The organism is Nocardia sp. PE-7 (assembly GCF_030486425.1).
Lineage (GTDB): Bacteria > Actinomycetota > Actinomycetes > Mycobacteriales > Mycobacteriaceae > Nocardia > Nocardia salmonicida_A.
This window is the reverse complement of the sequence record NZ_CP129614.1, coordinates 1,376,724-1,492,066: the sequence shown is the minus strand read 5'-3', so window position 1 is coordinate 1,492,066 and position 115,343 is coordinate 1,376,724. Positions and strand designations below refer to the sequence as shown.

The window sequence follows — 115,343 nt, the reverse complement described above, 5'->3', positions numbered from 1 at the left end:
TCGATCAGGTCGCCGATGAGGATCTTCGTCGTGGTCAGCGGCAGGCACAGGTGGGCGGAGACCTCCGCGACCGACAGCGCGGTGCGACACAACTCGACGATCGCGTCGTATTCGGGCGCGAGCAAGCGTGAGCGCACGCCCGAGCGCGCGTCGACGAGCAGGGTGGTGAGCTCGAGGTCGAGGCGCTGCGCCTTCGCGCGCCCGCCGGTGACGGCGTAGAGGCGAACCAGCGGGCTCGCCTCGTCCTCGTACCAGTGTTCGCGCTCGTCGCTCATGGTCTCGGCGAGACGGCGGGGAACTGACCCGAGATCGCCGACTCGGGATCGCTCGCTTCGGCCAGCGCCGTCGGGATCAGCACCACCACTCGCACGCCGCCGTACACCGATTCCGACATCCGCACCGAGATGCCGTGCCTGCCCGCGAGCGTGGCGACGACGAACAAGCCCAGCCGCGAAGTTCCGGCCAGCGTGCCGACACTGAAGGCGGGCGGATCGGCCAGCATCGCGTTGCGTTGCGCCAGATCGGCTTCCGGCATGCCGAGACCCTGATCGACGATCTCCACCGCGACACCGCGACCGACCACGATCCCCGACACCGAGACTTTGGTCTCGGGTGGGGAGAAGGCCGTCGCGTTGTCCATCAGCTCGGCGAGCAGATGGATCACGTCGGCGACGGCATGCGCGGAGATCCGCACCTGCGGCATCTGCTTGGCCGCGATCCTGGTGTAGTCCAGGCTTTCCGCGATCGCGCCGCGCACCAGATCGATCAGCGGGACCGGGTTGCGCCACCGACGACCCGGCTGTTCACCGCCGAGGATGATGAGGTTCTCGGCGTTGCGCCGGGCACGGGTGGCGAGATGATCGAGCTGGAACAGCAGATCGAGCTGATCGGCGTTGTTCTCGTCGCGCTCGGCACGGTCGAGCAGGGAGAGCTGGCGGTGCACCACCACCTGGCTGCGGTGGGCGATATCGAGGAAGACCGTGCTGATTCCCGCCTTGGTCTGCGCCTCGGCGACAGCGGCCGACATCGCGGCGACGTGGGCGCGGTTGAACGCCGCGGCGACCTGGCCGAGTTCATCGGTGCCGAAGTCCAGCCGCGAGCCCTCGGCCGAGGTGTCGACAGTCTCACCGGCTTCGACCTTGCGCATCACCTCGGGCAGCCGCTCATCGGCGAGCTCGAGGGTGTCGTGGCGCAGGCGGTGCATCCGTTCGATGAATCGATTCGCCATCAACAACGCGACGAGGAAGGCTGCGACCGCGGCCAACGCGATCAGCGCACCGCCGAGCAGCGCCGTGTCGGAGTCGCGTTCACCCTGCTGCCTGGCGATCACGTGGGCGTCCCCGCTCTGGTCTTCCCACAGTTTCTGCAGAGCCAGTCCGACGAACTTCGACGCGTCCTGCCATTGCGCCAGACTGATGGGAAGTTCCGTCTCCGGGTCCTTCGCGGACACCGGTCCACGAAGGAGCAGCGCGTCCTGCATCGCGATTACCTGCTGCCACTGCGGACTCGCGGTGATCTCCGACAGTTGCGCCAGTCGGCGGCCTTTCAGCACCGAGGCGGAATAGGCGGCCTCACCACGGAATTCGCCGACCCGACGGCCGAAATCGACCACCTCGGCACTGCTCATCGTCCCCGTGGTCAACGCGACAGAACCGAGAGTGTCGGCCTGCGACAGCGCCTCGGCCGCCCGCAGCTGGTCGACGGCGTAGCCCAGTTCGATGCCGACCTTCGCCTCCGGGGCGACCCGGGCGGCCAGCATCGAGGCGGCGATGATCGTACTGATCACCCCGGTGTACAACGCGAACACTTCCTCGGCCGGAATCCGCAGGGCTTCCACGCCGTTGCGCACCACCGGCACCATGGCGAAGAGTTTGTTGTAGCCCTCGATATCCTCGCGGGAACCGTCAGGGTTCAGCGCGCGAGCGGCGTCGCCTTTGGCGATCACCGCGGCGAGCGCCTCATCGGAGCGTTGTTTGGCGGTGACCAACGCGGGAGCCGACGACATGTCACCGGCCAGCCGCAACAGCGAGAGTCTGCGTTCTTCCTGGAATGCCGACACCATGAGGATCGCGGGGGCGGTGGTACTGCTCGCCAATTCGGCCCATTCGGTGGAATCCCTGGCCGAATTCACCAGATAGACGGCGCCGCCACCACCGACCACCAACAGCATCACGCTGGAGATGAGCACCATCGACAGCAATCGGATACGCACACTGACCCGGCCACGAACTCCGGTACGTCTGATATTCAAATCTGAAATCTTTCCACTCCCGGAAGGCCCCCGGCGCGCCGCTACGAGCTGGTGCCGTTGGTGGGCCACCGCCACGCGTGTCTCGCCGTGAGACTAACCGACTACCCGACCGTGCGCGTGATCTAGCCGGATGTCGAAACATACGATGTATCAGGCAAACCTGTAGCTTTCGACACAATTCCCCTCCACTCATTGGAGAAGCACATCCGTCCCGCCACGTCGCTAGTGCGCCGCCGCCGCACGGACGCGGTGGCTCGACAGGTGGCTCAACACCGCCTGATTCGCCTCCCAACCGTCAGGAAATTTCACCGGGACCCCGAGATGAACCGGGTCGGCGGAGGGGTGGGCGTCGAGGAGTTCAGGGATTCCCGCGCGGCCGACGAGGATGCAGGCGTGGCGGTGCCGGGAGGCCAGCACGCAGAGCCTGCCCGCCTCCAGATGGAAGGCGCTGGCGTCACGCCGGCCCGAGAGTGGGTGCAGCACAAGGGTGACGTCGTATTCACGACCCTGGAGGCGGTTGGCCGTATCGACGGTGACGGGTTCGGCGCAGGTGCCACGCAAGGCAGTGCGGATGGCATCGGCCTGGTCGCGGTGCGCGGTGCCGATCGCGACCCGTTCGGTGGTCACGGGGTGACTGCCGGATTCGGAGTGGGCGTTCGCGCCGCGTTCGATCAACCGGGCCGCGATCGCGGCGATCGCGGCCACGGCTTCACGGTCGGTGCGCAGGGTGTGCCGGGCGGGCAATTCGTACCAGCCCCAGCCCGATTCGGCCGCCTCCTCCAGCACCGCGTCGATCGGGCCGCCCATGCCGCGGGTCGTGAAATCCATGCGCCGGTCGCCGAATCCGGTGCCCGACTGGAATTCGGTGAAGGGGTAGAACGCCTTCGACACCACCGGCGCCGCGGTAGCGGGCAGTCGCCATGACACCGGCAGCCGGTGGGTGGGGATGTTGTCGTTGTTGGCCAGCATCACGCTCACGGCGCTCATCGTCGGATCCCAGGTGAGCCCCGCCCAGCGTGCGGTCTCGACGGTCGCGAACGGATCGAGCTGTCCCGGGTCGCCCACGAACAGCCCGCGATCGAAGCGATTCGCGATGCGCAACAGCATGTCCGAGCGCATCTGGTACGCCTCGTCGATGATCGCGTGCGACCAGCTGCCCTCGGTGATGGTGGCCCACTTGGCCGCGGTGCCGATGACGATGGTGCGGTCCTCGAGATCGCCCGGCTGCTTGGCGACCCGGACATTGCCGTGCCGGTCGACCCGGTCGCTCACCACGTAGGCGGCGCTGGAGAGCCGTCCGATCCGCAGCGCGGGGTCGGCGACGGCCAAGCGGTCGATGAGGTCGTCGACCTGTTCGTTGGTCTGGGCGACGATCATCCGCTGATCGCCGTCCTCGGCGAGCTGGCGGGCCGCGCGCACCACCAGCGTGGATTTGCCCGCTCCCGGCGGGGAGTCGACCACGATCGCGCGATGGCTCTCGTCGCGCAGATCGGTGAGAATTCCCGCGACGGCCTCGTCCGGCGTGGTCACTGGATTTCCTCCCCTTCATCGTCGGTGGGCGGCGTCCATTCCGGTGGCGGACCACCGTGGGTCCACGGAGTCTCCTCGCGCGCGGGCAGATTCAGCATCCCGTTGAACGGCGTGGGTTTGAAGCGAGCGAAACCGAGGTCCTCGCCCTCCTCCGGCACGCTTCCCGGTTCGGCGACAAGTTTGCGCCCCATCCCACCGGACAGTTCGAGAACCATGCTGTCACCGTCGATGTCGACAACCAGCCCGGTCTGCTTCGGCCGTTCGACGCACGTCAGTTCCTCGCCGACCACCGCGATGAACGGATCGGTGGTGCGAATATGAATGTGCGGGCGCAGTTTCGGACGCGACCCCGAACGGTCGAGACGATCCGGTTCACTGTGCACGACGGTGCCGCGGAAAGCCGCGCCGCTCACCCGATGTTCGAGCATGCGCAACGGATCGTCGAAGGCACACTGGGCCTGCAGCGCTTCCGAGGCCCGTTCACGCTCCAGCAGCCTGCGCACCGCGGGAACGGCGGAATCGCGGCGGGCCTGCGGAACACCCTCCTCGATATCGGCGGCGAAGCGGGAGAACGCACCGCGATCATCGGTCCACCGATTCTCGACGCTGGCGCCTTCCGGCAGTGCGCTCAGCAGCTCGATCGAGCGCCACATCAGCCGCCAGGTGGGTTCGAGCTGTCCGCGCAGGGAACGCTCGAGCCGTTCGGCCGCGACAGCTCTGGCCGACTCGTCGAGTGCGGCGTTGTAGGCGGCGATCAACGGTGCGAGTTCTTCGTTGTCGAATCCGGGATCGGTGGCCGGGCCCGCGGGCGGCGACAGCAGCGGATCTTCCGCCAGGGCAGCGGCTTCCGCACCACTGAGCCCCGCAGGCGGATCGATCCACCCGAGCAGCGCCGCGAGATTGCCGTCTTCGAGAGTGGACTGGCCCGACGCCCAGTGCGACGACAGCGCCGCCGTCATCGCGGGCAACACCGCCGAACCGGGATGTTCGGCCCGATCACCGAACCAGGTGAGCCACCGCCCGAGCAGCGGAATCGACGCGGGCACCGGATTGTCCCCGTCGACCCGGTGAAACCGCACCGACCGTCCCAGCAGCTTCAGAAAATTCACGCCGCCGGGGTTGGGCGTCCACATCTGCGGTGCGTCCAGACACCGGGTGTAGGTCTCGCCCGCCTTGCTGGTGAGTTCCTCGGTCTCGACGAGAAAGGTCGACAGATAGGGCAGCACCACATCGGCCAACTGCTCGATGAACCGCAATCGCAGCACCCGGTCGCGGGGCTGCGGCACCGTCAACACGTTCTGGTCCCCCGGCGAGGTGCCGATCATGATCGCCACCGGCGCCGCCGCCTCCCCCGCCAGCCGCAACGGCACCGCGACCAGTGGTCGCTCGGCGAGATGGATGTGGCGCACCGCCGCGGTCGCCTGCGCGCGGCCCGCCCGCACGGCCTCGGCCTTGGCCAGGGCCGCCAGCACGCTCATCCGGCGATCTCCCACCGCAACCGATGCGCGGTCCGCAGCATGGCGGTGATGTCGGCGTGCTCGGGGCCGGGTTCCAGCGTGCCGTCGGCCAGGCCGAGAACGGTGTGGATGTTGTCGATGCCACCGACCACATCGCACACCCCACGACCGAGCGCGTCCACCGAACCGCAGGTGCGCGCCTCGTCGCGGCAGGCGAACGCGAGCTCACAACTCGACATGCACTCGGGCGCGTAGCGAGCCGGAATGGCGGCGATCGTCTTCTCGAGGTTCTCCCCCGGCGCGAACGTGGCCTCCGGCGGCAACAGGTCGAGCAGATCGGGAATCGCGGTGAGCCTGGTCAATTGACGCGAGACCACCGCGAGCTGCTTACGCAGATCGACGAGTTCGGCGGTAGGACGATTCGAGAAGTCTTTCGCGCACACCAGAATCACATTGTGCGACACGATCTCCGGCGACTCGCCGATCTCGGCCATCAACTCGCGCAGGGCGATCACATACACCGCGGACTGACGCGCGGCCGCCGCCACCTGTGCCGGATCGGCCTGCCCGTCGATCACGGGGAAGGCCTTGACCTCCACCACATGGAACTTGCCGTCCAACTGCACGGCCACAACATCGGGTTCGAGATAGGCGGTGGCGCCCGCGATATCGAGCCGCAGCATGGGGTGATCGAACAGGGTGCCGTCACCCGTCGCGATCGTGCTCTTCAACAATTGCCTCGTGCGTTGATAGCGCACCGCGTTGCCGGTGTTCTCCCCCACCGAATTCAGGTCGTGGTAGGCGACTTCGGGAATCGTGAAACCCAGTTTGTCGCGCAACAACGCGAGCAGTTCCGCGCAACCGTTCGCCTTGACCATCGCCTCGAAAGCATTACCGCGCGTGATGGCGAACTGGGACTGACCGAATTGTGGTGGGAATCCCAGCGATTGGGCGATCACGGTCTTGTCCACCGCGGCCGCGTCGAGCAGGGCGCGGCGGGCACATCCGGGGTTGGCCGTCAGCGCGGCGATGGTGCGGGCATTGTGCCTGGTCGCGGGGGCTTCACCGCGCAACTGGTCCAACTGTGCTGCGAGAGTGTTCATTCCACCTCGATTCGTCGCCGATCGGCTACGCCGAGCCGAACACCGAATAGTTGTGCGGCCGGATCCGCCAGCTGATCCGCCGCCCGTCGCGCGGCCGCGGACCGTTGCCGTGCGTCCTCGTCCTCGTGCACCGCGAGCTCACGCCGTGCGGCCTCGATCACCTTCGCCGGGTCGAGCGAATCCGGGGCACTGGAGATGCCAGGAATCGATACGGCGAGCCGCCACAGTACGCGCAATCCCGACGTTTCCCCCGCAGGCTGCGCCGAAAGGTGTTCCGCCAAGCGGATAGCCGACACCAGCAGCCCCACCCGTGGACTCAACGGACCGACCATCCGCCGTTCCAGCGGCCACGAACTCACCGCCATCAACCCACGGGCGGGGGCGAGCAGATCGGTGGTGAGCGCCGCGCACAGGTAGTACGGGCGCGCGTACGGCGCCGACCGGAAGGAACGTTCCTCGTCGCGCCGCAGACTGGTCAGCCGGGCGGGCAGCAGCTCGCCGGAAAAGAACGCGTCATGGGTAGCGAGCACCAATTTCGGCGAGGACGGCACCGACAGCAAGGTCAACGCGCGATGCACGTGTTCCCGCACCGGCACCCCCGGCGCCTCCGACGGCTCGTCCGGAATCGACCCGAGAACCGCGGCGTCCCACGCCGATTCGGCCCGGCGCAATTCCGCGCGCAATTGCCGAGCCCCGGCCCGATCCCCACCGGCAGCGGCCCGCCGCACCTCGGCCCGCAAACCGGAGATGCGCACCTCCAGCTCTTCGGCCGAGTCCGTCACGAGTCGGAGCGTATCCACAGCTACCAGTATTGTCCAGTAAATCCCAGTATTTCTGTGACGGCCGGACAAACGCACCGCACACCCGCGCACCCGGACTCGTGATGCGAGCACCGATAGCGACCGAATAACCTGGGGCAATGACCGCAGTCGCAGATCGTTCACTCGGACCAGAATTGGCGCGCACCGAAACCATCGCCCCCGACACCGACGTGCTGGTGATCGGGTTGACGTCGTCGGAGAACGGCCCCGCCATCGTCCCCGCCGACCTGTTCGGCGACGTACTCACCGCCGAGGTCCGCGCGGAACTGCTCGACGCACTCGGCGCGGTCGGCGCCAAGGGCAAGCCGGAGGAACTCACCCGGGTGCCCGCGCCGTCCGCCCTGGCCGACGTCACCAGTGTGCTCGCCGTGGGACTCGGCGCGGCCGACAAGGTCGACGCCGAACAGGTGCGCCGTAGCGCCGGCGTGGCCGGGCGCGCGCTCAGTGGCACCGAACTCGTCGCCACCACCCTGTCCGGTGTCGATCTCGGCGCCGCGGCCGAAGGTTTCTACCTCGGCGCCTACACCTTCTCCACCTTCAAATCCAAGAGCGCGCCCAAGCCGGACGAGCGGCCGGTGGTCCGCGTCGAGTTGCTGGTTCCCGAACCGGAATTCGGCACTCTCGAGCTGCTGCGCGCCCAGCTGGTCGCCGAGGCCATCGCCACCGCGCGCGATTTCGTGAACACCCCGCCGAGCGCGCTGTACCCCGCCGAGTTCGCCGACCGGGCCCGGGTACTCGCCGAAGCGGCGGGCCTCGAGGTCGAGGTGCTCGACGAGAACGCCCTCGCCGCAGCCGGTTACGGCGGGATCATCGGCGTCGGCCAGGGTTCCTCGCGGCCGCCGCGGCTGGTGCGCATCACCTACGCGGGCGGCCCGAAGAAGGTCGCGCTCGTCGGCAAGGGCATCACCTTCGACACCGGCGGCATCTCGATCAAGCCCGCCGCCAACATGGAGAACATGACCTCCGACATGGCGGGCGCCGCGGCCGTCGTCGCGACCGTGCTGCTGGCCGGGCGCCTCGGCCTGCCGGTCACCGTCACCGCGACCGTCCCGATGGCCGAGAACATGCCGTCGGCTACCGCGCAGCGCCCCGGCGATGTGCTCACCCAGTACGGCGGCACCACCGTCGAGGTCATCAACACCGACGCCGAAGGCCGTCTCATCCTGGCCGACGCCATCGTGCGCGCGGTCGAGGACGAGCCCGACTACCTGATCGACGTCGCCACCCTCACCGGCGCGCAGATGGTCGCGCTCGGCACCCGCACTCCCGGCGTGATGGGCACCGACGAATTCCGCGACCGCGTCGCCGCGATCTCGCGTTCGGTCGGCGAGAACGGCTGGGCCATGCCCCTTCCGGCCGAGCTGCGCGCCGACCTCAACTCCAAGGTCGCCGATCTGGCCAATGTCGCGCCGCACCGCTGGGGCGGCATGCTCTCGGCCGCGCTGTTCCTCAAGGACTTCGTGCCCGAGGGCGTGCAGTGGGCCCACCTCGACGTCGCGGGTCCGGCCTACAACACCGGCGGCCCGTTCGGCTACATCGGCAAGGGCGGCACCGGTGTCCCGGTGCGCACGCTCATCACCGTGATCGAGGAGATCGGCGCGGAGTAGTCACTCCTCCAGCTCGGCTTCGCGAGCCCGCCGCTCCTCGATGCGGCGGCGGGCATCGAAGTCGCGCATGCGCTGCGGATAGCCGGTGCGGTTGACGTCGTAGACCGGAATCTTCAACGCACCGGCCAACCGGCGCGCGCCCTTTTCGCCGACGATGCGGCGGGTCCATTCACCATCCGCGGCCACCAACACTGCTGTGACATCGGTCACAGTGGTTTTCGGTTCGACGAAGGCTTCGACGCCCCGCCGCGTGCGCGCCCAGTCCGCCAGGGCGCTCACCTCCGACGCGCGCTCGCGAGCGCCTGACCTGCTCGCACCGCGCCCACCACGGAAACGATCCAGCAAACCCATCCCGCTCGACCTCCTACATTCCGGCGGAATTCTGCTCACCGCCGTACATTCCATGGTGCCAGCTTCGCCCGGATCGCCGCCCTGCGCTACACCCGCGACGGACGAGTGCAAGGATGGTTGCCGGAACAAGAACCAACGTTTCCCGGGTGCTCCGCCGAGACCGGCGGGGTGGACGAAAGCCGCGACCCGCGACGGATGTCCGCCGGGTACACACTCAGAGGAGTCAGAGGACATGGCCTTCTCCGTCCAGATGCCAGCCCTTGGTGAGAGCGTCACCGAGGGCACGGTGACCAGGTGGCTGAAGCAGGAAGGAGACACGGTCGAGGTCGACGAACCGCTGCTCGAAGTCTCCACCGACAAGGTCGACACCGAGATCCCTTCGCCGACCGCGGGCGTGCTCTCCAAGATCGTCGCCCAGGAAGACGACATCGTCGAGGTCGGCGGTGAACTCGGCGTGATCAGCGATGCCGGCGAAACCCCCGCCACCGCTCCTGCGCCCGCTTCCGCGCCCGCCGCCCCCGAGCCGGCCCCCGAACCCGAGCCCGAGCCCGCCGCGCAGGCCCCCGCCGCCGAGGCTCCGGCCCCGGCTGCCGCGCCTGCCGCGTCCGCCGGATCCGGAACGCCGGTGAAGATGCCCGAACTGGGCGAGTCGGTCACCGAGGGCACCGTTACCCGCTGGCTCAAGGCCGTGGGCGACACCGTCGCCGTCGACGAACCGCTGCTCGAGGTGTCCACCGACAAGGTCGACACCGAGATCCCTTCGCCGGTCGCGGGCACGCTGCTCGAGATCACGGCGCAGGAGGACGACGTCGTCGATGTGGGCGGTCAGTTGGGTGTGATCGGTAGCGGCCAGCCCGCGGCCGCCGCTCCTGCACCCGAGCCCACTCCCGCTCCCGAGCCCGAACCGGCTCCCGAGCCCGAACCGGCACCGGCTCCCGAGCCTGCCGCCGCGGCGCCCGCGCCGAAGCCGGCTCCGGCTCCGGCTCCCAAGCCCGCTCCGGCTGCCAAGCCCGCGTCCGCTCCTGCCCCGGCTTCGGCCAACGGCAGCACCCCGTACGTGACCCCGCTGGTCCGCAAGCTGGCCGACGAGAACAACGTCGACCTGTCGAGCATCACCGGTTCCGGTGTCGGCGGCCGCATCCGCAAGCAGGATGTGCTCGCCGCCGCCGAGGCCAAGAAGGCGCCCGCCGAGGCACCGGCTCCGGCCGCACCCGCGCCTGCGCCTGCGGCCAAGCAGTCCGCCGCCCCGAAGCTGGCCGCCCTCGTCGGCACCACGCAGAAGGCGAGCCGGATCCGTCAGATCACCGCGACCAAGACGCTCGAATCGCTGCAGACCACCGCGCAGCTGACCCAGGTCCACGAGGCCGACGTCACCAAGATCGCGCATCTGCGTCAGCTCGCGAAGGCGTCGTTCAAGGCACGGGAGGGCGTGAACCTGACGTACCTGCCGTTCTTCGCGAAGGCCGTCGTCGAGGCGCTCGGTGTGCACCCGAACGTGAACGCGTCCTACAACCAGGACACCAAGGAGATCACCTACCACGCGTCGGTGCATCTGGGGATCGCGGTCGACACCGAACAGGGTCTGCTCTCGCCGGTCATCCACAACGCCAGTGACCTGTCGCTGGCCGGTCTGGCCCGCGCGATCGCCGACATCGCCAACCGCGCGCGCACCGGTGGGCTCAAGCCCGACGAGTTGTCGGGTGGCACCTTCACCATCACCAATATCGGTAGTGAGGGCGCGCTCTTCGACACCCCGATCCTGCTGCCGCCGCAGGCGGGCATGCTCGGCACCGGCGCGATCGTGAAGCGCCCGGTGGTGGTGACCGACGAGGCCGGTGGCGAGTCCATCGGCGTGCGCTCGATGGTGTACCTGCCGCTCACCTACGATCACCGTCTCATCGACGGTGCCGACGCGGGCCGGTTCGTCTCCACCATCAAGCACCGCTTGGAAGACTCAGCGTTCGAGGCCGATCTCGGCCTGTAGCCGAGGAATTCGATGAAGGTGGTCATCGCCGGTTCCTCCGGCCTGATCGGGACGGCGCTCGTCGCGGCACTACGCCGCGACGGGCACCAGGTCTCCCGTTTGGTGCGCCGCACTGCGGCCGCACCGGACGAATACACGTGGGATCCCGCGCGCGCCCAGCTCGACGAGCGGGCGTTGCGCGGGGCCGACGCGGTCGTGAACCTGTGCGGCGTCGGCATCGGTGATCGCCGCTGGAACGGCACGTACAAGCAGTTACTCCGTGACAGCCGCATCACCCCCACCGACGTGCTGGCCACCGCGGTCGCCGCCGCCGGCGTGCCGACGCTGATCAACGCCAGCGGCGCGCACTACTACGGCGGCGAGACCGGTGACGCCGTCGTCGACGAGACCTCACCCGCCGGAACAGATTTCCTGGCCCTGCTGTGCCGGGACTGGGAAGCCGCCACCGAACCGGCAGCCGAAGCGGGTGTGCGCACCGTGCTGATCCGCAGCGCCGTGGTGCTCGCCCGCAACGGCGGCCTGCTCAGCAAGCTGCAACCGCTGTACTTCGTCGGCCTGGGCGGACGACTCGGCAGCGGCCGCCAGTACTTCCCGTGGATCTCCCTCGACGACGAGGTCGGCGCCATCGTCTTCGCGCTCACCCACCCCGAGATCTCCGGCCCCATCAACGCCACGGGCCCCGCCCCCGTCACCAACGCCGAGTTCAATCGGGCCCTCGGCCGCGCGCTGCACCGGCCGACCCCGTTCATCGTCCCCGGTTTCGCCGTGCAAGCCCTGGTCGGCGAGCTGGCCGACTCGATCCTGCACGGCCCACGCGCCATCCCCGCGGTGCTGGAGGAGGCCGGGTACACCTACCAGCACCCGACCCTCGGCGCCGCCCTGTCCGCCGCCGTCGGCAGACAGTGAGCCCATCATGCTGATCCGCGACGCCGACAAGGCCGACCTCCCCGCCGTGCTGGCCATCCACAACACCAACATCGCCGAGTCGACCGCGATCTGGGACACCGACGAAGTCGACCTCGACGACCGCCTCGCCTGGTTCGCCACCCGCACCGCCGCCGCCATGCCGATCCTCGTCGCCGAGATCGACGGCGAGGTCGCCGGCTACGCCTCCTACGGCCAGTGGCGCCCCAAATCCGGCTACCGCTTCACCGTCGAGAACTCCGTCTACGTGGACAACCACTTCCAGCGCCGCGGCGTAGCCACCACCCTGCTCACCGAATTGATCGCGCGCGCAACAGATTCCGGCCGCGTCCACGCCATGATCGCCGCCATCGAGTCCGGCAACAGCGCGTCGATCGTCCTGCACGAACGCTTCGGCTTCCACACTGTCGGTGAGCTCCCCGAGGTAGGCCACAAATTCGGCCGCTGGATGGACCTGACCCTGATGCAGCGAAACTTCCCCGTCGAACCATGAACCAGCTCGGTCGCTCGACCATCGCGAGTGCGCGCGACCGGCAGCCCCGAACAAGTGCTCCACGCGGCCCGTCGGCCCTGAGTGGCCGGGCTGACCGACCGGCACCCCGGGGCGTAACGTCAAAGCTGTGAACGACACGCGCCCCACCGCGTCCGCTCGATTCGATTCGACCCCGGTCGTGGTCGAGGATCTCGGACTCATCGACTATCACGCCGCCTGGGAGCTGCAACGGCAGACCGCCGATCAGCGCGCAGCGGGCGAAGGCGCCGACCGGCTGTTCGTGCTCGAGCACCCGTCGGTCTACACCGCGGGTCGCCGCACCGAGGCCGAGGATCTGCCGATCGACGGCAGCCCGGTGGTGCAGGTAGACCGCGGCGGCAAGATCACCTGGCACGGTCCCGGCCAGCTGGTCGGCTACCCGATCATCCGCCTCGCCGAGCCAGTCGATGTCGTCCACTACGTCCGGCGCCTGGAAGAGGCCCTGATCCGGGTCGTGTCCGGGTTCGGCATCACGTGCGGCCGGATCGAAGGCCGCTCCGGTGTGTGGCTGCCCGCCACCGAACTGCTCGCCGAGCGCAAGATCGCCGCGATCGGGGTGCGCGTGCAGCGCGGCGTCGCCCTGCACGGCATCTCCCTGAACTGCAATTCCGCCCTCGACGGCTTCCAGGCGATAGTGCCCTGCGGCATCAAGGACGCCGGCGTCACCACCCTGACCCGCGAACTCGGCCGCGAAGTCACCGTCGCCGAACTCAAGCCTCTCGTCGCCGCCGCGATTGTTGCCGCGCTCGACGGCGAAATTCCCGTCTCGCCGCATGACATTGATCGCACCACCACACCGGCGAACGCGCAGGCCCCGAGCGTAGAGTCGGTGCGGTGAGTTCCGTAGACGCCTCTGCCCCCGCCGGACGCAAGCTGCTGCGCATCGAAGCGCGCAACGCGGAGACCCCGATCGAGCGCAAACCCAAGTGGATTCGCACCCGCGCCACCATGGGCCCCGAATACACCGAGCTCAAGAGCCTGGTGAAGTCCGAGGGCCTGCACACGGTCTGCGAAGAAGCGGGCTGCCCCAACATCTTCGAATGCTGGGAAGACCGCGAGGCCACCTTCCTCATCGGCGGTGAGCAGTGCACCCGCCGCTGCGATTTCTGCCAGATCGACACCGGCAAGCCCGCCGCCCTCGACCGCGACGAGCCCCGCCGCGTCGCCGAGAGCGTCCAGTCGATGGGGCTGCGCTACTCCACCATCACCGGCGTCGCCCGCGACGACCTCGACGACGGCGGCGCCTGGCTCTACGCCGAAACCGTGCGCGCCATCAAGGCGAGCAACCCCGCCACCGGCGTCGAACTGCTCATCCCCGACTTCAACGCCGACCCGGCCCAGCTCGCCGAGGTCTTCTCCTCGCGCCCCGAGGTCCTCGCGCACAACCTGGAAACGGTGCCGCGCATCTTCAAGCGCATCCGCCCCGCCTTCCGCTACGAGCGCTCCCTCGCCGTGCTCACCGCCGCCCGCGAGGCGGGCCTGGTCACCAAGTCCAACCTCATCCTCGGCATGGGCGAAACTCCCGACGAGGTCACCGAGGCGATGCGCGACCTCCACGAAGCGGGCTGCGACATCCTCACCATCACCCAGTACCTGCGCCCCAGCCCGCGCCACCACCCGGTCGACCGCTGGGTGAAGCCGGAGGAATTCGTCGAGCATTCCCGCGTCGCCGAGGAACTCGGCTTCGCCGGCGTCATGGCAGGCCCCCTGGTCCGCTCCTCCTACCGAGCAGGCCGCCTCTACGCCCAAGCGATGACCCACCACGGCCGCGAGATCCCCGAAGCCATGGCCCACCTCGCCAAGGAAGGCACCGCCTCCCAGGAAGCCAGCTCGGTCCTGGCCCGCTTCGGCAGCTGACTTAGACTAAGGGTCCCCTCACCCCCTCGGAAGGACCCATGTCGAAGTTCGAGAACGTCTCCGTCAATAAGAAGGCCAACGTCTACTTCGACGGCAAGTGCGTCAGCTACAGCCTCGAGTTGCCCGATGGCACCTCGGTGTCGGTCGGCGTGATCCAGCCGTCGTCGCTCACCTTCGGCACCAACGCTCCGGAGATCATGGAGGTGGTCGCCGGTGAGGCCAACGTGACGTTGGCCGGTACGACCGAGGCCGTCACCTACCGTGCGGGCGAGTCGTTCAAGGTCCCCGGCGACAGCTCGTTCGACATCGAGGTCGTCGACACCCTGCACTACGTCTGCTACTACGGCTGACGAACCGGAGCCGGGGCGACCCTGTCGGTCGCCCCGGATCGCCGGAGCTACTTCACAAGGAACTCGTCCTTGTACAGCCGGTTGGGCCGCGGGGCCGTGGCCTCGCTCAATTCCACCTGAAAGTCGCTCTCGCGCTTGGTCCTCGGTCGGTAACTGCCACCGAAGGTGACCATCACCGACCCGCCGACACCGGTCGTGCCGCGAGCCGACGTCGTTTCCCGGCCGGCGTTGAACACCGTCGCCACATCGCGCCCGTCGTTGCCGACAGCGATCTTGCCGTCATGGAAGAACTGCACGAACGTCCCGTTGTCCGCGCCGACGGTGGCAGCCACCGTGTGACCTTTCTCCGGGTCGAGCTCGAACTCCGCATCGCACTGCTGACGCCGATCCACGGGACCGGGCTCACCGAGTGTGCGCCCGATACCGAGCAGCACAGTCTCGCCGAGGGCATTGTGCCGCTCGCGACCTTCTTCGGTCCACAGGTGGGTGGTCGACCAAACCTTCACGCGCCCGTCATCGAAAAGCGACACCCGGTCGTCGGTGCCGTTGCTGATCAGATATTTCGCACTGTTGGGGGCCATACTCCCCATCTTCCTCGCTTTCGCGCGCCGAGATCACCCGTTCGGTTGAGTCGATCGCCCAAAACGCACTACATGCCAGGTCAGAAGCTTTTGTGCGGTACACCGACGGTAAGACCACCGTCCACCACGAACTCCGCGCCGGTCGAATACGAGGACTCGTCGGACGCCAGATACGCCACCAGCGCCGACACCTCATCCGGCTCGGCCGCCCGCGCGAGCGGAATCTGCAGGAAATCCGCGGGAATTCCCTCGGTCATCGGCGTGGAAATCAGTCCCGGATGCACCGAATTCACCCGAATCCCCTGCGGCGCGAGCTCGAGTGCCGCCGACTTGGTGAGCCCACGCACCGCGAATTTCGTCGCCGTGTATCCGTGCAGACCCGGACTACCCCGCATCCCCTCCACCGAGGAGATGTTCACAATCGACCCGCCACCAGCAGCTTTCATCGCCGGAACGGCCGCCTGCATCCCGAGAAAAGTCCCGGTCAGATTGATATCGATAATCCGCTGCCACTCGTCCAACGCGAAGTCCACCAACAGATTCCCATTGACGATCCCCGCGTTGTTCACCAGCACATGCAGCCCGCCGAACTCCTCGACCGCCGCCGCCACAGCCCCCGCCCACTGCTCCGGCTCACGAACATCGAGATGCCGGTACACCACCGCGTCCCCGAGTTCCTTTGCCACCGTGGCGCCTTCGTCATCGAGAACGTCCCCGATCACCACCGACGCCCCCTCGGCGACAAACCGCCGAGCATGCGCCGCCCCCATCCCCCGAGCCCCACCACTGATCACCGCGACCTTGCCGGCCAACCGTCCCATGTCCGCACACTCCTTCGTAGATTCGAACCCCTCACACCGTATGAGGATGGTCCGCACGAATGGGCGGTATTGCTAGAACACGTTCTAATTCAGCCAGTTGGACGGCGATGCGCTCACAGGAGCGCCGATCAAGCCGACCGCGAGCCGAGATCAGCAGGCGATGTTGGCCGCGCCCGACGACTTGAAGGAAATGTGCACGTGGTCATAGTGGTTCTGCGTCGGGCTGCCGCGATCCTCCATGTAGGACCAGCCGTTACCGTCGTTGTAGCGCTGCTGCCAGATCACATAGGTGACACCGAAGCGCGCCTTGTTGGCCAGGACGAAATCGGCGATCGTATTACCCAACGCGGCGTTCGATGTCATGACGTCGAGCGCCTGCCCCGCGCCGTGGTCACCGTCGTAGCGACCGTGCGCACCACCGATATCGGCGACCCCGAACATCTTCTGCAGCAGATTGCCGACCTGCGCCACATGCGGCAGCGTCCCGTTGAACTCCGTCCCGCACAGGACCTTGACCTTGAGCGCCGACAAGGCGGCCAGCTCGTCATCAGCCCTGACAATCGGCCCGGGTTGCGGTGCATCGTGCATCGGCGCGGCGGCGATCGGGTCGGCCTCGATGGCCGAAGTCGACAGCGGTTCGACCGAAGCCACTGCCTCGACCTCCCCCGCGCCCGGCCGCATCACCATCATCAACATGCCGGGAATGGTTGCCGCGAGACTGCATACGGCCAGCGGCATGCGGCTCTTGGGAGCCGACGGTTTGCGATGCGAAGCAGTCACGATGTAGATCACCAGTCATTGTCGAGAACAGGTCACTGTAAGATTACGAAACGGTCGCGGAAATGTCACGTCCAGACGCACACTACACAGTCGGACCAGCATCTATCACCCGACGCGATCCCGCAATCCTTTCGCCGCGTGTCGTTATCAAGACGGCCTGTCGCGCCGCCTGACGCTTCAGCTGTCGCCTACATCACTGGTTCGATCCGTCGACATAACAAAGTTCCGTCGACTCGCTCGAACCCATCGGCCATCGCCGCGCTATCCGAGCAGCTTGTACGCAGTCGGGGTCGAGCTGCCGACGCGCCCTAACAGCTTGTTCACCGCGCAGGCGGCCAGTGCGGTCGGACCACATTCGCCTAACCTCAGGCGGCCGAATTCCCCACCGCTGACGAGCGCCCCACCAATGTCGGTGCCCCTTGCTACTTTTCGTGCATTCGATCTCCACGAGCTCAGCGAGGACGCATGACCGCCGAAACCACCTATCTCGAACTGTCCGACGACGCGGGCTCCTCGCACAAGTTCTACGAGGTAGTCGTCACCGGAACGAACGTCAATATCCGCTACGGCCGCATCGGCGAGCAGGGTCAGTCCAAAGCCAGCTCCTTCGCCACCGAGGACAAGGCGAAGTCGGCCGCGCAGAAGAAGATCGGCGAAAAGGTGCGCAAGGGCTACGCCCCCGCCGTCATGGGCGCGCGCGAACGCCGCACCGTCACCCGCCGCAGCATCACCAGCCAGCGCTCCACCGCCAAGTCGGCCCCCGTCCTGTGGCGTTTCGACTCCGGCGCCGCCGCCTTCGGCATCTTCGTCGACGAGCAGCGCTGCTGGGTCGGCAACGAGGACGGCGAGGTCTTCACCCTCTCCCCCGCCGGCGTCGTCACCAACAGCTACCGACTGCCCGACGCCGTCAAATGCATCGTCGCCGACGACTTCTGGATCTACGCGGGCTGCGACGACGGCCGCGTCTACGACCTGTCCGGCAAGGTCCCCCGCGCCGCCTACGACGTCTCCGCCGACGACGTCTACTGGCTCGACATCCACGACGGCATCCTCGCCGCCTCCGACTCCGCGGGCGGCCTGACCGTCATCGACCACGAAGAGGAATCCCTCTGGTCCGCGCGCAGCAAGGGCAACTCCGGCTGGATGGTCCGCGTCGACCCCACCGGCGTCTACCACGGCCACAGCGCCGGCGTCACCAAGTACCACCTGGAAACCGGTCGCTCCCAGTGGAATTCGTCCACCCGCGGCGCGGTCCTGTTCGGCTGGCAGGAATCCGACACCGTCTACGCGGGCACCTCCCACAACCAGGTCGAGGAAATCACCAAGCAGGGCAGCGCCACCCGCACCTACCAGTGCGACGCCGCCGTCTTCTCCTGCGCCGCCTCCCCCGACGGCCGCTACGTCTTCGCCGGCGACTCCCACTCCTCGGTCTACTGCTTCGACGCCACCGGCACCCGCCTGTGGAAACTCGCCACCGGCTGCGGCTCCGCCTACTCCATGCAGTACCACGACGAAAAGCTCTACCTGGTCACCACCTCCGGCGCCCTGGCCTGCCTCGACGTCAGCGAATCCGCCATCCGCGACGCCGACCAAGGCGTCCTCCCCACCACCCGCTCGGTGAAGGCCCCCGAATTCTCCGCCGTAGCCCCCAGCACCACCCTCGAACTCACCACCGACGTCGGCACCGGCGTCATCGTCGAATGCCTCCAACACGGCGACTCCCTCCGCGTCCACGTCATCTCCCCCGGCTACGACCCCGCCTGGAACGTCCAATTCCCCCGCGACATCCGCCACGCCGGCGCCCGCTACGTCGTCGACGCCGTCTCCGAATCCGCCCGAGGCGGCTTCTACCGAGTCCGCGGCGACATCCGCCGGTTGGGCTGAGTGCCCGGTGACATCCCCACCGCGGCCCAACCCCGCCGCCATGCCGAGACACCGCCCGTCACCCATCAACAAGCCGGCGACGATGGCCTGGACTCCGATCACAGAATCGGAATACATCCACGAACGCCGCGGACTCGCCGCCATCCTCGAACGCTTACCGTCCGCGAGTCCGTGGCGTGCCTGGTCCAACTTCGAGTTCCCGGCAACCGGCGCGAAGCCTTTCGAGATCGATCTGTTGCTGACCACCCCGAGCGGCCTGCACATGATCGAGCTGAAAGCCTGGTCCGGCTCGGTCGACGTCGAGACCGACCATTGGATTCAGACCGCGGCGAACGGTCGGCGAATAGACCACGGAAATGTGCTGGAGCTGGCGTATTTCAAGATCATGCTGCTGATGAAGCAACTGCAGCGTGCAGGTGAGGCCGCGATCGTGCGAACCGGAGTCTGTTTCACCGACAGCCGTGTCCACCTGAACCTGCCCGCGCTGAACCGCCGCTACGTCCACACCGTCGGTGAATTGGTAAACCGCCTGTCCCGACCGACACACGACGTCCGCCACCGCATGCCACCGGATCGCGTCGCGCGAATCGAGGAGGCGCTCGCGACATTCGCACTCCCCCACCCACCGCGCGACTGACAGGATGACTCGTCCGGCGACTCGAAGTTCGCCGGACGTTTCGCCGCCAAACCGCACCTGCGGCGGGTCCACCCGGCAGTTCAACCCAGGTCGTGGTCGATCCATTTCAGTTGATGCCGCAAGCCACCTCGCCGATGCCTCAGAGTTCGCCCACATCCGGGTTCAACGCCGCAAGACTGACAAAGATCGGCACCCCTGGATCCGCCGCGACTCCCCGCCCGCGCAGAAACGCATCGAGCATGCCCCACACCAATTCGCGCACCCTGCTGACGAATTCACCGGTATCCGGCTCCGCGTCACTCGGCCACAGATCGGTGAGAACGATCATCACCGGCACCACGTAACGGCACTATCGTTGCCCGTACCGGCAGTACGAACTACCGGACATCACATCGAAGGAGACGGTCCGTGTCGGACGCCCTACGCCAACTCACCGCAACACTCGGCGCCCCACCACCACCCGACTTCGCCACCCTCACCCTCGACGAGCTGGCACTCCTCGACAACTACGTCCGAGCCGCCCTCGACCACCGCAAGTCCGCCCTCGACGACGCCCTCGACTCCGGCATGCGCCTCATCCCCCGCCTGGCCCGCCCCGCCGTGAAGAAGGTGCTCGGACTGTGACCGCGACCCACCACACCACCGTCGAACTAGCCAAACTGGCCCGCGTCCTCGACCGCGACCCCGCCGAACTGGCCTTCCTCGCCACCCTCCCACCCACGGCCCTCCGCGAATTCCGCGACCAGATCACCGATCTCACCGCCCGCCGCGAAGCCCGCCGCATGCAACGAGTAGGCGCCGCCGCCAAACTGGTCCCCGCCCCCATCGCCGCCAAGATCACCGAAGCCGCCTTCGGCCCCGTTCTCGCCGCCGCGCTCGCCGGCTCCGTCGACCCAGCCCGCGCCGTAGCCATCGCCAGCGCCCTCTCCCCCAGTTTCCTAGCCGACGGCACCCTCACCCTCGACCCCCGCCGAGCAGTCGAACTGATCGCCCGAGTCCCCGGCCCGATGGCAGCAGCCGTCGCAAGCGAATTGATCAGCCGCGGCGACTATCTGACAATGGGCAACCTCGCAGGCTCGGTCCCCGACTCGGTCCTGCGCGCAGCCCTCCCCCACGCCTCCGACCTCGACATCCTCCAGGTCGGCTACTACCTCGAGGAAACCTCAGCCGCCGACCGCCTCCTCACCATCGTCACCGACCGCGTCCCCGGTGTCATCCGCGCAACCCACGACGCGGACGAATGGCCCAAAGCAATCACCTTGCTAGCCCTCCTCGGCCCGACCGAACGCTCCAAACTCGCCAACGTCGTAGCCGCCCAGGACGACGAAGTCATCGACGGCCTACTCGCCGCAGTAGAAGACGTAGACGCCTGGGACACCCTCCTCCCCGTAGCAGCAGGCATGTCCCCACAACCCCTACAACGCCTGGCCCAACGCCCAGCCATGCAAAACCCCACCCTCCTCACCAAAATCGCCGACCTAGCCCTAACCCAAAACCTCTGGCTCTCCCTACTCCCCCTAGCCACCCACCTCTCCCCCACCCAACTCCACACCGTCGCCGCCCGAGTAGCCACCGAACCCGACGACTCCCTCACCACCCTCATAGAGCAAGCCCACGCCGAAAGTCATTGGCCCACCCTCCTGCCAGTAGCCCTCGCCCTCTCTGCCCCGGACCGCAAACGCCTGGCTTCCCTCCCGGTAATGCACCGCCCCGCCTACCTCACCGCCGCCATCGAAGCCACCGCCACCCACAACCTCTGGCCCGAAGCCCTCCCCCTCCTCAACGACCTCCCCACCACCACGCACGACACCCTCGCCACCGCCATAAACACCCTCACCGACAACAGTTTCCGAGAAGCGCTCGAAGCTGCCCCCACCGCCGACTGCACCACAACCCTGATACAAATCGCCCTCCGCCAGGACGTCTCATCCCGACTCCGCTCCCTGACTCTCCTCAACGAATCCGACAACCTGGAACTCTTCGTCGCCACCGTCACGACGCAGGACCCGGCGATCTGGCAATCGATCTCCGAAGCCCGCGAGGAAATCCCCCAACCCCTCCGCACACTCCTCGCCAACCAAGCAACCCAGTGCGGCCGAACCGAACTCGGCATCGACCTGACCGCCGGCTGAGCCGCCGCCAACTACCCTCTGCCTATGCACGCCATCGGCAGCCGTCGGCGAAGCCAACCCGCCCCACCTCACGCAGTCTTCGCCGCCCTCACCAACCCCGATCGCGACCCCACCCGACCCTGGCTCATCTTGCTGACAGACGAACAACGGCCCGAGGTCCTCGAAAGCACCTACCCCAACCGCGTCATCTGGACAACTCTGTGGCCCAAACACCCTACCGCCCAACTACATCTCGACCTCCCATCCGACAACCACGGCGGCACTCACCTCCGCTGGACCCTCTACGTCACCTCCCCAGACCTCGACACCTCAACAGTCGGCCACCTCCGCCACCGCATCAACACCCTGATCAACGCAAACCTCCGACGCTCATTCGGCCAATGATCCGAACATGTCGGCGGCCCCTGTCACACTCCCCATATGACGGTCTACGGACGCAATGCCTACCCTGATGTCTTGGCGGACAAGCACTCCCGCATCCGCGCACCCCACGTGCGACCACTGAACGACCTAGCCGACAAGATCGCCGACGCCGAGGGAATCCCGCACGGCCACGTGCCGTACGTCGACCCCGATCTAGGTGGAATCAAGGCACGAGCACTCGTCCTGCTCGATAATCCGTCCACTAAGGCCGAGGCCGCGCGCAACGGAGGTTCCGGCCTGATCAGCCCCGACAACAACGACGCGACGGCAAGAAACTGCCGCGAGGCCTACGCCGCCCACGGCATCGACTGGCACTCAGTCGTCAACTGGAACGTCTGCCCATTCCCCACCGGCCGCGAAAACGGAGCGTCCCTGGCCTCCGAACGCGACCGAGGCACCCGATGGACCCGCGAATTCATCGCCCAGTGCCCCGACCTGGAAATCGTGCTGTGCCTGGGCAGAGCAGCCGAAGACGGCTGGCGCCGCGCCGCCATCCACCGCCCGGACCTGTACGTATTCCCGGAAGGCGTGCCGCACTGTTCCCAGCGAGGCCTGGCCCCGAAAGCTGCCCGACACCGCTTCGATGTAGCGATCGGCCAACTGGCCGCAATGTTGCGCCGCTAACCGCCGAGATCAAGGACCGCGCGGGTATCCCAACGGTAGGTGTGGTCTTCTCGTCTTAGGACGACCAATTCGACTTGGTTCACCCGCGCGTTCACGCGCTCGGCCCCGCGCAGCTCTGCGACAGCGTCGAAAACCTCAACTGCAGTACGGTCAATGTTGTTGTAGGCGATACCCAGATGCGGCCGGAATCGTGCAACACGCGAAGCGCTCGCGACGCTCCGTAACGCTTCCCCGGTACAGGTCGACAGCAGCTGATGCAGATCGAGGAGCGGGTCCCACGGTGCGACGGAGAATCTGATCGCACTACGTGAGCCGCTCAGCGGCCCTACCGTTAGATCGAACGGCTTCACATCCGAAAGATATTCACGCGCAACGGAGATCAGTCCATCAATCTGCCCCTCGGCAACATCGTCCGTGGAGCCGATCCCCATCATGGTGATGTGCAGGGCATCCAGTGGAACTGGATCGAACCCGCCGATCGCCAGGGCCTGCTGGCATTCGGCAGCGAATTCGATCAGACCGGCGTCATCGAAAGTCAGGTACCAGTAGTAGCCCGTGCGCCCCGGTGCCCACTGTTTCACAGTCCAGTGATCACGTAGGACGTCGATTTCGGAGAAGGCGCTCCAGTCGTTTCGCGCGATGGCTTCCGATCCGATGTCGAGTCCGGCAGCAGTCGAGGGAACGGGCCGTTCGATGTCATGACCGGCTGCTCAACCTTTCCCCGTTGACGTGCGTGTAAACGAGTTTACGGATCACCGGCCGGACGCAGCACCGAGGTGCTGAACGCCCGACCAGGTGATCAAATTCGTTGCGGTGCTGCCATTCCCAACTGACCCAAACCCCGGTCCAACGTACGGGCAGCCATGACGTGACCGCCGCGGCGAGGGCCATGAGTCATGTGCGGTCTCAACGCGCCGTCGCCACTCGTCGCATAGTGGTCGGCATATCCATGGCCGCGCGAACGAGTTCGCTAGAGCGCGTTCCAGCGCCAAGGTCGGTCAATTTCGCCCCGCAAGCAAGCAAGACGATGGCACACCTCATCCTCTGCGCCCTCGCTGGCTTCTGACCTCGACAGCGCGAAGACGGTCCAGCGGAGTTCCTGCATGTCGGCAAGCAGACGAAATACCGAATCCGTGGTGACGTCAGCGCCATAGGTGTCGACGAATGCTAGGTAGTCGGCCTCCGATAGACGATCGAAATCGGTGTGGTCAGCTGCAATCTGAATGAGATCCCACCCCGGTCGGCCCAGTGAGACGCGGTCCAGATCAACAAGTATCGGCCTGCCTCCATCCGGAACGACGAGGTTGCCCTGCCACGCGTCGCCGTGAATGACAGTTTTCCGAGCAGGAGGCTCGAGCTGGGAATACTGTTTGCACAGCCCGTCGTGGTGGTCGAGAAGCCAAGCACGGTCCTCAGCGGCGAGGTGGCCTGTCGACGTGATTGCTTGGCGAAGACCGGCGAATGGTTCGTGCTCCGGGAGCACAAACGTTGTCGGCGGCGCGAGGGCGTGAAGTTGGCGAAGCGTGATCGCGAGTTCGGTAGTTGTCGCCGCGCGGTGGTCCGGAATCCGCTGCCACCAGGTGATCGGACGATCATCTACCACGGCTAAGGGATTAGCGACGTCGGCAACGTAAACCGTTGGTATCCCAGAAGCATTGAGCCACTGTGAGATTCGCAGTTCTCGTTCGGCCGCATCAGCTGTTCCGGTCTTGCCGACCCGTCCGATGATGTCGCCCACGCGATAAATCGTGTTGGACCCCGCCCGGACAAGTTCCGCACGGGTCGGATCGATGCCGCTGATAGCCGCCGCTTTTTCGAGAATGGACAGCGAGCTCGCCTCGTTAGGCTCGGGGCTGCTCATGAAGCTGACTCGCGCGGTGTCGCTGTGACGATGAGGGCGCGTAGCTCACCGACCTCGGTGATGCGGCGGTGTGTGCTCGCGACCGCTGCCAGCCCACGAAGCTCGGTCGCGATACGTGCCGATTTCAATGCGCGACTACGAACCACTGCTTCGATTCCGATCGCGGCCGCGTCGCGGGGGTCTCCGACCTTCATCGTCAACGCTGCTAACCGAATCTGTGAGAACGTTCGCGATCGGGGATATTCGGAGCCTTGCATGTCGATGGCGTAGCGCAGCCGAGGTGCGGCGACGTCGATCGAGTTGAGTGCCTCGGCGGCCAAAGCGAGCGCCTTTCCGGTACTTCCAAGGTGTTCGGCTGTGTCGTAAAAACACATCCACGGCGGGTCAGTGGCTGGTGCGCGGGCCTCGAATAACTCATCTGCGCGGGCGACCTCCGCAACGACCTCATGGGTACGTCCCGAAGCGGCCAGATACTGCGCGCGCATGGCATTCAGCATCGCACGCACGGTGAAGGCCAGGCGGTCCGACCGGACCTGGGCGAGTTCGATAAGGGAGAGAGCGCTGTCCGGATCCCCGACGAACGCCGATCGCCGCGCCATATCGGCGAGAGCACTAGCGCGAAGATCCCACGATCCCGCGGAGTCCGCGCACCACAGCGCGAATTGGAAGTATCGGTCGGCATCTATGAACTCACCAGCGTCAAAAGCGGTGTACCCCACGACACTGCTGAGATTGCCGACCGCCTCGAACAACGAGCGGCGCCGACTGGCGCTGACCGAACTATGCACCATCGGTGCGAACCTCATCAGCGCTTGGTTTGCGGCCACGATCGCCGAGGAGCCTCCACCGTGTAGGTTTTCGGTCGATGCGGCAGTCTGTGTCGCCGCGCGGACAGCGTCGATCTCGGCATTGCCTACCCGGCCGGATCGCGGTCCGGAGAAATCGGATCCTGGTAGGAAACCGATTGCCCCGGTCGACGGGCCGAACGGACTGAACAGATTCACCGCGAGAGCGCGGTCCGGTCGCTCCTCGGCGGGTTGGCGCCGGCGAGACCGAACAAAGCCGAGTTCCGAATCTGACGCCCCGAGAACATGGTTCATGGCGCGGCGATAGTCAGCACTCGGCCACCGCACAACTCCGCGTTCGTACCTGGCGATCGCGTGCGCGTCGAGATCTCGTCGTACGCCAGTCGTTCGCCACACGTGTTCGTTGATCGCGTCGGCGAGTTCAGCGCGGCTCATCGTCGTATTCGGGACGACCCGCGACGGCGTCCCTTCTCGACGTTGCTGTAGCTGGATGTTAGGTGACACGCCACCTCCGTACGACTACGGGACGTGCCCGAGTGTAGTCGGCTGCCCCGTCGTGAGTGGCGGTCCTTTTTGCCCTATAACTTGCCCTCTTCCTTCAGCTTTCAGCGGCGGATGCTTGGACGTGCACTACCCCGAACACCGGGGTTTCACGCAAACGCTCGCGACAACGACTGCTACGACATGCGACGTCGCCGCTGTACCTACCAGGGGGAATGATGAGCACGGCGAACCTAACCGATGTCGAGCGACAAGTGCTCGACGCCCCTGAACCCGGTGGCCTGATCACTCCCGACATCCGCGCCCTTCAAAGCCGGCCAGAAGGTGCAGGAGCGGCGCGCCACCACGTCTCGGCGGCTGAGGAAGTCTCCGTCGGTGAATCGGCGCGGGCAGTAGCCCGCCCGGCGCCCGGCACGCCCGGCCGACCCGGAGATAGTCGATATGTGGCGCTGCTCGGTGCCTTGTCCGGCCTCGAAAACGAAGGTTTGGCCTGTTCTGTGCCACTGCCCCCGGCAGAACTGAACCAGCGCGCCAGCGATTGTGTCCGACCCAGACCAACAGCCCTGGCCGAGGGCGACCTCACGCCGTCGCGCGCCGACCTCGTCAAGGCGTTCGATGCGATGAAACAAGCCGGTTGGTTGCGATGACCCAGACCAACCCCACCGCGGCCTTTGCCGAGACACCCCGGACACGATGCGAGTTCTACCGGGGCATGTGCTCGCTACCGACCGTCGTCGACCCGGCAACGGGGCGAATCACGATGCGGGCCGGGTTCGTCGGGGCGGTGATGATGCCGATCGATTTGGCCCAGCAGGTCAAAACCAACCTCGACGTGCGCGGTATCGCGCCTTTGTCGATCATCGGGCACCCGCGCGCCAACATGTGGACCTTCCTAGCAAGGGCCGATATCCAGCCGATCGGCGACCCCGACGAGGTGGCGCGATTGTGGAAGGCGCGGGTGGTGGTAATCCGCGATGGCGATATCGCCTTGCCGTCCCCGGTACCTGACCCGCTGATGATCCGCACGTGGGTGTCTCCGGCTATCAGTGCGTTCCGCCCGTCGGGGGCCGTGGTGATCGAATGCGCGTTATCGATCTTGAGGCAGACTCGACGATGAAAACCGGCAGCCACTCACCATGCCCCGACGAACCCGACATTCGCATTTTTCTGTCGAATTAGCCGGTGTGCGAATGCATTTTGCGGCGTGCTTGACCGCTGCACTGGTGTTCGTCTGCGATGTGGCCACCAGCCGCCCCGGCACGGTCACCGTCTACCCCGGTCACTGCGCCGGAATGCGCCGCCTTCCCAACGAGCGGCTGTTCCTACAGCCCTGACCAAGGCACCGCGTGCCTTTCGACAACCCCCTGACCTTGGCACGGCCCAGTGAGACCACACGAATTCTCGCTCGGCCTTCCCTACGGATTCAGCACCCCGCTGCCTGAAACCCGTGCGCGTACGCCGCCATCAGCAACTCGCCCTCTGAATAGCAGCAACTAGATATCTCGTAATGACTTGCAGTACAACACTTTTCGCTGGCGCAGCTCCATATAACGAAGCCGCGTCCAGCATCTCAACCGCTCGCGCCGCGGCAGACACCGCGATCCGGCACATGACAACGGAGGACTCGATGACCATCCACCAACTGGTCGTTATCGGCTACGACGAGATCGTTCGCAACAAGTACATGCCCGTCATCCGGGACGCGATCGCTGAGGGTCACCTCGATTCCTGGTCGCTGATAGACCTCGAATCCGAGCGAGAGGTCGTCGAAGCGCGGCTTGTCGGTGCGGACCCGCAGCCGCGCACGAAGTTCTTCGTCCAGTCCGATCGAGGTGACCCGGCCCTGGCTCTGGAAACAGCCCAGACAGCGCTGCGTTTCCTGCGGCTGCCTGGCCTGCCGATGCTGGCCTATATCGCCACCGAGGTTGGCTCGCACGAGCAATATCTGCGCCGGTGCGTGGCCGAAGGAATCAACTCGCTGGTAGAGAAACCGGTTCTGGCTCCGATGATCGACGGAGCGTTCGAACCCGCACTGATCTCTACCACCATGGCCGAGCTGATCGCCGACGCCTCAGGAAGGACGGCGCGGCACTCGGTGATGACCTTGAGCCGCTACCACAGCATCTACAACGATCGACTCATCCAGCCGCTGCGCGATCGGATGCTCGCGTGGAAGGCGCCACTGACCTCATTCCATCTGCGGGCCGCAGGCGGAGTCTGGAATCTGTCACATGAATTCGTGACCCGTGACGACCACCCTTACCGTCATGGGTACGGAATGTTGATGCACGGCAGCTACCACTACGTCGACCTCGCGGTCCAGGTGCTCGCGCTAAACAAGCTGCTGTTCCGGGGCCGGCCGCTGCGATTGCAAGTGTGCTCCTTCGGCGCTTTTCCTGCGGACCAAGACCAGCGAGTGTCGGCCCGGGCAACGAAGATGCTCGGCGGACACTCGAAATGCGCTGCGCTGGCACGTGAACCGCGCCGGTACGGCGAAACCGACATCACCTCCACGTTCCGGCTGATCGACGCCGAAAGCGATACCACGATCACCCTGGGCACTCTGTCTTTCGAGCAGACGACACCGTCGATTCGGAGCTGGCGGGCATTTCCGGACGGGGTGTACAACAAGAACGGCCGGACCAGCAGCGTCGACCTGGAAGCGCAACTGTCGACGCTGTATTCGGTTCACGTCCACTGCTACGACGTCCCTCGCGGGCCCGATGCCGACAAGATAGGCGCGGTCGCGGAGATCCTCACCCGCGCCAATGCCTCGTTGCTCACCGACGATGAGTACGTCTCGCGTGAGACTTTCGACGGCCTCTTCCACAGCGATAGCAACCGCGCCCTGATGCAGAACTGGTTGCGCGGCAGCGAAACCCGTAGCCGACTGCAGGACCACTACCTGCCGATGCGAGTCACCGAAGCTCTCGCCCTATCGCTGCGCATCCCCGGCCAAATCGTGGAAGTCGACGGATTCTAGGAGCCCACGCATGTACCTAGCACGTTCTCAAAAAGACGTCACCGCCTTCTATCTCGCGGCCCTGGCCGGTGAAGCGCCGACCGCGGAGCGGCTGTCGGCACCGGTTTCCGACAGGTTCGCCGAATTCCTGAACGCTGTCGACGTCCAGGCTCCTCGAACCGCCCTCGACCTCGGATACGGCAAAGGCACCTACACCGTTGCCTTGGCCCGAGCCGGCTTCGAAGTCGTGGCCGTCGACCAGGTCCCGGCTCAGATCCTGCGTTCACGACTAGCGGGGCTCGCGGACTCTGCCGACCGGATCGAGGTGGTTCAACGAAGAATCGAAAACTTCTCCGTCGAAAGGCAATTCGGCGTGGTCGTCGCCAAAGATGTCCTGCACTACCTGCGCCAGGATCAAGTCCGCGAGACCCTGACCCGCTGCATCCAGCGTGCCCCGATCGGCACAGGACATTTCCTCGAGGTGTTCACCGACATCATCCGCACCGACCGGCAAGGACGTCGAGTGTTGATCGAGGACGAAGCCGCCTACACCGCTGACACCTTTCGCACCACGATCGAACGCCTCTATACCGGATGGGAGTGCCACATGAGCTTGACCCGACACCGCGAGCGCAATACCGACTCGCCGCACAACTACTTCGAAGCCAACAGGATCACTGTCCACGCGCACCGCAACACCGACCACGATCCCCGCCGATGAGAAAAGACTTGCTCGGCCTCACGGTAATCGTGCCTTGCTATAACAGCGGGCAGTTCGTTCTGGAGTCGGTCGACTCTGTTGTGCGACAACCGATGTCAAATCCGCTTGAGATCATCGTGGTCGATGATGGCAGCGACGACCCCGAAACGCTGACAAGCATCGACGCTTGCCTCGAGTTCCCCGATGTCCGCGTCGTGCGGCAAGGCGCTAACGGTGGCGCCCAAGCCGCCCGCAACGTCGGCCTCGGCATTGCCCGCTACCCCTACGTCCTGCCACTGGACTCCGACGACCGGCTGTCCACCGATCCAGCCCTCCTCGTAAACGGCAGCTACCCCGAACAAGCGGTCCAGCTCCTGGCTTCCTCACCGCACCTGGCGTTCATCCACACCTACTCGCAGATGTTCGGCGCTTTCAACGGGCTAACGATCTCGGCCTATCCCTGCCGCGAAGAGCTGCTGGTCCGCAAACACCACGCACCGATGTCGATCGTCTACCGCCGCGCCGATGCCCTCGCCGCGGGCGGATATGACCGGGAAGTCCGCAAATGGCAGGACTGGGCGTTCGCGATCAGCCTCCTCGCCGCCCGCCACCGGCGCGGCGAAACGAACGAGATCAGCTGCATACCGCGCCCGTTCCACGGGTACCGCGTCCATAGCCGTTTCGCCCGTCTGTCCGCCGCCCAGGTCGATGAACTGAAATCAGTGCGCCTCGTGGTCGAGAAGAACCTCGACTACTTCCATGCGGTCCTCGGCGAGGATCGCCCTGCCACCGAAGTAGCGGCATTCGTCTGCGCGAGCAAACCCGACCGGCTAACCGACCTGCTGCACATGGCCGCTGCCGACCTCGACCAAGCGCTGACGCTGGTTCGAGAGCGCAAAGCCACCCTCGGCAGTCCTGTCGACGTTCTGGGTATCCCATGACCGACACGAACGCGACCCCACCTCCCACCGGCAGCGGAGAGACCGCCGATGGGCAGGCAATATGCTGGGCGACTGTGACCGATACCCACCGCCCCGACAGCGCCGACCCCACAACCCTGCCGACGACTTTCGTACCGGTAGAACTAGAGGGTGAGCTGTACGTACGGTGGGTAGCCAACGGCTACTTCAAAGCCGACGAGACCAGCGACAAACCCGCCTACACCGTCGTCATCCCGCCCCCTAACGTCACTGGCCGCCTGCACATGGGCCATGCCTACGAGCACACCCAGATCGACGCGATCACCCGCCGCAAACGCATGCAAGGCTTCGAGACCCTGTGGCAACCCGGTATGGACCACGCCGGCATCGCCACACAGAACGTGGTCGAACGCGAACTCGCCAAAGAGGGCCTCTCCCGCCACGATCTCGGCCGCGAAGCGTTCGAGCAGCGTGTCTGGCAGTGGAAAGCCGAGTCCGGTGGTGCCATCTCCGATCAGATGCGTCGCCTCGGCGACGGCGTCGACTGGGACCGCGAGCGGTTCACCATGGATGAGGGGCTCTCGCGCGCTGTCCAGACGATCTTCAAACGCCTCTACGACGACGGCCTCATCTACCGGGCCGAACGCATCATCAACTGGTGCCCGCGCTGCGCGACCGCGATCTCCGATATCGAGGTCGATCACAAGGACCTCGACGGCGAGCTGGTCTCGATCCGCTATGGCGAGGGCGATGACCAGATCCTTGTCGCGACCACCCGGGCCGAAACGATGCTCGGTGATACCGCCGTGGCCGTTCACCCCGACGACCCCCGATACAGCCACCTCGTCGGCCGCGAGATCGAGCTGCCGCTGACCGGTCGCCGTATCCCCGTGGTCGCCGACGAGCACGTCGATCCTGAATTCGGTTCCGGCGCGGTGAAAGTCACTCCCGCTCACGACCCCAACGACTTCGAGATCGGCCAACGCCACAGTTTGCCCTCGCTCACGGTGATGGACGACCACGCGATCATCACCGCCCCTGGCCCGTTCCAAGGGCTCGATCGTCTCGAAGCTCGCAGCGCCGTCGTCGCCGCGTTGCGCGCAGACGGACGCATCGTCGCGGAGAAGCGGCCCTACATCCATGCTGTCGGGCACTGCTCGCGCTGCGGCACCGTCATCGAGCCGCGCCTGTCGATGCAGTGGTGGGTCAAGGTCGCACCACTGGCCCAGGCGGCCGGTGACGCCGTCCGCGACGGCCGCGTCGCCATCCACCCGCCCGAGTTAGCTGGCCGCTACTTCGACTGGGTCGACAACCTACGCGACTGGAACATCTCCCGCCAGCTGTGGTGGGGACACCGGATCCCCATCTGGTACAGCCCCACCGGCGAAACCCGGTGCGTCGGCGCTGACGAGACCGCCCCAGATGGTTGGACACAGGATCCCGACGTCCTCGACACCTGGTTCTCCTCGGCACTATGGCCGTTCTCGACCATGGGCTGGCCCGACCAGACCGACGCCCTGGCGAAGTTCTACCCGAACAGCGCGCTGTTCACCGGGTATGACCTGCTCTTCTTTTGGATCGCCCGGATGATGATGTTCGGTCTCTACGCCACCGGGCAGTCACCGTTCACTGAGATCGCCCTGCACGGCATGGTCCGCGACAAGCACGGCAAGAAGATGTCCAAGTCGTTCGGCAATGTGGTCGATCCGATCGAGTGGATGGACTCCTACGGCACCGACGCACTCCGCTTCGCCCTCGCACGCGCCGCCAACCCCGGCACCGACGCACCAATCGCCGAAGAATCGGTCGCGGGCAGCCGCAACTTCACCACAAAGCTCTGGAATGCGAGCCGATTCGCCCTCCTCAACGGCGCTACCACCACCGGGCCGCTGCCTGCGGCCGAGGATCTCTCGGTCACCGACCGCTGGATTCTCTCGCGCCTGAGTGCCGTGATCGCCGAAGCCGACGGCTACTACGAGGACTACCAATTCGCGAAACTGTCCGAGTGCCTGTACCACTTCGCCTGGGACGAAACCTTCGACTGGTATCTCGAACTGTCCAAAGCCGTATTCGCGCAGGGCGGTCCAGCCTCAGATGCATCGCGTCGGGTCCTCGGGCACGTGCTCGATACCTTGCTGCGGCTGCTGCATCCGCTCGTGCCGTTCGTCACCGAGAAGTTGTGGACCACCCTCACCGGCGGGGAATCGGTCGTCATCGCGACTTGGCCGCAAGATTCCGGCTTCCGCGACCCGGCGGCCGAGGCCACGGTCGCCCAGGTGCAGCACCTCGTCACCGAAGTTCGACGGTTCCGCTCGGAACAGGGTGTACGAACCAGCCAGCGCGTCCCCGCCGAACTCGAGCTCACCGATGCCCTGGCTGGTCGCGAGGCGGCCATCCGGCAGCTACTTCGCCTCGATCCCCCCACTGACGCCTTTCACTCGACCGCGACGCTGCCGATCGGCGAATCACGCGTCAGCCTGGACTTGTCGCAGGCGATCGACGTCGATGCCGAGAAGCGTCGCCTCGAAAAGGACCTCGCTGGCGCGCTCAAGGAAATCGAGGCTGCCGCAAAGAAGCTGAGCAACGACAGCTTCCTCTCCAAAGCTCCCGACGATATCGTCGCTGGTATCCGCACCCGTCATCAGAACGCCGAGCTGGATGCTGACCGAATTCGCGAGCAGCTCGCGATGTTGCTCGGATAACCCTTCGACCGCGAGGCCCCTGGCACTCCCTGGCCGCACTCTCGTTACAGCACTCGGGACAGCGGGCCTCGCGGCATCCCAATCGGACATGGTCTACTCGGGACCAACTTTTGTTCGGATGCCTTCACTGGAAGTCTTGCGAAGCCGATAATGAGTCTTGAAACGCGGAGCCTCCCCACCCGAGCCTCCGAAGACGTTTCCCACGCCGACACGATTGGAAGCAATGATTGGTCGGCGTATTCAAGGCTGACCCGCGTAGAGGATCACTCACGGCCCGGGTAGCGGACACCCGTTACAGCTCGTCGCCTCGACCACCGAACCCGGACTTGCGGAAGATCGCGCCTACATCCTGTCCGGTCAGTCGGCCTGTACGACGGCGAACTCGAGCAGAAGTGCGGTCTCGACGAGTTCACGGGGACGACGCGGACCACGTTCAGCTTGCCGTGAGATCTTCGTACGCCTCGGCGGCTGGGTGCTGCCATGGTAAGCACGGGTACTGCGCTATCTGCCATTCGATGTGTTTCATGGCGGCCGTGATCAATTCGGTCGGTTCGTGGGCGACTTCGCCGTACGTGCGGCTGCGCCCGTCGTGAACGGTATCCCACTTGGATTTGCCGCTTTTACGGGTCGTCGCCCCTTGTTCGTGACTGCCGAACCCTGTGAGCTTGCTGTTCCACACCGGCTGATAACCGACCCGCAGACCGTTCTCACCCAAGTCCGCGTGCACGTCCGGCATGAGCAAGGCGCGGAATCGGAACTCCTTGATCGGTAGACCGCCCTCGATGATCGACTTTCGATGCGAGCGGAGCCGCGAGGAGACAGGACGGGCCGCGCCGACGGTCTTTCCGGTCGCGCTGTTGCTCGACCGCGCCTGTCCCGCGTACACGGGGATCTGGAACTTCGAGAGGGGGCGATACAAGTCGATGCTTTCGCCTCGGTAGTACAGCGCGTAGAGGCCGGAGCCGTCGAAGCGCGGGATCTCGTCCTCCATCGAGACCAACGGTTGCCGCTCGAGCATCTCGCAGATCGTGTTGGCGAGCCGGGTCGTCGACAGTGGGTCGAACGACTCGGGCGAGTACTTCGCGTCCACGTTCACCTGCTCGCCCGGGTATCGACATCACGTGGTGGGGACGAGACGAGCATCGGGTGCTTCACTCGTCGATATCCGACGTGTCCACGGCGGCGTCCTCGGGAAGGGACTCCGGTGTCACGTCGATGACTTCTCCCGCTCGGTAGTAGCGCCACGCGCTCCTGTACTCCTCGGTTTCCTTGTACATGATCACGTACCCCATCAGGGCTGTGATCTGCCAGCCCTCCGGCAGGGCGGCGGCCACGAGGCGGAATGCCTCGTTCGCGGTGAGATCCGCGCGGGCGACGTCGAGGATGCCCCCACTCAACTGGGATGGGAGCTTCTCGTAGCGGAAAACGAAGGGCAGTCCGGACTTCAACGCTCCGAGGAACGTTCCGACCGTCGTCGCGCCCGCTTTGAGACCAGGGACGGGCACGTCAAGGTTGATCGGGAACTCGACGTCGAAGTGCTTCTCCTTCAGGACCGTCCTGTCCCGCTGCCGTCCCGGATCCTTATTGCCGAAGCCGTTGTTGTTCCAGGGAACGCCGCCCTTGCCCTTGTAGTGGCTGATCAGCAGCTGTTCCGGCGCCAGGGCGGAGAAATCCTCGGCGACGTACAGACACGAGAAGGTGACCCTGGTGAGAGGAATGTCGCGGCGGCCGGCGATCTTGCGCAGGTGCTGACTCAACCGGTCACGGAGCGACCTGTCGGCCTTACCGACGTAGACGAACTCGCCGTCGAGATATAGCTGATAGACACCGGGGCGCTCGTCGACACCCTCGGTCAGGTTCGCCTCGGTCAGCGGGATGGCGACCAGCATCGCGAGCGCTGCGGCGAGCTGATCCCCCAGCGCCTTGGTGATGCTAAGCCGGAAGTCGCTGTGATGAGTTCCCCCACCGATCGGCAACATGTGCTGACTCATCTCGGTTGCCCTTCGATCACGATCACGAGAGAACTCTATGGACTCGACTTCTGTCAATCGGACTCACCACGTCCGGAACCGTTCCTGTCAGCCCCCCGCGGTATGGTTCGCCCATGGATGACCAGCCGGGAAACGTGACCAGGACACGGACCAGCGTCGAGTTGTTCGCCGGTGGTGGCGGACTCGCGATGGCCGTTCATCAGGCAGGCTTCCGGCCCTTGCTGTTCAATGAGTTCAACAAGCGCGCCTGCCAAACCCTGGTCGCCAGCGCTCGCAAGACCCTGGGCACCGACGGCTTGGTCGAGATCGAGGATGTTCGACCGAAGCCACCGGCAGTAGGGCAACCCGCGCCTCTCTACCCGGCCGACGTCCAGGACCTTGATCTCAGCGCTTTCCGGGGGGAGGTTGACGTCCTCGCCGGTGGGCCGCCCTGCCAACCGTTCAGCGCCGGTGGTGTCGCCAAGGGCGACGAGGACAAGCGCAACATGTTCCCGGCGATGTTCGAGGCGATACGCCAGGTACGCCCGAAGGCTGTCATCTGCGAGAACGTCCGTGGTCTCCTCCGGCCCTCGTTCGCGGACTACTTCCAGTACATCGTCAACGAGCTCCGGCTCCCCCACCAGCAGCGCGTTGACTCGACGCGTTGGCAGGACCACGACGCCCAGCTGCGGCGGATCCTCGCCACCCTCCCTGACAACGACATTGACGCCGAGCACTACAAGGTCGTCGTGGTTCCCGTCAACGCCGCCGACTACGGAGTCCCGCAGATACGCAACCGCGTCGTCATCGTCGCGTTCCGGGCGGACCTCGGCGTCGATGTCGAGGCGTTCGAGAAGCTCGTCAAGACACCCCGATACTCCGAGGCGGCGCTGTTCCGCTCGATCAGGAACGGCGACTACTGGCGACGGCACCCCGACGTTCCGGCGCATGTGCGGGCCCGAGTCGAGGAACGCATACCTCGGGTCGTGAAAGAGGACGACTGCCTCCCCTGGCGTACGTTGCGCGACGCCATCGCCGGATGCGGCACCGACGCCACGCTGCCGAAGCTGCCTGCGGTCGACCTGAAGCGACTCGACGAGAAGTTCGACTTCGGCGACAAGATCGGCGTCCAGCATCACATCGGATGGCCTGGCGCGCGAATCTACAAGGGCCACACCCCGAACGAGCTCGACCGCCCCGCGAAGACGGTCAAGGCCGGAGTCCACGGCGTGCCCGGTGGCGAATCGGTCATGCTCCTCGATGAACGCGACCGCGACCCTGAATCCCCCGACGGCTGGACCTACCGACACCGCTACATGACCGTGCGTGAGACCGCCCGCGTGATGACCTTCCCCGACGAATGGCTCGGCTCCGGACCTCGTGGTGAGCAGATGCGGCAGCTCGGCAACGCCGTCCCGGTCGTGCTCGGTCAGTTCTTCGCCTCGGCTGTCGCCGACGCCCTTACCGCCGCCGAGGCGACAGAGGCCGACGCCAGCGACACGCTCGTCGCGACCCACTGAAACGATGCGTGAGCGGACTGACGAACACGGCTGGAACCAGCACCTACCGTCAGCGCGGGCGTACAAACGGCGCCAGGGGGCGGTGGCCCCGGCGATCGAGCAGGACCGTGCCGCGGGCGGCCGTCACCGTCGAAGCGTCGATCTCGGCGACGGGCGCGTGGCGCGAGCGTCGGTCTCGCTCCGGGTCTTTCGACGTACTCGCCGGATCCGCGCGTATCTGCGGTGGTCGTGTGATGGCAAGTCCGTGGAACGCTACATCTGCGAGGTCACTCGCGACTCCCGCAAAGAGAATTTGGCGCAGGCGTGGCGAGAAGCTCACGCCCAGCGGCTAGCTGGTGACGAACCGCTACCTTCCGAATCGAGCGCGTCATCTCCCGCCGTGCGCGCGGTGATGCGCGCGAACCGCAGACGCGACACTGGACCGGAAATGGCGCTGCGGAAGGAACTCTATCGCCGAGGTCTTCGCTATCGGGTTGATGTCAGACCGCTAGCGGGACTTCGCCGTACAGCTGACATCGTCTTCGCCACCGATCGCGTAGCCATCTTCGTCGACGGCTGCTTCTGGCATGGTTGTCCATCACATCATCGCCCAGCGGTCAAGAACTCGGACTTCTGGCGCCGAAAGATCGACGCCAATCGGGACCGGGACAGGGATACGTCTGCCAAGCTTCACGAAGCCGGTTGGACGGTGATTCGCGTGTGGGAGCACGATCGTCCGGACTCGGCAGCTGAACGGATCCAGGCTGCGGTTCGCAGGCATCGACGGTCATCTCACCGGTAGCCGAGCGGGGAGCCGGTCGTCAGTTTCGCGGCCCGGCGATCGGCGTTCGATTCTGTCAGACCACGGCGTACTGCAGCCATCCCCCTGCTGCGGTTCGACCGGCGATCAATGTGCCGCGCAAGGTCATTCAGACTAGCCTTGGGTCTTCACCGTGTCGCGTGTGCGCGCCGGATCCCCGCACGGCTGGTTACCGGCGCGCGCTAACCTATGGCGGCAAGCCATGCCAGGGCATGCAGAAGGGGAGACCTGTGACAGAGCAGTTCGTCAACATCGAGCCGCACCCACGGATTCTGACCGTCCTAGGGGACATCGAGTTCAGCCCGTTGCAATGCCTGTCAGAACTCGTCGACAACGCGTTCGACGACTTCCTGTCGAATCCGCCCGAGGATAACGAGCGACCAACCGTCAACATCAATCTCCCCGGCAAAGATGGTAATCACCGTACTGCCGAGGTATGGGTCACTGACAACGGCCGAGGCATGGACCTGAGCACCCTCACCAACGCCGTGCGAGCGGGCTGGTCAGGCAACGCCCGTTACGGCGCGCTGGGTCTCTATGGGATGGGCTTCAACATCGCAACGGCTCGCCTCGGCCGTCTCACGACCATCCGGACGACGCGGGCAGGCGATCCCTCTTGGACTGTGCTGGACCTGGACCTGGATGCCTTGGTCAGGGGCGGCAGCTATGACGTGCCGACCCGTCAAGAGCCCAAAGCGTCGCCCGATGAGCACGGCACGCAGATCATAATCAAGAATCTGAAGACCGACCAGTGGCAAGATCTGGTACGACGCGCCGATAAGCTGCGAGAGCAGTTGGGCGACGTCTATTCCTACCTGCTCCGCGAGCGTGGATTCCTGATCACGGTGAACGGCAGGAAGACCCAGCCGAGACTGCCATGTGTCTGGGGGTCCAACCGCGAGGTAACCCGTAGGGGCGTCACCATTCCCGCCGTTATCCCGATCGACGAGCACCTGCTCCCTGCTATGGCCTGCTTCAACTGCGGATGGTGGAGTCCGCGCGGAGTAGACAAATGTGACGACTGCGAAAGCACGAAGATTCAGGAACGTCAACGGCGGATCTGGGGCTGGATCGGTATTCAGCGGTATCACCACGCGAACGACTACGGCCTCGACTTTCTGCGTAATGGCCGGAAGATTCTCACCCGAGACAAGAAGCTCTTCTTCTGGGAGGACCCTGATGGCATTGAAGGTCCCGATCTCGAATACCCCATCGATAGCATTCGTGGCAGCAAAGGCCGAATCGTTGGGGAGATTCATTGCGACCACGTCCCGGTGTATTACACCAAGACACGCTTCATAGAGGAAAGCCCCGAGTGGATCAAACTGGTACGTGTGGTACGTGGCACAGTTCCGCTCAAAGAGCGGAAGGCAATGCAGCTCTACAACCGGACAAATAACAGCTACCTCGGTCGGCTGTACACCGGATTCCGGCGGGACGACCCCGGCCTGAACTACCTGGTCCCAGGTGCCGACGGAAAAGCTCTTTTCGACAAGGCTATCGAGTGGGCGGACAGATTCCGCAAGGGCGACCCCGACTACCAAACCGACGACACTTGGTACGACTCCGCATACCGCCACGACCATCCAGTTACAGTCGATCCCCCGGCCGCCGGTGCCGACCCGTTCGAGACTATGGGGCTCAGTCATGACCCAGCTGCTACAACCCCCGCTAGTACTTCGCCCAATCCAGCCCCCACGACCGACGACAACCGCTCCCAGACACTCGACGAGCGTTTGGAGAGCTACCGGGCAGCTGGAGAGCAAGTGGTGGACATGTCTGGCGAATACGAGGTCAAGGGGCACGGCTCGGTTTCGTTGACAATATGGGCGGTGAAGGGCGTCGCTCTCGCCGACCAGAAGGAAACACCAGTACCAGCGTTCGCGCATCTTCGCAAAGCACCCCACGTCGAAGTCTTCGTCGACATCACACATTCCCTGTTCACCGAGTACGGCGTTGATTTCCGCGACATGGCGATGGTGGAATTGGCCGAATGGATCCGAGTCGCGCGAGCGGCGGAATCCAAAACCCTATCGACCGTCCTCGCTGATCTGAAGAGCCGAGCCACCGACCAGAAGGTAACAGCGCAAGCATTGACTGCACGCGCCAGCCGTCTGCTCGACCGCGTCAAGGACGCGATGCAGCGGGAAATCAAGGGTGGGGCGCCGACCAGCTATTGGGACATGCTTCAGGAATCCGAGAAGGTTCGAGCCCAACAGCGTTTCGTCGTCGAGGGCGGTAATGGCGGCTGGGAGTCTTCGATCGAGTCCGGGGATTTCGTCACGTTCTTGCCGCCCAGTGCGGTGGTCCGACTACTGGAGCTGCGCGCCGAGGCGTTTCTCGATGGAAAAGTGTTCCATCGACCCTACTCCAACCTGTCCGACCTAGAGTCGCGCGCCCTGGTACTTACGCGCCTGACCGGCCTGGTCAGCGACCTCGCAGTGATGGCTGAGCACCAGCCGAAACTCGATATCGACGAATTGGCGCGCATCCGACTCAGTTGTCTGTTGGTCGAACGCGATATCGCCGACAGCGAATGAGGCCCCCGATATGTCTGACGGATTCCTCGTAGCCAGTTTTCTGCGTGAATTGGGTCCCAATCAGTTCCCTCGCCAGATCGAGAGATTGTTGTGGCACATGGGCTTCGGCGCTGTCACCAATATCGATGGCTCCGGCGATCATGGTGGCGATATCCTCGCTACAACCGATGGTCAGGACTGGGTTCTGCAATGTAAGTGGCGGAAGCAAGGTGCTATCTCCGCAGCTGGCGTCGACGAGGTCGCCCGGGCCCGCGAGCACTACCGACGAGATAAGGCGGCGATAGTCACGAACACAACGCTCAGCCCCGACGCTAAACGTCGTCTCGACAGACTGTCGCTGATCGGTCCCCGTATCCACGAATGGCCAGGCGATACCCTCCGGAACGCTTGGGCAAAGGTTCCGGAGCGGTTCGGAGCGGTTAGCTTGCGAAACTATCAGCGAATTGCCATCGACAAGGCAGTCCGCGAATTAGATACGACCAGCCGAGCTTTGGTAATCCTCGCCACCGGTCTGGGCAAAACCATCGTCGGAGCAGAGGTCATCGACAAGCACTTGCGTCAGAGTCCAGGCGACATGGTGCTAGTTGTCGCCCACACCAAGGATCTCGTCGACCAGCTCGAACGCGCTATGTGGCGGCACTTACCAAAGACCGTGAAAACCCGCCTAGTCACCGGCGACGAACGCCCGGACGATCTCTCCGGCGTTACCTTCGCCACCCTCGGTAGCGCCCTATATATGGTCCGGCGAGGATATCGTCCCGCGCTCGTTGTAGTCGACGAGGCACATCACGTCGGGGCAGACGGACAGTATGGTGAGCTCCTCGATTCACTTTCCGAAGCACGGCAAATCGGCCTCACCGCGACTCCATGGCGCGGCGACGAGTACGACATCACGCACAGATTCGGCGAACCAGTGATGAAGGTCGGCATCGAGGAAGGCATGCGGCGAGGCTATCTCGCTCAGGTCGACTATCGACTATTCGTTGACAATGTGGACTGGGATATGGTTCGTTCAGCCAGCCGCCATGGGTACAGCCTGGGTGAGCTCAATGCCAGACTGTTCCTCCCCCAACGCGACGAGGCAGTCCGCGACGAGCTGGCCGCCGTTTGGGGTAAAACACCCAACCCCCGTGCACTGGTCTTCTGCCGAACCGTCGACCACGCCGAACGCCTCGCCGATCTTCTGCGTCGTACCCCGAATTGGCCAGGCGCCCTTGCCATCCACGCAGGCTTGCCCAAGTTCGAACGCCAATCCCGTCTGATGGCGTTCCGCTCCGGCGAGGTTCCCATCTTGACCTCGGTTGATATTCTCAACGAGGGTGTCGACGTACCCGATGTCAATATCCTGTGTTTCGTCCGGGTGACACACAGTCGCCGCATCTTTATCCAGCAACTGGGCCGCGGCCTGCGCCTTCGTGAGGGCAAGGAGCGCGTTACCGTACTCGACTTCGTTAGCGACCTCCGACGGGTGGCGGCGGCGCTGAATATCAAGCGTGCGCTTGCTGACTGCGGTGACCCCGAGGAACTCCAGGGCATTACTCCATCCCGAGTCCAGTTCACTGATCAACGAGTGGCGTCCCTCATGGAAGAATGGATCAAAGACGCCGCGAGTCTCGAAACAGCCTACGACGAGGTCCGGCTCCAGTTCCCGGACTCGACCACGATTAGTCAGCGGTGATCATGCCCCCGAAAGTGCCGAGTCTCATCAAGTTCCAAGTGGCTACCGAGCTGTATCAGCGGGCCGAGGACATCGACTGGGAGCTACTTACCGATCGCGAGCGTTCCGCGTATTACGGGCAGTGGGTCGAAGACGCGAAGATCGGTGGCGTACTCTCCTCATGCCTTCCCCATGGTGATATCCGCGTCTGGATCAAGGATGGGCCAATGAAGGAATATGTGAGAGCGTTGGAAGGAATCGGCACATATGCTCGCTGCGCCACAAAGCGATTTCCACCACATGAGACGCTCATAAAGCTCGGCCTCGGGCCCTCATGGAACCTAGTACCGAAGTCCGTGGCTGAAAAGCCCATGCACTGCATGGCGGATTTCGGACCACGCAGGCGCTACGTCTGCTGGGGCGCGCCCCATACCTTCAAGGACCTGGTCTGGGCCGCCCTTGGCGAGGCAGTAAAATCAACTGAAGCACCGCTGATAATAGTCACAACGCGCACCGGCCACCCGCAATCGTTTGAGGCTGAGTCTTTCCAGAAGGCTGTCGCCGAGCGTTGCGGCCTGCAGATTGCCCACGTCAGCCGCAAGCTCACGCCGATTAGGGTGGTATGAACTCGGGCGCGAAGCCCCGACTGACGGTACAGCCCAGAGCGATCAATAGCTGAAGCCTTTATCACAGAACCAGTCAGACGACGCAGCGGCTAGACATACTGCAGTTTCCCAGCCGTTCGGTTCTGCGGCAGCGAAGGACCGCGCCGAATCTCGGAAGTGGTCCTGTACGGCACCTTTACCTACCTGCTGGTGAAGATCTGTCAGCATTAGCCTGATACCCGCGAGATACCGATTCGCTTGCGCAGCATACAATTTCTTTAGGCCGAATAGATCGAAGTGTTCCTGGGCACGAGCGGTCAACTCCGGCGCCCATGCAGGCTGGGGATCAACATAGTATTCAGGCACATATGGAGTAGTTTCGATGATCCGAGCTCGGAGCCAGGGTTCCGGGCCAAGGTCATCAAAGTATGTATTTAGCGTCGGAGTTTTCGTGTCCAGCTTCGTGTGATTGCACGTTTCGCAAGCCGGTATAAGGTTGTCCGGAGTCACTACGAGAACTGGGAACACCGATTTCGGCAAGTGATGATCCAGCGTTGTTGCCGGCCGAACATTACACAAAGCACATCGCTCATTGTTTGCGTCACGGAGCATCGTGTAGTACTTACGTCCAGGTCGGCTCTTGACCAGACGAGCCTCATAAAGCCATTCGAAGTCGTCCGCAGTTGCCATTCCAACTGGCACGAACGCAGAAGCCAGCAATGTATCGAGGCCACCGCTCAAGCCAGCGCTGGCATATGCCGCGCTCGCCGTTTCTACGTTTTCACTATTTAGTGACAAGCGAATCTTCCGATTTGAATCGGCGATTGTACTACAGCACGCCGAAAACACGTCGCGCACAGTGACGGTGGGACGAACGGTTCGTAGCATATTCAGCGCTCCGCAAAATACACCATTGATTGAACAAGAGCCCTTGCTTCCGCTCCCAGCCTTCCGTTCAATCGCTCAAGGACTTGGTCGAATCCACCATCTTCTGCCGTTACCTCCCCGACAACCTCAGCGAGCGTTCGATGAAAGCCCGAGGCTGTCACTTCGAGACCGAATATTTCCTGGGTCAGCGTGCCAACATTCTCACCGTAGGTCTCGATCGTTGGACGTTTTGCCTGAATCGAACCGCCTATCAGGCTGATCTTCCATACGCAATTGCTCGGGACTTCTTGTACGACCACCGGCGAGTGAGTCACAATAATCGCGGCTGCGTTGCGACTTTCAAGTAACTCTGTTAGCGATCCCATAAAAGCCGACAGCAGCGGCGGATGGAGGTGCGACTCCGGCTCGTCGAGGAGAACTAGTGTCGCCTCCTCGACCGTCTCCACAAGTTTGGTCAGTGTGAGGAGCACGATCTTGTGCCCAGAGCTGAGTTCGCCGAAAACTTCGCGCGCCTCATCACGGATTTCGTCGTCGGCGAGCTGAAGTAGCCGGTCCACTGAATCAGCGAACAACGGGTCACTCTTGAGGAATTCGAGTGATCGCTGCCATCGATCGAGTCGACCACCATCGACGCATTTTTTCAGACTCGTGCCGAATTGCGATGCCAACACAACATGATTCTTTAGTGTAGTGGGCGTTTTCTCGTTTTTCGTTATTGTCTTCAGCCCAATGTACGTGTAGCTGACAGCCCCCTTTCCCACAGGTTGGCCACGAGGCGGCTCGAAGGCGTCAAACGCACTAAACGCAACCGAGACTACATTCGTAAACCGATTGACAAGGCGGTCGTCACCTGTGTGGTGGAACGTCAGCGTGCCAGCCGATGATCCAGGCTTGGTTAAGGCAGTCGTAATATCGTGGAGCATGTGCGACTTTCCGACCCCATTTCGGCCGATAATCACATGCACGTTGGATTTCGGGGCGATCGTTGGCTCGATTTCGAAATGAAGGACCGCCGGCACTGCCTGATCGCCGTCACGATTTCGTTCAGAAGTCTTATAGGAGAACGAGTACGGCGACAGCTTCGCACCACCCAACGCGATACGGTGAAGCTGCGTACGAACAGTAATAGGCCTTACTGAGCGTAACAACGAAATCTTCGTAACCTCAAGCTGTTGCACCCGGTCAAGTATCGCTAAATCGAGGGCAACGTCCCGCAATGCCGCCAGAATCTCGTGCCTAATCCTAGGATCACCCAACTGGTTAAGATTGTCGTAGTATTCGTCACCCTGTCCAAGTGAGAAGAATTCATAAGGGAGCGCCGAAAAGCGCTCGGGCACTTTAGGCCGAGGGATCCCGGAAGTATCACCTATCTTAACGCTTCCGATCTCGTGGACATCGGTTCCACGGACGACCCAAAGCGTCCAGGCCGTCTTCCACCCGTAGTCGTCCCAGTTGTCAGCCTCAAGGTAGGCACCATCGGCAGAAAGCGGCGTTGGTCGGTTGAAGCGCCCGAGCGTTGCGAACTGCACGTTGTCACCCCCGAAGTCACCATGGGTCCGCCGATCGGACGTCACGACAATGATCGATCTTAGCGGATGTCGGTGTACCGCATGTAGGCCTTCGAGGTCGAACTGCTCGAACCGATTCTGGTTTGGCTGCATGACCCAGAACGTGCGCTTACCGGCGACACACATCGACGGTGTCGTTGCGACAGTCGAAAGTTGGGTTGTCCGACGCATGTTCCTTCGCCTGACAACATCCGATTTGGGCCGCGTGGTCGCCGACTTCATCCGCATCCGCAACGATGCATCCGACGCCAAACTTGCCGACCGAGTTGCGAAGCACCTGTCCAGACTGAACGTCTCCAGCACTTATTGGCCCGGAGACAACGAGATTCGTGCGGCGCTCGCTGCTGAAGCCGCCTACAGACGCTTCAAGGTCGCACGTCTGCGGGTCTTCATGGAAGCGATCGAGAACCGGTTCAGGCGGGTGACCAACCAGCCACAGGTGCTGCGACGCGGCTACCCGATCGAGCACATCCTGCCGCAGAAGTGGAAGGACAACTGGGTTGTCGACGGACCCGAGGCCGAGATCGAACGCGGAGCGCATGTGCACCGGCTCAGCAACCTGACCTTGCTCACCGGTTCGCTCAACTCCAAGGTGTCCAACGGCGCTTGGGATCTGAAGCGGGACGCAATTCGATAACACGACACCCTGCTACTCAACACTCAGCAGTATCGGCGACGAGCAGTGGGCGAAGGAAGCCCATCGAGGCTCGGACCGCACGCATCATCGACGTGCTACTCGCCGTGTGGCCGGTGCCCCAAGGGCATACCGGGCAGGTGGTCGACCCCCGAGACAAGAACCAAGACTGGGTCGAGGTGAAGGACCTCGTTGCGGCTGGACTCCTTACGCCAGGAACGACACTGACGCCGCGACAGGGGAACTGGCGATCGTGTGAGGCCCTCATTCGCGATATCGGCACGCTGGAAGTGGAGGGCCAATCCTTCGGGTCACCCTCCGGAGCGGGTCGCCATGTCAAGGGCAGCGTGACCAACGGCTGGACCTTCTGGAGCCTCCCGGACGGCGGCGACTCATTGACGTACGCGCTGCATTCCGCGGTGAGAAGCCGACGGGCGACAACAAGACCACTGCACTCTCCGAACCTGGCACTACCGAATGACCGCAGTGACTGCGCAGAGGTGGAGATCGCTACGCCGGGCGGAATCGGACTGACCACGGGTCAGGCGATGGTGCGCGGTCGGTCAGCGTTGGCCCGGGCCCCTTGCCTTTGCCCATTGGACGTCCTGCCTTTTCGCTAGCCATCTCCAAAATGCCTAGCCCCCAACGGGTCACAGCGAGGGGCTTCTACCAGGCGGGGCGGATCGTTTTAATAGGTAGCCGTGCACGCTATGGAGACTCGCCAGGGTGAAACAGCAATAGCCCAAGCGCAAGCAACGGACGCGTTGGGCAACGGCTACTGATCCACGCCGGCCGCTGACCAGTTCACCCGACCGGCAGGTCACATCCGCTGCGGTGCCGCGATTCCCAACTGCCCCAATCCGATTTCCAGGGTACGGGCAGTCAACTGGCACAACGCGATTCGATTCGAACGTATCGGTTCGTCAGCCGCGAGGACCGGGCATGAGTCGTAGAACCGGTGTAGGCGCGGGCCAGTTCGTAGAGATAGCCCGCCAGCCGGTGTGGCTCCAACGTGTCGGCCACCTCGGCGAGGACAGTGCTGTAGCCATCGAGGCACAGAGCGAGTTCCCGCTCCGCTGGTTCCATCGGCCCGCCGATATCCACGATCGCCGAGGTTGCGGCATCGGCTCTGCGCAGGATCGAACAGACCCGGGCGTGGGCATACTGCAGGTAGACACCGGTATTGCCGTTGAGCGTGGTCATGCGGTCCGGGTCGAAGGTGTAGTCCTTGACCCTGGATGTCGACAGATCCGCGTACTTCACCGCACCGATTCCCGCCTGCTCGGCAATCGCCTCGAGCTCGGCCGACGACAGGTCCGAGTTCTTCTCGGCGACCACCGCACGCGCACGCCCGACAGCTTCGTCGAGCAGGTCCATCAACCGAACCGTCCCGCCTGCACGGGTTTTAAACGGTTTGCCGTCCGGCCCGAGGATGGTGCCGTAAGCGACGTGAGCGACCTCGATGGCCTCGGTGAGCCAGCCTGTCCGCCGTGCCGCTTCGAAGACCAGCTGGAAATGCAGAGCCTGCCGCGAGTCGGTGACGTACAGCAGCCGGTCTGCGTGCAGTGAGGTGATGCGGTACCGGATGGTGGTCAGGTCGGTGCTGTCGTAGCCGTAGCCACCATCGCTCTTGCGGACCATCAGGACCGCTGGCTGATCATCGGGTCCTTTGACCTGTTCGGACAGCACGACAACCGCACCGTCACTCTCGACCGCGACGCCCTTGTCCAGCAGTTCGGTGACGGTATCAGCGAGCTTGTCGTTGTAGAACGGCTCACCGAAGTAGTCGTCCGGAGTGAGCAGCACACCGAGCCGGTCGTAGATCGCGCCGAACGCCTTCTCGGACTCCGCGACGATCTCCCGCCAATGGGTCATCGTGTCAGGGTCACCGGCTTGCAGCGCAACTACGCGAGTCCTGGCCCGGTCGGCAAAGCCTTCATCCGAGTCGAATTGTTTCTGGCCGCCTTGTACAGGCTGTCCAGCGCAGACACCGAGCTGGTCTCGTAATCGAGTTCCACTGCGTGCCAAGTGGATCCAGGGTGCTCGTCGATGTATTGGATGAGCATGCCGAACTGTGTACCCCAGTCGCCCAGGTGGTTCGCACGGACGACATCGGCGCCGAGGAACCCGAAAACCCGAGCCAGACTGTCACCGATGATGGTGGTCCGCAGGTGCCCGACGTGCATTTCCTTCGCCACGTTCGGCGCCGAGTAGTCGATGACGACCCGTTGCCCGGCTTCGGTGGTGGGGACGCCGAGCCGGTCATCGGCCAGGCGCGCTGCGACGGATTGCCAGACCGCTGCATCGGCCAGGGTGATGTTCAAGAACCCTGGGCCTGACACTTGTACATCAGCGATCACACCATCGGCGAGATCGATCTGAGTGACGAGCTCAGCGCCGAGCTTCGTCGGCGGGATACCGACCCGCTTCGCCAACGGCAGCGCGGCATTGGATTGGCAGTCGGCGCGATCGGAACGTCGCACTACCGGGTCCGCATCCGCCGCTTCCGGACGGACTCGGGCGATCGCCTCCGACACAGCGGCAGCGACACGTCCGAGCAGCGGCACAACACCGGCAGAGCTCACCTTGGGTTCCTTTCGCGTGGATGGTGAACTCATTGTCCCAAGCACATCAAGCGGAATATCGGCTGCGACTCAGCCGATCGCGTCTCCCCTTCAATGAGCGATGGTCGGGAAGCCGGCAGGAGCAAGCACATACCACCTACAGACGTACGCTGACCTGCGAGGACCAACGCTTCCAGGAAGGTGTGCTGATGACCACTGCTGTTCGGTTCGCTGTCGGACTGATTGCTGCGGCCACACTGGCGTTGGCAAGCTGCGACGGCAACCCGCCGCCGACCGCACCTAGCGGGTCGGTATCGCCGAGTACGACGGCGTCCGCGTCTTTGTCCGAGGGGCCCGCTGCGTCGACGTCGTCGACCCACCTCCCAGAAACCACCACCCAGGCCCCTTCGGCTGAGTTGACCCCGCACGCCTCACCGGCACCGCCCGCATCCTCACCCACGATCCAACAATCAGAGCCGACCTTCTTGTATTGCGAGAACGGCACCGCGATATACAGTGATCAGTCGTACGTAGTTGGGGACCCACGCTGCCCACAGCCCACCGCTAACGAAGACCCGCACGGTCGCGACTACCAGTGTGATGCGCAAGGAACCAACTGCACCTACCCCGATGGCTCTCCGGTCCCGGGTTATCGGCGGTGCGGCACACAGTGTGGTGAAGCACCGACTTCTGGTGAGGTTCAACGCAAGTGGATGGAATGCATCGCTGTGAAATCGGTAGAGCAATGTCGAGCGGAGCAGTGAGGAGCTGTCGATAAAATCGCTGCGCCCGTTCCATAGTCCATACCTCTGGGACGAGGAAGAACAGCCAACAGATTTGCGCCCCGCTGTGTATCTGCGAGACCGCATCTTCTGTGACCAGACCCTCCGTACCCCACCCATGAAGCACCTTGATACTAGGGTTGACCATATGGAAAAACGCGTCCAGGTGAAGATCTGTGGTATCAGGTCCGAACTCGACCTCGCTGCGGCGTTGAGTGCTCGGCCCGATGCCGTGGGGTTCATCTCTGGCATCACGCACTTCAGCGAGGACGCGCTCACACCGGAGCAGGCCGCCGCCCTGTCCGCACAGGTATCGAGCCGAGTCGGCGCACGCTCGGTGAAGCGTGTGCTGGTCACCCACCTCGAAGACGCTGACGCGATTTTGCAGCTTGCGCAGACGGTCGATGTCGAGGCTATCCAGGTGCACGGCTTGGTGAATCGAGCCAACTTGCGAAAGGTGTACGAGCACAGGGGCAATCGCGAGATCCTGCGGGCGGTTCATGTCACCGACGAGGGCGTTTTCTCCGCGGTCGAGGACGTCGCCAAGTATTGTGACGTTATCCTTCTGGACTCGCGCACGCCCAGCCGTCTCGGGGGAACCGGGCAAACTCACGACTGGAACATCAGCAAGAAGATCGTCGAGGCGATGGCCGGGCGCAAGGATGTGGCGTTGGCCGGTGGTCTCACCCCGGACAACGTCGGTCGGGCAATCGACCTCGTGCAGCCCTATGGTGTGGACGTCAATACCGGCGTCGACGACGCCGGCGGCAACAAGTCCAAGGCGGCCTGTGCTGAATTCGTCAAAGCCGCGACCCGGGAGCTCGCCTCGACTTGTCATCCAGCACAACAGCACTGAGCACCAGTGCCCCGCCGATCACCGCCCCCACCGTGATCGGCGTGTTTGTGAAGATCGCACTCACCACGGCCGCGAAAACGGCTTCGTTGAGCCCGATGATGCTCGCCGTCGTCGCATCCAGGCCCCGCAGGCCCAGCCAATAGAGGCAGAAGCCCGGTCCGAGCAGTAGCGCCCCGACCAGGATGAGCGATCCGGCGGTCCGAGCGTCCGGTGGATCGGTCAGGATCAGTCCGCCGCCGAGCACACTGGCCACCACCAACTGCCATCCCGCCGACGCGATCGTCGGTCGCTGTGCCGACTCCCGGGCGATGAGGCTGACCAGCAGTGCGACACACACCGCGCTACCGACCGCGAGACCACAGCCCAACAGTGCTCTGTCCATTCCGATTTCAGCCGAGCTGCCCGGTACCGCCACTGCCACCGCGGCACCGACCAGCACGAATTCGACGCCGACGAGCACCGTCGGTCGGCGCCGCCCGCGGACTATCTCGGCGGCGAGCAACAGCAACGGCGCGATCAGGTGCAACGCCACCACCACGGGCAACGGTCCACATTTCAAGGCTGCGACGAACAGCAGCAAGTTGGCTGCCTCGAGCGCGCCCAATCGCACATAGAGGCCGGGCGACTCCAGCAATGTTCGAATCGGACCTTGGCGGCGTGCGCCTGCGACGAGGAGCAAGGTCACTCCGCCCCCGGCGGCGACCAGCGCCGAGGAGGCGAGGGAACCCTCGAGCGCCGCCAGCGCGGCACTCGACATGCCCCACACGAAGGTCGCCGCGAGCATGATCCACGGCGACGATCGTGTGAGCGATGACCGGACTGCGGTCAAAAAATGTAGGTCACGATAGGCAGCACCACAGCAGTGAACCCGCCGAAGACGCCCGCCGCAATAGCCCGCTGGGAGAAGTTGGGGAATCGGCTGGTCAGCCAGGCGAGTGTGCCGAACGCGAGTACGAAGGTGCCCCACACGATCAAGCCTCCCGCGGCAGCACGCTCAGGGAGCGGGGCCTCCTCGGCCAGGCCCGCCTTCAACAAGGCTCCGAGCCCCACGATCGTCAGTCCCGCGGCCAATGCCAGTACGAACATCGCGAAGCCCGCATGGCTGTTCATCACCAGTCGGCGTGACCCCCATTCGGTCACCACCCGGCCATCGCTGTGGTGCGCGCCGTCGACCTGACAGATCAGGTCGAAAACCCTTCCGGGGTTGACGGTTTCGGCGACCGCGGTTCGCGCGTGCACCATGGCCTCGACGGCCAGGGTCGTCGAGTACGCGGTGATGAACCCCTCGCTCGATGTCCGGAATCCGCCGCGACTCGGCAGTTGCTGAGTCATCACCTGCAAATCGAACAACGCGGTCAACGCCGCCCGGACCGCCGGATGAAAGATCAGCGTGCCATCGGCGACCAGCACGGCACCGACTGCCGCATGCAGCCCGAGGTGGGTCCAGATATGGGCGACATCGCCACGCAGGAAATGTTCGTCGCCGTTGCAGTTGGCACCGCTGGCGAGCCCGTCGAGCATCCGTTCGATCGCCAGCTCGGATGCCCGCCTCGCCCGCCTGCCACCCACCGACGCATACTCGGGACGGGCCAGCACCGTGGCGATGTGTGCCGCCGAATACAGCGGTTCGGCGCGGACGTCGTCGGACAGCATCGTCAGCGCCAGAAAGGTCACGCCGCGTAGCGTCGCCCGAGCCACTTCCATGTCATCGGCCGCGTATGGCGCCAGTGCGTGCATAGCGGCAGTCGTCGCGGTCAGGGACACGGGACCGACAGATCCGGACATTCGATACCCGCCCGATTCGGCATCCTGCTCCTGGATCAACGTCCTGATGCACTCGCGGACGTCGGAATCGTCCTCGGCCACCCCGAGACAGTGCATCGCCCGCAGCTGCCACGCGATGTCGATCGGCCCCGTGAACTCCCCCGCGCCCGCGGTGGGCGGCACAATCCTCTGCCTACGCACCAGGTGGAGCACTTCGTCGGCCCGCGGAACGGGAATCCCCGCCGCAGTCAGCGCACACACCACCTCCGCGGTGTTCTGCGGATTCGGCGGCACATCATGGACCCAGCCCCAGCCCGCGCCACCCGCGCCATCGGAGAATTGGTAACGCTCGAACCACTCGACCGCCAGTCTCATCCGCTCATCGAGATTGGACATGTCCCCCACCTACCGATCTGTGTCGAACCCATTCCAGCCCAGGTTCTTTCACTTACTAGATGCTCCCAGACGCCGAAGGAGTTCACAGACACCGTGGCGAATCACTTGATGAACCCGCAGGTCCTGTCGGTGGTGCGGCGTAATGTCACGCATATCGGCGTTGCGGGTGACCAACCGGAGGTTCGCGATGGACGTACTGCTCGGAATCGGAACACGTAAGGGCTTGTTTCTGGCTCGTAGCAAGGATGGGCGGGCCAGTTGGACGGTGTCGCCGCCGCAGTTCCCGGTGGCTGATGTGAAGGCGTTGGCGATTGATACTCGGCAGGGGACGCCGCGGGTGCTCGCCGGGGTGTTGAACAGTCATTTCGGGCCGACGTTGGTGGTCAGTGATGATCTCGGGGAGACGTGGAGTGAGCCGGATGATGCTCCGCTGAGCTTCCCGGAGGACACCGAAGCGGCATTGCAGGGTGTTTGGCAGATCGCACCGGCTACAGATGCTGAGCCCGATGTGGTCTATGCGGGCGTCGAACCGTCGGCGTTGTTCCGGTCGACTGATCGCGGCCGGACGTTCGAGCTGGTCAGGGGCTTATGGGAGCATCCTCATCGTCCGCAATGGGAGCCGGGTGGTGGCGGGTTGGCTTTGCACACCGTGCTGCCGCATCCGGTCGATACGCGGCGGATAGCGGTGGCCATGTCTACCGGCGGGGTCTATCAGACTTCCGACGGCGGCGAATCGTGGACGCCGACGAACAAAGGCGTCACAGCGGATTTTATGCCCGGCGAATTGCCGGAATGGGGGCAGTGCGTGCACAAAGTCGCCGTCGATGCCGAATCGCCGAGCACCATGTACCTGCAGAACCACGGTGGTGTGTTCAGGAGTACCGATGCAGGGGTGAGCTGGCAGTCGATCGACGGTGGGTTGCCGCCGTCCAATTTCGGCTTCCCGATCGTCGCGCATCCGCGTAAGCCGGGGGTGATCTACACCTTCCCCCTAGTTGCGGATATGGAGCGCTTCCGCTTCCCACCCGATGCCACCTGCGCGGTGTATCGCAGCGAGGACGGAGGTGAGACATGGTCGAAGCTGAACGATGGGCTCCCGCAGGTCCCGTTCTGGGCCGCGGTCATGCGCGATGCCATGTGTGCCGACGAAGCCGACCCGACCGGCATCTATTTCGGCACCCGCAACGGCGAAGTGTATTGCAGCGCAGACGAAGGCGACCATTGGCAGCTCGTGGCCGACAAGTTGCCAGATGTGTTGTGCGTGCGCGCCGCGGTCATCGGTTAGCACGATGGCTCGGGTCTGCCTGCCCTCGATGCTCCGCACCTACGTTGACGGCGCCAAGGAATTGGACGTCGACGGCGCGACCCTGAAACAGGTTCTCGATGCGCTGCGTGAGCGATCGCCCGGCTTGGAACGTCGACTCCGCGACGAACGTGGGGCGTTGCGGCGGTACGTGAATTTCTATGTCGATGGTGACGAATGCCGTCTGCTCGACGGCCAGGACACCGCTGTCGGTGCGGGCACCGAGGTGATGATCATTCCTTCGGTCGCCGGTGGATGATCCGTATTCTGTTGGAGCACGATGCTTACCGGAAATAGGGTGTGGCCTGCACCCATTGGAACCCTCGTGAGACAGCCGGGTACTGCGCGAGGTCGACCTGGTCCAGTTGCATTCGCACCGGTCGGCCGCCGAGCGAGCCTTCCAAGATCAGCCGATCCGGTTGTGGCTGAACGTAACTGAATGTCGCGAGTTTCCATTGGTGTGTCGTGTCTTTCGACAGCGTGATGGTGTGCTGGTCGGTGTCGATCCGGGCAGGGAACGAGACAAGTGAATCGTCGAGCCGCTGCATGGTTATGCCCTGGGGGATGTCAAAGATGATGCGGCGAAATCGTTCGGTGGCGCTCGGCATTCCGCCGTTGGGCGGCGATTCGCGGAAGTCGACCAAGGCTGGCACTTCCTCGCCGCCAACCGAGTACACGGTGACGTTCCAGATGCCGTAGAGCGGCGACTTGGGCCGTGCGTTGCCGTAGGTGTACCAGCCGTCGTATGCCTCGACGGTCGTCGCGCCGAGCAGCCATACCCCCATCAGTACCTGGGCTGCCAGAAGGATTCGACCACCGCGTGGCGTCGAAAGCAGAGATGCCTGCGGTCGCGCTTCTACTGCCCGGCCGAGTAGGGCTCGAACGATGCGAACGATGTCGGGTGCGGCCAATACCGTTGCATACAGGAACAATTGAAGCGCAAACAGCTTCACCGGCACATCGAAGGTGAGATTCATCAGAAGCACCTGAAGAGCCACGATGACGGCGAGCACAGACCCGAGCCCTGCGGTCACCGGCAGGATCAGCAGCAGCGCCGCGGCGACTTCCGCCGCACCCAAAGCCCTCTCATACGGCTCCGACAGCGACGACTGCGCCCACAGCACCGCCATCGGGCTCATATGGCCGAACGGTTCGACCAGCCGCTCGAGGTTGAACGACATCTGGGACGGCAGCACTTTGATCATCCCGTACAGCAAGAGAGCGCTGACCAGGGAAATACGCAGCAGCAGCCGGAACCACTCGTACAGTCGTGCGTAGTTCGGGCGGCGTCGGTCGAGGACCGACCAGGCGGCGGTGACCGGCACGGCGACCAGGAGCAGGGTGAAGACAGCGACCCATTTCGCAGCAGTGTCGCCGCTGCCGGTGACCGTGTAATCGATACGCACGTCGAAGATGTGGGCGCCGACCCAGTCGGTGAGCGGATGCAACGCCGTCCATTTGGCAACCTCACTCACCGTCTCCTGCGGCACACCGAAAGTGCGCAGCAACGCGTGCAGCAGCCACACCCCGGCCATCCCGACACCGAGAACGACGAACCCGAACCGGAAGAGCACTCGGATAGCCGGATGCCACCGCTCCACGACTTCCAGTTCGACGTCGACGATGGGCTCCCGCTGAGCCAACACCCCTGCCACCATCCATCACTCCTACGGTCGAAAGCCGTGCGGGTGAAACGCTATGGCAGCGAGCGTGACTCGGAAATCCAGCAAAATCGTTGCCCCGAGCATTCGGGTCACGCGTCAATTCAGAACAGTCCACACATTGCTGTCCGGCCCTTGACCGAGGCAGAACATCTCCTCACCCTCGGGCGACGTCGCTACTACCGAGCCCACTTCACAGGGAGTACCAGGGGTGCGCGTGCCGAGCAGCGGCGCTGACTGCACCCATTTCGCGCTCGGCCCGCCCGCCTTGGTGCATTTGAGGGTGCTGCCGTCGGCGGCGGTGGCGTAGTTGTCACCGGGCGGGGTGCAGGGGACTCCGACTGCGGGAGTCGCCTTCTTGGGTGCGGACCTGGTGGTAGTCGCTGCAACGGTAGTGCTTTCGGGCACGAACTCCGGAGTGATGGCGGTGGAAGTCGGTGGAGCGGTGGTCGGCGGCCGAGTCGTCACGGTGGCGGGTGCCGGAGCGGTCGCGAGGGCGATCGTGACCTTCGCCGGTGCCGGGGTGACGAAACGCGGCGCGTCCATCGGAGCGCTGACGTCCTGGACCAACGGAACGAACTGCAGCGCCACCATTTCAGGTAATGCCTGCACCACGGACCAGCCCTCGACTTTGGTTCCCGCCATGGGAGACGCGCTGTACGAGTACGACTCGAAGCAGTCGTCGGCGAGGATGGCGTGCTCGGTCCGCTGGGTGATGCCGGCGCGGTCCACGGTGGTGAGCAGCCACTGGTCGGGTTGCGACATCCGGCTGGTCCCGATGCTCTCGACCTGGGCGCGAACCCCCAAAGCGACGCGGCCCGGAAGCAGTTCGGTCACGCACTCCGCGGGGGCGAGCGCCACTTCGGTGAATGTAATGACGCCGACGTTCGCGCCATTGGACGCGTCGGTGAACGCGAAGGAAGTGCCGAGACCCGGCGTCGGCGCGGCACCGGCCGAGGTGGTGGCCGGCGAATCTGCGCTCCCACACCCGGTGACACCGACCAGAACGACTGAGACGGCGATAGGCGCCAGATAACGCTGCATGGTTGAAATCCCCTCGTACGGAAGCGAACCGGAAAGCATTGCACGACGCGGCGCCCTGCTGGAAATGCGCCGGATACATGACCCCAGTCATTCCGAGAGCAGCGACAGTTGACACCTGATCAGAGGCTGTTCCTGGCAGGTGCGCGGCTGGCACGTGCTGGCACCTACTGGAAGGACGAGGTCTGTCGATACCTGAGGGTGCTGCGCAGGGCCGGCTTCGACGCCACCGCGCTGGAGAACGACGACGGCTCGCAAGTCGGACCGGTCAAGGTCGGTTCGGTGCACCGTGCGAAGGGACTCTCCGCCGCCAAAGGTTTGCTGAGCGTCGTGACCAACATGCCGCACGAGCCCGAAGGCGACGCTCATCGAGTGACGGATACTGCAGTGCGACAACTGGATTCGAGCAAAGTTGAAAAGGCCTCCGAACCGGAGCCGACGACTCGTCTGTGCCCTCGCTCGTGAGCCGTACCGTGATGTAGCTTGGCCGCATGCAGGTTCGGGGATTCAAGGACAGTGATCGGGCGGAATTGCGTCTGCTGTTCGGGCGCGCGGGGCAGGGATCGCCTACTGAGTCATTGTGGGGACACACAGACTCCGAAGCAGCGGTGTATCTCGATCCCTACATGGAATCGGAGCCCGAGTCTCTGTTCGTGGCCGAGGAGGGCGGGGAGCTCGTCGGGTACCTCACCGGGTGCGTGAGTACCGTGGCGTTTCCGAGTGAGGACACACGCATTGCCGACGCGCTGCGTCGGTATCGACCGTTTCGGACCAGGCAGGCTGTGGTGTTCTTCGGTCGCAGTACGGTCGATGTGCTGGGGGCTGCGATCCGGAGGACGGCGACAGCCGGTGAGTTCGATGATCCACGGTGGCCTGCGCATCTGCACATCAACGTCGCGCCGGAAGCGCGGGGCACCGGGGCCGCCGCGGGGATGATGGACCTGTGGTTCGACCGGCTGGTGGCCGAACAGGTGCCGGGGTGCCATCTGCAGACGTTGGTCGAAAATGTCAGGGCGGTGCGGTTCTTCGAACGGATGGGTTTTACGCCGCACGGTGAGACTCCGACGGTGCCTGGTCTTCGCTACCGGGGCGCTCGCGTTCGCCAGTTGACGATGGTCCGATCGTTCTGAGTGCGGCTCCACGTGAGTTTCAGCCAACCTCACTGGTATGGGTTTCTTACCTGAACGCAAAAAGGCCCCCAACCAATGGTTGGGGGCCTTTCGCAATGATGTTCCGGCAGTGTCCTACTCTCCCACACCCTGTCGAGTGCAGTACCATCGGCGCAGGTGGCCTTAGCTTCCGGGTTCGGAATGGGACCGGGCGTTTCCCCACCGCTATAACTACCGTAACTCTATGAAACCAGACAGCGCTCCCCCTACGGGGTTTGCTGCAGTGTCTGTTGTTTCAGAAACCGCACAGTGGACGCGTAACACCTTCGTAGTAAGCCCTCGGCCTATTAGTACCAGTCACCTACACCAGTTACCTGGCTTCCAATTCTGGCCTATCAACCCCATGGTCTGTAGGGGGCCTTAACCCATCAAGTGGGAGAGAAACCTCATCTTGGAACAGGCTTCCCGCTTAGATGCTTTCAGCGGTTATCCCTTCCGAACGTAGCCAACCAGCAGTGCTCCTGGCGGAACAACTGGCACACCAGAGGTTCGTCCGTCCCGGTCCTCTCGTACTAGGGACAGCCTTCCTCAAGTTTCTTACGCGCGCGGCGGATAGAGACCGAACTGTCTCACGACGTTCTAAACCCAGCTCGCGTGCCGCTTTAATGGGCGAACAGCCCAACCCTTGGGACCTACTCCAGCCCCAGGATGCGACGAGCCGACATCGAGGTGCCAAACCATCCCGTCGATATGGACTCTTGGGGAAGATCAGCCTGTTATCCCCGGGGTACCTTTTATCCGTTGAGCGACACCGCTTCCACTTGCCGGTGCCGGATCACTAGTCCCGACTTTCGTCCCTGCTCGACCTGTCAGTCTCACAGTCAAGCTCCCTTGTGCACTTGCACTCAACACCTGATTGCCAACCAGGCTGAGGGAACCTTTGGGCGCCTCCGTTACATTTTGGGAGGCAACCGCCCCAGTTAAACTACCCACCAGGCACTGTCCCTGAACCAGATCATGGTCCGAGGTTAGAAGTCCAATACGATCAGAGTGGTATTTCAACGACGACTCCACAAACACTAGCGTGCCCGCTTCACAGTCTCCCACCTATCCTACACAAACCGTACCGAACACCAATACCAAGCTATAGTGAAGGTCCCGGGGTCTTTTCGTCCTGCCGCGCGTAACGAGCATCTTTACTCGTAATGCAATTTCGCCGAGTCTGTGGTTGAGACAGCAGAGAAGTCGTTACGCCATTCGTGCAGGTCGGAACTTACCCGACAAGGAATTTCGCTACCTTAGGATGGTTATAGTTACCACCGCCGTTTACCGGGGCTTAAATTCTCAGCTTCGCGGATAAATCCGCTAACCGGTCCTCTTAACCTTCCGGCACCGGGCAGGCGTCAGTCCGTATACATCGTCTTACGACTTCGCACGGACCTGTGTTTTTAGTAAACAGTCGCTTCTCTCTGGTCTCTGCGACCTCGTCCAGCTCAGTCCGTAAAGAACGTCACCAGACCAGGTCCCCCTTCTCCCGAAGTTACGGGGGCATTTTGCCGAGTTCCTTAACCACAGTTCTCTCGATCGCCTTAGTATTCTCTACCTGACCACCTGTGTCGGTTTGGGGTACGGGCCGTGTACCAGCTCGCTAGAGGCTTTTCTCGGCAGCATAGGATCACTGAATTCCCCTCAACGGGTACGCATCACCTCTCAGGCTTCATGCTGTGCGGATTTGCCTACACAACGCCCTACAGGCTTACACCAGGTATTCCATCACCTGGCCCAGCTACCTTCCTGCGTCACCCCATCGCTTACCTACTACAGCGAAGGTCCTGTGCAGCCGTCATCCCTCTCGCCCGAAGGCTCGATAAGACAACATTTGGACAGTTAGTACCACTGATTCAGCATTGGGCGCGGATACACGGGTACGGGAATATCAACCCGTTGTCCATCGACTACGCCTGTCGGCCTCGCCTTAGGTCCCGACTCACCCTGGGCGGATTAACCTGGCCCAGGAACCCTTGGTCATTCGGCGGACGAGTTTCTCACTCGTCTTTCGCTACTCATGCCTGCATTCTCACTCCCGTGGCCTCCACAGCTAGTTCACACTGCTGCTTCCACGGCCACAGGACGCTCCCCTACCCATCCACACACCTGGCCCAGACCACTACAGTCTGGACGGGCTATTGTGTGAATGCCGCGGCTTCGGCGGTGTACTTGAGCCCCGCTACATTGTCGGCGCAGGATCACTTGACCAGTGAGCTATTACGCACTCTTTCAAGGGTGGCTGCTTCTAAGCCAACCTCCTGGTTGTCTAAGCGACCCCACATCCTTTTCCACTTAGTACACGCTTAGGGGCCTTAGCCGGCGATCTGGGCTGTTTCCCTCTCGACTACGAAGCTTATCCCCCGCAGTCTCACTGCCACGCTCTCACACACCGGCATTCGGAGTTTGGCTGACTTCGGTAAGCTTGTAGGCCCCCTAGGCCATCCAGTAGCTCTACCTCCGATGTGAAACACGTGACGCTGCACCTAAATGCATTTCGGGGAGAACCAGCTATCACGGAGTTTGATTGGCCTTTCACCCCTACCCACAGCTCATCCCCTCAGTTTTCAACCTAAGTGGGTTCGGGCCTCCACGACGTCTTACCGTCGCTTCACCCTGGCCATGGGTAGATCACTCCGCTTCGGGTCCATAATGTGCGACTAAAATTTCGCCCTATTCAGACTCGCTTTCGCTACGGCTACCCCTCGACGGGTTAACCTCGCCACACACCGATGACTCGCAGGCTCATTCTTCAAAAGGCACGCCATCACCCCACACAACAAGTTGCGAAGGCTTTGACGGATTGTAAGCGCACGGTTTCAGGTACTATTTCACTCCCCTCCCGGGGTACTTTTCACCTTTCCCTCACGGTACTAGTCCGCTATCGGTCACCAGGGAGTATTCAGGCTTACCGGGTGGTCCCGGCAGATTCACAGCAGATTTCACGGGCCCGCTGCTACTCGGGAGACATCCACAACAGCCAAGAAGTTTTCGTTTACCGGACTATCACCGTCTATGGCAGGCCGTTCCAGACCACTTCAACTAACCACTTGGTTTCTTACTGTTGCCCTGATCGGCAGATCAGAGAAGAATGTTCCCACTACCCCAGCTAGACAACGACTGCCGTCTATCACATCTAACTGGTTTAGCCTCATCCGCTTTCGCTCGCCACTACTCACGGAATCACTGTTGTTTTCTCTTCCTGTGGGTACTGAGATGTTTCACTTCCCCACGTTCCCTCCACACACCCTATATATTCAGATGCGGGTAACACGACATCACTCGTGCTGGGTTTCCCCATTCGGAAATCCTCGGATCTCAGCTCGGTTGACAGCTCCCCGAGGCTTATCGCAGCCTCCTACGTCCTTCATCGGCTCCTGGTGCCAAGGCATCCACCGTACGCTCTTAAACACTTACTAACAAAGATGCTCGCGTCCACTGTGCAGTTCTCAAACAACACACCCCAGAAAGTTCCGTACCCAGACCTACTCGACCCTCGCGGGCCGGCGGTTTCGAGGAAAACTCTCTCGGATCGTTTGTTTTGCCATGAAAAAACACTTCGCGTGTTCTTTCAGGACCCAATAGTGTGTCGATATATTCACCGCGATATCGGACCGAGCCGACACCATGATGCGAAGAAGTTTGTCAGCGTTCCACCCATGAGCGTCCGCAGCTCCACGAAAGGGAACTAAACGGTCTCTGACACAACCACTCTCGACTGTTCGAGGTGTTCGTGTAGATGTGCTCCTTAGAAAGGAGGTGATCCAGCCGCACCTTCCGGTACGGCTACCTTGTTACGACTTCGTCCCAATCGCCGATCCCACCTTCGACGGCTCCCTCCACAAGGGTTAGGCCACCGGCTTCGGGTGTTACCGACTTTCATGACGTGACGGGCGGTGTGTACAAGGCCCGGGAACGTATTCACCGCAGCGTTGCTGATCTGCGATTACTAGCGACTCCAACTTCACGGGGTCGAGTTGCAGACCCCGATCCGAACTGAGACCGGCTTTAAGGGATTCGCTCCACCTCGCGGTATCGCAGCCCTCTGTACCGGCCATTGTAGCATGTGTGAAGCCCTGGACATAAGGGGCATGATGACTTGACGTCGTCCCCACCTTCCTCCGAGTTGACCCCGGCAGTCTCTCACGAGTCCCCGCCATTACGCGCTGGCAACATAAGATAAGGGTTGCGCTCGTTGCGGGACTTAACCCAACATCTCACGACACGAGCTGACGACAGCCATGCACCACCTGTACACCGACCACAAGGGGGCCTACATCTCTGCAGGTTTCCGGTGTATGTCAAACCCAGGTAAGGTTCTTCGCGTTGCATCGAATTAATCCACATGCTCCGCCGCTTGTGCGGGCCCCCGTCAATTTCTTTGAGTTTTAGCCTTGCGGCCGTACTCCCCAGGCGGGGTACTTAATGCGTTAGCTACGGCACGGAGTCCGTGGAAGGAGCCCCACACCTAGTACCCACCGTTTACGGCATGGACTACCAGGGTATCTAATCCTGTTTGCTACCCATGCTTTCGCTTCTCAGCGTCAGTTACTTCCCAGAGACCCGCCTTCGCCACCGGTGTTCCTCCTGATATCTGCGCATTTCACCGCTACACCAGGAATTCCAGTCTCCCCTGAAGTACTCTAGTCCGCCCGTATCGCCTGCAAGCTTAAGGTTGAGCCCCAAGTTTTCACAAACGACGCGACGAACCGCCTACAAGCTCTTTACGCCCAGTAATTCCGGACAACGCTCGGACCCTACGTATTACCGCGGCTGCTGGCACGTAGTTGGCCGGTCCTTATTCTACAGGTACAGTCACTTGCGCTTCGTCCCTGTCAAAAGCGGTTTACAACCCGAAGGCCGTCATCCCGCACGCGGCGTCGCTGCATCAGGCTTGCGCCCATTGTGCAATATTCCCCACTGCTGCCTCCCGTAGGAGTCTGGGCCGTGTCTCAGTCCCAGTGTGGCCGGTCACCCTCTCAGGTCGGCTACCCGTCGTCGCCTTGGTGAGCCGTTACCTCACCAACAAGCTGATAGGCCGCGGGCCCATCTCGCACCGATAAATCTTTCCACCCGAAGTCATGCAACCTCAGGTCATATCCGGTATTAGACCCAGTTTCCCAGGCTTATCCCGAAGTGCAAGGTAGATCACCCACGTGTTACTCACCCGTTCGCCGCTCGTGTACCCTGAAGGGCCTTACCGCTCGACTTGCATGTGTTAAGCACGCCGCTAGCGTTCGTCCTGAGCCAGAATCAAACTCTCCGTTGAAGACTCTCGAAACAACCCTCCCGAGGGAGAGCGAATCAAAATTATCTAACTAGAGTCCGAAAACCTAGCAAATGCGAACACCAGCAAAAAGTTCGCTGTTGTTCAATGTCCAACCTCCCACGACCGGGGGGTACATGAAAGATTGGAACCAATAATAATTATTGGCACTGACATTCATCGACACACTATTGAGTTCTCAAAGAACACACGCACACACTTCTACCCACAACATGTCGTCGGGGTTTCGGTGAGGCAAGGGTTCAAACTTAGCTCAGACAACCAACCGGAAGCAAATCCGATCCCAGTCGCACTGAACACACAATCAGTCAGGCGCTCATCGTACTACCTCGTGTCCCGGCCGCTGGGCGGCTGAGTCGGTGTCCGTGTCGCTCTGACTCGAATAAAGTTACGTGCCGACAATTGCAATGTCAAATCCCCTAGTCAGGGGATATTTTCGCAGTGTTCATGTATGAAAAGGCGCATGGCGGAGGAACATAGCGGGAAGCGGCGACGGTTGCGTCGCATCGCGAAGGCCGGACTTGTCGTGGCGGGTGGACTGGTGTTGGTGACAGCTGGGGCGAACATCGCGATGTGGACTTTGTCGTCAGGCCATAGAAGTGATGCGGCGACCGCGCCCAGCGCACCCGTCGTGATCGTCCCGGGTGCCAAGGTCGGGCCGGACGGAACTCCGATGGCCTACCTCCGGGGACGTCTCGATGTGGCGATCGAGTTGGTCGCGGCGGGCAAGGCCGAACAGATTCTGCTGTCCGGGGATGCCGGCGGCTCGTCGGGCGACGAGATCGCGTCGATGACGCGCTATCTGCTCGACCACGGTATCGATCCGGCCATCGTCCGGTCGGATCGTGCTGGGCTTTCCACACGGGAGACCTGTGAGCGGGCGAGGTCGATGTTCGGCGTCGATCGGGCGATCATCGTGAGCCAGTATCAGCATCTCCCCCGTGCGGTGGCGTTGTGCCGGGCAGCGGGGATCAAGGCCGACGGGGTGGTGGCCTATTGCGAGTGCAGGCAGATCACCGAGGTACGCAACAACGTTCGTGAATGGCTTGCAGCACCGAAGGCCGTGGCGGAGATGATTCTGCGCTGATCGCGGGCCTGGATCGCAGAGAGGCGACCAAACGGCGCCATCTCGCAGGTCGTGTCGGCGGCCGCTCGGGAGGCGTAGTGACTATGTGCGGGTTCACCAGCGCGTAAGGCGGGCCCGCCAGGAGGTTGCGGCACCCCTGTCGAATCTGTTCTCGGATCGTCGCTGGGTCGACGAACTCCAGGTACTCGGACAGCACCGCGAACTCTCCGGCGAGGTCTTCCAGTTCCGGGGCGGGCGGATCCGGGTATCTGGCGAGCTCCCGTAGTTGCACTGTTATCCCACCCAGGTGGAAGGCCGACGCGCCCTCGTCAGCCAACAGATCTGTCGCGTGATCTCGGGCCAGCCGGAGTCGTACCCCTACTTCTCTCGCCCGCCAGTCGGTCACCACGTTCAGTTCGGCCATCGCGGTGCGGAACAGTTCGGGGGCTCCACCACAGTCCGTTCGGTGTAGGCAAGCGAGCTCGACCAGTGCCGGACTCTCGAGCCCACGTGCGAGTGCCTCGGCGGCGGCCATGGACAGGTCCGCGCCGTCGAGCTCACCGAGCACGAACAGGTCTGCGGCGTGGGCTAAGTCGTCCATGATTCCAGCGTGCGTGGCCGAAGGTTCACGGGTCAAAGGGTTTTCCGAGCGCGCGGTGGCGGTTTCCGGACTCTCGGCGGTCAGCCCTGTACGTCGGTATGTGCGGCGCTGATCGAGGAGAACGAGGGGAAATTATCAAGGCATCTGCGCGCACAGCGGCCGTGGTGATCGGGACTGTTGTCGGTGCGGGTTCTGCTGTGGCGGAATCGGAGCCGATGAAGAACATCTTCGTCGCCGGGGGACGGTTGCGGGCGGCGGCGCGGTTGCCGCGACGGTAGGACCAGCATCGATGGGCTCGCCACGTCCGACGCGACCGTCGGGGTGACGTGCCAGTGGAATCCGGATCGCGTACCGTGATCGGGGTTGTCTGCAATGATCGCCGACCGGATTGGGGTGCATCGTGGGCGGTTCCGAGCACGCGGCGCGGCTCGTGCGTTTCTGGCAGACCGTGGAGTTGTTCGGTCCACAACTAGTACCGGACGTCGAGACCGACGGACTGGTGGTCGATCTCGCGGCGGATGAACGCGCGCCGTGGGAAAACCTTGCCGCCCTCCCTCCGTTGAAAACCGGGCGGGTGTGGCAGTTCGTCGTGTACGGCGGTCTGTTCCAGTTGGGGCGTGCGCGGGAATCGCTGGTGCGAACCTTCGGCGAGGATCAGCTCGAGGCCGACGCTCGACGGGCCGGGACCACAGCGGCTTTCGCGGTGACGCTGACCGACAGCGGAGTGGTTGTCGGGGGCTCGGCGACCTTGTCGGGCTTGGCGTGGGCCGTGAATCGGCTTCGAGCGCCGGGACCCCACGATGTCGGCTGGGCCGACGGGTTCGACCACGACTCGGCGGCATTCACTGCCGCGCTCGACACACTCACGCGAGACGCGCGGACCGACAACGAACAGATGGGTCCGGCACCGCGGTGGCGTGCGCTGGATGTGGCGGGCCGGGGGGTGGCGGCTTCGGTGATGGCGGCGGGGGCGGATGGGGTCATCTCGCCCGGGCTCGCCGGGATGTCGGCATTGGCCTTCGCCGAACGGTTCGCCGCCGCGAACGACGAGGATATCGCCGAGGCTCCCCGGTTGACCGGGCGTGACCTGCACATATTCACCGGCGAACTGTGTGCCGCGTTGGGCATTCGATCGGAATTGCGGGCCGGGGGCGTGCGGGTGGCGTGCGTCCAGATCGCGGCGCGTGACGCCGACAGCGATGCCGCCGAGGATCGGCTGAACAGCGGGCTGGGTCCCGACCTGGCCGAACTCGCGAAGGCGGTGGAACGCGGCGATATCGGCGCGGCGCTGCGGAACTACCTCGTGGCGGCGGAAGGGCTGGCCGTCGACGACCGGATCGATGTGCGTCGACGGCAGGACGCAGTGGTCGAAGGACTGCTCCCTCAACTCGTTCCGGACGGTCGCTGGCCCGGCGACCCGCTGGTGTCGGGTCAGCAGTTCGCGGTCGACCGCGCGCTGTCCGAATTGCGTGATGGTGCCGGGATTTTCGCCGTCCACGGCGCGCCCGGGACCGGGACGACGACGATGCTGCGAGACCTGCTGGCCGGGATTCTGGTCGAGCGGGCCGCGCAGTTGTCGGCATTCGACGATCCGATGGCGGTGTTCGCGGGGATCACCGAGCAGGTCCAGGTGGCGAAGAACTACACGGTGGGCGCGCACCGATTGGCGAACAGCGTGACCGGGTTCGAAGTCGTCCTGGCGACGGGCAGCGACGCCACCGCGGCCGATGTGGTCGCCGAGGTCCAGCGACGTGGCGCGATCGACGGCGAGCTCAATCACTTCACCGACCTGGCCGAACTCGTCGGCGGTGCACCCGCGTGGGGATTGGTCGCCGCGGCACTGGGCGGAACGCGACGAACATTCGCCGAACAGTTCTGGTTCGGGGATCGGTTCGCCGCCGAGCGGAAGACCGGTGCACCGAACGGTGGGATGCTCGACATCCTCAAACAGGCCGAGGCCGACCCGGATTCGATTCCGGATTGGTCGACCGCGGTGCGCGACTTCACCACTCGTCGGGCCGAGGTACGCAGGCTCGCACAAGACCGGCAGAACGTCGCCGATGCGGTGGCCGACCTGCCCACGATGAACGCGGGGTTGCAGTCGACGGCGGTCGAGATCACCGATGCCGATGACGCACACGCGCATTGGCGAGAACGTCATCAGCTGGCGACCGAACATCTGCGGGCCGCGCAGGCCGCGCATCATCGGGCAGGCAAGTTCCTCACCGAGCACGGTGGGCGCAAGCCCGGGTTCATGGCATCGCTGTCGACGGGTTTCCGGGCGGGGCGACGGTGGAGTGCGCGCAGCAATGAGTTGCTGCGCGAACGACATATCGCCGAGGCGGAGATGCGGCGACGCCAGACCGAGGTCGAATACACGCGCGAACAGTGGGCGGAGGCGGCCGAGAACGGACGCACGCTCATCCGCGAGCACGTCGAGTTGACGGAGCGGCGGGCGGCGGCGCTGGACATCATCGAGCGTGGGCGCGAGAACTGGTCGCGCACGATCCCGTTCGGTGATGTCGCGGGTGACGACGAGCAGTTCCAGCTGTGCAATCCCTGGGCCGACGAACAGTACGCGAGCGCACGGCGCGAGCTGTTCCTGTCGGCGTTGAAGTTGCATCGCGCGTTCCTGCTCAACGCTGCGCCGCGGATTCGCGACAATCTGATCGTCGCCATCGCGTTGATCCGTGGTGAGCTCGCGGTCGCGCCGAAACCGGAAACCGTTGCGGCGGCGTGGCAGACGCTGTTCTTCGCCGTGCCGATGATCACGACGACCTTCACCGCGCTGCCTCGATTGTTCGCCGGACTCGGCCCCGAGGCGCTCGGCTGGTTGTTCGTCGACGATGCCGGGCAGGCTGCGCCGCAGTCGGTGGCAGGCGGGTTGTGGCGGGCTCGGCGTGCGGTGATCGTCGGTGATCATCGTTCACTGGGGCCGGTTGGCGTGCTGCCTACTTCGGCGCAGGAAGCGTTGGTACAGCAGTACGGACTCGATGCGGAGTGGATGCCGGACCAGGCGTCTGCGCGCCAGGCGGCTGATCGTGGGGCGCGGTTCGGAACGTGGCTGATGCCCTCGGATTCGGTCGCCCCGGTGTGGGTCGGTACACCGTTGCGGGTCCATCGGCGCAGCGACCGGCCGATCTTCGAACTCACCCATCACATTGCCTATGGCGATGATCTGCTGGTGTTCGCCACCCCGGACCGGCCGGAATTCCCCGGGCACGATCGGTGGATCGATGTCAGATCCGTACGGGCCGAAGGCAATTGGATTCCCGGTGAAGGTGAAGCGCTCGCCGCGCTGCTTGCGCGGTTGACCGAGGACGGGGTGGCCGCGGCCGATATCCGGGTGGTCAGCCCGTTCCGTGATGTCGCCGATGGCGCGCAGGAGGTCGCGCGTGAGGTGCTCGGCGCGGATTTCGCGGAACGGCAGGTGAGTACTGTCCATGCGATGCACGGCAGTTCGGCCGAGGTCGTGGTGCTGGTCCTGGGGACATCGCCCGCCGCGGGCGGGTCGCGACGGTGGGCGGCGACGAATCCGAATGTGCTCAATACGGCGGTCTCGCGGGCACGGCGGCGGGTCTACGTGATCGGCAACTACCGATTGTGGAGCAGCCAGCGGTATTTCGACGACCTCGCCAGGCGCTGGACGGTCGAGACCGAACAGTTGGTCGATCAGACCGTGAGCCGGTAGAAGCGCCAGAATCCGAAGTCCTCGATCGGGAGGACGTCGACGGCGGTGAAACCGGCCTTCTCGGCATACTCCCCCAGCTTCGCCGAGCGCATGACTGTACCGGTGCCCGCCGATCCTGGATGCGCCATGCCGTCGGGCAGGCAGACCAGCAGGCTGAAGCCGTACATCAGGCGGTCGATATCGCTCGCGGGTGCGGTGAATTCCGGGGCGACGGCCTCATCCATGATGATCACCGCCCCACCTGGACGCAGGGCTTTGCGCATCGAGGTCAGCACCTCGACGGGGTGCGGCATGTCGTGCAGGCATTCGAACGCGAACAGCGCGTCGTAGGTGGATCCGGGGAGGTCGGTGGCGGCGTCGGCGTGGTGGAAGCGCACGCGGTTGCCGAGCTCGGCGGCGTTGTCGGTGGCCATCCGCACCGAGGGTTGGTCGATGTCGTAGCCGTCGACCGCCAGCTCGGGGTAGGCGCGGGCAAGGGCGATGGCGGACCAGCCGCCGCCGGAGCCGATGTCGGCCGCCTTGGCGTTCGGGCGTGAAAGCAGCGCGTGGACGTCGGGGACCCCGGCTAGATCAGTAGCGAGACGCTTTTCGAACCAGGGGCGGTTCATGTCCGACTGGGATTCGCGCATGTCGGCGCCGTATTCGGACCAGCCGACGCCACCGCCGTCGCGGTAGGCGCGCACGAGCGCGGGCATCTGGGCAGCGGCGCCCGCCAGCATACGAGCCAGTGGGGCAAGATAATTGAGACTGCTCGGGTCCGTGAGAACTTCCGCGGCGCCGGCAGGGAGCGCGAACCGCCCGTCCGTGGTCACCGTCAGAATCTCGGTCCCCGCCTGCTGCTCGAGCCACTCCTGCGCATACCGGCGATCCCCGCCCGCCCGCGCGACCAACTCACCCGCATCCGCGGGACCACCCTCGGCCAATGCCCGATACCAGCCGAGCCGATCTCCGAGATGCACCGCCAGAAGGTCGATCGCCCCGAGCGCGGCCCCGAACAACCGATCGGCGAACTGCTCACTGGTCTGATCCGCTCCACTCACCGGTCGTCCTCCTGTTGTGCGACACGAATCGGCATCGACCCGCTGACACGGACTACGCACGGCCGAGACCAACGGTTCACCCGCCCAACGATTCGATCTCCGACCTATCTGTTGCGGGGTGTTAGCGAGATAATCATAGGCGAGCTTCGAATGATCGGAAAAGTCATGAGAACAGTGCAATTAATCGGATCAGCAGGTTGCGCTGCTGTAGCTATCGCCATCGCGATGCCGCCGTCAGCCACCGCCGATCCGGTTTCCGACATACTTCACAACAGCGAATCGAGCCAGCTCCGTACCGCACCGGGTCGCGACTGTCACTCGTCCTATGATCCTTGCCTCCCGATCGTCAGCGACGTGGACTGCGAGGGCGTCGGCGATGGACCGGTCTTCACGGGGCCCGTTCGCGTGATCGGGCCGGATGAGTACGACCTCGACCGCGACGGTAACGGATTGGGGTGTGAACCCCGCTGATTCACCGGCGTACAGCCGCGAAACCTACGGCGAATCGAACAAAAGGGCGCCGGATTCCACGGTGGTGCCGATGGTGTCGGTGTGGACGGAGTTCTTCGCTGAGTCCATGACGACGACGGGGCAGATGATCGAGTAGCCGGTGGCGGCGGTTTTCGCCGGGTCGAAGGTGACGATGGGAGCACCCGCTTCTACCGTGTCGCCTTCGGCGGCAAGGAGTTCGAAGCCTTCGCCTTTGAGTTTCACCGTGTCGATGCCCAGGTGGACCAGGACGCCGACGCCTTGGCCGAGGATGACGAAGGCGTGCGGGTGGAGTTTGAGGATCTTGCCCGCGATGGGGGCCGTCACCATCAGGGGGCCGCGGGTGCGGTCGGGGTCGAGGGCGACGCCGGAGCCGACGATTTGTTCGGCGAAGACCTGATCGGGGACCTCGGACAGGGCGATAACCGTGCCGGGTAGCGGGGCGAGGACCCGGATGCTCACAGGATGTCCTCGATATCGTCGGCCAAGGTGTCGGCTTCGGGGCCGACGACGACCTGCACGACCGAACCCGACTTGAGCACACCGTGGGCGCCCGCGGCCTTGAGCGCGGCCTCGTCGACCTTGCTTCCGTCCTTCACCTCGGTGCGCAATCGGGTGATACAGGCCTCGATCTCGACGATGTTGTCGGCGCCGCCGAGGCCCGCGACGATCGCTTCCGCTTTGGACATGTGTTCTCCCTTTCCACGGTGATTGCCGGTACCAGTATGGGAGCCTCGAATGTGCGCCACGTCATATTCAGCGGTTGACATCCGATCTCCACCTGGTCAAACTGACAACTGGTTATGACCGGACAGTACCCGTCGGGTACACCGGTTCACAACAGTTAACCCGGATCGGCGGGCAAGCCGGTCCTCCCTCGCCGAGACCGCCGGGAAGCCGGCACGAAGAAGGTCGACATGACTGCCGTAACCGACACACCCAAACAAGAATCGAAGGTGTTCGCGGGATTGCAGCGCCTCGGTCGCAGCCTCATGCTGCCGATCGCGGTGCTCCCCGCGGCGGGCATCCTGCTGCGCGTCGGCCAGGACGATCTCCTCGGCCGCTTCTCCGCGCTGGAAAGCGCCGCTTCGGTCATCTCGGCGGCCGGGCAAGCCGTGTTCACCTGGCTGCCGCTGATCTTCGCCGTCGGTATCGCGATCGGCTGGGCGAAGAAGGCCGACGGGTCGACGGCGCTGGCCGCGGTGGTCGGTTACATGGTGATCAACGGCGTCTTCGACGCGATGTCGCCGATCGTGCTCGAAGGAAAGACCGACCCCAAGGGCGCGCAGGCACTGATCAACTACGGCGTCCTCGCCGGCATCGTGATGGGTCTGCTCTCGGCGATCCTGTGGCAGCGGTTCTATCGCACGAAGCTGCCCGATTACCTGGGCTTCTTCAACGGCAGGCGACTGGTCCCGATCCTGACCGCGTTCACCGGCCTGATCGTCGGCGTCGGCATGGCGTTCCTGTACCCCGCGTTCAACGCCGCGCTCACCTGGGTGGGCGAGGCCGTCGCGGACAACTCGGTTGTCGGTGGCGGCATCTACGGCACGGCCAACCGCCTGCTCATCCCGACCGGTCTGCACCACATCCTGAACTCCACGGTCTGGTTCCTCGTCGGCGATTACAACGATGCCTCCGGCCAACTCGTGCGCGGCGACCTCAACCGCTTCTTCGCCGGTGATCCGACCGCGGGCACGTTCATGACGGGCTTCTTCCCGATCATGATGTTCGCGCTTCCCGCTGCCGCGCTTGCCATTTGGCGCAATGCGCGGCCGTCGCAGAAGAAGCTGGTGGGCGGGATCATGCTGTCGACCGGTCTGACCGCGTTCGTCACCGGCATCACCGAGCCGCTGGAGTTCTCGTTCATGTTCGTGGCATGGCCGCTGTATGTGGTGCACGCGATCTTGACGGGCACGTCGATGGCGCTGGTGAACGCGCTCGGCATCCATGACGGATTCACGTTCTCCGCCGGCGCGATCGACTACCTGCTGAACTTCGGCAAGGCGACCGACGCGTGGCTGCTGATCCCGATCGGGCTCGGCTACGCGGTGATCTACTACGCGCTGTTCAGCTTCGTGATCAAGAAGTGGAACCTGCGGACCCCCGGTCGCGAGGCGGAAACCGACGTCGAGGCCGGCGTGCCCGACACGGCCGCGGTGGAGGCGCAGGCCGCGCTGACCGCCACGGGCGATACTCGAACCGATGCGCCATCGGTCGCCGAAGTCGAATCGAAGTTGGACAAGAAACTGGAAGGTGAGTGAGGCCATGAGCACCCGCACCGTCATCGTCGGATCCGAGGTGGGGCTGCACGCGCGGCCCGCCGCGAAACTCACCAGAGCCGTGCAGGCCGCGGGGGTGCCGGTGCGGATTTCGGTGGGAGGTGGTGAACCGGTCGACGCGGCCAGCGTGCTCGCGGTGATGACACTGGGCGCCGACCACGGGGCCGAGGTGACCCTGCACGCCGAGGATGCCGACGAGGTCTTGGACCAGTTGGCCGAACTCATCGCCTCCGACCTGGACGCCGCCTGATGCCGGAGCAGGTGATCCGTGGGCTCGGGGTGAGTCCGGGCGTGGTGTGCGCGCCGTGGTTGCGGTTCGGAGCGCAGTTCGAGACCTCGGCGGCCGATCCTGTCGGCGGGTCGCCCGCCGAGGAGCTGGCCCGGGTCAAGGACGCGCTCGGTGGCGTCTCCGACGAGATGACCGCTCGGGCCGCGCGGGTGACCGGCGTTGCGGCGGAGATCCTTTCGATGTCGGCGACGATGGCCCGTGATCCCGGCATCGTCGCCGCCACCCAGAAGGAACTCGAGGCCGGAATGCCGACGGCGCACGCGGTGCACCTGGCGTTCGAGGGATTCTGCGCGAAGCTGGAAGCGCTCGGCGGGTACATGGCGGAGCGGGCGACCGATCTGCGCGATATCGGCGGACGCACTGTCGCGGTGCTGCTCGGGCTGCCGATGCCGGGCATTCCGGAGCCGGGGTATCCGTTCGTGCTGGTCGCGCGGGATCTCGCACCTGCCGATACGGCGATGCTCGGCGACAGTGATGTGGTCGGATTGCTCACCACCGAGGGCGGGCCGACCAGCCATACCGCCATTCTCGCGAAGTCGCTCGCCTTGCCCGCGGTGGTGAGCTGTCCGGACACCGATCGGCTCGTCGAGGGGGTGCCGGTGCTGCTCGACGGCACGACCGGCGAGGTCGTGATCGATCCCAGCCCTGAACGTCAGCGGGCCGCTGTCGAGTTGGCCGCCGCGGACAAGGCGCGGATCGCGGCTGCCAGCGGGCCGGGACACACCGCCGACGGAACGCCGGTGCATCTGCTGGTGAATATCGGCACCGTCGACGACGCGGTGAAGGCGGGCCCGGTCGACAGTGAGGGCGTGGGGCTGTTCCGCACCGAGTTCATGTATCTCGGGAAGGCGTCCGAGCCGTCGGTGGACGAGCAGACCGCTTCCTACACCGCGGTTCTCGAGCAGTTCGCCGGGCGGCGCGTCGTAGTGCGGACTCTCGATGCCGGGTCGGACAAGCCGCTGCCGTTTCTCGACCTCGGCAGCGAGGAGAATCCGGCGCTCGGGGTGCGTGGGCTGCGGATCGGCACGGTGTTCCCGGAGACGCTTGCCACGCAGCTCACGGCACTCGCCCGCGCGGGCCAGGCGACCGGGGCCGATCTGTGGGTGATGGCGCCCATGGTCGCCACCGCGGACGAGGCTGCCGGATTCGCCGCGCTGGCTCGGGAATCCGGGTTGACGAAGGTCGGGGCGATGATCGAGATCCCGGCGGCCGCGTTGCGCGCCGCCGATCTGCTCGCGCATCTCGACTTCGTGAGCATCGGGACGAACGACCTGAGCCAGTACACGTGCGCGGTCGACCGGATGGCGGGCGGGCTCGCACAGCTGCTCGATCCGTGGCAGCCGGCGGTACTCGATCTGATCGCGATGGTCGGTGCTGCCGGTGCGGCGGCGGGTAAGTCGGTCGGGGTGTGTGGTGAGGCGGCGTCGGATCCGATGTTGGCGCCGGTGCTGGTGGGGCTCGGAGTGACGAGTCTGTCGATGTCGGTGCCCGCTTTGCCCGCCGTGCGGGCGGCGCTGGCCGCGGTGGATATGCAGCGGTGCCAGGACGCGGCGGATGCTGCGTGTGCGGCACGGAATCCGCAGGGGGCGCGTGAGGTTGTTGCGGCGATCATCGGGCGGTCGTGAAAAGGGTTGTTGTGTGCGGGGTCCGGCCGTCGGTCGGACCGCCGTGTGGCTTCCGTCGTCGGTCGTCGAAGACGGTGGGCACCCTCCTGTCGGCCACTGTCGTGCGGACCGAGCGAGCCTTTTCGGTGGTCGGTTTCGCGTCCACCTCGTTGTGTCCGGAAGCTGTCGGCCGCCCCGGTATCAGGCGTGGCCGGAAGGGCTGGTTGTAATGGGGGTTCTGCGCGGTCGACTCGTAGGGACGGCCGAGGGTGAGATTGCGGACGGGATCGTCGAATTCGATGACAATCGGATCACCTGGGTCGGCGCTGTCGCGAATCATTCCGATTCCGAGCGACTTCCGGCACCGAGCAGTGATCTTGTGCTTCCTGGGTTGATCGACCTGCACTGCCACGGTGGCGCCGGGTTCGGGTTCCCGAATGCCGATGCGCGGGGTGCTCGGGTCGCGGCGGCGCATCATCGAGGCCAGGGTACGACCGGATTGCTGGGGAGTTTGGTGTCGGATCAGCCGGACGTGTTGGTCGCGCAGGCGGCGATACTGGCTGATCTCGTCGAGGACGGGGCGTTGCTCGGGGTACATCTCGAGGGGCCGTTCATCAATGCGAGCCGTTGTGGCGCACAGGATCCCGCGGCCATCATTCCCGGAGACCCTGCGTTGTTCGAGCGGATCTACGCGGCGGCGCGCGGCACCGTGCGGTCGATGACACTGGCTCCCGAGACCGCGCATTTCGACGAGCTGCTCGCCGCGATGCGGCGCCATGATGTGCTGCCGAGCCTCGGGCACACCGATGCCGATGCCGCGATCACCGCGGCGCGCATCGCCGATGCTGGTGGCGGGCCGATCACCGCTACCCATTTGTTCAACGGGATGCCCGCACTGCACCACCGCTCCCCCGGACCCGTCGCCGCCTGTCTGGCCGCGGCCGGGCGGGGTGAGATGGTGGTCGAATTGATCGCGGACGGTGTGCATTTGGCACCCGCGACGGTGGCCATGGTGTTCGACACCGTCGGGGCGGAGCAGATCGCGCTGGTGTCCGACGCGATGGCGGCGGCGGGCATGAGCGACGGTGACTACCGGCTGGGCGCCCTCGATGTTCAGGTGCACGACGGTGTCGCCCGGCTCGCCACCGACGACGGTTCGCCCGGGGCGATCGCGGGCGGCACGGCACGACTCGTCGACGTGCTGCGCTGGACCGTCCTCGATGCGGGCATACCGCTGTCCGACGCGGTCATCTCCGCGACACGTACTCCTGCTCGCGTCCTCGGCCTCGAGGGCGAACGCGGCAGTCTCACGGTCGGTGCACGTGCCGACATCCTTGTCACCGACCAGTCATTGCGGCCGCGACGGGTTTTCGTCGCCGGAACGGAAGGAATCTGATGGAAATCGTGATCCGGGCTGATGAGAACGAGGTGGCGAGCACGGTCGCCGATATCGTCGGCCGCTATGTGACAGGCGGCAACGCGATCCTCGGTTTGGCTACCGGGTCGTCGCCGCTGGGGAGCTATCAGGAGCTCGCACGCCGCTATCGTGAGGGTGAGCTGGACTTCACGACCGCGAGCGCTTTCCTGCTCGACGAGTACGTGGGGCTGCCGAGGGATCATCCGCAGTCGTACTTCTCGGTGATCCGGTCGGAGTTCGTCGACCACGTAAATCTCGACCCCGCCCGGGTGCTGAGCCCGAACGGCGAGGCAGGCGATGTCGCGGGAGAAGGCCGACGGTATGACGCGGCCATCGCCGCGGCGGGTGGGGTCGACGTGCAGTTGCTCGGCATCGGTACCGACGGACATATCGGGTTCAACGAGCCGGGGTCGGCGTTGACCTCGCGCACGCGGGTGAAGACGCTCACCGAGCAGACCCGCCAGGACAACGCGCGCTTTTTCGACGGACCGGAGGACGTGCCGCATCACGTGCTCACCCAGGGTCTCGGCACCATCAACGAGGCCCGGCATCTGGTGATGATCGCGCTCGGTGCAGGCAAAGCCGAGGCGATCGCCGCCGCCGCCGAGGGACCGTTGTCGGCGTTCTGCCCGGCCTCGGTCATGCAGTGGCATCGCCATGTCACGGTGGTGATCGACGAAGCCGCGGCGAGCAAGTTGAAGTTGGCGGACTACTACAGGTACGCGCTGGCGAACAAGCCCGCCTGGCAGTCGTTCTGACGTGACCGCGCTCGAGTTCGCGGTGCAAGACGTGGCGGGTGCGCTCGGCGCAGGCCGCGCCGGGGCGGATCGGGTGGAATTGTGTGCGGCGCTGGGCGGTACGGGTGGGCTGACGCCGAGTATCGGGACGATCGAGGCGGTGGCGGGAACCGGGATTGCCGTCCATGTGCTGATCCGGTGCCGGGCCGGCGGTTTCGTGTACTCCGACGCTGCTGAGCTCGCGGTGATGAACGCTGATGCGCGCGCCGCCGTTTCGGCCGGCGCGTCCGGTCTGGTGATCGGCGCGCTCACTCCCGCCCACCAGGTCGACGACGAGGGTCTACGCCGTGTTCTCGATGGTATCGACGTCGACGACATAGAGCTGACCTTTCATCGTGGGATGGATCAGATCCGCGACCGCGAGGCCGCGCTGGACACGCTGATCGCCGAAGGCATGACCAGGGTGCTCACCTCCGGTGGGGCAGCCACCTGCGCCGAGGGTCTCGACGGACTCGCCGCACTGGTCGATCACGCGGCAGGGCGGATCCAGATCATGGCGGGTGGCGGAATCACCGTCGGCGACATCCCGGCATTGCTCCGGACCGGCGTCGACGGCATCCACCTGTCGGCCCGACGTGTCGTCGCCGACGACGGCGGACCCGGCGGGGGCGGCACGACCGGCCACGAACAACTGGACGAAGAGCTCGCGGTCGCCGCTGCTCGTCAGCTAATCGCTGTAGACCTGCCGACTGCCCCGAAATCTCGGCCTGATTCAGGCTGCTGAACCCACCCGCATGCGACCGACTTCAGACGAGAAGGTCAGTAGGAGTTCAGCTTTCGCGGACCACGATCGCGGTCGACACCTGCCCGGACCGCTGCGACTACCCTGCCGTCAGCGACTTTTTCAGGCGCGCTCGGCGAGGATCAACTCCGCTTCGCCGGGATCGCAGTCGAAGGCCGCTTGCACGGCCGCGACGGCCTTGTCGTGTTCGCCGGCCGCGACGAGCTGGTCGATATCGGCCCACTGATCGGTGGGCGGGGCCACGGAGGGGTCGAGACGGCGGTCGAGGCGTTCCCACATGCGGGCCACGGTGGGGTCGTCGGCGAGGAGTTCGCCGAGGTGGGCCTTGAAGGTGGGGTGCTCGGTGCGGTACATCCCCATCCAACTGCTGGTGAGCGGACTGGCCTCGGCATTGGCGGTGCGGTCGGCGAGTTTGAGGATCACGGCCCTCGGGTGCGCGGCGATCTTGGAGTAGGCGTTCTGGTTTCGCGCCTTGCGGTCGGGGCCGATGCCGGTGACCGCCCAGACCAGGTCGAGAACCTCACGACCGAAACGAGATTCGACGTCCTCGGCCGTGATCGGGGTGTCTTCGACGACGTCGTGGAGCCAGGCCGCGAGGCCGAGCTCACCGCCGTAGCCGAAATCGTCGAGGACACCACGAACGGCCGCGAGATGGGTGATGTAGGGATGCTCGCCATAGCGCTGATCGCCATGTGCCGCGAGGGCGAACTCCCGTGCTTCGATTTCGCGCTGATCGAACTCCATGCCGCACCCCCGTGCTCGATTGGTGATCGTGTCGAGATCGACCCTAACCGAGGGCACCGACACGGTGCCGAGATCAGTGGTGGGCGACCGGCTTCACCGCGGTCAGGATGCCCGTCTGATCGCGGCTCTGGGTGTAGGTGAGATCGGTGAAGCCGACCGCCTCGACCCGGCCGGTGTAGTGGCGGATATCGGCGGCGGCGAACGGATCGCCGCCGCGGCCGAGGAACAGCGAGAGCACCTTCCGCATGCGGGGGGACGGTGACGCGTCGGCGAGCAGGAGTCGTCCGCCTGGTCGCAACACCCGCCACATCTCGGCGATCGCGGCGCCACGCTGCGACTCGGGAATGTGGTGCATGACGAAAGTGCAGGTGACAACGTCGAATTCGGCATCGGGCAAGGGCAGCGACTGCGCCGGGCCGACCACATACCGATGGTGCGTGGCACGATCCCTGTCGCTGTTGTCGGCGACCGCGGTGGCCGAAGGGTCGACGCCGACGGCAGCGCCGCTCGGCCCGACCGCGTCGCCGAGAGCTCGGACGAGTTTGCCGGGACCGCAACCGATATCGAGTGCGCGAGCCCCCGGGTGCGCACCGGAGCGTGTGACGAATTCGGCGAGCAGCCGAGGATGCCTGCCGAGGAAGAACACCGAGGTGAACAGGTTGTAGCGACGCAGTCCTGCGATGACGAGGCCCGTGTCGGCGTCGTCGACGAACATGGGGGTGAGAAGCTGATTTCGGGTCATGAGTTCATGGTCGGACGCCGTCGAGCGCGTCACCAGGAGCAGAATCGCCCGAGGTGTCCGTTATCGAACAGATCCGGGGAAACCGTGCAGGAGGAAGCGATGGCCGAGCACCCTGACCGCCGGGTTCGACGCACCAGGGACACGCTGCACAAGGCGTTGATCGAGCTGATGATCGAGCGCGGCTACGACAAGGTGACCGTGAGCGACATCATCGCCCGCGCCGACGTCGGGCGGTCCACGTTCTACGCGCACTACCGCGACAAGGACGACCTGCTGCTGGTGAGCTGCACCGAATTCCTGCGTCGCGAGATCGTCCGCACCACCACGCCAGGTTCCCCACTCGTACCGCTGCGCGTGATGTTCCATCTCGCCGCGCAGTATCCCGAGGTGTACGGCCCGCTGATCGGGCCGAAGGCGACCGCCACCGTTGTGCGCGCCTACCAGCAGTGTGTCGCCGAACTGGTCGGTGAGCTCCTCGGCGAGCAGCCCGCAGGCACGATCGCGTTCGTTTCGTGCGGGTTGCTCGGCGTGCTCGGCACGGTGATCGAGCCGAACGCGCCGACACCACCCGCGCAGGCGTGGCAGCGATTCGAGTCGCTCGCGCTGTACGGGCTCAGTGGGTCCGGCGGCCCAGATCCGGCCACGGTGGGCGGCGCAGAATCGCCAGTGCCGCAATGACCGCGGCGAGCAGGCCGATCCACTCGCCCAATTGAGCGATGCGATTGGTGTCCATCGCGGGCGTCCAGTGCACACGTCCCTCGTGCACGACGAACAACCCGACCGGGCGGGCGTGGCGCAGGACGCCGCTACCGCGCGAGACCGTGATGATGGTCGTGCCGTCGGCCGTGTCGATCGGCTCGCCGAACACCATCGGCGGCTCGACCACCATCTGTTCGAGGCGATCCCTGATCGTCATCGCATCCCCGTCTCGTCGTTCGGCAGTGCCGTCGAAGATACGCGCCTCGAGGACCCTCTGTCGGCTGCCATGATGGTGAGTGTTCACAGCCGTGGCGAAAGGTGCACCGATGCCAGAGCAGACGTTGTCGACACCGTGGTCTCGATCGTTGGGTCTGCGCGTGCCGGTCGTGAACGCGCCGATGGGTGGCGCCGCGGGGGGACGACTCGCGGCGGCGGTCAGCGCGGCGGGTGGGCTCGGGACGATCGGGATGGGCAGTGCGGGGTCGGTCGCGGCGTTGCGGCGCGAGTTGGCTGTCGCGGGGACGCCGGACGGTATCGGGCTCGTCGACTGGGTCCGCGCCCGCGAAACCGGCCTGCTCGAAGCCGCGATCGCCGCACGTCCACGGCTGATCTCGGTCAGTTTCGGCACCGATTTCGACTGGGTGCCGCAGGTGCGGGACGCGGGCATCCTCGCCGTCACCCAGGTGTACGACGCGCCCGGCGCGCACCGGGCTCAGGATGCGGGGATCGACGTTCTCGTGGCGCGCGGTAGCGAAGGCGGCGGTCACGGGGCCGACCGACTGGGCCTGCTGCCCTTGCTCGACGCAGTTCTCGAGATCGCCACCGTGCCGGTCCTGGCCGCCGGGGGTATCGGCTCCGGGCGCACACTCGCCGCCGTGCTCGCAGCGGGAGCGGCGGGAGCGTGGCTAGGGACCTGCCTGGCGGCTGCCGAGGAATCACTACTGCCCGAATCCGCCCGCCTGGCGATGCTCGCCGCGGACTCCAGCAGCACCACCGTCACCACCGCTTTCGACGAGGCGCTCGATCTGCCTTGGCCACCGATCTATCCGGCGCGCGTCTTGCGCAACGAGTTCACCGACCCGTGGGCCCGCCCCGACGCCGACGACCTACCCGACGCCGAACGCCTGCGCGCGGCGATCGCGGTCGACGATCCCAAGCTCGCGCCCGTAGACGCGGGCCAGGGCGTCGGTTTGGTGACCCATATCGAACCTGCGGCCACTGTCATCGACCGCCTGTGCGGGGACGCGGCCGAGCTTCTGGCACGCCATGCGTAGTCGAGCCCGCGCCGGTCGGTTGCGACACCGAACACCGACCGGCCGGGTTCGCCACAGTTGCGGAAATATATAGATCGGTCTAGTTTTAACGGGTGGGAAAAAAGGGAGCCGAAACGCGGTGCAAGTTGATCAGGGCGACACGGTCACTGATCGAGTCGCACGGATATTTCGGCGCCGGGCTCAATCAGATCGTGCAGGAGAGCGGAGCGCCGCGCGGGTCCCTGTACTTCCACTTCCCCGGCGGCAAGGACGAATTGGTGGCCGCGGCGCTCGCCGAGAGCGGTAGCGATATCGCGGGGATCATCCGCACGATCGAGGCGACGGACGCACGAGATTTCGCGCGCAAGATGATGAACCTGCTGGGTGATCAACTGGAAGCTTCGGACTGGACTATCGGTTGCCCGGTGGCGGCTGTCGCCCTGGACACCGCGTCGACCAATGACGCCGTGCAGCAGGCCTGTTCGGCGACGTATCGACTCTGGGAAGAGGCGATCCGGGAACGGCTGATCGGATTCGGCCATCCCGAGCCCGAACGGATCACCACGGTCGCGCTCGCCCTGATCGAAGGCGGGCTGGTACTGGCTCGCACCCACCGCTCACGCCAACCGCTGCAGCACCTCGCCGACACCATCGACGTTCTGGTCTGAACTCCCCCGCCTCCGCCCCGACCTCACGTCTTCAAAATATGTAAATCGGTCTACTGAAAGTAGGACACCATGGCACACACCGACTCGGTCGTTTTCGGCGCCGCCGGATTCATCGGCCGCGCAGTGGTCGCCGAACTGCTGCGTACCGGGCACACCGTCACCGCCGCGCTGCGTGCGGGCAGTCAGGATCGGCTGCGGACCTGGCTCGACACACAGAGCGTCGACACGGCCGCGTTGACCATCACCACCACCGATATCGCCGAACCGGATCTCGCGCTGGGCGACACGATCGACGGGGTGCGCGATGTGTACAACGCGGCCGCGTTGATGAAGTTCGGGCTGGATGCGGAGGTGGCGCGTCGGGTCAATCTCGACGGGGCGGTGCACGTCCTGGAATGGGCCGCACGGCAACCCGACCTGCGGCGCGTCGTGCACATCACCGGCTATCGCGCTGCCGAGGACGGCGGCGAGCAGGACTACGGCAACGGCGCGTACGAAGCATCGAAAGTCGAGGCCGATGTGCTGCTGCGGCGCATCGCGGCCGGCCGTGACATCCCGCTGACCATCGCGAATCCCTCCGGGGTACTCGGACCCGGCCAGTATTTCGGGCTCTCCGACATCATCGACAATCTCTGGCGAGGGCGCCTGCCCGCACTGCCGGGCTCCGCCGATACCTTCGTCCCGGTCGTCGATCTCGACTACGTGGCCAGGTTCATGGTCGGGCTGCCCACGCAACCCGATACGGTCGGCAAGTCCTATCCGCTGCTGGATGCCGCGACTCCCGCACTGCCCGAACTGATTCGGCTCGTCGCCGATCATCTCCACGTCGCCGCGCCACGCTTCACGTTGCCGACCGCGCTGGTCCGTCGACTGCCACGGGCGGTGACCCATGCCGATCCCGAAGCGCTGTCGTTCCTCAGCAGCGACCGCTACGACACCGGCGACAGCGATCTCGTCGCGCGGCGGCTCGGCGTCGCGCATCCACCGGTCGGTGAACTGCTGCGCACCTATGCCGACGGGATCGTCGCCAGTCGCAACGGCACCGTCGCACCCGCACCCGAATCCGGATTCCGCGACGGTACCTGGGTGTTCGGCGAGCAAGTCGAGCCGGATTACGTTCTACTGCACGGCATTCCGGTCGACAGCGATTCGTGGGCCGAGGTGGTGCGCGAAGTGGACGGACCGGTTCTGGCGGCCGATCTCCCCGGGCTGGGACGTTCGGCGGCTACTTCGCAGTCGACCGGTGACTGGATGGCGGAGCTGATGGCGCCGGTACGGACTCGACCGATCATCGTGGGCCATTCGTTCGGCGCCTGGCCCGCCATCGAATTCGCGCTGCGCCATCCCGATCGGGTGTCACGACTCGTGCTCATCGCCCCCGCTTTTCTGCAGCAGCCCGCATCCCGGCTCACCGGTTCCCCCATCGCCGCCGAGGTCGTCAAGCGGATGTCGCCCGCGGCAGTGGCTGCGCGACTCGGCATTCCAGAAGGACCCGCCGTCGACTCCGCCGTGGCGAATCTGCGGCGGCCCGGCGTCGCCCAGCGCACCTTCGCGGCTTTGCGCGCCGCGGGTTCCTCACGAGGCGAGCTCGCCGCCAAGCTCGCCCGGGTCACGGTTCCGGTCGACATCATCGTGGGTGCGCACGATCCGCTGATCGAGCCGACCGATCGGCCGGTCACCACGATCCCCGATACCGGGCACTACCCGCAGCTGACCCATCCCGATCTGGTCGCGCGCGTTGTGCGAGGCGAAGGGCTGAACGCTACAGGGCGATACGTGGAAGACAGCCCGACGACGAGCCGTTAGCCAGACCGGCCGCATGCGTGGCGACTCGGCCGGGCCGACGGGCGGATCCCCCTCACCCGGTACCGAGTTCGATGCGAAGTGCGTTGTCGTTCAACATCTCCGGGGAGAGTGAGATGGTCTCCTCGGTTCGCCACCGCGCGTGCCAGACGGGGACGCCGCCGGGCAGGTCCAGTTCCCGCGGCGTGGTGAGCAAGGGCAGGTCCAGTCGGGCGGAGGTGACCGTGACGGCGGCGTTCGTCGGCGTGTGCGACCACACGTCGTCGACCGCGTTGGTGATCCGGACGCCGAGGCGGTGGCCGGTGGCCAGGCGGGCGTCCTGCCAGAGCAGCCGGATCTCGGATTCGGGGCGGACCGGGGCGATGCCGCGGGTGATGACCGTGGCACGGCCGTCGGGGGCGATGTCGTAAAGCTCCAGTGCGACAGTCGCTTCGGGCGGGCCGGAGAGGGTCAGCGCCGCGGTGGCCCGGCCCGCCAGGTGCACGGGCTCGGTGACCGGCGCCGAGATCGACCAGATCTCCCGGTCCGCGCCGGGCAGCAGACCACGATCGTTATAGATCCCGGTGCGCAAGACGACCGACGCTCGCCGGGAATCCGTGGGCGGCCACACGGTTTCACCACGCCAACCGCCGTCGAACTGGCCGACGGTCACCGGCGGACCCGGTACCTCGACATCAGCGCCCGCCACGTGTTTGTCCAGGAACGCGTAGAGCTCCGAGCCGAATTGGGGTGTGCCGCACTTCTCCCGGCAGTCCGAGTGGCCCCATTGGCCGAACCAGGCGCGATGTTCGCCGGGGCCTCTGGCTTCCCATGCCTCGATGATGCGGTCGGCTCGGGTGTTGGAGTCGAGGAAGCTCTGGCCGAGGAACAGCGGGGTGGTGTTGCCGCGGAGGGCCTCGACCATGTCGCGCTCGCGCCAGTCCGGGTTGGCGGCGTTGTGGTCGGTGGTGAGGGCGAGGTAGCCGGCGGCGCAGTCCTGGGTCATCTGGATCGCATTGGCTTTGTACTCGTCGCCGTCGTCGGGGTGGCCCGGGGTCGACGCGATGGCCAGGTGTTCCGCGCCCGCGGTGTCGGCGGGGCGGATCCCGTCCTCGGTCAACGGTTTTCCGCCGAACTTCCACGCCGTGCCCTGCATGTAGAGGTAGGAGTACGGATCGACAACCGGCTCGAACGCCGCCACCGCCGCCAGTCCCTTCGGCTTCGCGGCCAGCGCCATCATCCCGGTCCAGCCCTCGTAGGACGTTCCGACCACGCCGACCCGACCCGTCGACCACGGCCTGCTCGCCGCCCACTCCACCGCCGCGGCCACATCCGACCGCTCCCCCGGCCCACCGAAATCCGGGCACCCGTTGGACCCACCGAACCCGCGCAGATCGGCGATCACATACGTGTATCCGGCCCGCAGCGCCCACTCGACCGGCAGGTTGTCGGTCGAGGGTCCACCACCGGGCCGAGGCTGGGACAGGTAGGCCAGATGGGCCCGGTACGGACTCGCCGTCAACAACACCGGAGTCCGCGCGTCAGCCGCCACACCCGGCGGCCGAAGGACATCGGCGTGCAGCCGAGTCCCGTCCGGCGCGGTGAAATACTCCTGCGTCCACGTGAACGCCACATTCACCGGCTCGGCCGTGACCGGCGCCGCCATCCCGAGCACCAACGCCACTCCGGCCACCGCCCGCGCCGCCACAACACCCAATCGCACCCCCGGACTATTGCCGGTCGTCGCCCCGCCGTCCAGCCCCGATTATCCGGGGCGTGTCGCCGACCTTCGGGCCGCCCGCATCCAACTCGGCGAGCAATTCCAGGCTGTCCCGGTAGAGCGCCAGCTGCTCCGCTTCGTCATAGGACGCCGCAGAGGATCGGACCGGCGTGCGCCGCACGAGATATTCGCCGGTGATCCCTTCGCGGGCCGGCGCCGCGACCAACCACGCGAGGTCCGCGCCGGATCCTTGCGGCGTGCGGACACCGGGGAGTACGACGAGGGTGCGCGCGATCGTCTTCCAGGCCAGCCGCTGGAAAGCGCCCGCGTCCCTGGCCAATCCGGTTCCGGGCATCAGACCTGGGTCGAACGCGTTCACGGTGATGTCACGCGGGGCCAACTCGCGGGCGAGGTGGTAGGCGGTTCGCAGGTTCGCCAGCTTCGAGGTGGTGTAGCGGCGACGGGCGTCGCGCTGTGCGGATTCGGTCGGCGACGGCGGGTAGGCCAATTCGCGTGCCGTGGCGTGCAGTGGGTGCGGCATCCCGGTGAACTGGTCGGGGTCATGGGTTCCCGAGGACACCAGCAGGATTCGCGCCGGTGCGGTGAAGTGGTCGAGCAGGTCGAGGATGAGCCCGAGGTGGCCGAGGTGATTGGTGGCGAAGGTCGCTTCCATGCCGTCCGCGGTAAGGGTCCGACGAGTGAACTGCACGCCCGCGTTGCACACCAGGCCGGTCAGCGGTGGCAGGTCGGCGGAGGCGAGTTCGGCGACGAACGCGCCGACCGACGAACGCGAGGACAGGTCGAGCGCCATGCCGTGCGCACCGATCGTCGCGGCCAGCTCCCGAGTTCGAGTCGCGTCGCGACCGGTGATCACCACCGTGTTGTTCGGGTCGAGGGCGAGGGTCTTGGCGCATTCGTAGCCGAGCCCGCTCGTGCCGCCGGTGACGACGAGGGTTCTGTCACTTGATGTCATATGGCACAGTCTGCCACGTGTTGCTGTCGTGCGACACTGTCTCGATGTCGCTGCGGGAACTCAAACGGGAACGGACCAGGCAGTCCATCGTCGACACCGCGTTCCGCCTGTTCGCCGAACGAGGCTTCGACGGCGTCACCGTCGCCGAGATCGCGGCGGCCGCGGAGGTCGGCACCCGCACCCTGCACCGCTACTTCACCAGCAAAGAAGAGCTGGTCTTCCCCGAAGACGATGACCTGCGCGCCGACCTGGCCCGACTGCTCGCCGAACGCCCCGAGGGCGAACACCCCGAGACCACCCTCGCCGTCGTCATCACCCCACTGATCAGCAGATTCGGCGGCGAACAACTCGCACAGGCACGAACCCGCGACGCCCTCATCACCAGCACGCCGGCGCTACAGGCCCGCGACCTGGCCAAACAGGCCGCCGTGGAAAAGCTCATCGAACACCACCTGGCCCGCCAACTGGGCGTCGCTGTCGACAGCGACGTGCGGCCTGCCCTGTGGGCGAAGATCGGGATGGCGTGCTTCTTCTCCGCGTATCGAGTCTGGCTCCACGAAGGCGGCAACCTCGACCGACACCTGATCGATGCCCGCACGGCGTTGGCCGAATCCGTTCCCCGATTCACGTGACGCGCCTCGCGGTCGAGTAGATCGACGAAACGCCCGCGCCACCAACTCGGCCGGATCACTCACCGCACACGAACTGATCAAGGGACCAACTTCGTTGTCGGTTCGGGCATTCATCCAGGGCAGGGGATGTAATCTGGCTGCCTTCAGGGGGATTCGGAGCGGTCCCCTCCAGGGAGGGAAGTCCGAATTGGCAGACAGTGTTGTATCGACTTGTGGTGCAACGCGTTCAGTGGTCGAGCGCGCTCAGCTGCGCTCGGTTCTGATCGCGGTATCGACCGTGCTGTGCTTGACCGGTACGCCCATGGCGGTCGGTAGTGCGGATCCGCTGACCACTCCGCAGAACGACCCGTTCTACACCCCGCCGTCGGGCTGGGACTCGCAGGCACCGGGCACCATTCTGCATTCGCGACCCGTCGAGGTGGCCTCGCTGACGCCACAGGCGCAGGACGCCGACGCCTGGCAGTTGCTGTATCGAACGACAGATACCGACGGCCGACCCATGGCGACCGTGACGACGGTACTGCGCCCACGAACCGGGCAGGTCAACGGATTGATCACCTATCAGGCTGCCACGGATGCCTCGGCCCCCCAGTGCGCACCCTCCTATGTGCTCCAGCAAGGAGCGCCGGACAAGTACGACTCCTCACTGGATCTGATTCAGATCGACCAGATGTTGTCGTCCGGTCATGCGATTTCCGTACCCGACTGGGAGGGACCGAAGGGGACGCTGTTCGTCCCGAGGCAGCCGGGTTACGCCGCGCTCGACGGAGTGCGCGCGGCCCAGGGATTCGCGCCGCTCGGCCTGTCCGGCACCGATACTCCGGTTGCCGCGATGGGCTACTCCGGCGGAGCGTACGGCACCAGCTGGGTCGCACACGTGCAGCCGACCTACGCTCCCGAAATACGACTGGTCGGGGTCACCATGGGTGGCGGGACAGCGCCCATCGGCAGCTACATGGGGACCCTCGATGCCGGCCCGTTCTCCGGTTTCCTGCCGTCGCTCCTGCCGGGCATGATGCGCGCCGATCCACGTGTGGCGGCGGCTTTCGACAAATATCTGACGCCTGCCGGGCAAGCGCTGATGGCCGCGGGGGACGGCAAATGTGTGACACCGAACGTGGCTCAGCACGCGTTCCTGCGCATGGACGACTACCTGACGATTCCCTTTGCGCAACTTATCGAGGAGATACAGGAGTCGTTGGCCGAGCTGGACTTCGCCCCCTCGTCGCAGACCGCGCCGCTGTTCCTCTACAACGCCGTGCACGACGAGATCGTCACCATCGCGGGGCCCGACAAGGCGGTGGCACAGTGGTGCGCATCGGGGGCACGAATCACGTATACGCGGGACCAACTGAGCGAGCACGTCAGCCTCGCGATCAGTGCGACTCCCGCGGTCCTGCGTTGGGTCGATGAGCGTCTGGCAGGGCAGGCCGCGCCGGACGGTTGCTCGACGCGCACGGTGACGTCCATGTCGCTCGGTGGTTCATAGCGCACTACCTCGACGTATCCGGGCATCTGTGCCCGAATACAGACGAGTCCACCCGCCCCGTAATCACGTTCTGTGATCACGGAGCGGGTGGACTCGAAACCGTTCTACTGCGTATCCACTGCGGACGGAGCGGGCCGGTCAGGCCCGTTCCCGCAGGTCAGGATCACACGTCGTAGTAGAGCTCGAACTCGTACGGGTGCGGACGCAGGTTGACCGGGGCGATCTCGTGCTCGCGCTTGATGTTGATCCAGGTCTCGATGAGGTCAGGCGTGAAGACGTTGCCCTCGGTGAGGTAGTCGTGGTCCGACTCGAGGCGATCGATGACCGTGGCCAGGCTGGTGGGGGCCTGGGGGATGTTCTTGGCCTCCTCCGGCGGGAGCTCGTAGAGGTCCTTGTCGACCGGAGCCAGCGGCTCGATCTTGTTCTTGATGCCGTCCAGGCCGGCCATCATCATGGCGGCGAAGGCCAGGTACGGGTTGCCCGAGGAGTCCGGCGCGCGGAACTCGATGCGCTTGGCCTTCGGGTTGTTGCCCGTGACCGGGATACGCACGGCAGCCGAGCGGTTACGCTGCGAGTACACCAGGTTGATGGGGGCTTCGTAGCCCGGCACCAGACGGTGGTACGAGTTGACGGTCGGGTTGGTGAACGCCAGCAGCGACGGGGCGTGGTGCAGGATGCCGCCGATGTAGTGACGCGCCAGATCCGAGAGGCCACCGTAGCCGGCCTCGTCGTGGAACAGCGGCTTGCCGTCCTTCCACAGCGACTGGTGCACGTGCATGCCCGAGCCGTTGTCACCGAAGAGGGGCTTCGGCATGAAGGTGACCGACTTGCCGGCCTTCCACGCGGTGTTCTTCACGATGTACTTGAACAGCTGCAGGTCGTCCGCCGCCGAGAGCAGCGTGCCGAACTTGTAGTTGATCTCGGCCTGACCGGCGGTGCCGACCTCGTGGTGGCCGCGCTCGAGCTCGAAGCCCGCGTTCTGCAGGTTGGTCGAGATCTCGTCGCGCAGGTCGACGTAGTGGTCGTACGGGGCGACGGGGAAGTAGCCACCCTTGTTGCGGACCTTGTAGCCGAGGTTGCGGCTGCCGTCCGGGTTGAACTCCTTGCCGGTGTTCCACGAGCCCGAGACGGACTCGATCTCGTAGAACGAGCTGTTCATCTGCGAGCCGTAGCGAACGCCGTCGAAGATGTAGAACTCGGCCTCGGCACCGAAGTACGCGGTGTCGGCGATGCCGGTCGAACGCAGGTACTCCTCCGCCTTACGCGCGATGTTGCGCGGGTCGCGGGAGTACGCCTCACGGGTGAACGGGTCGTGCACGAAGAAGTTCAGGTTGAGCGTCTTCGCGGCACGGAAGGGGTCGATCCGGGCGGTGCTGAAGTCGGGGAGCAGGAGCATGTCCGACTCGTCGATCGACTGGAAGCCACGCACCGAGGAGCCGTCGAACGCCAGACCCTCTTCCGCCAGGTCGGCGGTGAACGCCTTGGCCGGGATCGAGAAGTGCTGCTGGACGCCGGGCAGGTCGGAGAAGCGGATATCGACGTACTCGATGTCCTCTTCCTTGATGTACTGGATGACCTCTTCGGCCGTGCTGAACGTCACTTGCTCTCCTTACGAATCGGTTCCCAGCCAGTCGCGATGCTGGCCCTTTCGAACGACCTGCGTGCAGTCGCCACGAAGGGGTTCGTCGCGACCTGACGCTAAGGACGCGGTGTTTCCCAACAGTCAAGGCTGTGTTTCGCCAGTGTTACGCGAGCCGGATGCCTGGGTGATGTCAGCCATCCGGGCGCGACCTTCACGCTAATCCTGCCATCCGCGTGATCCCGCGCTGACGTGACCTCCATTAATGCGGTCGTGGGCGGCCGATCGCGCGCCACTATCCTGGGTCCCATGGCGCGTATCACCGGCACATGGCTATCCGGATCCCCGGGCGAACCCGGCGACTCGGACATCTCCGGCTACCCCGGTGAGCTGTACGGGCTGCCGCGCGAGGGAGCGGGCTCACTCGCGCCCACGTGGCGCCGAGTCGTCGCGCTGTTCATCGACTGGTTCATCGCGGTCGGGATCGCCGCGGTGATCACCCGCAGCTTCGTGTCGTCGTCGGTGCCGCTGCTGGTGTGGTTCGTGGTCGGCGTGGCCGCGGTGACGCTGTTCGGGTTCACCCCCGGCCAGTACTTCCTGAGACTGCGGGTGCTGCGCATCGACGCACCGGTGGCGGTCGGGTTCGTGCGCGCGCTGGCCAGGCAGGTGCTGCTGGTGTTCGTGGTGCCCGCGCTGTTCACCGATGCCGACGGTCGCGGCATGCACGACCGGGCCACCGGGACGGCGCTGGTCAACGCTCGCTGAGCTGTTGGGCCCGCTCGCGGTGGCGCACGGTCATACGATCGGGCCGTGTCACTGAATCCGGCCTTGCTGGCCGTACGTTTCCTGCTCGAATTGATCGCCATCGCCTCGTTCGGCGTCTACGGATGGCGCGCCTTCGACTCACCGTGGCGGTACCTGCTCGTGGTGGTACTGCCGATCGCGGCCGCGACGCTGTGGGGTGTGTTCACCCTCCCCGACGATCCCGGACGCGGCGGCGGTTCACCGGTGCCGGTCTCCGGCCCGGTCCGGCTGCTCGTCGAGTTCACTGTGCTCTTCGGTGGCGCCGCGGCACTGTGGGCCGCTTCGCTGCCGCGCCTCGCGTTGATCTCGGCGGCCGTTCTCGTCGGTTACCACCTACTGGCCTACGACCGGGTTCTGTGGCTGCTGACCGGTCGCTCACCCAACGCCTGAAACGTCGCGAGCCCGTCACCGGACAGGGTGACGGGCTCGTGGCGGGACTGGGTCAGCGGCGACGGATCGCGCGCTGCATGCCCTTCATCTTCGCGCCGGGGGGCATCGGGCCCTTCGGCATCGCGGGACCACTGCGCGAACTCAGGGCCGAGAGCCTGCCCTCGATCTGGTCGATCCGCTTGACGTCGATGTTGCGCGGCAGCTTGGTGAGGTATTTCTGCAGCTCCTTGAGGGGAGTCTGGCCTTCCTCGTTGCCGACGATCACTTCGTAGATGGGGGTGTCACCGACCAGGCGGGCGGTGCGCTTCTTCTCCTGCGCGATGAGCGAGCGGACCCGCTGCGGCGAACCCTCGGCGACGAAGATCACCCCGGGCAAGCCGATGACGCGGTGCACGGCGTCGAGCTGGGTGGTCGCGGCGACGCCGTTGGCGACCCGCCACTTGCCCTGCAGGTTCTCCAGCACCCACGCCGCGGCGCCCGCCTGACCCTCGGCCTTGCGGTACACGTTCTTCTGCACGCGGCGTCCGAACAGGATGAATGCCAGCAGCACACCCAGCAGCAGACCCAGCGGCAGCAGGAACCACTGCATGTCGAAGATCAGCCCGATGAGGAAGAAAACCACCGTGGTGCCGACCAGTGCGCCGATCATCAGCGGCAGCAGCGCCTTGTCTTCCTTGCGCTGCATGTTGAACGCCTGCCACAACTGCTGACGTCGCTCGCGTGATGCCTGCTTACGGGCCGCTTTAGCCGCGGCCCTGGCTTCCTTCGACGGCTTGCCGCCCTTGCCTCCTGCCATGGTGCCAGCTTAGATGGCGCGTCGCCGGACCGTCTGACCGCATCACGCCGCGCCACCATCGCGGCGGTTCGGGCGCCTTTGCCGGGCGCAGGGCCTCGCCACGGGCCACAATGGCTGAGATGCGCCCGATCACCGAGAACACCGCCATGTCCCCCGTCACCGAGGGCGTCGACGACGAGGTCGCGCAGCGGCTGGCCGTCGCGTTGCAGTGCGCGACGGTGTCGACCGAGGATCCCGCGCACACCGCCGACGCGGAGTTCGTCCGCCTGGCCACCCACCTGGAGACCTCGTTCCCCCGCGTGCACGCCGAGCTGACCTTGACCAGCTTCGGCCACAGCAGGCTCTACCGCTGGGACGGCGCCGAGCCGGGCGCGGTGTCGGCCATCCTGCTCGCCCACCAGGACGTGGTGCCCGCCGACGACGCGCAACGCTGGACCCATCCCCCGTTCGCCGGTGTCGTCGACGACGAATTCATCTGGGGTCGCGGCGCGATCGACGACAAGAGCCGCGTGCTCGCCGTCCTCGAGGCGGTCGAAGGGGCATTGGCGGCCGGAATTCGCCCGCGCCACACCATGTTCCTCGCCTTCGGGCACGACGAAGAGGTCTTCGGCGACGGCGGCGCGGTCCGGATGGCAGAGCACCTGCGCGCTCAGAATGTGCGCGCGCAGTTGCTGCTCGACGAGGGCGGGGTGATCACCGACGGCGTCGCCGACGGGGTCGACCGGCCGGTGGCCAGCATCATGCTCGGCGAGAAAGGGTATGCGACGGTTCGGCTTTCGGTCACCGAGACCGGCGGTCACTCCTCGATGCCGGGCAAGCAGACCGCGGTGGGACGGCTGGCACGTGCGGTCGCGCGCGTGCAGGATCATCCGATGCCGCTGCGGCTGACGCCGGTGATCACCGACATGCTCGCCCGCATGCGCGAGGCGATGCCCGAACCACGACGCAGACTGCTCGAACTCACCGACACGCGCGGGCTGGCGAAACTGACCGGCCCGCTCGTCGCCCGGATCATGGCGGCGGGCCCGACCACCGAGGCGCTCGTCCGCACCACCACCGCGCCCACGGTGATCAGCGGCGGCGTGAAGGCCAATGTGCTCCCCCAGAGCGCCGAGGCGCTGGTGAATTTCCGTATCCTGCCCGGTGATTCGGTGGCGGCGGTGCTGGCGCACTGCACCAGGGTGATCCGCGATATCGGCGTGGCGATCGACCTCGTCGGACCGGCGTCGGAGCCCTCCCGGGTCACCGAGCCCGGCCCGGCTTACGACCTGGTCGCCGAACTGGCCTCGAGCGTGGTGCCCGGCATCGTGACCACCACCGGGATCGTGCCCGGCGCCACCGATTCACGCCACTACGACGGCTTGGCCGTGACCCGGTGCAACTTCGCGCCGATCGTGGTGAACGCGGCGGATCTGGAACGTATCCACGGAACCGACGAACGGATCTCGCGACTCAACTACGCTCGGCTGATCGAGTTCAACCGGCGTCTCATCGAGCGGCTCGCCGCGGCGCCCGAAGCAGGAGGAGCGCCACGATGACGACCGACACCGGCGAGTTCGCGGGGCACGGCGGCAAAATCGCTTGGCGCGCATGGCAACCCGAGACGCCGCCCCGCGCGGTGGTGGTGCTGGTGCACGGCGTCGCCGAACACTCGGGCCGCTACGAATACGTCAGCACAACCCTGGCCGACGCGGGTTTCGCGGTCTACGCGCTCGACCACATCGGGCACGGGCTGTCCGAGGGGTCGGCGGCCAATATCGGTTCGATGCAGGGCGCCGCCGACAATGTCGCGACCTTGCTCGACCTCGCGAGCGCCGCCCATCCCGGTGTCCCCCGGTTCCTGCTGGGGCATTCGATGGGCAGCCTGGTGGTGCTGCACCTGGCGACTCGCGGGCCGCTCGACGTGGCGGGCATCGTCGTCTCCGCGCCACCCCTATATATCCCGCTCGGCAATCCGATCCAGCGCCTGGCCGCTCCGCTGCTAACCCGGCTCGCGCCGAATCTCGGGGTGCTGACCCTGGATTCGTCCACGATCAGCCGCGATCCCGCGGTGGTTCGCGCCTACGACGACGATCCGCTGGTCTTCCGCGGCAAGCTGCCCGCGCGGACCGCGGTGGAGATCCTGCAACACACCGCACTGGTGAAACAGCGCCTCGGCGCGCTCACCGCGCCGCTGCTGGTGCTGCACGGCACCGCCGACTCGATCGCGTCTCCGTCGAGCGCCGATCTGCTCGAACGCGACGCGGGCTCGAAGGACGTGACGGTGCTGCGCTACCCCGGGCTCTACCACGAGGTGTTCAACGAACCCGAGCGCGCGCAGGTGCTCGGCGATGTCACCGACTGGCTGTCCACCCATGTTACCGGTCAGTAAGGTTCTACCCGGGCGACCTAGTAGACTCTGCTCATGACCACGTCTTCCGGCGCCGTTGCCTTCATCCGCGCGAGCTGGCACAGCTCCATCGTCAACAAGGCGCACGAGGGCTTCCTCGCCGAATACACGGGCTTCGGGTTCGATCCCGAGGTCGTCGAGGTGTTCGACGTCCCCGGAGCCTTCGAGATCCCCCTGCACGCCCAGCGCCTGGCCCGCACCGGCCGCTACGACGCGATCGTCGCCGCGGCCCTGGTCGTCGACGGCGGCATCTACCGCCACGACTTCGTCGCCTCCGCGGTGATCGACGGCCTGATGCGCGTGCAACTCGACACCGATGTGCCGGTGTTCTCGGTGGTGCTCACCCCGCACCACTTCCACGAGCACAGCGAGCACGTGGACTACTACACCAACCACTTCGTGACAAAGGGAGCCGAGGCTGCCCGCGCGGTGGCGAACACCCTCAGCTCCCTGCGATCACTGCCAGCTTCGCACTGACTTATTTGAACTGGTTCAAGCAGGCCTGTTCGCCGCTGAGGACGCCGGTGCGGAACGCCTCGAGGCGCTGATATCCGCTCGGCACCACCTTGCCGTTGACGTCGGAGGCCGCGAGGCCGTCGGCGAGCAGGCCCGAAACCGCCTCGTCGAGGTCACCGGCCGACAGGCGCGGATCACTGCTCGGCTCGCTGAGTTTCGTGGTGAGCACGCCCGTCAGGCACGCGGTGCGCAAGCCGGCGGACTCTGCCCCGGTCAGGGACAGCTTGCGATCCTGCTGCACTGCGAGTGCATAGCGGGACACGAACACTACTGCGGCGTTGTAGTCGCCGGTGACGACCGCAGAGAGCGGTTCTTGCTTCGTGCTCGTACCCTCGCCCCCACGCTTGGCCATCGCTGGAACGTCGGTGCCGATGGTGTTCGTGGCCGGGCAGAAAGAAGCCGGCTCGGTGGTGGTGGTCGACGCGCAGTTTCGGGTGACGCCGGAATAGTCGAACCTCGGGGCATTCTTCACCGGCATCGACTTGCCCAGTTGGGTGGCCAATGTGGTCAGAGTTTCCTGATCCACGGGAAGTTGTTTCTCTTTCCCGTCGTCGATAAAGGTGACGGGCAGCCCCGCGCGACGCTTCTCGATCTCGGCCTCGTTGATGTCCTTGCAGGTCTGAGCACCCGTGGTGTAACCCATCTGCACCGCACTGACCCGCTCGAACGCCGAACCGTGGACGGCGTCGGGGTCATTGGGGTCGCGGTCGCGCACGGCGACGGTGGCGCCGAGTACACCGTTGAGGCCGTCGGTGGTGTTGAGCGTGAAGTGCTTCGAATTGCCTTCTGCCACATGGCGAAGGAACACACCGGCCAGGCAGTCGGCCTGCTGTTCCTTGACCAGCGCGTCAGTGAGGAACCCGCGCAACAGGTCAGCTTGGGACTGGATGGCGTGCCCGTATTCGTGGGCGAGCACCATCACCACCGACATCTCCTTGTACTTGTCGACCAGCAGCGGCAGCAGGACGGTGCGGTCCCAGCCGATGGTGTGGTCGAGCGGGCAGTAGGCGGCGTTGACCAGCTTGTAGGTGCTGCTCTTGCAGAACTGCACCGACTCCGACTCCGGCGCTTTCGCCGACCACGAGATGTACTTCGAGGCGGGCTTGAAGTTGCCCCGGAAAGTCTTGGAATACTCGCTCTGCCAGTACTCTTCGATGTCGGCGATGGCATTGAGAGCGAGCTTGTCGATCTTGCCGTTGTCGCCGTTGTCGGCCTTCTTGTCCGTGTCGGGCACACCGGGACGCGACCCGCTGGGGCCGGTGGACGACGCCGCGCCCGCCACCTCCCACGGATTGTCCATGACCGGCTGCGCCTGGTCGCCGGCGACTGTTGTCGCGCCGCACCCGGATACGAGCATGCCGATGCTCACCAAAGCTGCCATGGTCGCGCCGAACCGATGTCTTCTCATGCGCTGTCCTCCCCACAATGACGCGGACGCCTTGCGGTCCGCGATCGAGCGCTCACATGGTAAACGACCACTGTCACAGGTCCATTCGGATCGTCGCCAGCACCGCGCGATGGTCGGAGCCTCGAATGGTGAGCGTGCGGATCTGTTCGGCCACCCCACCTGCGACGAGGATGTGATCGATTCCGATCACCGGTCCCCAGCGGCGATCCGCCGGGTAGGTGAGCAGCACACCGTCACCGGTCTGGTCGGCGGCCGAGGCGAACGCACCGTCGAGCAGCGCTCGGTAGGCCCAATGATCATGTGTCGCATTGAAATCCGCGCCGACGATCGCGGGTGCGCCGGTCGCCGCGAGGATCTCGTCGACCTTGCCCATCTCCGCCGACCAGGCGTCGAAGTCGATGTTCGGCGGGATCGGATGGAAGGCGAACACGGGCATCGGGCCGCGCTGCGGATGTTCCATGATCGCGGAGATGTTGCTCATGATGAAACCGTCGTATTTCTTGGTGTCGCGCAACGGGTATCGGCTGTAGATGCCGGTGCCGCCACCGCCCGACTGCGCCGGTTCCAGGTAGAAGTAGGGCAGCCGCTCCTCGAGTCCGGCCCCGCGCAGACCCGCGATCGAGTCGATGGTCAATTCCTCGACGGTGAGTACGTCGACGTCGTTGTCACGCACCGCACCGACCACGGCGACCGGGTCGGCCTTGCCGAAGAGGATGTTCGACTGCATCACGACCAGTTCCGGCCCTTCGGCCGCCCTGGCCTCCGGAATATAGGACGGCACCACCAACCACGCTGCGCCGGCGAGCACCAGTACCGCGGCCCCCGAACTGCGCCATCCGCGCGCGAGAAGCATCAGCACCAGCCCCACGACCGCACCGAGCATCAACCACATCGCCCCCGACGCCAGCAACACCATCGACTTCTGGCGCCAGTCCACGACGTGCAACACGATCCCGACGACCGCCGCGACCACCGCGCCCCACCCCAGGACGAGCAACGCTCGTTCCACCCATTTACGCATCATGGCGCCACCCTAAGCGGCCCCACTTGTCACTCCCTTGTGAGCGTCTTGAAGAGTGGAGGCCGTGTATATCGAAGAATTCACCGCCGCGGGACCGCTCACCGAGCAGGCGGTCGAGGCGCTGATGACCGTCGCGAACAGATACACCTCGGCGATCACCCTGACCGTCGGCGAGCGCACCGTCCAGCTACCGGTGTTGCCGGTGTGCTGGGACGAACTGCCCGTGCGCGCGGGCACCTCGATCACCGTCGAAGCCGATCGCGGCTACCGGCCCGCCGACCTCGAAGATCGCACCGCGCTGACCGACTTCGTCTCGACCTTCCAGCGCACGACCGGGCAACCCTAGAGCGGCAGTCCTGCCTCGATCCAGTTGTAGGCCTGGATCTTTCGGGACTCGGGATCGTTGACCACCTGGTTGATCAGGTCGTTGATCTGGTCGTTGGACAGGGGGTAGCCGTAGTGTTCGGCCGCGCCCGCCGACGCCCACAGGGACGCGAAGAGTCCGGGACCGCCGAGGATGTGGGCCAGCGCGGTGGCGACCTCCTCGACGGTCTCGAGGACGCCGTGCACGAGGGCGATCGCGATGTCTTCGTCCCCGGGCGGCACGCCGGGGGCCAGCGCACCGGATTCGACGGCGCGCTGGGCCAACCAGGCCCGCGGGACCAGCGGGCTCGGGCCGATGGCGTCGCCGAGGTAGTAGCGCCATTCGCCCGGGTTGCCCTGGTCGAAGGCGTGGATGTAGAAGGTGCGGGTGAGCGCCCACAGGGCGATGTAGCGCAGGGCGAGCTGTTCGGCGCCGAGCAGCGCATCGGGGCCGTCTGCGCGGTCGTGCTCGAGCTGATTCCAGGCGAAGCGGAACCAGACCTGTTCGGAGTTGCCGACCCAGGTGGCGGGCAGGCGGTCGGCCAGCGCAGCCAGATCGCCCACGGGGCCGTCGATGCTGGTATCACCGGAGGCTTCCACGCGCAGGTTGTCGACGTACCCGCGCAGGGCGTCGACGGAGGTGAACACCGCGTAGCCCAGCTGGGCGAAGCGGGTGAGGTCGGCATTGGACGGTTCGAGCACGAGCACCACCGGCATGCCGACACCCGGCTGTAGCCCCTCGGGCCAAAAGGCCTCGGCGACAGCGAGTTCGCGCCCGGTGACCGGGTCGGAGACCTCGCTGTCGAGCAGCGGGAAGCCGAAGCCGTCGGCGACGAGGTCGTCGACGAGCGCGTTGACCTGGTCCACCGCGGGATCGCCGACGGTCACCCCGGCGACACCCACCGTCAGCAGGGTCGGGCGGTGCAGCTTGCCGGTGCGCAGCTTTTCGAGGAAGGCATCGGCCGAGGCGGAGAGCAGCTTGCGGCGTGCGCGCAGGAACTCGCGATAGTTCTCCACCCGCCACAGCGACGGGTCGGTCGGAATCCACTGCGAGGCGAGCGCACCCGGATTGCGGCGCTCCACCTCGGCGAAGTACTCGGCGGGCTCGCGCTCGCCGAGCTCGGCCTCCGACCCTGGGCCGAGAAAGCAGAAGTTGGCGATCGCGTTGATCTCGTTGCGTTCGTAACCGGCATCGCGCAGCAGGGTTTTCGGGAACAGGTAGTGCACCTGCACGGGCGTGCGCTCACCGAACTGCTCGATGCCGAGTTCCGAACCGCTGCCGAGATCGCGCGAGCCGTCGACGCGGGTCAGCATGTACAGCAGCGGATAGAACCGGGAACCGCGGGTGGCGCCGGCGAAATCGTCGGCGCACAGGTCGAGCGAGCCGCCGCGCAGCCGTTCCAGCGAGCCGATCAGCGCGTCGATGCCGCCGCGCTCGAGCGTGTCGTAGTCCTGCTGCAGGAAGGTCTCGGTGGAGCCGCTGAACCGGCCCCACAGCGCCGAGTGCACGTACCAGTACAGCACCCGGTCGCGGTGCAGATCGTTGTCGAAACGGCCGCCGTTGAGAAACAGCAGCCGGGTGATCACCGGAATCGCGTAGCGCCCCATCAGGACTCGGTCGTGATCGAGTCCGAGCCTGCCCGCCACGGTGTCGAGGAAGGTGTCGACCTGCTCGGTGGTGGCCACCAGCGCCTGTTCGAATTCCGCGGGCGCGAGATCGCCGAGCGCGTCGAAGTGCGCGCGCCCGTTGCCGACCGCGATCACATTGCGCAGCAGCCAGTCCAGGGTGAAGGTGTAGCCGTCTTTGTCCCAGCGGATCAGGTGGTCGCGCAGGTTGCCTCTGGCCTGCGGCCACTGCGCGCACAGCGTGGCCAGCGCGAGGTCGCCCTTGGACAGCTTGGTGCCGCCGGAGTTGACCCGGTTGAAGATGTCGACCACCTCGTCGACCGTGCGATCCGATCCGGTGATGGTCTCGACATTGAACTCGCGGTTGGCGACCTCGCGAACCTTGTTCAGCCGATCGAGATAGAGGGCAAGGGTTTCCGGCGACTCGTCGGGGAACCTGGACAGGTAGTGCATCGGGCCCTGGGCGAACAGTTCGGTGATGTCGATCCAGGCCGGCGCGGTATCGCGGCCGGGCACCTGGAATTCGAACAGCTCACGCTCGACATCGAAATGCAGACCGGTGAACGCGATCTCGTCGCCCTCGAAGAACGACGGCGCCGTCCCGCGCATGATTCCGTAGAGGGTGGTGATGCGCTGCTGCCCGTCGAGCAGCAACTGGCGCAGCCCCGAACCGGTCGTCGACCCGCGCACCGCGATGTCCTCGGACCCGGTCTCCCACACCAGCAACCCACCGACCGGATACCCCAGATACAGCGACCGCATCAGTCCGCGCACCTGGTCGCGGTTCCACACGTAGCCACGCTGGAATTCGGGCAGCAGCACAGCACCGGAGTCGATCTGGTCGAGCAGGGAGGACAGACGTGTCACGGCAGCCTTTCGATCGAGATCCGGTGGCAGACAAGCGCCCCATCGTTGCACGAATCGTACCGACACATCCCGACATGCCAGCGGCCGAATGGAACTGGTGCGGTCACTCCATCCCGGACACGGCGGCCCGGAAGGCATCGGAGGCGTAGAACGGGGCCAGCCTGCGGCGCAGCACGGTATCGAGATAGCCACGCTCGTCGAGTGTTTCCAGGACCGGCGGGCCGAAACGCAGCGCCTCCTCGAGCATCTCCGCGCGCCCTACGCCCAGCTCAGCCAGTAATTCGGCAAGGGGGGTGTCGCCGTATTTGTCGAAGACGTGGTCGACGCCCTCGTCGAGCAGGGCGCGGAAGTAGTCGGTATCGCGGAAGGTCCGCCAGAATTCGAAGACGAGCACGACGATGTCTTCGACATCGGTGGCCGAGACCAGATCACGGAACGAGCCGACCGCGTCGCCGGTGTGTTTGCGCCAGGTCTCGCGGGCGCTGTCGAGCAGCACCTCGTCGACGTCACTGCTGTTGCCGCGCAACACGAATCGCGCGCCGGTGCGGGTGAGCCTGCCGACGCCGCTCTCGATCGCGGGCATCGCGGGTTCGGCCAACCGCGACAGCGCCCCGCGCAACGATCGGACCAGCCCTCCCCCTTCGGGATGCAGACCGTCGTCGACCGCGGTGACCACCGCGCGCTGGACCGCCTCGACGCACGCGTCGACGGTCACCGGACTGTCGAGCACCAGCCGCACCAGGCGGTGGGTGAGGTCCAGGTCGGCGACGGCGTCGACCAACTCGTCGAAGCGGCGGTTGTCGACGAGTTCGCCGACTTCGATCTCGTCGTTGGCGCGATGGTTGTACAAGCGCGTCGCGATCTCGCCGACGAGTTCGGGAATCGCGCCCTCCACCGGAACCTGCACGGCGAACTTGTGCGCGACCGCCTTGATCTGCTCGCGGGTGACCGCCTCGGCCAGCGTCAGCTCCGCGGCCTCGTCGAGCGCACCGTCGATCTCCTCGGTGACGAACTCGAGGAACCCGGCGGGCTCACGCAGCTGCTGCTTGGTGAACGCCACATGCGCGTCGAGCACCCGCATGGCCAGGTCGACGTGCCCGCCACGCCCCGCGTTCGTCTCACCCATACCGCCCAGATTGGCACAGTCCACGACGCGATGGGAAAAGGGCACTCACATTGGTTGCCGACCGTCGCGACACGCCGGTTTTCGACCGCAAACTCAGCCCAGATTGCGTTGCGAGAAAGTGCTAGGCGCGGTTTGCTGGCGAGTATGGCATACTGGGTTGCTGAGACTGGGCTGATCGCAAGTGATCGCCATGGCTCACCTACGGAAAAGACTTTTAAAACATGACTCAAGGCACCGTCAAGTGGTTCAACGGCGAAAAGGGCTTCGGCTTCATCGCCCAAGACGGAGGCGGCCCCGACGTCTTCGTTCACTACTCGGCTATCGGCGGCTCGGGCTTCAAGTCCCTCGAAGAGGGACAGCGGGTGGAGTTCGAGGTCGGCCAGGGCCAGAAGGGCCCGCAGGCCCAGGACGTCCGCGCCATCTGATTTCGGCGTGAACTGAAAAAGCCCCGCACCACTGGTGCGGGGCTTTTTCATGTCCGGACTATCCCCCGAACACCCGCTCGACGACCGCCTTAGCGCGCCGGGTGATGCGCATGTAGGTGTCGAGGAATTCGCTGCCGTCGTCGTTGGGCCAGCCCGCTACCCGGGCGACCGCCGACAGCAGTTTGCCGGGGCCGGGAAGCTGGTCGGTCGGTTTGCCCTTGACCAGGACGAGGGCGTTGCGAGCGGCGGTGGCGGTGATCCAGGATTCGCGCAGCAACGCGACGTCCTCGGATTCGAGGATGCCTTCGGCCTCGATCACGTCGAGCGACTGCAGGGTCGAGGTGTTGTGCAGCGCGGGGACCTCGTGCGCGTGGCGCAGTTGCAGGAGTTGGGCGGTCCATTCGATGTCGGCCAGACCGCCGCGACCCAGTTTGGTGTGGGTGGCCGGATTGGCGCCGCGCGGAAGGCGTTCGGCGTCGACGCGGGCCTTGATGCGGCGGATCTCGCGCACCGATTCCTCCGACACCCCGCCGGTCGGGTAGCGGATCGGGTCGATCACGTGCAGGAAGCGCACGCCCAGATCCTGATCGCCCGCCACCTGGTGAGCGCGCAGCAGCGCCTGCACCTCCCACGGCTGAGCCCATTGCGCGTAGTAGGCCTGATAGGCGGCCAGCGTGCGAACCAGGGGCCCGCTGCGGCCCTCGGGGCGCAGGCCCGCGTCCACCTGCAACGGCGGGTCGACGCTCGGTGCGCCGAGCAGCCGCTGGACCTGCTCGGCGATGCCGTTGGCCCATTTCACGGCGGTGGCCTCGTCCTCGCCGGGGCGCGGATCGCAGACGAACAGCACGTCGGCGTCGGACCCGTAGCCCAGTTCCATGCCGCCGAGCCTGCCCATGCCGATCACCGCGAAGTCGGCGGGCGCGGGCCCGCCACGTTCGGCCTCCGAGGCGCGAATGACCGCGCTCAGTGCCGCCTCGAGCACCGCGACCCAGACCGACGACAGCGCCGCGCACACCTGCGGGACGTCGAGCATGCCGAGCACGTCGGCCGAGGCGACCCGGGCGAGTTCGTGGCGACGCAGTGAACGGGCCGCCGCGACAGCGCGTTTCGGGTCGTCGTAGCGAGCGGCCGCGGTCTGCATGCCGCGCGCGACGTCTTCGGGGTTGGTGCTGAGCAGCTGCGAACCACCGGGCCCGTCGGCGTACATGCGGATGGTGTCGGGCGCGTTGATCAGCAGGTCGGGCAGATACTCCGAGGAGCCGAGCACGATCATCAGGCGCTGGGCGACGGCGCCTTCGTCGCGCAGTTCACGCAGGAACCAAGTCTGGTCGTCGAGCCCCTCGGAGACCCTGCGGTAAGCGAGCAGGCCCGCGTCGGGATTCGGTGTGTCACCGAGCCATTCGAGCAGGGTCGGCAGCAGCAGCGCCTGGATGCGGCCCTTGCGCGAGACGCCGCCGGTGAGGGCTTTGAGGTGGCCGAGCGCGTTGGCCGGGGCGTTGTAGCCGAGGGCGGCGAGCTGGCGGACGGCGGCGTCGGGGCTCAGGCGCAGGGCGTCGGAGTCCATCCGGGCGACCGCGTCCAGCAGCGGGCGGTAGAACAGCTTGGCGTGCAGGCGGCGCACCCGCACGGCATTGCGGCGGATGTCGGTGTCGAGCACGCCGACCGCGTCCTGGCGGCCGTCGGGGCGAATATGGGCGGCGCGGGCGAGCCAGCGCATGCCCTCCTCGTCGTCGGCGGCGGGCAGGGTGTGGGTGCGCTTGAGCCGCTGCAGTTGCAGGCGGTGTTCGAGCAGGCGCAGGAATTCGTAGGAGGCGGTGAGGTTGGCGGCGTCCTCGCGGCCGACGTAGCCGCGCGCGGCGAGTGCGGCCAGCGCCTCGACGGTGTTGGTGACATGCAGTGCGTCGTCGACCCGGCCGTGCACCAATTGCAGTAGCTGCACGGCGAATTCGACATCGCGCAGGCTGCCCGCACCGAGCTTGAGCTCACGCTCGCGCATGTCGGCGGGGACCAGATCCTCCACACGGCGACGCATCGCCTGGACGTCGGCGACGAAGTCGGGGCGTTCGGAGGCGGTCCACACCATCGGCATCAGGGCGTCGCGGTACTGGCGGCCGAGTTCCATGTCACCGGTCATCGGCCGGTTCTTCAGCAGCGCCTGGAACTCCCAGGTACGCGCCCAGCGCTTGTAGTAGGCGAGGTGGGAGTCGAGGGTGCGCACCAGCGCGCCCGCTTTGCCCTCGGGGCGCAGGGCGGCGTCGACCTCGAAGAAGGCCGAGCTGGCCACGCTCATCATCTCGGCGGCGAGCCGGGTCGCGGTGGCGTCGGCCGGTTCGGCGACGAACACCACGTCGACATCGCTGACGTAATTCAGTTCTCGCGCACCGCATTTGCCCATCGCGATCACCGCGAGCCGGACCGACAGCTCGCCGTTCTTGCACACCCGCGCGACCGCGACCGACAGGGCGGCGGTGAGCGCGGCGTCGGCCAGATCCGACAGATGCTTGCCGACCACCAGGTACGGCGGGACCGGCTCGTTCTCGACGGTGGAGGCGAGGTCGACGGCGGCCAGCAGCATCAGCTGATCGCGATACCTGCTGCGCAGCAGCGCCACCGCCTCGGGCCCGGCGATGCCGGCGCGGAACAGCATCGGTCCCGCGTTCGGACCGGTCTCCGGGACCGCGTCGACCGCGTCGAGTAGATCGGCGATCAGCTCGTCCCGGCTGGGAAGCTCCTTCTTGCGCAGCACTTTCCACGCGGCCGGGACAGCGACCAGGTGGTCGCCGAACGCCGTCGACGACCCCAGCAACCCGAACAGCCTGCCGCGCAACGTGGTGTCGGAACGGATCGCCGAATCCAGTTCGGGCCATGCGTCTTCGAGCGATTCGCGAAGACGCACGAGCGTGCACAGGGCCAGGTCGGCATCGGGCGAACGCGACAGTGCCCAGAGCACGGGCACCCCGTCGACGTTGTCCCAGCCGAGCTCGCGCAGGGAAGCCGCCGCCGTCGGTTCGAGTAAACCGAGCCGGCCGACGCCGGGGACAGCGGAACGGGCAGTCGGTGGCCGGACCATAGCTGCAATCCTAGCGGCTGGCGCCGCGGGTTTCGGCCCGGGACCGAGGCGGCCGAAACCACCATGGACCGCTTAGAGACTCAGGTATTCCTTCAGCTCCCAGGGGGTGACCTGTGAGCGGTAGTCGGCCCATTCGCGGCGCTTGTTGCGCAGGAAGAAGTCGAAGACGTGTTCGCCGAGAGTCTCGGCGACCAGCTCCGAGCGCTCCATCGCCTGCAGCGCCTCGTCGAGGGTGCCGGGCAGGGTGCGGAAGCCCATCGCGCGACGCTCGGCGTCGGTCAGCGACCAGACATCGTCTTCGGCCTCGGGGGGCAGGGTGTAGCCCTTCTCGATGCCGCGCAGACCGGCGGCCAGCAGCACCGCGAAGGTCAGGTACGGGTTGCAGGCCGAGTCTGGGCTCCGGATCTCGACGCGACGCGAGGACGACTTGTTCGGGGTGTACATCGGCACGCGCACCAGCGCCGACCGGTTGGACCGGCCCCAGGAAGCCGCGGTGGGAGCTTCGCCGCCATGGATCAGGCGCTTGTAGGAGTTGACCCACTGGTTGGTGATCGCGCTGATCTCGGGGGCGTGCTCGAGGATGCCCGCGATGAACGAGCGCGCGGTGCCCGAGAGGTTGTTCGGGTCGTCGGGATCGGCGAAGGCGTTGTTCTCGCCCTCGAACAGGCTCATGTGGGTGTGCATGGCAGAGCCGGGGTACTGGGAGAACGGCTTGGGCATGAACGTCGCGCGCACGCCCTCGTCGATCGCCACCTCCTTGATGAGGTAGCGGAAGGTCATCACGTTGTCGGCCATCGAGAGCGCGTCGGCGTAGCGCAGGTCGATCTCCTGCTGACCGGGAGCGCCCTCGTGGTGGCTGAACTCCACCGAGATGCCCATCGATTCCAGCGAGTCGATGGCGTGGCGGCGGAAGTTCGGCGCCGCATCGTGCACGGCCTGATCGAAGAAGCCGCCGTTGTCGGCCGGGGTCGGCTCGTAGCCGTCCTTGAGCTGGTCCTTCAGCAGGAAGAACTCGATCTCGGGGTGCACGTAGCAGCTGAAGCCCGCGTCGGCGGCCTTGTTCAGCTGACGGCGCAGCACGTGGCGCGGGTCGGCCCAGGACGGCGAACCGTCGGGCATGGCGATGTCGCAGAACATCCGGGCCGAGTGCTGGTGTCCCTTGGAACTGGCCCACGGCAGCACCTGGAAGGTCGACGGATCGGGCCGCGCGACCATGTCCGCCTCGGACACGCGCGCGAAGCCTTCGATGGCCGAGCCGTCGAAGCCGATGCCCTCCTCGAAGGCGCCTTCGAGCTCGGCGGGGGCGATGGCGACGGACTTGAGGTAGCCCAGCACATCGGTGAACCAGAGACGGACGAAGCGGATATCCCGCTCTTCGAGCGTCCGCAGCACGAATTCCTTCTGGCGATCCATACCGGCGAGCGTAAGCACCCGGCGTTAAATCCGTGTTACATACACAGACGGGTTTGCGATCGCGTCACATCGTTCGCACATCTCACCGGCCACGACGGGGCGTGGTGAGCAAATCTGGCTCTCAACATGTGAGACCAGGAGCGGGCGTGGCGAGATCGACGAGGTAGTTGATCACCGCGTCGTCGAGGCACCGATCGCCCGCGACGAGAGCCGCGGTGTGCCGATTGCCACGGAAGGTGATCAGGTCGGCGCCCAGCTGTGCGGCCAGGTCCACACCGGCCTGATACGGGGTGGCCGGGTCGTCGGTGGTGGACACCACCACGGTGGGCGGCAGGCCGGGGGCCGAGATTCGATGCGGGGTGCTGGTGTTGGGCACCGGCCAGGCGGCGCACAGTTCCAGCGGGGCGGCGCCGGTGCCCTTGCCGTCGTCGAGGAACGGGGCGGCCTTGCGGTATTCGGAGTCCTGGCGGCCGGTCACCGCGGGATCGGTGATGCGGGGATCGTCGACGCAGCGGATCGCGTTGAACGCGTCCTGGGTGTTGGCGTAGGTGCCGTCCTGGCGGCGGCCGTCGTACATATCCGCCAGTTGCAGCAGGGTGTCGCCGTTTCCGGCGCGCAGTTCGGACAGCCCCTGGGTGAGGATCTCCCACAGTTCGTCGCTGTAGAGGGCCTGCTGGACGCCGGTGATGGCGTCGTTGTAGCTGAGGCCGCGCGGGTCGGCGGTCGGTGCCGGGGTCTGTTCGAGTGGGCCGACCAGTTCGCGGAAGCGGGGCACCGCCTGGGCGGGATCGGTGCCGAGGGGACAGTCGGGGTTCTTCGCGCAGTCGGTGGCGTAGGCGGTGAACACGCCCTGGAAGCCCGCCGCTTGGCGCAACGATTCCTGGACCGGGTCCTGCGAGGAGTCGACGGCGCCGTCCAGGACGAGAGCGCGCACGTTCTGCGGGAACTTCTCCGCATAGGCGGAGCCGAGGCGGGTGCCGTAGGAGTAGCCCAGATAGCTCAGCTTCGCGTCACCGAGGACCGCCCGCATCACGTCCATGTCCTGGACCACCTCGCGGGTGCCGACATGACCGAGCAGGTCCACACCCGAGCGCTGGGCGCAGCGGTCGGCGTATTCGCGGTTGTCGGCCTCGGCGTCGGCGATGCCGGCCGGGGTGTTGCCGGTGGGCCGCTCGGCGCGTTCGGCATCGGCCTGTTGCGGGGTGAGGCAGACGATCGCGGGCAGCGACGAGCCGACACCGCGCGGATCGAACCCGACGCGATCGAACTTCTCGGCCAGTTCGGTGCGGTTGCCGACGCCCACCATCGAGAGGCCGGAGACGCCGGGACCGCCCGGGTTCATCAGCAGTGAGCCGACCTTCTTGCCGGTGGCCGGGATCCGCGAGAGCGCGATCTGGGCGGTCGGGCCGTCCGGGCGCGCGTAATCGATCGGCACGGTGATCCGCGCGCACTCGGTTTTGGGCGGCAGCCGGTCCTCCGGACTGCCGTAGCCCTCGCACGAGCCCCAGCTGATCTGCTGGTCGTAGAAGGTGTTCAGACCCGACGGCGGCGGGGGCAGCTCAGCACGCGGTGTGCCGTCCTCACCGGTGCCGCATCCGGTGACGATCAACGCAGAGACAGCGCCGAGGAGCACGACGAGCCGGCCTAGCTGCACGGTGGGCCCACCTTTCCGCGCCCTGCGGCGCACACGATGCGCCCGGATGGGCTTGCTTCACGGTAGCCGAATCGTGGATGTGACCGATCACACCGACGCCGGGCCTTAAACCCGTGCGGGCGCAGGTGGCACACTGGGATTGTCAGAAAAGCCCGGGGACCCGGTATGGGCCTCGAGGAACCAGACGAAAGGGACGATGATGTCCGTATCCGATGAGCAGAGTCCTGCCTACGGTGCCACTCCCGCCGAAGCTGTCCCCGCCAAGCCACGCCGCAAGACCCGCGTCCAGCATCTGCAGCAGATGAAGGCCGAGGGCGAGCGCTGGTCGATGCTGACGGCCTACGACTACTCGTCCGCGCGGCTGTTCGAGGAAGCCGGTATCCCGGTGCTCCTGGTCGGCGATTCCGCCGCCAATGTCGTCTACGGCTACGACACCACGGTGCCGATCACCATCGACGAGCTCATCCCGCTCGTGCGCGGCGTCGTGCGCGGCGCACCGCACGCCCTGGTGGTCGCCGATCTGCCGTTCGGGACCTACGAGTCCTCGCCGCAGCAGGCCCTCGCGACCGCCACCCGCTTCATGAAGGAGGGCGGCGCGCACGCGGTCAAGCTCGAAGGCGGCGAACGCGTCGCCGAACAGATCGCGCTGATCACCTCCGCGGGCATCCCCGTGATGGCCCACATCGGGTTCACGCCGCAGAGTGTGAACACCCTGGGCGGATTTCGGGTCCAGGGCCGTGGCGACGGTGCCGAGCAGTTGGTGGCCGACGCGATCGCCGTGCAGGAAGCCGGTGCGTTCTCGGTGGTGATGGAAATGGTCCCCGCCGACATCGCGGGCCAGGTCACCCGCAAGCTGACCATCCCCACCATCGGCATCGGCGCCGGCGCCGACTGCGACGCCCAGGTACTGGTCTGGCAGGACATGGCCGGCTACACCAGCGGCAAGACCGCCAAGTTCGTCAAGCGCTTCGGCAACGTCGGCGACGAACTCCGCACCGCCGCGGCCGCTTACGCCGCGGAAGTCCGCCAGGGCACCTTCCCCGGCCCCGAACACAGCTTCTGAGTTCGACCCGTGCGGCCGCTCCCGCGAGGGGGCGGCCGTCGCGTGTGAAAGGTTCTTGTCCGCGGCTGATGGCAGACTCGATAGCGACACTGTTCGACTAGCAGAGGTACCGATGCCGCGACGCCGTTGGATTTCTCGTTCTGTGCTGTTGACGGCGGGCATGCTCGCCGCCGCGACCCTGACCGCCTGCGGAGGTGCGCCACCGGCGTCGACCGGCAGCGCGGGAACCACCACCTCGGCCGCGCCGGCCACCACCGCTCCGGCCGGGACGCTGACGATCAGTCCCTCCTCCGCCGCGCAACTGTGCGACATGATCCGGCCCGAGCTGTCGAACTTCCGGGTACAGGGCCCGACGCTCGGCCGGATCTCGCTCAACGCCATGGTGCACGACTGGGGCTTCCGCAACGGCGGCATCAACGGCCACGTGCTCGCCGACAAGGCGATGATCGACCGAGTGACCACCGAAAGCTGCCCCGAGGTGCGAACGGAGGCGCTCACCGCCCTCGAATTGCCCTCGCTCGCCGCGGGATTGGCGTTCTGATGCGCACCCTCTACCCCGAGATCGAGCCCGCCGAGCAGGGACTGCTCGACGTCGGCGACGGCCAGTCGGTGTACTGGGAGATCAGCGGCAACCCCGACGGCAAGCCGGTGGTGTTCGTGCACGGCGGACCGGGCGGCGGCACCGGGCCCCTGCAACGGCGTTTCTTCGACCCGGCGATGTACAAGATCGTGCTGTTCGATCAGCGCGGCTGCGGAAAGTCCATGCCGCACATCGCCGATGGGGCTTCCCTCGACACCAATACCACGCCAAATCTGATCGCCGACATGGAGTCGCTGCGCGCGCATCTCGGGATCGAGCGCTGGCAGGTGTTCGGCGGTTCGTGGGGCTCGACCCTCGGCCTGGCCTATGCGCAAGCGCACCCGGAGCGGGTGACCGAACTGGTGCTGCGTGGCATCTTCCTGTTGCGGCGCAAGGAGATCGACTGGTACTACAACGGCGCCGCGGGCAACGTCTACCCGGCCGAGTGGGCGAAATTCCTCGCGCCGGTGCCTGTCGAGCACCGCGATGACGACCTCGTCGAGGTGTATCACCGGCTGCTGCACTCCCCCGATCCGCAGGTCGCACTCGATGCCGCGATCGCTTGGTCGACGTGGGAAGGCGCGACGAGTTCGCTGCTCCCGCAACCGGATCGAGTCGCCGAAACCGCCGAGGCGCGCTTCGCCCTCGCGTTCGCCCGGATCGAAAACCACTATTTCCGGCACGGCGGATTCCTCGACGAGGGACAGTTGCTGCGAGACATAGATCGGATCGCCGACATCCCCGGCGTGATCGTGCAGGGCCGCCACGACATCGTGTGTCCCGCGGTGAGCGCCTGGGATCTGCACACCGCGTGGCCGTCCTCGACCCTGCACATCGTCGAGGACGCCGGGCACACCGCGCACGAGCCCGGCATCACCCACCACCTGGTGGAGGCGACCGACGCGTTCGGGAAGCGAGGCTGACATGCCGAAAAAGGCCGGAAAAGCCGTCGTCGCGGCACTACGCGAGGACATCGACCGGCTCTTCGACGCCGAGCCCGACGTCCGCGCCGATGCCGACGATTCGGTCCACCAGATGCGGGTGGCCACGCGCAGGCTGCGCAGCGTTCTGCGCTCCTACCGCACGCTCTTCGACGCCGACGAAGCCGCCGCCACCGAAGCGGAGCTGAAGTGGCTGGCCGACCTGCTCGGCGTGGCCCGCGACGCCGAGGTCCGCGCCGAACGGTTCACCGCGCTGCTGTCGGACTACGACGAAGCCCCCACCGAGATCACCGATGCCCTGGTCGGCGCGTCCCGCACGGCCTACACCGATGCCCACGCGGAGGTATTGAGCGCACTGGATGCCAAGCGCTACCGTCGCCTGCGCAAAGTGCTGAAAACCTGGCGCACCGATCCCCCACTCGCTCCGGACCTCGCCCGCGACAAGGCAACCGACGTCTTCGAGCGGGTCCTGCGTCGCGACCGCAAACGCCTGCGCAAGTTGGTCTTCGCCGAACCCACCGCCACCCCCGCCGACCGGGTGGAACTGCTTCACGACATCCGCAAGGGCGCCAAGCGGTTACGGTATTCCTGCGAGGCGGCGACCACCGTCCTCGGCGCCGACGCGGGCGATCTCGGCTCCCGCGCCAAACGCCTGCAAACCGTGCTCGGCGACCACCGTGACGCCGTCGAGTCCCGCGAAGCGATCCTGGCGGTGGCCGCGCACGCGCACGGCCCCGCGGCCACGGTCTACGAGCTTCTGGCCGATACCGAAGAAGCGGCCGCGGGCCGAGCCATCTCCCACTATCCCGCGGCCGCGGCCTTCATCTCCGTGCGGAACTGACAGTCCCCGACGATCAACGGGCCCCGTCGTATTCGAACCCGATCGTCCGAGTACTCGGATCCGCGACAGCCAACCGCACAGCGACCGTCTGTCCTTCCGGCGGCCGCCCCGCACAGCGCGCGAGGATCGGCGGTTCGCCGACGAAGATCTCGGCGGGCCGAGACCCGTTGGCATCGCGCAGAACCACGGCGGAGAACTCGGCGCCGACCCGAGGCTCGAGAATGGTGGCCTCGGTCAGATCGACGCAAGCACGATCCACCTTGTTGGCCACGCCGTCGGTGCGCCGCATCGTCTCGGCGGCCCCCTTCAACCCGTCCACCACCCATTGCGGGACCTCGACCCCGGCGGAGTAGGCCAGGCAGATCTCGGTGGTGAACCGATCGGCCAGCCGTCGCAGCGGCGCCGTCACATGCGCGTACGGAGCCCCGATCGCACTGTGCGTCAACTGTTCCGACGACGGGTCGTCGAGTTCGACGAGCAGCGTATAGCTGGCCCCCCGCAACAATCCGGTGGCTTCCGACATCAGCACCAGCGCCGCGGGCGTGTTGGCGTCGAGCCCGGCCAGCATCCGCCCCACCGGCATCTCGGCGGGCCACCGCACGCCCAGCGCCGCCGCCGTACGCCGCATCGACGCGATCGCGCTCTCCGGCGGCGGCGGCATCGTGCGCAGCAGGCCGATACCCTTGTGCTCCACCATGATTCGCGCGGCACACATTCCGGTGAGCAGCGAGATCTGCTCGTTCCAGTCGTCGGCGTCAGTACGCGGCTCCAGCTGCAGGCGCCAGCCGTCACCGTCGGGAACCACTTCCTGCGCGGGCAACCGCAGCGAGATGGCGCCCTGTTCGAATCCTGCCTCGATCCGCAGCCGACCGAATTCGGGCAGCGCGAGCAACGACGGATGCAACGTCGCGGTGTCGGCAGCGGCCTGAACCTGCGCGTAATCGAACCGCTCCCGCGAACGAACCAGCGCGCGCGTCACCGAAAAGCTCAGCGGCACAGCATTATTGTCGAGTTCGATGGTCCACAACGCGGCGGGCCGGTCGACGCCGGGCAGCAGACTCGCTGTGCCCTCGGACAGCACCGTCGGATGGAGCGGGACCGTGCCGTCGGGCAGATAGAAAGTTTGTCCGCGCGTTTCGGCTTCCGCGGCCAGCGCACTGCCCGGCACGATCACCGCACCGAGATCGGCGATCGCGTAGTGCAGGGTGAAGCCGGTGGGAGTGCGTTCGATATGTAGCGCCTGGTCCAGATCCAGTGCGCCGGGCGGGTCGATGGTCACGAACTCGATATCGGTCCGATCGACCCGAGTGCCCGCGAACGCGTCGACCGCGTCGCGGGCTTCGGAGACTGCCTCGGCCGGATACTCCGAGGCCAGTCCGAATTCGGAACGGATGGCGCCGAAGTCGACCGGCGCCGAGACGATCCGCTGGTGGAGTCGGAAACCGGACATCCGACCCTGATTCTGCGAACTACTCGTCGTGTGTGATCCGAAGTCCATAGCTCGCAGACTAACGAGTTCTACTTCAGGGCGAGCATGGTGCCGTTGAGCTGATCGAGCGGGCCGTACACCGTGAACGTGACCCGGCCGTTGGGGACGGCGGAGGACACGGTCGCGGCCGCGTCGAGCGCCTGACCGAACGAGGCCGCCGACGGGTGCGGCAGACCGGCGACCGTCAGGCCGAATCGAGACTGATGGACCCAGGCGGTATCAGCCGGGCTGAGGTCGACCTGGACCCCGCCTGCGAGCGGGGTCACCGCGACCGCGCTCGCCGAACCGGCACCCAGCGTTGCGCAAACCGCAGCGGCTCCGGCGATCAGTGCACCGGCGACAATGGAACGAACTACCCGCATGTAAATGTGACCTGCTTCCGCGATCGAATGTATTGGGCCCGAGGAAGTGGCAGCGAGCCCTGCCGACGGCGATCACTCTATGACCTCGCTCACGTTCCCGGCGAGTTCCAGCGCATTTTCGCTGTCCGGACACACGAACGCCATGACTTCGCGGGCAATTGTTACTGTGGCGGCGGCGCACTCGGCAGCTGCCGGGTTGTGCGGCACTCACGTCGATAAATGGGAGTTTGCGAACGTATGTCGTGGCTGATTTTCGATTACCTGTCGCCGATCCTCGGACCGGACGCGGCCAGCTATTGGGCCCATCTGCTGGCGATTAACCCGGGATAGCTCACCGCTTCGATCCAGAACATGTCGCTTCCCGTTAACCACAGGGGAAGCGGCGTGTTTCCTGGGCCGCTAGCATCCCGCTGCGTGAGTAGAACTACCGCCGCCATCGCGGCCAGCGCCACCGTCTTCGCCCTGCTTCTGGCCGGCTGCAGCGACGACTCTTCCTCCGCCGGCGCCCCCACCGCTTCCACCACGGCCGCGCCGACCTTCCAGGTCGAAGCGAGCAAGGCGGGCATGTTCGTGGTGAGTTACCGCAACGCCTTCCCGAAGCTGGCACAGGGGCGTGACGACGCCGCCGTGGCCGCGGTGCTGAACCATTCCTGCTCCGAGATCAAGGCGGGCAAGTCCGAGGCCGATGCCGTCGCCACGATCATCAAGGCGGCCAAGAACGGCGACACCTCCGCGACCACCGAAGAGGCCACTGCCGTCTACCAGATGTCCAAGCTGATGTGCTGAGCCGGCAGCGGTGAAGCGAGGCGGCGGCTCCCGGTGGGAACCGCCGCCTTCTCGTTTCGTGGGCGGGCGAGCCGGCCTGTAAGCCGGATCCTGTCCCCGATTCGCATCGGGGGGCGACCATCCATCTGGACACACCGTCGCCGGGTGCCTCGAGCGGTCCACCCGCAGGCTCGGGCGAGCAGCCCTCGAACACCTGCGCAGCCGCACCGTTGCCGATGCGACCTTCGACCTTGCTCCGGGCGGGGTTTACCTAGCCGCCCCGGTCACCCGGGGCGCTGGTGCGCTCTTACCGCACCGTTTCACCCTTACCGCACTCGCGTGCGGCGGTCTGTTCTCTGTGGCACTGTCCCGCGGGTCACCCCGGGTTGCCGTTAACAACCGCCCTGCTCTGTGGAGTCCGGACTTTCCTCGGCACCGGGCAGCGGCACCGTTGGTGCCCGTTCCCGTTACCGCGGTCGCCCGGCCGACTCGTCCGCCGGTACAGAGTACTCGCTACGGTATTGACTCATGGAACGTGTCGACGTCAGTTTCCCTTCGGGTGAGCAGCAGTGCGCCGCGTGGCTCTACCTGCCCGACGGCGCGCCTCGTCCGCGCCCGTTGGTGATCATGGGACACGGGCTGGGGGCCACCCGCGAGATGGGGTTGGATCGGTATGCGCGGCGGTTCGTCGCCGCGGGAATGGGGGTGCTGGCGTTCGACTACCGAAATTTCGGTGCCAGTGAGGGTTCGCCTCGCCAGGTGATCGACATCGCCCGTCAGCGGCAGGACTGGAAGGCCGCAATCGCCTACGCGCGCAGCATCCGGGGCTTCGATGCCACCCGGATCGCGTTGTGGGGCACCTCGTTCGGCGGTGGACACGTGCTCGCGGTGGCGCCCGACGACGATTACCTCGCCGCGGTGGTGGCCCAGGTGCCGTTCACCAGCGGATGGGCGTCGGGAATGGCGAAGGGCCCGATCAGCCTCACCAAGGTCGCCACCATCGCCGCCACCGACCTGCTCTTCGGCCCGATCCGCCGCAAACCCGTCCGCATCCGCCTGGCCGGGCGCAAACGCTCCGCGGCGTTGATGAGCGCCACCGACGTGCCGGAGGGCTACGGCCGACTCGCCGAGGAGAGCGCCACCTACGACCCCAAAGTCGGTGCTCGCGTGGCCTTCTCGACCCTCTTCGATTCCCCCGGCCGCCGCGCCAAGTCCTTGAAGGTCCCCGTCTTCTACGCGATCGCCGAGAACGACTCGATCGCGCCCGCCGGGCCGACCCGCAAGGCCGCCGAACGCACCAAACACGCGGTGGTCAAGCAGTATCCGGTCGGCCACTTCGACGTGTACTTCGACGATGTCTTCGAACAGGTGGTGCGCGACCAGACCGATTTCCTGGTCTCGGTCCTTCGTCCCTGAACTGCCCGGATACGCCGCGACGGTCGGGCACCATGGGGTGATGGAACAGATCAGCTCGCGCACGATGTACACCAACCCGTGGATGCGGTTGCGGGAGGACACTGTTCGGCGGGCGGACGGCTCGGTGGGGATCTACGGCGTTCTCGACAAGGTCGACTGGGCACTGGTGATCCCCTTCGACGGCACGGGATTCCACCTCGTCGAACAGTTCCGTTACCCGCTGGGGATGCGGTGCTGGGAGTTCCCCGCGGGCACACCGCCACACGGCACCACTGTGACGCCGGTCGAGTTGGCGCACAACGAATTGCGTGAGGAGACCGGGCTGCGCGCCGACCACATGCTTCGACTCGGCGCCCTGGCCGCGGCACCCGCGCTGACCGACCAGCGCGGCCACTGTTTCCTGGCCACCGGCCTCACACCGGGCGAGCCGGACCGCGAACACGAGGAGCAGGACATGCGGACGGCCTGGTTCTCCCGCTCACAGGTCGAAGCGATGATCCTGCGCGGCGAGATCATCGACGCCCACACGGTAGCCGCCTACGGCCTGCTGCTCATGCACGAACGCGGTCTCGGCTGACCGCAGCGACTTGTTCCCCCAACGACGAGGGGCGCAGCACCTGTTCGGTGCTGCGCCCCTCGTGGTTTCGCGGGTTGATCAGATGGGCTGGAAGCCCGCGCCCACGCCGCCCGCGCGGTTGAGCACATCCAGGATCACCTGGATGGGCTGGAAGTAGGCGGGCGAGTGGATCGGGTTGGCGCCGCCGGTGCAGGGCACGTCGAAGTCGACCGGGCCGAGGCCGGTGAGGCGGCCCTGGTTCATGCCGACGAGGCGGTCGCCCACCACGACGGGTCCGCCGGAATCGCCCGGCTGCGAGCAGTACTGGTTGATGGAGGTGCCTTCGAGCTCACCCCACACCACGCCGCAGCTACGACCGCTGGTACGGCCGTCCGAGCACACCGTGGTACCGGGGCCGGGCGAGGCGCCGATACCCGCGACGGTGGTCTGGCCGATGGTCCGCACCGGCACCACCTTCGACGCATCCAGTTGCAGCACAGCGAAATCCAGGTAGTCGCCGTCATCGGAATACGCGACCGTGCCGATCACGCCCGCCTTGAGCGCCTGCTCGGCGCCGACGCGCGAACCGGTCGGCGCGCAGTGCCCCGCGGTGAGACCGACGAGGCGGCCCGCGCCGTCGTGGCCGATGGCGGTGAGCGAACAACCGGAGTCGTTGTCGAAGACGATGCCCGAGGCCGCGCCGAGCACCACGCTCGGGTCGGCCGTCACGCTACCCGCACCCGCGGACGCGGTGAGCACCCCCGCGATGGCCGCCGCAAACGCCGCCATCCGTAGAAACCTCATCAAGTACCTTTCCTTGTGGCCGCGGCATTCCGCATGCCCGAAAATCTTTCGGGAAATACGGCGTCGTCGTTACGCCGACCGTGCGCCGGGGCGACCGTACCGTGCCCGGGCGACAAGCGGCTAGCTCACAGGTACGAGGTGTCGTTGACCAGGCGCACCGAGGCGCCGCCGTCGGGATAGAACTCGGCCACGCACAGCGACGCGAGGTCGAGGTGCAGGCGGTACAGCAGCGAAGGGCCGACGCCGAGGGCCAACTGCAACAGGGTCTT

Annotated in this window: 103 protein-coding genes, 3 rRNA genes, 1 other RNA gene and 1 pseudogene (2 of these 108 cut by a window edge); 59 read left to right on the top strand and 49 right to left on the bottom strand. The window is 65.5% G+C overall.

Going from position 1 to position 115,343, the window contains the following annotated elements; genetic code table 11:
* The 6 genes from QX204_RS07010 to QX204_RS06985 all read right to left on the bottom strand — a co-directional run.
* Positions 1-275, bottom strand: partial view of a DUF742 domain-containing protein gene (locus tag QX204_RS07010; RefSeq protein WP_301905753.1) — the 5' portion only. The gene continues 100 nt to the left of window position 1, outside the view; 275 of the gene's 375 nt are visible here — the first part of the coding sequence; its start codon is at positions 273-275; its stop codon lies beyond the left edge, outside the window.
* Entirely contained in the window at positions 272-2,251 is a 1,980-nt protein-coding gene (locus tag QX204_RS07005; RefSeq protein WP_301905752.1) for a sensor histidine kinase, read from the bottom strand. Before QX204_RS07005 ends, QX204_RS07010 begins: the two co-directional genes overlap by 4 nt.
* Positions 2,252-2,473: 222 nt before the next feature.
* The gene (locus QX204_RS07000; RefSeq protein WP_157125388.1) at positions 2,474-3,781 is read right to left on the bottom strand and encodes an AAA domain-containing protein; all 1,308 of its coding nucleotides are present in this window, start codon (positions 3,779-3,781) and stop codon (positions 2,474-2,476) included.
* A complete protein-coding gene (locus QX204_RS06995; protein ID WP_301905751.1) occupies positions 3,778-5,259 on the bottom strand; it encodes a hypothetical protein in 1,482 nt (493 codons plus the stop codon). The genes QX204_RS07000 and QX204_RS06995 overlap by 4 nt, the downstream gene beginning before the upstream one ends.
* Complete coding sequence (locus tag QX204_RS06990) at positions 5,256-6,341, bottom strand: hypothetical protein (RefSeq protein WP_301905750.1); 1,086 nt, start codon at positions 6,339-6,341, stop codon at positions 5,256-5,258. The genes QX204_RS06995 and QX204_RS06990 overlap by 4 nt, the downstream gene beginning before the upstream one ends.
* Positions 6,338-7,123 (bottom strand): hypothetical protein, encoded by a 786-nt coding sequence (locus QX204_RS06985; protein WP_301905749.1) that lies wholly within the window; start codon positions 7,121-7,123, stop codon positions 6,338-6,340. Before QX204_RS06985 ends, QX204_RS06990 begins: the two co-directional genes overlap by 4 nt.
* 137 nt (positions 7,124-7,260) lie before the next feature.
* On the opposite strand from QX204_RS06985, the gene QX204_RS06980 reads away from it, so the two are divergent.
* The gene (locus tag QX204_RS06980) at positions 7,261-8,769 is read left to right on the top strand and encodes a leucyl aminopeptidase (RefSeq protein WP_301905748.1); all 1,509 of its coding nucleotides are present in this window, start codon (positions 7,261-7,263) and stop codon (positions 8,767-8,769) included.
* Here the strand turns inward: QX204_RS06980 and QX204_RS06975 are convergent, their stop codons facing one another.
* A complete protein-coding gene (locus QX204_RS06975) occupies positions 8,770-9,120 on the bottom strand; it encodes a hypothetical protein (RefSeq protein ID WP_056816674.1) in 351 nt (116 codons plus the stop codon).
* Positions 9,121-9,352: 232 nt separating this feature from the next.
* On the opposite strand from QX204_RS06975, the gene sucB reads away from it, so the two are divergent.
* The 6 genes from sucB to QX204_RS06945 all read left to right on the top strand — a co-directional run bounded on the left by sucB (position 9,353) and on the right by QX204_RS06945 (position 14,767).
* Positions 9,353-11,104 carry a 2-oxoglutarate dehydrogenase, E2 component, dihydrolipoamide succinyltransferase gene (gene sucB / locus QX204_RS06970; RefSeq protein ID WP_301905747.1) on the top strand — a complete coding sequence of 584 codons (1,752 nt, stop codon included), beginning with the start codon at positions 9,353-9,355 and terminating at the stop codon, positions 11,102-11,104.
* Between the two features lie 12 nt (positions 11,105-11,116).
* A complete protein-coding gene (locus QX204_RS06965; RefSeq protein WP_301905746.1) occupies positions 11,117-12,010 on the top strand; it encodes a TIGR01777 family oxidoreductase in 894 nt (297 codons plus the stop codon).
* Between the two features lie 7 nt (positions 12,011-12,017).
* Positions 12,018-12,521 carry a GNAT family N-acetyltransferase gene (locus tag QX204_RS06960; protein WP_301905745.1) on the top strand — a complete coding sequence of 168 codons (504 nt, stop codon included), beginning with the start codon at positions 12,018-12,020 and terminating at the stop codon, positions 12,519-12,521.
* Positions 12,522-12,648: 127 nt separating this feature from the next.
* Positions 12,649-13,398 carry a lipoyl(octanoyl) transferase LipB gene (lipB, locus tag QX204_RS06955; protein WP_301905744.1) on the top strand — a complete coding sequence of 250 codons (750 nt, stop codon included), beginning with the start codon at positions 12,649-12,651 and terminating at the stop codon, positions 13,396-13,398.
* Positions 13,395-14,417 (top strand): lipoyl synthase, encoded by a 1,023-nt coding sequence (gene lipA, locus QX204_RS06950; RefSeq protein ID WP_056816683.1) that lies wholly within the window; start codon positions 13,395-13,397, stop codon positions 14,415-14,417. The genes lipB and lipA overlap by 4 nt, the downstream gene beginning before the upstream one ends.
* A 38-nt stretch (positions 14,418-14,455) precedes the next feature.
* On the top strand, positions 14,456-14,767 hold the full coding sequence (locus tag QX204_RS06945; protein ID WP_301905743.1) for a pyrimidine/purine nucleoside phosphorylase: 312 nt from the start codon (positions 14,456-14,458) through the stop codon (positions 14,765-14,767).
* A 47-nt stretch (positions 14,768-14,814) separates the two neighbouring features.
* Here the strand turns inward: QX204_RS06945 and QX204_RS06940 are convergent, their stop codons facing one another.
* The 3 genes from QX204_RS06940 to QX204_RS34405 all read right to left on the bottom strand — a co-directional run bounded on the left by QX204_RS06940 (position 14,815) and on the right by QX204_RS34405 (position 16,961).
* Positions 14,815-15,348: a hypothetical protein gene (locus tag QX204_RS06940; protein WP_062991977.1), complete on the bottom strand. Its 534-nt coding sequence runs from the start codon at positions 15,346-15,348 to the stop codon at positions 14,815-14,817.
* A gap of 80 nt (positions 15,349-15,428) precedes the next feature.
* Positions 15,429-16,169, bottom strand: coding sequence for a glucose 1-dehydrogenase (locus tag QX204_RS06935; RefSeq protein ID WP_062991974.1), 741 nt, complete (start codon positions 16,167-16,169; stop codon positions 15,429-15,431).
* 150 nt (positions 16,170-16,319) lie between these two features.
* Entirely contained in the window at positions 16,320-16,961 is a 642-nt protein-coding gene (locus QX204_RS34405) for a VldE C-terminal domain-containing protein (protein WP_364716522.1), read from the bottom strand.
* 453 nt (positions 16,962-17,414) lie between these two features.
* On the opposite strand from QX204_RS34405, the gene QX204_RS06925 reads away from it, so the two are divergent.
* Together QX204_RS06925 and QX204_RS06920 are read left to right on the top strand one after the other, a co-directional pair.
* Positions 17,415-18,833 (top strand): WGR domain-containing protein, encoded by a 1,419-nt coding sequence (locus QX204_RS06925; protein WP_301905742.1) that lies wholly within the window; start codon positions 17,415-17,417, stop codon positions 18,831-18,833.
* 82 nt (positions 18,834-18,915) lie between these two features.
* Complete coding sequence (locus QX204_RS06920; RefSeq protein WP_301905741.1) at positions 18,916-19,470, top strand: NERD domain-containing protein; 555 nt, start codon at positions 18,916-18,918, stop codon at positions 19,468-19,470.
* Between the two features lie 139 nt (positions 19,471-19,609).
* On the opposite strand, the gene QX204_RS06915 is transcribed toward QX204_RS06920, so the two are convergent.
* Positions 19,610-19,798, bottom strand: coding sequence for a hypothetical protein (locus QX204_RS06915; RefSeq protein ID WP_301905740.1), 189 nt, complete (start codon positions 19,796-19,798; stop codon positions 19,610-19,612).
* Between the two features lie 80 nt (positions 19,799-19,878).
* Here QX204_RS06915 and QX204_RS06910 point away from each other — a divergent pair, with 80 nt between their 5' ends.
* The 3 genes from QX204_RS06910 to QX204_RS06900 all read left to right on the top strand — a co-directional run bounded on the left by QX204_RS06910 (position 19,879) and on the right by QX204_RS06900 (position 22,649).
* Positions 19,879-20,094, top strand: coding sequence for a hypothetical protein (locus QX204_RS06910; protein WP_301905739.1), 216 nt, complete (start codon positions 19,879-19,881; stop codon positions 20,092-20,094).
* Positions 20,091-21,602: a hypothetical protein gene (locus QX204_RS06905; protein WP_301905738.1), complete on the top strand. Its 1,512-nt coding sequence runs from the start codon at positions 20,091-20,093 to the stop codon at positions 21,600-21,602. Before QX204_RS06910 ends, QX204_RS06905 begins: the two co-directional genes overlap by 4 nt.
* A gap of 420 nt (positions 21,603-22,022) precedes the next feature.
* On the top strand, positions 22,023-22,649 hold the full coding sequence (locus tag QX204_RS06900; RefSeq protein WP_301905737.1) for a uracil-DNA glycosylase family protein: 627 nt from the start codon (positions 22,023-22,025) through the stop codon (positions 22,647-22,649).
* Here QX204_RS06900 and QX204_RS06895 read toward each other — a convergent pair.
* From QX204_RS06895 to QX204_RS06885, 3 genes are all read right to left on the bottom strand, one after another.
* A complete protein-coding gene (locus QX204_RS06895) occupies positions 22,646-23,230 on the bottom strand; it encodes a 2'-5' RNA ligase family protein (protein ID WP_301905735.1) in 585 nt (194 codons plus the stop codon). The two genes, QX204_RS06900 and QX204_RS06895, sit on opposite strands and share 4 nt — an antisense overlap.
* Before the next feature lie 389 nt (positions 23,231-23,619).
* A complete protein-coding gene (locus QX204_RS06890; RefSeq protein WP_301905734.1) occupies positions 23,620-24,510 on the bottom strand; it encodes a phosphotransferase family protein in 891 nt (296 codons plus the stop codon).
* A complete protein-coding gene (locus QX204_RS06885) occupies positions 24,507-25,751 on the bottom strand; it encodes an NsdA family TPR-like regulatory protein (RefSeq protein ID WP_301905733.1) in 1,245 nt (414 codons plus the stop codon). Before QX204_RS06885 ends, QX204_RS06890 begins: the two co-directional genes overlap by 4 nt.
* Positions 25,752-26,035: 284 nt before the next feature.
* Here QX204_RS06885 and QX204_RS06880 point away from each other — a divergent pair, with 284 nt between their 5' ends.
* The 7 genes from QX204_RS06880 (at position 26,036) to QX204_RS06850 (ending at position 33,101) form a co-directional block, all read left to right on the top strand.
* Entirely contained in the window at positions 26,036-26,464 is a 429-nt protein-coding gene (locus QX204_RS06880; protein ID WP_301905731.1) for a hypothetical protein, read from the top strand.
* 113 nt (positions 26,465-26,577) lie between these two features.
* The gene (locus tag QX204_RS06875) at positions 26,578-26,934 is read left to right on the top strand and encodes a hypothetical protein (RefSeq protein WP_301905730.1); all 357 of its coding nucleotides are present in this window, start codon (positions 26,578-26,580) and stop codon (positions 26,932-26,934) included.
* Between the two features lie 91 nt (positions 26,935-27,025).
* The gene (locus QX204_RS06870; RefSeq protein ID WP_301905729.1) at positions 27,026-27,151 is read left to right on the top strand and encodes a hypothetical protein; all 126 of its coding nucleotides are present in this window, start codon (positions 27,026-27,028) and stop codon (positions 27,149-27,151) included.
* Positions 27,152-27,324: 173 nt separating this feature from the next.
* Positions 27,325-28,800, top strand: coding sequence for a hypothetical protein (locus tag QX204_RS06865; protein ID WP_301905728.1), 1,476 nt, complete (start codon positions 27,325-27,327; stop codon positions 28,798-28,800).
* Positions 28,801-28,810: 10 nt separating this feature from the next.
* On the top strand, positions 28,811-29,500 hold the full coding sequence (locus QX204_RS06860; protein ID WP_301905727.1) for a class I SAM-dependent methyltransferase: 690 nt from the start codon (positions 28,811-28,813) through the stop codon (positions 29,498-29,500).
* Positions 29,497-30,420, top strand: coding sequence for a glycosyltransferase family 2 protein (locus QX204_RS06855; RefSeq protein ID WP_301905726.1), 924 nt, complete (start codon positions 29,497-29,499; stop codon positions 30,418-30,420). Before QX204_RS06860 ends, QX204_RS06855 begins: the two co-directional genes overlap by 4 nt.
* A gap of 74 nt (positions 30,421-30,494) precedes the next feature.
* Positions 30,495-33,101, top strand: coding sequence for a valine--tRNA ligase (locus tag QX204_RS06850; protein WP_301905725.1), 2,607 nt, complete (start codon positions 30,495-30,497; stop codon positions 33,099-33,101).
* Between the two features lie 433 nt (positions 33,102-33,534).
* Here the strand turns inward: QX204_RS06850 and QX204_RS06845 are convergent, their stop codons facing one another.
* Together QX204_RS06845 and QX204_RS06840 are read right to left on the bottom strand one after the other, a co-directional pair.
* Positions 33,535-34,191: an Eco29kI family restriction endonuclease gene (locus QX204_RS06845; RefSeq protein ID WP_301905724.1), complete on the bottom strand. Its 657-nt coding sequence runs from the start codon at positions 34,189-34,191 to the stop codon at positions 33,535-33,537.
* Positions 34,192-34,252: 61 nt separating this feature from the next.
* Positions 34,253-35,092 (bottom strand): GIY-YIG nuclease family protein, encoded by an 840-nt coding sequence (locus QX204_RS06840; protein WP_301905723.1) that lies wholly within the window; start codon positions 35,090-35,092, stop codon positions 34,253-34,255.
* Between the two features lie 113 nt (positions 35,093-35,205).
* Between QX204_RS06840 and QX204_RS06835 the strand changes: the two genes are divergently transcribed.
* From QX204_RS06835 to QX204_RS06815, 5 genes are all read left to right on the top strand, one after another.
* A complete protein-coding gene (locus tag QX204_RS06835) occupies positions 35,206-36,591 on the top strand; it encodes a DNA cytosine methyltransferase (RefSeq protein ID WP_301905722.1) in 1,386 nt (461 codons plus the stop codon).
* 4 nt (positions 36,592-36,595) lie between these two features.
* Positions 36,596-37,372: a very short patch repair endonuclease gene (locus tag QX204_RS34400; protein WP_367620162.1), complete on the top strand. Its 777-nt coding sequence runs from the start codon at positions 36,596-36,598 to the stop codon at positions 37,370-37,372.
* A 248-nt stretch (positions 37,373-37,620) separates the two neighbouring features.
* Entirely contained in the window at positions 37,621-39,930 is a 2,310-nt protein-coding gene (locus tag QX204_RS06825) for an ATP-binding protein (RefSeq protein WP_301905721.1), read from the top strand.
* A 10-nt stretch (positions 39,931-39,940) separates the two neighbouring features.
* Positions 39,941-41,608 (top strand): DEAD/DEAH box helicase family protein, encoded by a 1,668-nt coding sequence (locus tag QX204_RS06820; protein WP_301905720.1) that lies wholly within the window; start codon positions 39,941-39,943, stop codon positions 41,606-41,608.
* A 38-nt stretch (positions 41,609-41,646) separates the two neighbouring features.
* Positions 41,647-42,213 (top strand): hypothetical protein, encoded by a 567-nt coding sequence (locus QX204_RS06815; protein ID WP_301905719.1) that lies wholly within the window; start codon positions 41,647-41,649, stop codon positions 42,211-42,213.
* Positions 42,214-43,082: 869 nt separating this feature from the next.
* On the opposite strand, the gene QX204_RS06810 is transcribed toward QX204_RS06815, so the two are convergent.
* Entirely contained in the window at positions 43,083-44,609 is a 1,527-nt protein-coding gene (locus QX204_RS06810; RefSeq protein WP_301905718.1) for an AAA family ATPase, read from the bottom strand.
* A gap of 130 nt (positions 44,610-44,739) precedes the next feature.
* On the opposite strand from QX204_RS06810, the gene QX204_RS06805 reads away from it, so the two are divergent.
* Together QX204_RS06805 and QX204_RS34395 are read left to right on the top strand one after the other, a co-directional pair.
* The gene (locus QX204_RS06805) at positions 44,740-45,285 is read left to right on the top strand and encodes an HNH endonuclease family protein (RefSeq protein ID WP_301905717.1); all 546 of its coding nucleotides are present in this window, start codon (positions 44,740-44,742) and stop codon (positions 45,283-45,285) included.
* Between the two features lie 92 nt (positions 45,286-45,377).
* Positions 45,378-45,902: a restriction system modified-DNA reader domain-containing protein gene (locus tag QX204_RS34395; RefSeq protein WP_367620161.1), complete on the top strand. Its 525-nt coding sequence runs from the start codon at positions 45,378-45,380 to the stop codon at positions 45,900-45,902.
* 200 nt (positions 45,903-46,102) lie between these two features.
* Here QX204_RS34395 and argS (QX204_RS06800) read toward each other — a convergent pair.
* Positions 46,103-47,181, bottom strand: a pseudogene (argS, locus tag QX204_RS06800) (arginine--tRNA ligase).
* A 5-nt stretch (positions 47,182-47,186) separates the two neighbouring features.
* Positions 47,187-47,867: an arginine--tRNA ligase domain-containing protein gene (gene argS / locus QX204_RS06795; protein WP_301905716.1), complete on the bottom strand. Its 681-nt coding sequence runs from the start codon at positions 47,865-47,867 to the stop codon at positions 47,187-47,189.
* Positions 47,868-48,776: 909 nt separating this feature from the next.
* Between argS (QX204_RS06795) and QX204_RS06790 the strand changes: the two genes are divergently transcribed.
* Complete coding sequence (locus tag QX204_RS06790) at positions 48,777-49,484, top strand: phosphoribosylanthranilate isomerase (RefSeq protein WP_301905715.1); 708 nt, start codon at positions 48,777-48,779, stop codon at positions 49,482-49,484.
* Here QX204_RS06790 and QX204_RS06785 read toward each other — a convergent pair.
* Together QX204_RS06785 and QX204_RS06780 are read right to left on the bottom strand one after the other, a co-directional pair.
* On the bottom strand, positions 49,429-50,268 hold the full coding sequence (locus tag QX204_RS06785) for an EamA family transporter (RefSeq protein ID WP_301905714.1): 840 nt from the start codon (positions 50,266-50,268) through the stop codon (positions 49,429-49,431). The two genes, QX204_RS06790 and QX204_RS06785, sit on opposite strands and share 56 nt — an antisense overlap.
* 41 nt (positions 50,269-50,309) lie before the next feature.
* Positions 50,310-51,644, bottom strand: coding sequence for a hypothetical protein (locus QX204_RS06780; RefSeq protein WP_301905713.1), 1,335 nt, complete (start codon positions 51,642-51,644; stop codon positions 50,310-50,312).
* Positions 51,645-51,831: 187 nt separating this feature from the next.
* On the opposite strand from QX204_RS06780, the gene QX204_RS06775 reads away from it, so the two are divergent.
* A complete protein-coding gene (locus QX204_RS06775) occupies positions 51,832-52,929 on the top strand; it encodes a WD40/YVTN/BNR-like repeat-containing protein (protein ID WP_301905712.1) in 1,098 nt (365 codons plus the stop codon).
* Positions 52,930-52,933: 4 nt separating this feature from the next.
* Entirely contained in the window at positions 52,934-53,206 is a 273-nt protein-coding gene (locus tag QX204_RS06770; RefSeq protein ID WP_062991930.1) for a MoaD/ThiS family protein, read from the top strand.
* 25 nt (positions 53,207-53,231) lie between these two features.
* Here QX204_RS06770 and QX204_RS06765 read toward each other — a convergent pair whose 3' ends face one another.
* Both QX204_RS06765 and QX204_RS06760 read right to left on the bottom strand, forming a co-directional pair.
* Positions 53,232-54,482, bottom strand: a complete 1,251-nt coding sequence (locus QX204_RS06765) for a DoxX family protein (protein WP_301905711.1) — start codon at positions 54,480-54,482, stop codon at positions 53,232-53,234.
* 225 nt (positions 54,483-54,707) lie between these two features.
* On the bottom strand, positions 54,708-55,652 hold the full coding sequence (locus tag QX204_RS06760) for a hypothetical protein (RefSeq protein WP_301905710.1): 945 nt from the start codon (positions 55,650-55,652) through the stop codon (positions 54,708-54,710).
* A 108-nt stretch (positions 55,653-55,760) separates the two neighbouring features.
* Here QX204_RS06760 and QX204_RS06755 point away from each other — a divergent pair, with 108 nt between their 5' ends.
* Both QX204_RS06755 and QX204_RS06750 read left to right on the top strand, forming a co-directional pair.
* Positions 55,761-56,114 carry a hypothetical protein gene (locus QX204_RS06755; RefSeq protein WP_301905709.1) on the top strand — a complete coding sequence of 118 codons (354 nt, stop codon included), beginning with the start codon at positions 55,761-55,763 and terminating at the stop codon, positions 56,112-56,114.
* Between the two features lie 26 nt (positions 56,115-56,140).
* On the top strand, positions 56,141-56,779 hold the full coding sequence (locus tag QX204_RS06750; protein WP_301905708.1) for a GNAT family N-acetyltransferase: 639 nt from the start codon (positions 56,141-56,143) through the stop codon (positions 56,777-56,779).
* 101 nt (positions 56,780-56,880) lie between these two features.
* Here the strand turns inward: QX204_RS06750 and rrf are convergent.
* The 3 genes from rrf to QX204_RS06735 all read right to left on the bottom strand — a co-directional run bounded on the left by rrf (position 56,881) and on the right by QX204_RS06735 (position 62,072).
* Positions 56,881-56,997 (bottom strand): 5S ribosomal RNA (gene rrf, locus QX204_RS06745).
* An 88-nt stretch (positions 56,998-57,085) separates the two neighbouring features.
* Positions 57,086-60,222, bottom strand: a 23S ribosomal RNA gene (locus QX204_RS06740).
* A 333-nt stretch (positions 60,223-60,555) separates the two neighbouring features.
* Positions 60,556-62,072: ribosomal RNA gene (locus tag QX204_RS06735) — 16S ribosomal RNA — on the bottom strand.
* The 16S, 23S and 5S rRNA genes sit together here, the layout of an rRNA operon.
* 481 nt (positions 62,073-62,553) lie before the next feature.
* Between QX204_RS06735 and QX204_RS06730 the strand changes: the two genes are divergently transcribed.
* Positions 62,554-63,177 (top strand): SanA/YdcF family protein, encoded by a 624-nt coding sequence (locus QX204_RS06730; protein WP_301905707.1) that lies wholly within the window; start codon positions 62,554-62,556, stop codon positions 63,175-63,177.
* Here QX204_RS06730 and QX204_RS06725 read toward each other — a convergent pair.
* A complete protein-coding gene (locus QX204_RS06725; protein ID WP_301905706.1) occupies positions 63,104-63,757 on the bottom strand; it encodes a hypothetical protein in 654 nt (217 codons plus the stop codon). The two genes, QX204_RS06730 and QX204_RS06725, sit on opposite strands and share 74 nt — an antisense overlap.
* A gap of 400 nt (positions 63,758-64,157) precedes the next feature.
* On the opposite strand from QX204_RS06725, the gene QX204_RS06720 reads away from it, so the two are divergent.
* Positions 64,158-67,448 carry a DEAD/DEAH box helicase gene (locus tag QX204_RS06720; RefSeq protein ID WP_301905705.1) on the top strand — a complete coding sequence of 1,097 codons (3,291 nt, stop codon included), beginning with the start codon at positions 64,158-64,160 and terminating at the stop codon, positions 67,446-67,448.
* Here QX204_RS06720 and QX204_RS06715 read toward each other — a convergent pair.
* The 3 genes from QX204_RS06715 to QX204_RS06705 form a co-directional block, all read right to left on the bottom strand.
* Positions 67,430-68,488 (bottom strand): class I SAM-dependent methyltransferase, encoded by a 1,059-nt coding sequence (locus QX204_RS06715; protein ID WP_301905704.1) that lies wholly within the window; start codon positions 68,486-68,488, stop codon positions 67,430-67,432. The genes QX204_RS06720 and QX204_RS06715 overlap by 19 nt on opposite strands.
* Positions 68,489-68,983: 495 nt before the next feature.
* Positions 68,984-69,439: a PTS sugar transporter subunit IIA gene (locus QX204_RS06710; RefSeq protein WP_301905703.1), complete on the bottom strand. Its 456-nt coding sequence runs from the start codon at positions 69,437-69,439 to the stop codon at positions 68,984-68,986.
* Positions 69,436-69,666 (bottom strand): PTS sugar transporter subunit IIB, encoded by a 231-nt coding sequence (locus tag QX204_RS06705; RefSeq protein ID WP_056821036.1) that lies wholly within the window; start codon positions 69,664-69,666, stop codon positions 69,436-69,438. The genes QX204_RS06710 and QX204_RS06705 overlap by 4 nt, the downstream gene beginning before the upstream one ends.
* Before the next feature lie 228 nt (positions 69,667-69,894).
* Between QX204_RS06705 and QX204_RS06700 the strand changes: the two genes are divergently transcribed.
* From QX204_RS06700 to QX204_RS06675, 6 genes are all read left to right on the top strand, one after another.
* Positions 69,895-71,241: a PTS transporter subunit EIIC gene (locus tag QX204_RS06700; protein ID WP_301905702.1), complete on the top strand. Its 1,347-nt coding sequence runs from the start codon at positions 69,895-69,897 to the stop codon at positions 71,239-71,241.
* A gap of 4 nt (positions 71,242-71,245) precedes the next feature.
* On the top strand, positions 71,246-71,509 hold the full coding sequence (locus QX204_RS06695) for an HPr family phosphocarrier protein (RefSeq protein WP_301905701.1): 264 nt from the start codon (positions 71,246-71,248) through the stop codon (positions 71,507-71,509).
* Positions 71,509-73,173, top strand: coding sequence for a phosphoenolpyruvate--protein phosphotransferase (gene ptsP, locus QX204_RS06690; protein WP_301905700.1), 1,665 nt, complete (start codon positions 71,509-71,511; stop codon positions 73,171-73,173). Before QX204_RS06695 ends, ptsP begins: the two co-directional genes overlap by 1 nt.
* Positions 73,174-73,381: 208 nt before the next feature.
* Positions 73,382-74,548, top strand: coding sequence for an N-acetylglucosamine-6-phosphate deacetylase (locus QX204_RS06685; protein ID WP_301905699.1), 1,167 nt, complete (start codon positions 73,382-73,384; stop codon positions 74,546-74,548).
* A complete protein-coding gene (gene nagB, locus QX204_RS06680; RefSeq protein ID WP_301905698.1) occupies positions 74,548-75,327 on the top strand; it encodes a glucosamine-6-phosphate deaminase in 780 nt (259 codons plus the stop codon). The genes QX204_RS06685 and nagB overlap by 1 nt, the downstream gene beginning before the upstream one ends.
* 1 nt (position 75,328) lies before the next feature.
* Complete coding sequence (locus tag QX204_RS06675; protein ID WP_301905697.1) at positions 75,329-76,090, top strand: copper homeostasis protein CutC; 762 nt, start codon at positions 75,329-75,331, stop codon at positions 76,088-76,090.
* Between the two features lie 120 nt (positions 76,091-76,210).
* On the opposite strand, the gene QX204_RS06670 is transcribed toward QX204_RS06675, so the two are convergent.
* Both QX204_RS06670 and QX204_RS06665 read right to left on the bottom strand, forming a co-directional pair.
* Positions 76,211-76,852, bottom strand: a complete 642-nt coding sequence (locus tag QX204_RS06670; protein ID WP_301905696.1) for an HD domain-containing protein — start codon at positions 76,850-76,852, stop codon at positions 76,211-76,213.
* 73 nt (positions 76,853-76,925) lie between these two features.
* The gene (locus tag QX204_RS06665; protein ID WP_301905695.1) at positions 76,926-77,594 is read right to left on the bottom strand and encodes a class I SAM-dependent methyltransferase; all 669 of its coding nucleotides are present in this window, start codon (positions 77,592-77,594) and stop codon (positions 76,926-76,928) included.
* Between the two features lie 99 nt (positions 77,595-77,693).
* Between QX204_RS06665 and QX204_RS06660 the strand changes: the two genes are divergently transcribed.
* Positions 77,694-78,272, top strand: a complete 579-nt coding sequence (locus tag QX204_RS06660; RefSeq protein ID WP_301905694.1) for a TetR/AcrR family transcriptional regulator — start codon at positions 77,694-77,696, stop codon at positions 78,270-78,272.
* Here QX204_RS06660 and QX204_RS06655 read toward each other — a convergent pair.
* Positions 78,208-78,510: a hypothetical protein gene (locus QX204_RS06655; protein WP_063006120.1), complete on the bottom strand. Its 303-nt coding sequence runs from the start codon at positions 78,508-78,510 to the stop codon at positions 78,208-78,210. The genes QX204_RS06660 and QX204_RS06655 overlap by 65 nt on opposite strands.
* A gap of 109 nt (positions 78,511-78,619) precedes the next feature.
* On the opposite strand from QX204_RS06655, the gene QX204_RS06650 reads away from it, so the two are divergent.
* From QX204_RS06650 to QX204_RS06640, 3 genes are all read left to right on the top strand, one after another.
* On the top strand, positions 78,620-79,567 hold the full coding sequence (locus QX204_RS06650) for an NAD(P)H-dependent flavin oxidoreductase (protein WP_301905692.1): 948 nt from the start codon (positions 78,620-78,622) through the stop codon (positions 79,565-79,567).
* A gap of 92 nt (positions 79,568-79,659) precedes the next feature.
* Positions 79,660-80,214 (top strand): TetR/AcrR family transcriptional regulator, encoded by a 555-nt coding sequence (locus QX204_RS06645; RefSeq protein WP_301905691.1) that lies wholly within the window; start codon positions 79,660-79,662, stop codon positions 80,212-80,214.
* A 69-nt stretch (positions 80,215-80,283) separates the two neighbouring features.
* Positions 80,284-82,020, top strand: a complete 1,737-nt coding sequence (locus QX204_RS06640; protein WP_301905690.1) for an alpha/beta fold hydrolase — start codon at positions 80,284-80,286, stop codon at positions 82,018-82,020.
* Positions 82,021-82,072: 52 nt separating this feature from the next.
* Here QX204_RS06640 and QX204_RS06635 read toward each other — a convergent pair whose 3' ends face one another.
* Positions 82,073-83,719: a CocE/NonD family hydrolase gene (locus tag QX204_RS06635; protein ID WP_301905689.1), complete on the bottom strand. Its 1,647-nt coding sequence runs from the start codon at positions 83,717-83,719 to the stop codon at positions 82,073-82,075.
* A gap of 7 nt (positions 83,720-83,726) precedes the next feature.
* Positions 83,727-84,689, bottom strand: a complete 963-nt coding sequence (locus QX204_RS06630) for an SDR family NAD(P)-dependent oxidoreductase (protein ID WP_301905688.1) — start codon at positions 84,687-84,689, stop codon at positions 83,727-83,729.
* A 44-nt stretch (positions 84,690-84,733) separates the two neighbouring features.
* Between QX204_RS06630 and QX204_RS06625 the strand changes: the two genes are divergently transcribed.
* Positions 84,734-85,321: a TetR family transcriptional regulator gene (locus QX204_RS06625; RefSeq protein ID WP_301905687.1), complete on the top strand. Its 588-nt coding sequence runs from the start codon at positions 84,734-84,736 to the stop codon at positions 85,319-85,321.
* Between the two features lie 277 nt (positions 85,322-85,598).
* The gene (locus tag QX204_RS06620) at positions 85,599-86,810 is read left to right on the top strand and encodes a lipase family protein (protein ID WP_301907932.1); all 1,212 of its coding nucleotides are present in this window, start codon (positions 85,599-85,601) and stop codon (positions 86,808-86,810) included.
* A gap of 163 nt (positions 86,811-86,973) precedes the next feature.
* Here QX204_RS06620 and glnA (QX204_RS06615) read toward each other — a convergent pair whose 3' ends face one another.
* The gene (gene glnA, locus QX204_RS06615) at positions 86,974-88,410 is read right to left on the bottom strand and encodes a type I glutamate--ammonia ligase (protein WP_301905686.1); all 1,437 of its coding nucleotides are present in this window, start codon (positions 88,408-88,410) and stop codon (positions 86,974-86,976) included.
* A gap of 288 nt (positions 88,411-88,698) precedes the next feature.
* Here glnA (QX204_RS06615) and QX204_RS06610 point away from each other — a divergent pair, with 288 nt between their 5' ends.
* Together QX204_RS06610 and QX204_RS06605 are read left to right on the top strand one after the other, a co-directional pair.
* The gene (locus QX204_RS06610) at positions 88,699-89,154 is read left to right on the top strand and encodes an RDD family protein (RefSeq protein ID WP_301905685.1); all 456 of its coding nucleotides are present in this window, start codon (positions 88,699-88,701) and stop codon (positions 89,152-89,154) included.
* 45 nt (positions 89,155-89,199) lie between these two features.
* Complete coding sequence (locus QX204_RS06605; RefSeq protein ID WP_301905684.1) at positions 89,200-89,583, top strand: YrdB family protein; 384 nt, start codon at positions 89,200-89,202, stop codon at positions 89,581-89,583.
* Positions 89,584-89,635: 52 nt separating this feature from the next.
* On the opposite strand, the gene QX204_RS06600 is transcribed toward QX204_RS06605, so the two are convergent.
* On the bottom strand, positions 89,636-90,379 hold the full coding sequence (locus QX204_RS06600; RefSeq protein ID WP_301905683.1) for a DUF4191 domain-containing protein: 744 nt from the start codon (positions 90,377-90,379) through the stop codon (positions 89,636-89,638).
* A 119-nt stretch (positions 90,380-90,498) separates the two neighbouring features.
* Between QX204_RS06600 and QX204_RS06595 the strand changes: the two genes are divergently transcribed.
* The 3 genes from QX204_RS06595 to QX204_RS06585 are packed head-to-tail and all read left to right on the top strand — an operon-like array spanning position 90,499 to position 93,245.
* Positions 90,499-91,917: a M20/M25/M40 family metallo-hydrolase gene (locus QX204_RS06595; protein WP_301905682.1), complete on the top strand. Its 1,419-nt coding sequence runs from the start codon at positions 90,499-90,501 to the stop codon at positions 91,915-91,917.
* Positions 91,914-92,750, top strand: coding sequence for an alpha/beta hydrolase (locus tag QX204_RS06590; protein WP_301905681.1), 837 nt, complete (start codon positions 91,914-91,916; stop codon positions 92,748-92,750). The genes QX204_RS06595 and QX204_RS06590 overlap by 4 nt, the downstream gene beginning before the upstream one ends.
* A 33-nt stretch (positions 92,751-92,783) precedes the next feature.
* Positions 92,784-93,245 carry a 6,7-dimethyl-8-ribityllumazine synthase gene (locus QX204_RS06585; protein WP_056821074.1) on the top strand — a complete coding sequence of 154 codons (462 nt, stop codon included), beginning with the start codon at positions 92,784-92,786 and terminating at the stop codon, positions 93,243-93,245.
* A 1-nt stretch (position 93,246) separates the two neighbouring features.
* Here QX204_RS06585 and QX204_RS06580 read toward each other — a convergent pair whose 3' ends face one another.
* Both QX204_RS06580 and QX204_RS06575 read right to left on the bottom strand, forming a co-directional pair.
* Entirely contained in the window at positions 93,247-94,692 is a 1,446-nt protein-coding gene (locus tag QX204_RS06580; RefSeq protein ID WP_301905680.1) for a neutral zinc metallopeptidase, read from the bottom strand.
* A gap of 73 nt (positions 94,693-94,765) precedes the next feature.
* Positions 94,766-95,716 carry an endonuclease/exonuclease/phosphatase family protein gene (locus tag QX204_RS06575; RefSeq protein ID WP_301905679.1) on the bottom strand — a complete coding sequence of 317 codons (951 nt, stop codon included), beginning with the start codon at positions 95,714-95,716 and terminating at the stop codon, positions 94,766-94,768.
* A 61-nt stretch (positions 95,717-95,777) separates the two neighbouring features.
* On the opposite strand from QX204_RS06575, the gene QX204_RS06570 reads away from it, so the two are divergent.
* Positions 95,778-96,059, top strand: a complete 282-nt coding sequence (locus QX204_RS06570) for a hypothetical protein (protein WP_301905678.1) — start codon at positions 95,778-95,780, stop codon at positions 96,057-96,059.
* Here the strand turns inward: QX204_RS06570 and QX204_RS06565 are convergent.
* Both QX204_RS06565 and QX204_RS06560 read right to left on the bottom strand, forming a co-directional pair.
* The gene (locus QX204_RS06565) at positions 96,056-98,569 is read right to left on the bottom strand and encodes a GmrSD restriction endonuclease domain-containing protein (protein WP_301905677.1); all 2,514 of its coding nucleotides are present in this window, start codon (positions 98,567-98,569) and stop codon (positions 96,056-96,058) included. The genes QX204_RS06570 and QX204_RS06565 overlap by 4 nt on opposite strands.
* A gap of 103 nt (positions 98,570-98,672) precedes the next feature.
* Positions 98,673-99,695, bottom strand: coding sequence for a hypothetical protein (locus QX204_RS06560; RefSeq protein WP_301905676.1), 1,023 nt, complete (start codon positions 99,693-99,695; stop codon positions 98,673-98,675).
* A gap of 221 nt (positions 99,696-99,916) precedes the next feature.
* Here QX204_RS06560 and QX204_RS06555 point away from each other — a divergent pair, with 221 nt between their 5' ends.
* Positions 99,917-100,120: a cold-shock protein gene (locus QX204_RS06555; protein WP_056821080.1), complete on the top strand. Its 204-nt coding sequence runs from the start codon at positions 99,917-99,919 to the stop codon at positions 100,118-100,120.
* Positions 100,121-100,178: 58 nt separating this feature from the next.
* On the opposite strand, the gene QX204_RS06550 is transcribed toward QX204_RS06555, so the two are convergent.
* The 3 genes from QX204_RS06550 to QX204_RS06540 form a co-directional block, all read right to left on the bottom strand.
* On the bottom strand, positions 100,179-103,190 hold the full coding sequence (locus tag QX204_RS06550; protein WP_301905675.1) for a bifunctional [glutamine synthetase] adenylyltransferase/[glutamine synthetase]-adenylyl-L-tyrosine phosphorylase: 3,012 nt from the start codon (positions 103,188-103,190) through the stop codon (positions 100,179-100,181).
* A gap of 72 nt (positions 103,191-103,262) precedes the next feature.
* A complete protein-coding gene (gene glnA, locus QX204_RS06545; RefSeq protein ID WP_062991563.1) occupies positions 103,263-104,603 on the bottom strand; it encodes a type I glutamate--ammonia ligase in 1,341 nt (446 codons plus the stop codon).
* A 121-nt stretch (positions 104,604-104,724) separates the two neighbouring features.
* Positions 104,725-106,257: an alpha/beta hydrolase gene (locus tag QX204_RS06540; RefSeq protein ID WP_301905674.1), complete on the bottom strand. Its 1,533-nt coding sequence runs from the start codon at positions 106,255-106,257 to the stop codon at positions 104,725-104,727.
* 199 nt (positions 106,258-106,456) lie between these two features.
* Here QX204_RS06540 and panB point away from each other — a divergent pair, with 199 nt between their 5' ends.
* The 4 genes from panB (at position 106,457) to QX204_RS06520 (ending at position 109,682) form a co-directional block, all read left to right on the top strand.
* Entirely contained in the window at positions 106,457-107,320 is an 864-nt protein-coding gene (panB, locus tag QX204_RS06535) for a 3-methyl-2-oxobutanoate hydroxymethyltransferase (protein ID WP_301905673.1), read from the top strand.
* A gap of 112 nt (positions 107,321-107,432) precedes the next feature.
* Positions 107,433-107,861, top strand: a complete 429-nt coding sequence (locus QX204_RS06530) for a hypothetical protein (RefSeq protein WP_301905672.1) — start codon at positions 107,433-107,435, stop codon at positions 107,859-107,861.
* Complete coding sequence (pip, locus tag QX204_RS06525; RefSeq protein WP_301905670.1) at positions 107,861-108,823, top strand: prolyl aminopeptidase; 963 nt, start codon at positions 107,861-107,863, stop codon at positions 108,821-108,823. The genes QX204_RS06530 and pip overlap by 1 nt, the downstream gene beginning before the upstream one ends.
* 1 nt (position 108,824) lies before the next feature.
* Entirely contained in the window at positions 108,825-109,682 is an 858-nt protein-coding gene (locus QX204_RS06520; RefSeq protein ID WP_301905669.1) for a CHAD domain-containing protein, read from the top strand.
* 13 nt (positions 109,683-109,695) lie between these two features.
* On the opposite strand, the gene QX204_RS06515 is transcribed toward QX204_RS06520, so the two are convergent.
* Together QX204_RS06515 and QX204_RS06510 are read right to left on the bottom strand one after the other, a co-directional pair.
* A complete protein-coding gene (locus tag QX204_RS06515) occupies positions 109,696-111,132 on the bottom strand; it encodes an RNB domain-containing ribonuclease (RefSeq protein WP_301905668.1) in 1,437 nt (478 codons plus the stop codon).
* Between the two features lie 68 nt (positions 111,133-111,200).
* Positions 111,201-111,533, bottom strand: a complete 333-nt coding sequence (locus QX204_RS06510) for a hypothetical protein (RefSeq protein ID WP_301905667.1) — start codon at positions 111,531-111,533, stop codon at positions 111,201-111,203.
* A gap of 414 nt (positions 111,534-111,947) precedes the next feature.
* Here QX204_RS06510 and QX204_RS06505 point away from each other — a divergent pair, with 414 nt between their 5' ends.
* Positions 111,948-112,319: a hypothetical protein gene (locus QX204_RS06505; protein ID WP_301905666.1), complete on the top strand. Its 372-nt coding sequence runs from the start codon at positions 111,948-111,950 to the stop codon at positions 112,317-112,319.
* Between the two features lie 63 nt (positions 112,320-112,382).
* Here the strand turns inward: QX204_RS06505 and rnpB are convergent.
* Positions 112,383-112,790, bottom strand: an RNA gene (gene rnpB / locus QX204_RS06500) — RNase P RNA component class A.
* 36 nt (positions 112,791-112,826) lie between these two features.
* On the opposite strand from rnpB, the gene QX204_RS06495 reads away from it, so the two are divergent.
* Together QX204_RS06495 and QX204_RS06490 are read left to right on the top strand one after the other, a co-directional pair.
* Entirely contained in the window at positions 112,827-113,714 is an 888-nt protein-coding gene (locus QX204_RS06495; protein WP_301905665.1) for an alpha/beta hydrolase, read from the top strand.
* Between the two features lie 40 nt (positions 113,715-113,754).
* Positions 113,755-114,291, top strand: a complete 537-nt coding sequence (locus tag QX204_RS06490) for an NUDIX domain-containing protein (protein WP_301905664.1) — start codon at positions 113,755-113,757, stop codon at positions 114,289-114,291.
* 78 nt (positions 114,292-114,369) lie between these two features.
* Here the strand turns inward: QX204_RS06490 and QX204_RS06485 are convergent, their stop codons facing one another.
* Both QX204_RS06485 and QX204_RS06480 read right to left on the bottom strand, forming a co-directional pair.
* A complete protein-coding gene (locus tag QX204_RS06485; protein ID WP_056821118.1) occupies positions 114,370-115,059 on the bottom strand; it encodes a S1 family peptidase in 690 nt (229 codons plus the stop codon).
* 140 nt (positions 115,060-115,199) lie between these two features.
* Positions 115,200-115,343, bottom strand: partial view of a bifunctional RNase H/acid phosphatase gene (locus tag QX204_RS06480; RefSeq protein WP_301905663.1) — the end only. Its footprint extends 987 nt past the window's final position; 144 of the gene's 1,131 nt are visible here — the last part of the coding sequence; the start codon falls outside the window, past its right edge — the gene reads right to left on this strand; it ends in the stop codon at positions 115,200-115,202.

Excerpts from the sequence above, each read along its gene's own strand:
- QX204_RS06995 (WP_301905751.1), bottom strand. The coding sequence starts at position 5,259 with ATGAGCGTGCTGGCGGCCCTGGCCAAGGCCGAGGCCGTGCGGGCGGGC.
- QX204_RS06990 (WP_301905750.1), bottom strand. The coding sequence starts at position 6,341 with ATGAACACTCTCGCAGCACAGTTGGACCAGTTGCGCGGTGAAGCCCCC.
- QX204_RS06980 (WP_301905748.1), top strand. The coding sequence starts at position 7,261 with ATGACCGCAGTCGCAGATCGTTCACTCGGACCAGAATTGGCGCGCACC.
- QX204_RS06975 (WP_056816674.1), bottom strand. The coding sequence starts at position 9,120 with ATGGGTTTGCTGGATCGTTTCCGTGGTGGGCGCGGTGCGAGCAGGTCA.
- sucB (WP_301905747.1), top strand. The coding sequence starts at position 9,353 with ATGGCCTTCTCCGTCCAGATGCCAGCCCTTGGTGAGAGCGTCACCGAG.
- QX204_RS06965 (WP_301905746.1), top strand. The coding sequence starts at position 11,117 with ATGAAGGTGGTCATCGCCGGTTCCTCCGGCCTGATCGGGACGGCGCTC.
- QX204_RS06960 (WP_301905745.1), top strand. The coding sequence starts at position 12,018 with ATGCTGATCCGCGACGCCGACAAGGCCGACCTCCCCGCCGTGCTGGCC.
- QX204_RS06945 (WP_301905743.1), top strand. The coding sequence starts at position 14,456 with ATGTCGAAGTTCGAGAACGTCTCCGTCAATAAGAAGGCCAACGTCTAC.
- QX204_RS06940 (WP_062991977.1), bottom strand. The coding sequence starts at position 15,348 with ATGGCCCCCAACAGTGCGAAATATCTGATCAGCAACGGCACCGACGAC.
- QX204_RS06935 (WP_062991974.1), bottom strand. The coding sequence starts at position 16,169 with ATGGGACGGTTGGCCGGCAAGGTCGCGGTGATCAGTGGTGGGGCTCGG.
- QX204_RS06925 (WP_301905742.1), top strand. The coding sequence starts at position 17,415 with ATGACCGCCGAAACCACCTATCTCGAACTGTCCGACGACGCGGGCTCC.
- QX204_RS06920 (WP_301905741.1), top strand. The coding sequence starts at position 18,916 with ATGGCCTGGACTCCGATCACAGAATCGGAATACATCCACGAACGCCGC.
- QX204_RS06915 (WP_301905740.1), bottom strand. The coding sequence starts at position 19,798 with ATGATCGTTCTCACCGATCTGTGGCCGAGTGACGCGGAGCCGGATACC.
- QX204_RS06900 (WP_301905737.1), top strand. The coding sequence starts at position 22,023 with ATGACGGTCTACGGACGCAATGCCTACCCTGATGTCTTGGCGGACAAG.
- QX204_RS06890 (WP_301905734.1), bottom strand. The coding sequence starts at position 24,510 with ATGAGCAGCCCCGAGCCTAACGAGGCGAGCTCGCTGTCCATTCTCGAA.
- QX204_RS06885 (WP_301905733.1), bottom strand. The coding sequence starts at position 25,751 with ATGAGCCGCGCTGAACTCGCCGACGCGATCAACGAACACGTGTGGCGA.
- QX204_RS06880 (WP_301905731.1), top strand. The coding sequence starts at position 26,036 with ATGAGCACGGCGAACCTAACCGATGTCGAGCGACAAGTGCTCGACGCC.
- QX204_RS06875 (WP_301905730.1), top strand. The coding sequence starts at position 26,578 with ATGCGGGCCGGGTTCGTCGGGGCGGTGATGATGCCGATCGATTTGGCC.
- QX204_RS06865 (WP_301905728.1), top strand. The coding sequence starts at position 27,325 with ATGACTTGCAGTACAACACTTTTCGCTGGCGCAGCTCCATATAACGAA.
- QX204_RS06860 (WP_301905727.1), top strand. The coding sequence starts at position 28,811 with ATGTACCTAGCACGTTCTCAAAAAGACGTCACCGCCTTCTATCTCGCG.
- QX204_RS06855 (WP_301905726.1), top strand. The coding sequence starts at position 29,497 with ATGAGAAAAGACTTGCTCGGCCTCACGGTAATCGTGCCTTGCTATAAC.
- QX204_RS06840 (WP_301905723.1), bottom strand. The coding sequence starts at position 35,092 with ATGAGTCAGCACATGTTGCCGATCGGTGGGGGAACTCATCACAGCGAC.
- QX204_RS06835 (WP_301905722.1), top strand. The coding sequence starts at position 35,206 with ATGGATGACCAGCCGGGAAACGTGACCAGGACACGGACCAGCGTCGAG.
- QX204_RS34400 (WP_367620162.1), top strand. The coding sequence starts at position 36,596 with ATGCGTGAGCGGACTGACGAACACGGCTGGAACCAGCACCTACCGTCA.
- QX204_RS06820 (WP_301905720.1), top strand. The coding sequence starts at position 39,941 with ATGTCTGACGGATTCCTCGTAGCCAGTTTTCTGCGTGAATTGGGTCCC.
- QX204_RS06805 (WP_301905717.1), top strand. The coding sequence starts at position 44,740 with ATGACCCAGAACGTGCGCTTACCGGCGACACACATCGACGGTGTCGTT.
- QX204_RS06790 (WP_301905715.1), top strand. The coding sequence starts at position 48,777 with ATGGAAAAACGCGTCCAGGTGAAGATCTGTGGTATCAGGTCCGAACTC.
- QX204_RS06785 (WP_301905714.1), bottom strand. The coding sequence starts at position 50,268 with ATGCTCGCGGCGACCTTCGTGTGGGGCATGTCGAGTGCCGCGCTGGCG.
- QX204_RS06780 (WP_301905713.1), bottom strand. The coding sequence starts at position 51,644 with ATGTCCAATCTCGATGAGCGGATGAGACTGGCGGTCGAGTGGTTCGAG.
- QX204_RS06775 (WP_301905712.1), top strand. The coding sequence starts at position 51,832 with ATGGACGTACTGCTCGGAATCGGAACACGTAAGGGCTTGTTTCTGGCT.
- QX204_RS06770 (WP_062991930.1), top strand. The coding sequence starts at position 52,934 with ATGGCTCGGGTCTGCCTGCCCTCGATGCTCCGCACCTACGTTGACGGC.
- QX204_RS06765 (WP_301905711.1), bottom strand. The coding sequence starts at position 54,482 with ATGGCCGGGGTGTGGCTGCTGCACGCGTTGCTGCGCACTTTCGGTGTG.
- QX204_RS06760 (WP_301905710.1), bottom strand. The coding sequence starts at position 55,652 with ATGCAGCGTTATCTGGCGCCTATCGCCGTCTCAGTCGTTCTGGTCGGT.
- QX204_RS06750 (WP_301905708.1), top strand. The coding sequence starts at position 56,141 with ATGCAGGTTCGGGGATTCAAGGACAGTGATCGGGCGGAATTGCGTCTG.
- QX204_RS06730 (WP_301905707.1), top strand. The coding sequence starts at position 62,554 with ATGGCGGAGGAACATAGCGGGAAGCGGCGACGGTTGCGTCGCATCGCG.
- QX204_RS06725 (WP_301905706.1), bottom strand. The coding sequence starts at position 63,757 with ATGGACGACTTAGCCCACGCCGCAGACCTGTTCGTGCTCGGTGAGCTC.
- QX204_RS06705 (WP_056821036.1), bottom strand. The coding sequence starts at position 69,666 with ATGTCCAAAGCGGAAGCGATCGTCGCGGGCCTCGGCGGCGCCGACAAC.
- QX204_RS06700 (WP_301905702.1), top strand. The coding sequence starts at position 69,895 with ATGACTGCCGTAACCGACACACCCAAACAAGAATCGAAGGTGTTCGCG.
- QX204_RS06695 (WP_301905701.1), top strand. The coding sequence starts at position 71,246 with ATGAGCACCCGCACCGTCATCGTCGGATCCGAGGTGGGGCTGCACGCG.
- ptsP (WP_301905700.1), top strand. The coding sequence starts at position 71,509 with ATGCCGGAGCAGGTGATCCGTGGGCTCGGGGTGAGTCCGGGCGTGGTG.
- QX204_RS06685 (WP_301905699.1), top strand. The coding sequence starts at position 73,382 with ATGGGGGTTCTGCGCGGTCGACTCGTAGGGACGGCCGAGGGTGAGATT.
- nagB (WP_301905698.1), top strand. The coding sequence starts at position 74,548 with ATGGAAATCGTGATCCGGGCTGATGAGAACGAGGTGGCGAGCACGGTC.
- QX204_RS06670 (WP_301905696.1), bottom strand. The coding sequence starts at position 76,852 with ATGGAGTTCGATCAGCGCGAAATCGAAGCACGGGAGTTCGCCCTCGCG.
- QX204_RS06665 (WP_301905695.1), bottom strand. The coding sequence starts at position 77,594 with ATGACCCGAAATCAGCTTCTCACCCCCATGTTCGTCGACGACGCCGAC.
- QX204_RS06660 (WP_301905694.1), top strand. The coding sequence starts at position 77,694 with ATGGCCGAGCACCCTGACCGCCGGGTTCGACGCACCAGGGACACGCTG.
- QX204_RS06655 (WP_063006120.1), bottom strand. The coding sequence starts at position 78,510 with ATGACGATCAGGGATCGCCTCGAACAGATGGTGGTCGAGCCGCCGATG.
- QX204_RS06650 (WP_301905692.1), top strand. The coding sequence starts at position 78,620 with ATGCCAGAGCAGACGTTGTCGACACCGTGGTCTCGATCGTTGGGTCTG.
- QX204_RS06640 (WP_301905690.1), top strand. The coding sequence starts at position 80,284 with ATGGCACACACCGACTCGGTCGTTTTCGGCGCCGCCGGATTCATCGGC.
- QX204_RS06630 (WP_301905688.1), bottom strand. The coding sequence starts at position 84,689 with ATGACATCAAGTGACAGAACCCTCGTCGTCACCGGCGGCACGAGCGGG.
- QX204_RS06625 (WP_301905687.1), top strand. The coding sequence starts at position 84,734 with ATGTCGCTGCGGGAACTCAAACGGGAACGGACCAGGCAGTCCATCGTC.
- QX204_RS06610 (WP_301905685.1), top strand. The coding sequence starts at position 88,699 with ATGGCGCGTATCACCGGCACATGGCTATCCGGATCCCCGGGCGAACCC.
- QX204_RS06600 (WP_301905683.1), bottom strand. The coding sequence starts at position 90,379 with ATGGCAGGAGGCAAGGGCGGCAAGCCGTCGAAGGAAGCCAGGGCCGCG.
- QX204_RS06595 (WP_301905682.1), top strand. The coding sequence starts at position 90,499 with ATGCGCCCGATCACCGAGAACACCGCCATGTCCCCCGTCACCGAGGGC.
- QX204_RS06590 (WP_301905681.1), top strand. The coding sequence starts at position 91,914 with ATGACGACCGACACCGGCGAGTTCGCGGGGCACGGCGGCAAAATCGCT.
- QX204_RS06585 (WP_056821074.1), top strand. The coding sequence starts at position 92,784 with ATGACCACGTCTTCCGGCGCCGTTGCCTTCATCCGCGCGAGCTGGCAC.
- QX204_RS06580 (WP_301905680.1), bottom strand. The coding sequence starts at position 94,692 with ATGAGAAGACATCGGTTCGGCGCGACCATGGCAGCTTTGGTGAGCATC.
- QX204_RS06575 (WP_301905679.1), bottom strand. The coding sequence starts at position 95,716 with ATGATGCGTAAATGGGTGGAACGAGCGTTGCTCGTCCTGGGGTGGGGC.
- QX204_RS06560 (WP_301905676.1), bottom strand. The coding sequence starts at position 99,695 with ATGGGTGAGACGAACGCGGGGCGTGGCGGGCACGTCGACCTGGCCATG.
- QX204_RS06555 (WP_056821080.1), top strand. The coding sequence starts at position 99,917 with ATGACTCAAGGCACCGTCAAGTGGTTCAACGGCGAAAAGGGCTTCGGC.
- QX204_RS06550 (WP_301905675.1), bottom strand. The coding sequence starts at position 103,190 with ATGGTCCGGCCACCGACTGCCCGTTCCGCTGTCCCCGGCGTCGGCCGG.
- glnA (WP_062991563.1), bottom strand. The coding sequence starts at position 104,603 with ATGGATCGCCAGAAGGAATTCGTGCTGCGGACGCTCGAAGAGCGGGAT.
- panB (WP_301905673.1), top strand. The coding sequence starts at position 106,457 with ATGTCCGTATCCGATGAGCAGAGTCCTGCCTACGGTGCCACTCCCGCC.
- QX204_RS06530 (WP_301905672.1), top strand. The coding sequence starts at position 107,433 with ATGCCGCGACGCCGTTGGATTTCTCGTTCTGTGCTGTTGACGGCGGGC.
- pip (WP_301905670.1), top strand. The coding sequence starts at position 107,861 with ATGCGCACCCTCTACCCCGAGATCGAGCCCGCCGAGCAGGGACTGCTC.
- QX204_RS06520 (WP_301905669.1), top strand. The coding sequence starts at position 108,825 with ATGCCGAAAAAGGCCGGAAAAGCCGTCGTCGCGGCACTACGCGAGGAC.
- QX204_RS06515 (WP_301905668.1), bottom strand. The coding sequence starts at position 111,132 with ATGTCCGGTTTCCGACTCCACCAGCGGATCGTCTCGGCGCCGGTCGAC.
- QX204_RS06510 (WP_301905667.1), bottom strand. The coding sequence starts at position 111,533 with ATGCGGGTAGTTCGTTCCATTGTCGCCGGTGCACTGATCGCCGGAGCC.
- QX204_RS06495 (WP_301905665.1), top strand. The coding sequence starts at position 112,827 with ATGGAACGTGTCGACGTCAGTTTCCCTTCGGGTGAGCAGCAGTGCGCC.
- QX204_RS06490 (WP_301905664.1), top strand. The coding sequence starts at position 113,755 with ATGGAACAGATCAGCTCGCGCACGATGTACACCAACCCGTGGATGCGG.
- QX204_RS06485 (WP_056821118.1), bottom strand. The coding sequence starts at position 115,059 with ATGGCGGCGTTTGCGGCGGCCATCGCGGGGGTGCTCACCGCGTCCGCG.